We start from the raw sequence: 113449 nt of genomic DNA, 5'->3' as shown, positions 1-113449 counted from the left end.
GTTCGAGTCACAACATCTTCCACGAGTTCTACAACGTGTAGTAATTGTATTACGCTCCCGGGATGTTCTTCGCGCGGGGAAGCAGGTCCGCGCATGGTTCCGCGTACCTCACGCCGGTGAGGTGGTCGCCGTCGAAATAAAGGGAGGTCACGGAGCTCAGCGTGCACTTCCGCTGGCGCGGATCGTGCCACAGGCGCCGGTTCTCCGCAGCAAGGCGGGCAACCCAAATGGGCAGCTGGTGACTGACCATGATGGCCTCAGCGTGCTTGCCGTCCGTCGCCTCAAGCGCGGCACGACGTGCGTCATGGACTGCCGACATAACGCGCTCAACCTGAGCACTGTACGGCTCACCCCACGACGGCGTGAAGGGGTTCCGCAAGGACTTCCAGTGACGCGGGTGCCTGATCTGATGCGCAACCTGCGCCATACCCTCGAACCTGTTTTCCGCCTCGATGATGCGTTCGTCAGTCACGATAGTGAGGCCGAGCTCCCTGGCTGTGGGCTCTGCTGTTTCCTGCGCGCGCGTGAGGGGTGAGGCCACGAGATGCACGATGTCGGCGCCGTCGTTCCTGCGCTCTGCGAAGAACCCGGCCACCCGCTCCGCCATCTCGCGGCCGAGCTCAGACAGGTGGAACTCGGGCAGGCGACCGTAGAGGATCCCGTCCGGGTTGTGGACTTCGCCGTGGCGCACGAGGTGGACGATGGCTGTGGGCATGATCTAAGTTTCTCATCCCCTGCCGCAGAGGGCTAAATCGCCCGACGTTGCCCGGCATGACGCGACGGAGGAAAAATATTTGAACATTGAAGCAATCTCTGGAATAAAAGATGCAAATGCATGTTTATTAGAGGTACAGCCCGTACGGCCGACCCGGTCGCACACCATCGAATGCATCACAGATCAGGAGAATCATCATGGCTATCCCCACCGGACTCACCCAGGGCACCTGGAACTTCGACGGCGCGCACAGCGAGGTCGGCTTCACCGTCCGCCACGAAGGCATCAGCAAGGTGCGCGGAAACTTCGACGACGTCGACGCCAGCCTGCAGGTCGGATCCTCGCTCGAGGATTCAAAGATCACTGCGACCATCAAGACCGAGTCCTTCAACTCGAACGACGAGAACCGCGACGCCCACGTGCGCGGCGGTGACTTCTTCGATGTCGAGCAGTTCCCCGAGATGACCTTCGAGTCCAAGCGCGTGGAAGGTGCAGGCGAGACCTACAAGCTCATCGGAGACCTCACCATCCGCGGCATCACCAAGGAGGTTGTCATCGACACCGAGTTCAACGGCGTTGCTGTTGACCCCTTCGGTGCCACCCGCGCCGGGTTCTCCGGCCAGACCGTGATCTCCCGCAAAGAGTTCGGCCTGACCTGGAACGCAGCCCTCGAAGCCGGCGGCGTCCTGGTGGGCGACAAGGTGACCATCAACCTCGATGCCGCCTTCGTAGCGCCTTCAGCCAACTAGACATCTGAGACGTTTCTGGGGCGTGCCGGACCATCCGGTACGCCCCAGCGGTGTTTCTGCCCGAAAACACCTGCCACCGGTGCTTACCGGCGGTACGCTGGGCGCATGAGTACGCCAACAAACGATCCGGACCCTTCAGAACGCGATCCCCGCCGACTTTCGGGCACCGAACCACTGAACCCCGCACAGCCGGGGCCCACCCAAAACTCGGCAGCAGGGCTCTCTCCCGAGCCGCAGAAGCCGTCATCTCCGTACTCCTACCAGGCAGCCCAGCCGGCAGGGTACGCCTATCCCGGCGCGGCCCGTATGCCGGAGGCCGTGCGGCCACCGCTGCCGAAGGAAGTCAACCTCGCTTTCTGGCTGATCATCGCCGCCGGTGTACTGAACTTCGTCAGCACGCTCGTCGGCTCTGGAACCACCGGCGGACCCGCCGCAGCGGCATCCATCGGCATTGGTATTGCGGTGGCGGTGGGCGTGGTGACCACAGGCATTTATGTCCTCCTCGCCATCTTCATCCGTAAGGGTCAGAACTGGGCGCGGATCACCGCGACAGTCCTTGCCGCCATCTCGCTGCTGCTGCTCGTGATGAGCTCGCTGACGCTTGCCGCTCTCCAGGGCAATGCGGAGGTACAGGCGCAACTCGGCGGACAGGACCTGCAGCCGAGCGGATTCGCAATCACGCTGAATATCCTGGTGGTCCTCTTGGGAGTAGCGGGCGTCGTCCTGTGCTGGCTCAAGCCCTCGAACCGCTACTTCAAGCCGCAGCAGATCACGTACTAGAACGCCGGCTACTGCGCGGCGCGGGCGCTGGGTCCCGTCTCGATATCCGGCTCCTGCGCCCGCTGGGCGTGATAGGCGAGGATCTGAAGTTCCGTGGCCATGTCGACCTTCCGCAGCTGCACGTGATCGGGTACCTGCAGCACAACCGGCGCAAAACTCAGGATGCTGGTGATGCCGGCTTTGACCAGCTCGTCACACAGCTTCTGGGCAACACCGGCCGGCACAGCCAGCACAGCCATATTGGCCCGGGTCCGGTGCAGCACCGTAGCAAGTTCCTGGACCGGGCTCACCCGCAGCCACCCGACTTCGGTGCCCACGATCATCTGGTCAGCGTCAATCAGGGCAACAACCTCGAAACCCCGTGACTGGAACCCCGAGTAGCCGGCCAGAGCCCGGCCAAGGTTACCGGCACCGATGATTGCCACCCTCCAGTCCTGGGTGAGACCCAGCGCAGTAGAGATCTGGCTGTTGAGGTACTGCACGTCATACCCCACGCCGCGGGTGCCGTAGGAGCCGAGGTAGGAGAGGTCCTTGCGAAGCATCGGAGAATTCACGCCCGCAGCGTCAGCAAGCTCTTCCGAGGACACACGCTCGATACCCTCGGCAAGCAAGGAATTGAGAGCGCGCAGATAAATCGTGAGCCGGGCCAGCGATGCAGGAGGTATGTGCCTGCCCTGCTGGTCGCCCGCCTGGCCACTCGTCGCCCCCCGGAGCCCGGGGATCTCCGACATGGTCACTGGTTCATCGCTCCATCACTGTTCGCCGGTGGTTCCGCGGTCCGCCTGCCCGCCGGAGGATGACGGCGGGATACTTCAACTTTAGGTCCCGCTTCGGCCCACTCAAAGTTCCGGCGGCTGTGCCCTGCAACGCCCGGCACTAGGCGAGCAACTTTCGCAGGCGAGCCTCGTCTATAGTCCAGAAGTCACGCTGAACGCCGTCGAGCAGAAGGACCGGCACTTCTTCGGAGAACCGCTCCAGCAACTCCGCATGGTCAGCAATCGATTCTTCCCGCCAGCCCACGCCGAAGTCAGCGGCGACGCGCGCCACTGTGTTCCGGGCCTCCTCGCACAGATGGCACTCAGGCCTAGTCACCAGCACAAGGCCGGAGGTCCAGGCCTCATCCGACGGCTGGCTCTGCTCGTTCAGCATCCCCTAAGCGTACTGGCCCCGGGCAAGGCATCCGTTGGAGCGAGGATCAGGTCTTCGTTCCGGAGGTCACAGGTGCAGCACGGTGGGCGTGCGCAGACGCAACCAGCGTCCAGCAGTGATTAGACTCGTGCTATGTCCGCTGCCAGCCTCCGACCCGCCGTAGAGCCGGGGTCATCCTCGGAGGCCGTGCCCGCAGAAGCGGCACCGCTGGGCGGACCGGCTGGAGAAGCAGCCTTCTTCGACGTCGACAACACCATGATGCGTGGGGCAAGCCTCTTTCATGTGGCCCGCAAGATGTACCAGCGGAAGGCTTTCACTCTCCGTTTCGCCGCCGGTCTGGCATGGAAGCAGCTGCGTTTCGTCATGCGGGGCGAAAACATGACTGACATCCACGCAGTGCGGGACGCGGCTCTGGCCTTCGCCATCGGCATCGCCCATGAGGACATCCTGGCCCTCGGCGAAGAGGTCTATGACGAGATGATCGCCTCGAAGATCTGGCCGGGCGCCCGCGCTCTCGCCGAGCAGCACCTCCGGAACGGGCGCCGCGTCTGGCTGGTCAGCGGCACGCCGGTCGAAGTGGCGAGCGTCATCGCGAACCGCCTGGGGCTGACGGGAGCACTCGGCACCGTCGGTGAAGTGTCGGAGGGCCTGTACACGGGCAAACTGGTGGGCGAGTTCCTTCACGGCCCCGCGAAAGCCATAGCCGTCCGTGAGCTTGCCGGTAATGAGGGACTGGACCTCGCGCGCTGCTGGGCGTACAGCGATTCCTATAACGACATCCCGCTACTCAGCATGGTGGGCCATCCGGTTGCCATCAATCCGGATCGCCGGCTCCGTAAACATGCCCGGGACTCGAATTGGCCCATCTACGACTTCAGGAGCGGGCGCCGGGCAGCCACGCTTGGACTCAAAGCAGCAACAGGAGCGGGCGCCGTCTATGGCCTCTGGCGCGGCTTCACCCGGATGAGGGGCTAGCCCTTAAGCGCAAAACCGGCCCGCCTGGAGAGGCGGACCGGCTGCGATGCTGCTTCTTGCTGCTACTTCTTGTTGCGGCGCTGGTGGCGGGTCTTGCGAAGCAGTTTGCGGTGCTTCTTCTTCGCCATCCGCTTGCGGCGCTTCTTGATTACTGAACCCATAGAGTCCTCACAAACTATTCATTCCGGTTCCGGACAACCTCTACCGCATCAACTGCGGCAGGGACGCTCGAATCTGACAAAACGCACATCACGACGACGTACGTCGAGCGGCCGAACAAACGGCCGCCTACGCAAAACGCTTCTTAACAGAGTACCCGCTTCAACCGGCCTTCCTGACCGGCCGGTACCGATGGCCTAGCCAGTACCCGACTCCCCCTCTACCGAAGCGGAACGCAGGTACTGCTGCACGGCCGATTCCGGCACCCGGTATGAGCGCCCGAACTGAACCGCCGGCATCTCACCCGAGTGCACCAGCCGATATACGGTCATTTTCGACACCCGCATCAGCGCGGCGACCTCCGCAACGGTCAGGAAGCGCACGTCGGAGAAGTTGCTTCCGCTCGTCATCTCACCACTGTCCTTTTCTCTGGAGCCAACCCTGAGATTGGCGCCCCCGCATTGGGAGTATCGCCGGACGGCGTGTCGCCTTGAGACCTGAGGATTATCCGTCTAGGGAGATACTCTAGTGGTTCATGTGACCAAAGTGAAAGCGCGTGACGGTCACGATCAGCTCTCTGCGCGACGGCGGCGAACGCCCCGAGCGAGATCCCCCAGGACGGATGCGGTGGTGCCCCATCCCATGCACGCGTCCGTGACGCTTTGGCCGTACACAAGGTCGCCTCTATTCGTCACGTCCAGCTTCTGCGCTCCCTCAACGAGGAAACTTTCGAGCATCACTCCGGCAATCCGGTCCGATACCGCTACCGCATCCGCCAGTTCGCGCGCCACCTCCGCCTGCCGTCGGTGATCCTTTCCACTGTTGGCGTGGCTGGCATCGACGATCAGCCGTTCGTTCAACCCGGCAGCCGCCAATCGGCTCGAGGCGCTTGCCACGCTGTCGGAACCGTAATTGGGGCCATCCGATCCCCCGCGCAGAATCAGGTGGGTGTCAGGATTTCCGGTGGTGGAGACAAGGGCGGCCCGCCCGTCGTCGTCCACGCCCAGGAAGGCCTGCGGTACGCCGGCTGCGGCGCAGGCATCGAGGGCGACGCTGATGCCGCCGTCAGTCCCGTTCTTGAATCCCACAGGCATGGACAACCCTGAAGAGAGCTGGCGGTGAATCTGACTCTCCGTGGTGCGTGCCCCGATCGCTCCCCAGCTGACCAGGTCCGCAATGTACTGCGGGCTGATCGGCTCAAGGAACTCCGTGCCGACCGGGAGCCCTAGTTGGGCGACGTCGCCCAGGAACTGTCGCGCGGTGCGCAGACCGGCCGCGATGTCGTGACTGCCGTCCAGATGCGGATCATTGATGAGCCCCTTCCAGCCCACTGTGGTGCGCGGCTTCTCGAAGTAGGCCCTCATGACGACCAGCAGGTTCTGCCGGTGCAGCTGCGCGGCGTCAGCAAGCAGTCGCGCGTACTCAAGGCCGGCGGCGGGGTCGTGGATGGAGCACGGGCCAACGATGACGAGGAGGCGGTCATCTACTCCGTTGAGGACGGCCCTGATTTCTTCCCGGGACCGGCGCACATTTTCGATGACTGCATCAGTGCCCGGCAGGTCCGCGATCAGCGAAGCGGGCGTGGGCAGCGCTTCAATCCCGCGGACGTTCAGGTTGGAGGATGGTGTGGCGAGGGTTTTCATGGGTCCCGGCTTTCGAAGATGGTCTTCGGCGGGACTGTCCTGCAGAACCCGCCGTAGAAACGACGAAGGGCAGGAACGGATCCTGCCCTGTTGGCTCTGAAGGTGTTGGTCAGCGTATTAGGCCGCGGGCTCCTCCAGAGCCAACGCAAAATACGCATACCAACGGGTTGTCATGGGAATGAGACTAGCGGTCTGCGCACGAATTGCAAACACGGGGCAGAATTGTGACCGTGCGCGACTACTGACTACTCCTTGCGGCGCCGGAGTTTCGGGAACTGGGAGAGCAGATCGGCTGCGCGTTCGGCCGCCCTACCCACTGTTCGCCCGAACGGCTGCGCCCCGTCGGAGGCGAGCCCGGACGCCACGGGAAGGAGTTCCCCGATGTCGGGCTCCACGACGGCTGGAGCAAGCGCGGGGCTTACCTGGGGCGCCTGCAACTGAAACTCGGAGAGCCAGGAGACGACAGCCTGGAGCGGTTCCGGGTCAAGCGAGTAGAAGCGCTTTTGCCCCTGGGCCCGCATGGTTACAAGGCCCGCTTCCCGCAGAACTTTAAGGTGTTTCGAAACAGTGGGCTGGCTGACCTCGAGCTCCAGCACCAACTCGCCCACCGCTTTGTCCCCATTCCGCAGCGATGTAAGAATCTGGCGGCGGGTGGCTTCGGCGATGACGGCGAACACATCATCCATGACCATCCCATTACCATAACCGCATATATCGGTTGGGGCATCACTTGCACAAGCGCGCACTCAGTCGAACCAGGGATCCAGCCCGTGAAGAGGGAAGACAGCCTTGCGGGTGGCCATGATTGAACGGTCCAGGCTCTCGTTGGGGTCGAATCCGGCTTCCCACGACTGCCACCAGGTGTCGGATCCATCGCCCATCACTTCCGGCGTGCTTCGACCGAACCGTTCGGCGACGTAGGAGCGCCACGGTACGGGGACCGGCGTCGTCAGGCTTATGTCAGCGCCCGCGGCTATGGCTGTGAGAAGAGTCCACGATCGAGGCACCACAGACGTGATGTTGTAGCCGCCGCCGCCGGTGGCAATCCAGCGTCCACCGCAGTGCTCGGAAGCAAGATCACGAACCGCGAGTGCAGCAGCATGCTGGGCGTCCACGGAAAGGCGCAGGTTCGTGAGCGGATCTTCCACGTGACTGTCACAACCGTGCTGGCTGACGATGACGTCCGGCTTGAAAGCGGCGGTCAGCTGCGGCACCACCGCATGGAAGGCACGCAGGAATCCGGAATCCCCCGTGGTGGTGGGCAGCGCGACATTCACGGCGAATCCGGCGGCGGCCGGACCACCGATCTCATTGGAGAAACCAGTGCCTGGGAACAGGCTCATTCCCGTTTCATGAAGGGAGATGGTCATGACGCGATTGTCGTCCCAGAAGATCTGCTCCGTGCCGTCTCCGTGGTGGGCGTCGACATCGAGGTATAGGACGCGCTCGACGCCGCGGTCCAGCAACCGCTGAACGGCGGCTGCAGCGTCGTTATAGATGCAGAATCCGCTGGCGCGTGCTCTTCCCGCGTGGTGCATACCGCCGCCGAAGTTCACAGCGTGCTGGGCTGTCCCGGTGAGCAGCGCTTCCGCGGCGGCGAGAGAGCCCCCGACCAGGCGGGCGCTTGCGTCATGCATGCCTACGAAGGCCGGTGTGTCCTCGGACCCGAATCCTGCCGATTCATCGGCGTCTTCCGGATTCTCACCGGCCTCCTTGACCGCCCGGACGTAGGCGGCGTCGTGCACCGTCAACAGGCTGGCGTCGTCCGCTACCTCCGGAATCTCAACCGTGACCTGCGGAAGATCGAACAGTCCCAGGGCACTGACAAGGCGTGCAGTCAGGTCGAGCCGCTGCGGATTCATTGGGTGATGGGCGCCGAAGTTGTACGCAAGCATGGATTCGTCCCACACAATGCGGGTTGCAAAGGCGGCATCGGAGGTACTGGCCACTCAAGCAGGCTACGCGATCATCGCCGGTCCTGCCCACGGCCGATGAGCGGAAGTGGTTTACTACTCGAAGGACGCAGCAGGACGAATGGAGCGGATCAGCGAGCATGGCACGAACACACCCCTCCTGGTTGGGAGGGGAAGACCAGGTTCACCTGCAGCTGCTTGGCAGGGCGCGCGACTTCATCGACAGCGTAGTCAATAGCTCACCTGCACGCGTAGCACTGCTGGTCTTTGCCCTGGTTGTCCTCATCTTCACCGGGCTACTCAGCCTGCCGTTCGCGAGCGCAACGGGCCAGGTCACTCCCCTGCACGACGCCATGTTCACGGCGGTTTCCGCAGTCTGCGTCGTAGGGCTCACGGTTGTGTCCACGGCAGCGCACTGGTCATTCTTCGGTCAACTGGTAATCCTTATCGGCATCTTCGTCGGAGGCCTGGGAACCCTGACCCTCGCCTCCCTGCTGGCGCTGGTCGTCAGCAAGAAGCTCGGCGTGCGCGGGAAGCTGCTCGCTCAATCAGCCCTGAACAACGCGAGCCGCCTCGGTGAGGTCGGCACCCTGCTGCGCATCGTCATCACGACGTCGGTAGTTGTGGAAGTGCTTCTGGCCCTCGCCCTGATCCCGCGGTTCATCGTGCTCGGTGAACCATTCTGGCTGGCTGTCTGGCACGGGATCTTCTATTCCATCTCTGCCTTCAACAACGCCGGATTCACACCCCACTCAGACGGGCTTGTGCCTTACGAGACAGACCTGTGGATCCTGGTTCCGCTGATGATCGGCGTGTTTGTCGGCAGCCTCGGTTTTCCGGTCATTCTGATTCTTATTCAGTTCCGACACCATGTGCGGAAGTGGAGCCTGCACGCCAAACTGACCGTCAACGTGTCCGTCATTCTGCTCGTCATCGGTATGGTGCTGTGGGGCTTCATGGAGTGGTCGAATGACCGGACAATCGGCGGGCTGAGTGCAGGCGATAAAATCATCCACTCGCTCTTCGCATCGGTGATGACCCGCTCGGGAGGCTTCAACCTGGTTGACCAGAGCCAAATGGAGCCGACCACTATGCTCCTGACCGACGCACTTATGTTCGCCGGCGGTGGTTCCGCCTCCACGGCGGGCGGCATCAAGGTCACCACGATTGCGCTCATGTTCCTGGCCATCCTCGCCGAATCCCGCGGCGACTCGGACGTCAGCGTCTACGGGAGAAAAATCCCCCAGGGTGCGATGCGGGTTGCTATCTCGGTGTTGTTTATGGGTGCGACGATCGTTCTGGTCGGAACCGGTCTTATCCTGTGGATTTCGGGCGTTGAGCTGAATCGCGTGCTCTTCGAGGTGATCTCCGCATTCGCAACCTGCGGCCTGAGCACCAATCTCAGCGCAGAACTACCGCCCGAGGGCAAGTATGTCCTTTCCGCACTGATGTTTGCCGGACGCCTCGGGACAATTACGCTGGCATCGGCGTTGGCCCTGCGTCAGCGCAGCACCCTCTACCACTACCCCGAAGAAAGGCCCATCATTGGCTGAGAGACCTGCACACAACGCACCGGTGCTTGTCATCGGACTGGGACGGTTCGGGTCGGCGACCGCCGAACAGCTCGTGAAGCAGGGACGGGAGGTCCTTGCAATCGAGCGTGATCCGCAGCTGGTTCAGAAGTGGGCCGGAACGCTCACCCACGTCGTGGAGGCGGATGCCACCAACATCGACGCGCTCCGCCAACTCGGTGCGCAGGAGTTTACCGCCGCCGTCGTCGGTGTAGGAACCTCGATCGAATCGAGCGTGCTGATCACTGCCAACCTGGTGGATCTGAATATTGACAACCTGTGGGTTAAGGCGATCACGCCGTCACACGGGAAAATCCTCAAGCGCATCGGCGCCAATCACGTGATCTACCCCGAGGCCGACGCGGGCCAGCGGGCCGCCCACCTGGTGGGCGGCCGGATGCTGGACTTCATCGAGTTCGACGACGGTTTCGCCATTGTGAAGATGTATCCGCCGAAGGAGACCCAAGGCTTCACCCTGGGCGAGTCCGCAGTTCGCTCGAAGTACGGCGTCACCGTGGTCGGTGTGAAGTCTCCCGGCGAAGACTTCACTTACGCGCGGCCGGACACCAAGGTCACGAGCCGGGACATGCTGATCGTGTCGGGGCACGTAGACCTGCTCGAGCGGTTCGCTGCGCGTCCCTGAGGCTACCCGCCCAGTTCGCGCGTGATGGCGGCAGCCCGCTCTGCAGCCGCCTTCGCCCCTGCAGCCACGATGTCGCGCAGGCCCCGATCGTCGAAGGTCGCAATGGCACTCTCGGTGGTTCCATTGGGACTCGTGACGGCCTTGCGCAGGGCAGTTGCGTCGGCACCCTCTTCCGCCAGCATGAACCCCGCGCCGGCTACGGTCTGCGTCGCCAGCAGTTTCGCCAGCTCCTCGTCGAGGCCGAGCTTCACTCCAGCGGCGGCCATTGCCTCGGCGAGGTAGAACGCGTAGGCGGGGCCGGACCCGCTCACCGCTGACAGCGCGTCGACCTGTTCTTCCGGAATTTCGACGACGGTACCCGCTGCACTCAGGATGCTGCGGGCCTGGTCCATCAGTTCGGCGGTGGCGCTGGTTCCCGCGGAGATGGACAGCACCCCGCGTCCCAGGCTCGACGGTGTGTTGGGCATACTGCGGATCACCGGCTGGCCGGCCGGCAGGGCTGCCTCGAGCATGTCAATCGAGATGGCTGCGGCGACGCTGATCACTACTGTTCCCGGCTTGAGGGCCGGTGAGATCTCGCGGGCCAGGTCAAGGATTCCCACTGGCTTCACCCCCAGCAGCACGACGTCGGCCTTGGCCGCTGCCGTGGGGTTCGCCTCAGGGTCCTCCGTCGAGGAAAGCACCGCGACGCCGTGCCGTTGGGAAAGGCTGGCCGCCTTCTCGGGGTTGCGGACCGTGGCCGTGACCTGCGCTGCCGGTAGTCCCGCCGCCAGCAGGCCGGTCAGGATTGCCCCGTTCATGGAGCCGCAGCCAAGGAAGGAAATGTGCTGTTGGATGTTCGTAGCCATCGGTCCATCGTGTCAGACCGAACGATTCCCAGCATCCTCACAGGTGGCGCTGGGGGCGCTTCCCAGAAATAGCAGTACAGTCGTTATTACCTCATAAAGGTGCGAGTGATGAGGCCGAGCTCTCCCTGGCTCGGTCGGTGCCGGTGAGTCGAAGCGACGATTTCCCCCAATCCCGCTGGCGGCTCACCGGCACTCTTTGTTGAACCCGACGGCGTGGTGCTCAGCCCGGCTCAGCGACTGCCCAGATGCACGTGGCCAACACCTACCGAAGGCATCGGTTCCTCTGCTTCGAACATCAGGGTGTCGAACCGGCGAAGGATCAGCCCTTCCCGTAACGCCCACGGGCAGATGTCCATTTCAGTGACGTTGAAGACCTCGAACGCAGCCTCGGCAACCAGCGCTCCGGCCAGCACCTGACGCGCACGCAGCTCGGAAACGCCGTCGAGGTTTGTCCGGTCTGCGACCGACATTGCCTCCAGCCGCTTCGCCCACAGCGCGAGGTCCTGTAGACGCAGAGTCCGGCGGACGAACGGGCCGGCGGCGGATGGCGCAGCACCGGCTATACGCGCCAGGGAGCGGAAAGTCTTGGAGGTGCCGGCTACGAGGTGCGGTTCACCGAGCGGCGCGAAACTGACCGCTGATTCCTTGAGCGTCTGCCGAATGTAGCGCCTCAGTTTCTTGACGTCGCGAGGAGCAGGAGGATCGCCGGGCAACCACTCCCGCGTCAGCCGGCCTGCCCCGAGGGGCACCGACCGGGCGACTTCCGGGAGCTCGTCGTGACCCATCGCCATTTCGAACGAGCCACCGCCGATATCCAGGTTGAGGATCGACCCGGTGCCCCAGCCATACCAGCGGCGCACGGCCTGAAAGGTCATGGCGGCTTCCTCGTCGCCGGAGAGCTCCTGCAGGACCACCGACGTTTCCGCTTCCACGCGATTCAGGACGTCGGCGCCGTTGCCCGCTTCCCGGATTGCAGACGTACAGAACGCCAGGAAGTCCTCGGCACGATGGTCGCTCGCGAACGCGCGTGCCTGGCGTATGAAGCCAACAAGTTCCTGCTGCCCCTCGTCACTGATGCGCCCCTCCGAATCGAGGTAGCTGACCAGCTGAAGCGGCCGCTTGTGCGAGGCGTAAGGTACTGGCCGAGCACCCGGGTGCGCATCCACAAGGAGCAGATGTACGGTGTTGGACCCGATATCGAGGACGCCTAGTCGCATGCCCCCATTATGTCGCGCACCGGTTCCCCGGCTTCAATTCACCGTCACGGCGTTACTTCCGGGCTGTCGCCTTGCGCTTCGCCGGGGCACGCCCACCGGACTTTCGCGGAGCAGGACCCTTGGCTCGTTTCTCAGCGAGGAGCGCCACGGCTGTCTCCCGTGTCAATTCCTCGATTGCCGTGGATCTCGGCACGGTGATGTTGGTGACGCCGTCGGTAATGTACGGACCGAACCTGCCCTCCTTGACCACGATGGGCTTCTCAGACACCGGGTCGTCGCCGAACTCTGCCAGTGGTGGGGTGGCGGTCCGGCCACCGCGCTGCTTGGGCTGGGAATAGATCTCCAACGCCTGCTCCAGCGTGATGGTGAAGATCTCCTCTTCCGATCCGATCGAGCGCGAGTCGGAGCCCTTCTTCAGATAGGGGCCGAACCGCCCGTTCTGCACGGTGATCTCGTTGCCTTCGGCGTCCTTGCCCAGCACCCGAGGCAGGTTCATCAGCTTCAGCGCATCTTCAAGGGTGACGGTATCAACCGACATCGACTTGAACAGCGACCCGGTGCGCGGCTTGACCTTCGCCGGCTTCTTGGGCGGCTTGGGCTTGCCGTTCTTGTAGTACTCCACGGGCTGGTTCGCCAGTTCCTCGGCCGTGGGCTCCGGGATGAGCTCTATCACATAGGGCCCGTAGCGCCCGTCACGGGCAACAATGGTGCGTCCGGTCTCAGGGTCGGTCCCGAGCACGCGCTCCTCGGAGGCCGGGGTGTTCATCAGCTCCACAGCTTTTTCGGCGGTGAGCTCATCGGGTGCGAGGTCCTCTGGCACGTTTGCGCGCTGTGGCTCAGTACCCTCGGGTGCATCCTCCGGCAGCGGCTTCTCCAGGTACGGCCCGAACTTGCCCACCCGCAGGACAATGCCGTCAGCAATCTCGACGGAATTGATGCGGCGCGCGTCGATCTCCCCAAGATCATTCACGATGGTGTTCAGGCCGGTTTCCTTGCGGTCACCGTAGTAGAAGTGGTTCAACCACTGGACGCGGCTCTCCTCGCCGCGTGCGATGCGGTCGAGATCTTCTTCGAGCTCAGCGGTGAAATCATAGTCCACGTAGTCGTGGAAATGCTCCTCGAGCAGACGAACAACAGAGAAGGCGATCCAGCTTGGGACAAGGGCCTGGCCGCGGGTGCGGACATACCCGCGGTCCATGATCGTCGAGATGGTAGCCGCGTAGGTGGAAGGACGCCCGATACCGCGCTCTTCGAGCACCTTGACCAGGGAAGCTTCGGTATAGCGCGGGGGTGGCGAGGTCTCATGCCCGATTGGCTGGATTTCCTCGGCACCCAAGGCGTCACCGGTGGCGAGGTTCGGCAACCGGCCGCCCTGCCCCGGCGCATCCGCTCCGCCCGCAGCGTCATCCTCATCACGGGAGGCGTCGCGGCCCTCCTCGTAGGCGGCCATAAAGCCACGGAAGGTGATGACCGTACCGGACGCGGAAAACTCAGCGTCCTTGCCGTCGGGTGTCTGGGCGCCAAGCCGTACCGACGCCGTCGAACCCTTTGCATCTGCCATCTGGGAGGCGACCGTGCGCTTCCAAATCAGCTCGTAGAGCCGGAACTCATCTCCATGCAGCTCCCTGGCAACCTGCGCCGGAGTCCGGAAGGAGTCACCCGCGGGCCGGATGGCCTCGTGGGCCTCCTGCGCATTTTTCGACTTTCCCTTGTAGACGCGGCGGCCGTCGGGGACGTACTCGGGCCCGTAGAGTTCGGAGGCCTGCCGGCGGGCAGCGTTGATCGCCTGGTCGCTCAGCGCCGGCGAGTCCGTACGCATATACGTGATGTAGCCGTTCTCATACAGGCGCTGCGCAACCTGCATGGTGACCCGGGAGGAGAACCGCAACTTGCGGGCAGCTTCCTGCTGCAGCGTTGAGGTGGTGAACGGTGCTGCAGGACGGCGCGTGTACGGCTTCGTGTCGACCGAACGGACTTCGAAAGCTGCCTGCTGGAGGCCCTCGGCAAGAGCGGTGGCCGCTGCTTCATCGAGCAGGGCAACACTTTGCGTCTTCAGCCTGCCCAGGTCGCTGAAGTCCTTTCCTGTTGCCACGCGCGTGCCGTCAACCGACACAAGCTTCGCGGTGAAGGACTCCCCCTTGGAGGCGTCCTTCGGCGAGAAGGTCCCGGTGAGGTCCCAATACGACGCCGCACGGAAGGCCATGCGTTCACGCTCGCGTTCAACGACAAGCCGCGTGGCGACCGACTGCACGCGCCCGGCCGACAGTCCTCGCGCGACCTTGCGCCAGAGGACGGGGGAAATCTCGTAGCCGTAGAGACGGTCGAGGATGCGGCGGGTTTCCTGCGCGTCGACCATGGGGATGTCGAGGTCGCGTAATTCTTCCATGGCGCGCTGGATGGCCTCGCGGGTGATCTCAGGGAAGGTCAAGCGGAAGACGGGAACCTTGGGCTTGAGTACCTCAAGCAGGTGCCAGGCGATCGCTTCGCCCTCCCTGTCACCGTCGGTCGCGAGGTAGAGCTCAGTGGCGTCCTTGAGCGCAGCCTTGAGCTCCGCGACACGCTTCTTCTTGTCCGCGGAGACGACGTAGTAGGGCTCGAAGTCGTTCTCCAGGTCCACCGCGAACTTGCCAAGCGAACTCTTCTTCAACTCGGCAGGCAGGTCGGAAGGCTGCGGAAGGTCACGGATGTGACCCATTGATGCGGTGACTTCAAAGCCCTCACCGAGGTAGCCCGCAATCGTCTTGCTCTTGGCGGGAGACTCGACAATGACGAGCTTCTTGCCGGGCTTCTTGTCCGTTGCCTTAGCTGGCACTTCACTCCTCGATACAGATGCTTCTTAAACAGCAGAACAACCGCTCATTCTGAGCTCAATATGTGAGTTGGCGGGCGTCCTGCCCTTCACAGTATGCGGCATGCCTACCTGCACAAGGGTAACGGCTTGCCTAGGAGCATCCTGCTGCGAGCCCCGCGGCTGTGCACAACGGGTGCGGCACGAGCGGCGGCCGAGCGGTTGGATCAGCGGGCGGGGGAAGCTGTAGCGGGAATCAGGAAACCATCCTCAACGAGGTTGCGCACCTCCGCCACAAGCCCGCTTGAGAACGCTTCGTCGTCGCGTGCCAGGAGAGCTGCGAGCGCACCGATGATCTGCCCGGCGGTGAGGTCGCCGTCGCACGCGGACACGAACCCGGCAAGCTCCGTGCTGAGCAGGGTGGTACGCCGGAAGCCGGCGCCCTGACGCAGCAGGATGACGCCGGGGTGCTCGGCTCCTGGGCGTTGATGCCGCTCCTCGGTCACGTCATCGGCGACGAGTAAGTATGTAGCGGAAAGATCGGGGCACCGGCTCAGCCAGTCCGAACGCTCCACCGCCGCACTCACATGCGGGCCGATTGGCTGTTCGAGGTCGTAGGTGATCTCCTCGAAGCGGCGAAGACCCACCGGACCCTGTGATTTCCTCAGCCACACCATCCCGAATCCGATGTGCTCGACGGAGCGCGAGGCAAAGTCGACCAGATAACCGCTGAAGCGCTCCGCAAAACGGGCGGGGTCGCGGTTCTCGGCGGCATCGCGCAGCCACGTCTCGGCGTAGTGGGTGGGGGTGAGCTGTTCACGCTGCACCACCCAGGCATCAACGGCGTCCGGGAGCCAACCGGTGATCCTGTCCTCCCAGCTCTGCCCCTCGGTGATTTCCCAGTTCCCGAGGAGCTGAGCTGTGCCACCCGGTGCCAGGACGGACGGAATCGCGCGGATCAGGGACGAGACGACGTCATCACCCGCCAGCCCACCGTCCCGATACGTGAACTGGTCCTCCGCCGCTTCTCCTGAAAGCCTCGGCGTGATCACGAACGGCGGGTTGGACACGACCTGGTCGAAGGTCTCCCCCAGCACCGGTTCCAGCAGACTTCCCAGACGGAGCGAGACGCGCGCTTCGAGATTCGCCGGGTCGATTCCGAGCACCCGGGCATTCAGCAGGAGGTTGAAGCGGGTCACTGCGAGCGCGCGCTCAGAGATATCGGTGGCCGTGACGTGCTGTGCGTGTGCCAGGAGATGGAAGGTCTGGATTCCGCACCCGGTCCCGAGGTCGAGTGCCCGCTTCACCTCGGCGCGCGCCGCGAACTGTGCGAGGGTCAGCGACGCCCTGCCGATGCCAAGCACATAGTCGGTTCGCAGCACGCCCGGCCGGATATGCGACCCGAGGTCCGATGCCACCCACACATCACCGCCGGTGTCCGAGGAGTAGGGGCGCAGGTCCACGGAGGCGCGAAGGCCGCCGTCGTACTCTTCCGCAAGGCCCAGCGCAAGCGCTCCTGCAGCACCGGCCGAGGGAAGGGCTTCGTCGAGCACCGGTGGAGGCACCGTCTCCCCAAGCAGGAAAACAAGCACGACGGCGGCCAGCCGGCTTCCTGCCTGCGAAACCTGTGCGGCGCGCGCGGCGAGAAGCGCGGGGACAGGCTGGTCCCGTTCCAGCGCTGCATACGCGTCGGCGCCCACGAGCTCCGCCACGCCGTCGACGGTGTAGTTCGCCGATGCGAGGTCCGAGGCAAGTTGTTCCAGAAGGTTCTGATCGTCACTTCGAGGGGCTTGCGGCACGGCGGCGAAATCTGTCACGGGGCAAGTCTAGGCGCCGTCTGCGCTTTACTAGGGGGATGGGGAGAGTCAGTCTGCGAATGCACACCACACCAATGGCGCTCGGCTGGGCAGCACTCGTCCTTGTCCTCAGCGCCTGCACTTCCGGCGAGAGTCAACCGGAGTCTGTCGATCCTGGGTCCGCGAATGTCGGGGAGTGGTCCAGGTCCGTGCTGGGAGACCGTGACGGCATGTCGCTGGCCGGCGACCACGAAGGCGGAAATGACAGCCGCGGCGCCTTCCAGAACGTGAAGGCCGGCTGGTACCGGCTCACCATGGCCTGTGCCGGCGGCGGGAACATGGCGCTGAGCATCACCGCCGATGACGAGCCTGTCGGTGACGGAACCACCGGCTGCGACACCCCGGCTGTGATCGCGCACATCCAGGTGATGGCCGATGCCGGTGAGCTGGAGTTCGTCGTCTCGAATTCAGGCGAGCACATCCTGTGGACTGTCGGTCTCGAGGAGGCATCCGAGCCTTCCCCAGTCCCAACCGGCTGAGTCGGGTCGCGTCAGGCGGTTCCGACTGCGGCCGTTGCTTCGGCTTCGTCGGTTTCGCAGCCCTGCGGGCAACGCAGGGTTGCAGGATCGGCGGCGCATTCCGCGCAGTACAGGGTCAGATTCCGGCAGCTGAGGTTCGAGCAATTTTCAAACTTGTTGGTGGGCGCAGAGCATCGGACGCACTTGCCGATCGTCTTCGCATCCTTCGTGAATTCGACGTGCATCCGCTTGTCGAAGACATAGAGCGAGCCTTCCCAGAGGCCTGAGTCCCCGTACGTTTCCCCATAGCGCACGATGCCGCCTTGCAACTGGTAGACCTCGTTGAATCCCCGGTTGACCATCAGGCTGGAGAGTACCTCGCACCGGATGCCGCCCGTGCAGTAGGTGACAACGGGCTTGTTCTTCAGATGATCGTACTTTCCGGAGTCCAGCTCGGTCACGAAGTCATGGGTGGTGCTCACGTCCGGGACAACTGCGTTCCGAAACTTGCCGATCTGGGCTTCGAGCGCGTTACGACCATCGAAGAAGACGACGTCGTCGCCGCGCTCTTCCACCAGCTGATGCACCTGCTCGGGCTTCAGGTGGGTGCCTCCGCCGACGACACCGTTCTCATCAACCTTGAGCTCGCCGGGCGCGCCGAATGAGACGATCTCCTCGCGGACCTTGATGCTGAGCCTCGGGAAATCGTCGGCGCCGCCCTCTGACCACTTGATATCCATCTTCTTGAATGCGGGGTACTCCCGCGTTGTCTTCACGTACTGTTTGACGGCATTCAGTTCGCCGCCGACAGTGCCGTTGATACCGTCCTTCGAGATGAGAATCCTGCCACGCAACCCCAGCTTCTCGCAGAGGGAACGCTGCCACAGCCGGATCGCTTCAGGATCGGACAGCGGGGTGAACGCGTAGTAGAGGACGATTCGGTTCATTGACACCCATCAATGGTACCGGCGCCCGGAGGGGAGGTCTCAAATCGGCAACCTCTGCCCGGGCCTATGTTCTTACGGACCGGGCACCACTATGGTTCAGGCATGGGAGCCGCTCTATCTGAACAACTGGTCCGCACCTGGGTTGCCGGCTGGGCTCAATGCCGCGGTTACACACCCCAGGACAACGGCCGGAGCATGTCGGTGGTGCTCACAGACCAGCAGAACCATCTCGAGACCATCGTTTATGAGCCCACTATCGGGGAGTTCCTCGAACTCGCCGGCGAGACCCGCGAGAGCTCCTATCGCGTGCTCACGGTGATTACCAACCGCATGCACGACCTCATCAACGCCTCCGCCCCGCTTCACATGCGAATCACAGACTATGAGCAGGCGCTGATGTGCGCCGATATGGACGAACAGGATGTCGAAGATCCGCGGCCACCGGACGATGAGTTCAAGCTTGCGCACATCCGCGAGGAACACTGCAGGCGCGTTTCGGTCACCGTGGACGGCCAGGAAGTGGCCAGCGGTTCGGTTGCCAGGCAGGACGGTCACGCAGTGTATGACCGCATTATCACGGACCCGGGGTATCGCCGGCGTGGTTTGGGGAGCTTTGTGATGCGTGCGCTCACCGCCGACATCCTCGAGGACGATGTCGAGACTGGACTGCTGATGGCCTCCGAGTCGGGCCGGCACCTGTACCAGTACCTGGGGTGGACCCACCTCGCGGACACATTCGTCATCCGGCGCTGACCGCCGTCGGCTTTGCCCTGCCCGCCTGATTTGTGACGGGGTGACAAAATGGGCAGGTGCCTGCCCACGATTCCCTGATTCCGATTCTCGGCGGGGTGGATCCTGAGCAGCTGGTTCACGTTCGCCAGCTTCCCGCCCGCGACGCGGTGTACAGCGACTGGCCTGCCTGGGCGCATCCTGACGTGGTTGAGGCGTACCAGGCTCAGGGAATCGACCGGCCCTGGGAACACCAGGCTGCGGCCGCGGATGCGGCCCACGCTGGTTCACACGTGGTTATCGCAACGGGCACGGCGTCCGGCAAGTCCCTCAGCTACCAGCTTCCTGTCCTCGACGCCATTCACCGGTCGGCGCTGGCGGAACGGGTTTCCCTTGAGCCGACGGGCGCAGTCGCGCTGTATCTTTCGCCAACGAAGGCACTGGCGGCAGACCAGCTTTCAGCCATCTCCTCCCTGGGGCTGGCGACGGTTCGCGCTGACACGTACGACGGCGACACGGACTCGGGCGCGCGTCGCTGGATTCGTGATCACGCCAACCTCGTGCTGGCGAACCCGGACATGCTGCATTACGGGATCCTGCCGAACCACGCCTGGTGGGCGCGTTTCTTCCGCCGTCTGAGCTACGTGATCGTGGATGAGGCCCACAGCTACCGGGGGGTCTTCGGCTCACACGTGGCCAATCTGCTCCGGAGACTCCGCCGGGTGTGCGCGTACTATGGCGCGAACCCTGTTTTCATCGGGGCGTCGGCAACCTCGGCGGCCCCTGCGGAGTCCTTCGGGAAGCTCATCGGAGCCCCCGTCAGCGCCTTCACCGAGGACAAGTCGCCACACGGTTCGACGACGATCGCTTTCTGGGAGCCGCAACTGACGGACCTGCGGGGCGAGAACGGTGCCCGGCAACGCCGGACCGTGATAGCGGAAACTTCCGACCTGCTGACAAATCTGGTGTCAGCCCAGGTGCGCACGATCGCGTTCATCAAGTCCCGTCGGGGAGCGGAAAGCATCGCCGCCAACACCAAGCGGCTGCTCAGTGAGGTGAACCCGAAGCTGCCGGCCCGCGTGGCCGCGTACCGGTCCGGCTACCTGCCTGAAGAACGCCGTCAGCTGGAAGCCGCTCTGCGCTCCGGCCGGCTTCTCGGCGTCGCGAGTACGTCTGCCCTGGAGCTCGGGATCGACATCTCCGGTCTGGACGCCGTCCTGGTGGCGGGCTGGCCCGGCACCCGGGCGTCGCTGTTGCAGCAGATCGGGCGAGCGGGACGATCCGGTCAGGATGCCCTCGCCGCATTCGTTGCGAGCGACGATCCCCTGGACACCTACCTGGTTCACCATCCCGAGGCGGTTTTCGATGTCGGTGTGGAGGCAACGGTATTCGACCCTGCCAACCCGTATGTTCTTGGACCGCATCTGTGCGCTGCAGCCGCGGAGCTGCCGCTTACGGTCGACGATCTGCCGCTGTTCGGGGAAACAGCTCAGGGCTTGCTCGGTCAGCTGGTGGATCAGGGGCTGCTGCGCAATCGCCCTGCAGGATGGTTCTGGACGCACCCCCAGAGCGCGGCGGGGATGGTCAACCTGCGCGCGGACGGAGGCGGACCCATCAACATCATCGAGAGTGAAACCGGGACCGTACTCGGAACCATGGACTCACCGCAGAGTCACTATCAAGCGCACACAGGTGCGGTGTACGTGCACCAGGGCCAGAGTTACGTTGTCGAAGAACTGAACGAGCAAGACCACTGCGCCGTCGTCACGCGCTCCAATCCCGACTACTACACCCAGGCACGGGACGTCACCCAGATCGAGGTCCTCTCAGAGCGACGCAGCGTCTCGTGGGGTCCCATCCGGGTGTGTTTCGGGGAAGTGAAGGTCACCACGCAGGTGATCTCTTTCCAGCGGAAGGCGTTCGTCTCGAACGAGATTCTTGGTGAAGAGCCTCTGGAACTTGGCGCGAGAGACCTCTTCACAAAAAGCGTGTGGTTTGAGTGCGACAACCGTCTCCTCGAGACCAGCGGTGTCACCGCTGTGGATCTGCCCGGTGCACTTCACGCCGCCGAACATGCGGCGATCGGACTGTTGCCTCTGGTCGCCTCAAGCGATCGTTGGGACATCGGTGGAGTATCGACGGCCCTGCACGCCGACACCGGACTGCCGACCATTTTTGTCTACGACGGCCATCCCGGTGGAGCCGGGTTCGCGGAGCGCGGTTTCGAGGCGGCGAAGACCTGGCTCGGTGCTACTGCGGAGGCAATCCGGTCCTGTGAGTGTGACGCTGGGTGCCCATCGTGTGTCCAGTCCCCCAAGTGCGGCAACCGCAACAATCCCCTGAGCAAGGACGGGGCACTGACTCTGCTCGACATGCTGCTGGCGCAGGCCCCGGACGGGGAGCCTGCGCCAGGCAAGGGCATGTCGGACGATTAGTCCTCCTTCCTGTCAGGATCTGATGGTGGCGGGCCTGCCCGTGCCTGACCTGTTGCCGGGGGCAGCACGGGGCTGACGTCTAGCTCGGTCTGCACACGGACAATTTGGCCCGATGGCCCCTCGATCGAGCACCCGGTCAACCGGATTCCATGGTGCGAGGCCACAGTTGCGGCCACCATGCAGGGGCTGCCGTCACGAAGGCCCCGGGCGGCGTCCGCCCCGGCGAGCGCAGATAGATCTGCTGCGGTAGCTGCCCTCGATGCTGCTACCGACCCTTGGACGAACAGGACGATCCCGGCAAGCAGCAGCAGGGCTGCGAGTGCAACTCCGGCCATGAGCGTGGTGCCTGCTCCGCTTTCGCGGGCCGGCCGCCCACAGGTCACTTCTGCTCCGGCACAGCAAACGCTTGAGCCGAAAGGTTGAGATTGAAGAGGTCCAACACCGGGACATCGACCGTTGTGGTCACTGTTACCGTGTCGTAGCCGCCGCCGGAGTGAAGAGCGATAGACGCATGTTCTCCGGCGATACGGCGAACGGTTGATCCCACACTGGCTTCTGACTCGCCTCGCATCACCTCGCGCGCTCCCGCCCGTGCAGCCTCCTCTATCCGTAGTTGGGACAGTCCAAGCGAAGCGGCGGCAAGAACCACTGCCAGCAAAGCAACCACGGCCGGGAAGGCAACTGCCACCTCGGCTGTCACGGCGCCTTCTTGGGATGCTCTCTTCACCTGGAAGCCCGTCGAATCACCGAACTCAGCCGAAGCTGAGGGCATTTGTGATCAGAGACATGAGCATGCCGCGGATCTCCCCACTGGAAAGAACTGCAACCAGGAGCGCGGCAAAGCCAACGGCAGCCAGGGTAGCGATCGCATATTCAGCGGTAGCCAATCCTGCCTCCGACCGCATCAGAGCCCCTCTGGATCGGTCTCGGGTCCCAACGGCGTTCGCTCGGAGCGGCACCACGTCCGCGAGGGGCCTCTCCTCCACGGGGGCTTCCCGCGGGCGTGCGGACTGGGCTGTTGCTGCTGTGGTGGAACGTGTCATGACAACTCCTCGATCGATGATTTTCCTGATGATGAACCCGGCCGGCGAATGCCGGCCCGTCCGTAGCTGCTTGAGCGGCTGATTCGAGTGTTTCGCGACTGTCCCGGTCCCGATTCGGGAAGTTCCCCTAAGTGGAAAAGTGCAGGCGTTCCGCCGGGTTGTGGAGTTGCGGACATCGTCAACGCCCAGAGCGGAGGCGGAAAGCTTGGTCCCACGGAGGGATCACGATCCTCAGGAGAATGCGGGAAATAGTCCGACCAGAATCGGGATGACACCGAGGCAGACAAACGCAGGCAACGAGCAGAGGCCAAGGGGAACGACCAACCGCACGCCGAGCGCTGCGGCCCGCTGCTCCGCCTCACGGTTCCTCCTGCGCCGAAACTGGGCAGCGTGCGCGGTAACGACGGCTGCGGAGGGCGCACCGGTCGTTCCTGCGAAGCGGAGGGCACGGCCAAGCTCTACCGCGGGTTGGGCATCGGCGGCCGCGGAAACAGTGTCCCAGGCTGTCTCCCAGGACGCGCCGAGATCCAACGCGATCTTGACTGCCGTCAGAGCGGAGCTGACCGGCGGCGATGTTGATCGTGCAAGGACCTCGATGCAACGGTCGAGGGACAGACCGGCAGCAAGCATGGACGCTGTGAGATCCATCATGAGTGCCGGGTCGTCCAGGCCGACCTTGCCGGCTCCGGAAAATTCTCCCTGTGCGGCTGTCGAGAGCCGCTGCTCATGCAGGGCTGACCGGTGCAGAAGCCAGCACCCGGTACAGAGGAGAATCGCCACGACGGCGCCGGTCATGGGGTTTCGCCTGCCGCTGCCCGCACGAGCCTGCTCGACCAGATTCTGCCGGCAATCATCAGCAAGGCTCCTGCGCAAAGAGCGGCGACGCCCGGGACGGAACCAAGGAGGACCGCGATCGGGTCAACCCCGATCAGGTAACCTACGGCCATCCCAAACAGCGGCAGCCAGGACAGGAGGCGGACGGTAGCGCGCGGACCGGCGAGCGCGGTGTCCCTGGCAGCATCAGAGTCCAGTTGGGATTCGCGCTGCACCGCATAACGGGCAAGGACTGCGGCAAGCGGGGCTCCGCTTCGCTCTGCAACCTCAACGCACGCTGCAAGATCCAGCCAGAGACCCCTCAGCCCACTGTCCCTGCAGCGTGAGGCGGCCACCCGCAGCACATCAGGGACGGCAAGCCCGAGTAGGGCAGCCTGATGGGCAGACTGGAGGACCTGCCTGGCCGTTTGAGAGAAGCCGGTGGCAGTGCTCCCGTGGACCCTGAGCGCATCACCCCACAGTTGGGAAGGCGTACGTCCAGCCTGAAGCAGGCCTGTCAACTGGTGGACGAACAGCGGAATCTCATGGGGATCTATCGCCGGCACCCTCCTCAGACCGAAGCGCGGAGTGGCAGCATCGGAGCTGGTCTTCCGTGATGCCGGGGCGGGCAGGGAGCTACGAGGCAGGGCGAAGACCCACCATGCCCCGAACAGGAGTCCTGCAACCAGTGCTCCGATCATGTCACCGGCCCCGTTGAAGCTTCACCGCGAGGGCTTCCCATGACGGCCCCGATTCGGATGACGCGCCGTTCCGCCGAAGTGCAGTGCCCACAACCAGCTGACCCTCTGCACTCATTTCGACAACGCCGATCTCCGATACGGTGCGTCCGGTCCCGGCGCGGACTACATGGATGACGACGTCGAGTGCGTTCGCTGCCTGCAGGGCGAGCGGTCCCGCCTCCATTCCCGCAAGGGCTGCGAGCGCCGACAGCCGCGCAGGGACGCTCGCAGCCGAGTTGGCGTGGATGGTTCCGCCTGCGCCGTCATGCCCGGTGTTCATCGCAGCCAGCAATTCGCGAACCTCTGCTCCGCGGCATTCGCCGACGACGAGCCTGTCGGGACGCATCCTCAGGGCCTGCCGGACCAGTTCGGCGAGGTCCACGGAGCCGCTGCCCTCCACGTTTCCGTGCTTGCTCTGAAGTCCCACGACATGCGGATGAGCTGGGCTGAGCTCGGCTGAGTCCTCAACCGTCACCAACCGCTCATGGTGTCCGCTCAGTGACAGCATCGCCGCGAGCAAGGTTGTCTTTCCGGTGCCCGTTGCGCCGCTGATGAGGAAATTGAGCCGCTGGCTTATGATTCCCCGCATCACGGTGGACATCCGGGTGTCCAGCGCGCCCGAAGCCACCAGCTCGTCGAAGGAGAAGGAACGCTGCCTCTGGATACGGATGGACAGCAGCGTCCCGCCCGTGGAGAGAGGGGGCAGCACGGCGTGGACCCGGAAGCGGTCCAACCGCACGTCCACGCAGGGGTTGCCGTCATCGAGTCGGCGCCCACCTGCGGCGATCAGCCTTGTGGCGAGGGCACGCACCTCGGCGTCGCTGGACAAGGTGAGGTCGGTGCGCTGCAGTCCGCTGCCGTCATCGACCCACACCGCGCCGGGGCCGTTGACCAGAATGTCGGTGACCGCAGGGTCTTCCGCGAAACGCTGCAATGGGCCGAGCCCCTGCAGCTCTGCGCGAACGCGGTCCAGGGTGCGGAAGGCTCCCTCTGCCCCGAGCAGCCGCCCGGTGGACTGCACCGCAGCGGCCAGCCGGGCACCGGTGACCGGCTCGGCATCACTGAGCACAGCATCACGGACCTGCGCCACCATTGCCTGGTCAGTCGTAAGGACGGTTCGGCGCGTCCTGCGGGCTCGGATGTGGGAGTTCATGCGGCCGCCTTCACCAGCCCAGGAAAAACAGCGTCGAACACAGTACGCGAGAAGGAGCGCACGGCCCGGCAGCGCGCCAGTTCCAGCACCCGACCCTGGTTTTCGCCACCGGCAGCAGTGCGCAAATGCGGCAGGTAACCGGCCCCCGGCACACCGATGGCGTCTGCGACCCTCCCCGGGTCCAGGTTCGGCCCAAGAGGGCCGCGGACAACCGCCCAGACCGGGAGCGGCTGCAGCTGCGCAACGAGCGCACGGGCGGCCGAGATGGCCCGCACCCGGCCGGGAACAACAAGAAGTACGCTGTCGCAGTACGGGAGCAGCGAGCCGTCGGCGGACCAGCCGCGCGCAACGTCAACCACCGAGAAATCGAACGCTGAGCGAGCCGCTTCCATGATGGAGGGCACAGCCGCAGATGCCAGTACTCCCGGCGCCGGGGCTTCCGTTCCCATGGAAAGCACCGAGAAGCCGGCCAGCGACGGGAGCGCATGCACCAGCTGGTCGGGGTTCAGGGTGCCTCGAACTTCACCCAGATCCGGCCATCGGACGCCAGGCATCTCTTCAGTACCGAGCGCAAGCTCGAGCCCTCCTCCGAAGGGATCACCGTCAACCAGCAGCGTACGAAAGTCCCGCACGCCCGCAGAGGCGGCCAGCCATCCACTAATGGTGCTGGCACCTACTCCTCCGACCGCACCCAGCACCCCGACGACGGTTCCCTCCTCCCGAGCCCGCTGCAGTTGGCCTAGGTGCTCGGCGAGCCAGCCGGCAGCCTGAGGAAGAATGGCAACGCGATCGGCACCGCACTGCGCTGCCGCTGCCCAGGCGCCCGTTTCCTCTCCGTCCAGGCCGACCACAATGACAGGGCAGCCGGAGACAGCATGCCTCGCACTATCGCTGTGCAGCAGCAGGACGGCGGGGCGTAGCGCCAGTGCCTCGCCCACCGACGCAGCAAGGGTCAGGCCCAGTCCCGCGGCAACCGCAACCCTTGCCGCCTCATCACGGAGACGTTGTGACGGACTGACCAGCACGACGGCCGGCGACTCAGCGGTCGGAACCCAGGAAGACATACACCCAGCCTGCGGTCGCGGCCGGCCGGACAAGGGGCGGATCCCCCCTTATGTGGATACCTTCAGCGAAAGTGCAGGAGAAGTTCCTGCTGCGCGGTAGGCGACAATAGGAGGCGTGTACATCGTCCTCGCGCCGCCGTCGAGCGGGCAGCGCCTCAGCGACGTTAACGATGCACAAGTGGCCTTCCAGCCGGTCGATGCCGCCGGCTCCCCCACCACTGACCCCGTCGTCGTTCCGGCAGGTCAGCAGGCAGAGACGGTGCGAAGGCTGGAACGGCCCGGCACCCGTTGGGTCTGGGACAGCACACGCAGGTGGTACCCCGGGCTGCTCGCTCAGGGCATCACCGTCGAGCGTTGCCACGACATCGCGCTCAGCCGGGAGATCATGCGCCACTCACCCTACTGCGCGTCGACGGACTACGGGAGCCGACTGCAACCCCGTTCGGACGAAACCGAGGACGCGAACCCGTCCCGGATGTTGCCGCCTACGGCGCCCTCACCCGATCAGGGAAGCCTGTTCGAGGCGGTCCTGCCCCAGAGCGGTCCGGACCTATCCGACGTCGTGCAGGAGTTCGCAGCCCAGCAGCGAGCGGTCAGGGCCAGCGACCGTCCGGCGCAGCTCGCCTTGCTGCTCGCAGCCGAATCCGCGGGGGCCCTCCTCGCCGCGGAAATGGAGTTCCATGGCATCCCGTGGAGGGCGGATCTGCACGATGACCTGCTCACCTCCCAGCTCGGTCCGCGCCCAAGAGAGGGGCATCTCCCAGCCGGATTGGAGCAACTGGTAGGGGAACTCCGCACTGCCCTGGGCAATCCGCGCTTCAATCCCGATTCACCCCAGGAGCTGCTCAGAGCCCTGCACCGGGCGGGTATCGAGGTGTCGTCCACGCGTTCGTGGGAGCTTCAGCGGCACAACCATCCCGCGATCGCGCCGTTGTTGAGGTACAAGAAACTCTCCCGGTTGATGGCAGCGAACGGCTGGACCTGGCTGGACACCTGGGTTCGCGACGGCAGGTTCCGACCGGAGTACGTTGTGGGCGGCAGCATGTCCGGACGGTGGGCTTCCCGCGGCGGCGGTGCGCTGCAGATCCCCCACCAGGTACGCGATGCCGTCCGCGCGGACCCCGGCCATGTGCTCATCGTCGCGGATGCAGCCCAACTCGAACCGCGCGTACTCGCCGTGCTCGGCAAGGATTCCGCCCTGGCGACAGCGGGACGCGGCCTGGATCTGTACCAGGGCATCGCCGATCAGGGATTCGGTGGGGACCGGGCCAAGGCGAAGGTGGCCATGCTCGGAGCCATGTACGGCGCAACCACCGGCGAATCCGGCCGCCTCATGCCACAGCTCACCCGCACTTATCCGCAGGCGATCTCTGTGGTGGAGGCCGCTGCGCGCACGGGCGAGGGAGGCGGCGTCGTCGCGAGTTTCCTCGGCCGCGGCTGCCCTCCGCCGTCGGAACGCTGGCTCGCCGCCCAGCGCACCAGCAGCGCCGCCGAGCAGCAGCGCGCGGATGCGCTTGCCCGGTCGCGGGGCCGTTTCACACGCAATTTCGTGGTTCAGGCGACGGCCGCGGAATGGGCTCTGTGCTGGCTGGCTGAATTACGACGGCGGTTGCGTGCCGCCCCGCCCGGCTTTGCTCAAGCGCACATTGTGTTCTTCCTGCATGACGAGGTCATGCTGCATGTACCCCGTGAGCTTGCGGGCGAGGTTTCCACCATGGTGAACGAGTCGGCGCGCGCCGCTACCCACCTGATGTTCGGTCGGATTCCGGTCGAGTTCCCCGTGAACGTCGTGATGGCGGACTCATACGCCGACGCAAAATAGCTGATTCACAAGGACAGATTCACAACAAGCAGGGCGCGCGAACCTGCGAATCGTCAGGGGCGGTGGCTAGGCTCGACGCATGGATCACAGCACCAGCCTCACCCAGCACATCAACGCTTCCCCCGAAACGGTCTGGTCCGTCATCTCGGACATCCCAGGCTCGGCAGCAACCCTGTCCGGGGTCCAGTCGGTGCAGATGCTCAGTGACGGACCGTACGGGAAGGGCAACCGGTGGAAGGAAACCCGCACCATGATGGGCCGCTCGGAAACCGTCGAGATGTGGGTGGAGCAGGCGGACCCGCCGCGCAGCACAACGGTCAAGGCCCTTCAGAACGGCGCGGACTACACCACGCACTTCACGCTCGCGGAACGCAATGGCGGAACTGATCTGACCCTGACTTTCGGTGCCCAGGTCGTCGAGCCCACCATGGCCGGCCGAATCATGCTCGCCCTGTTCGGCAAGATCGGGATGAAGATGACGCGCAAGGCACTGGCCAAGGACCTGGCCGAGATCGCGGCGAAAGCCGAATCGCTCTAGAGCGGCGCGTCGCGCTCGCGGGACTCATCCCAGGGCTGCGTCCAGCCCAACCCATCGAACAAGCGTGACAGTAACAGTCCGGTGAACCCCCAGATCGTGATGTCATCGACCATGAATGCCGGTGTGCTGTGCCTACGCCCGTTGCGCCGCACAACTGCGGTGAACCGTGCCTCGGGCGAGAGAAGCTCCGCCACCGGCGCACGGAAAACGTGTGATGATTCAGCGTGGTCCACTACCCGCACGGGCGTCGGCGAGGCCCACCAGCCGAGCACGGGCGTCACGAGGTAATTGCTGAGCGGGAGCCCCACTTCCGGCAGCTCCCCCAGGACTTCGACGCCCGCAGGATCGAGGCCCGTCTCCTCCTCAGCTTCCCGCAGGGCTGCAGCGGCGGGATCGGCGTCGTCGTCGTCGATTCGTCCGCCCGGGAACGCCACCTGGCCGGGATGGCTGCGCAACGTGCCGGCGCGGGTCACAAACAGGACGTCCAGGTCATCCGGCACAGTTGCCGAGTGGATACGTGCAGGACGGTCATCAAGGTGTCCGAAGAGAATGAGGACAGCGGCCGGCCTGGCGGTTGCAATATCTATCCCGACTACCTGCCATGACTCTGTCTTGTCCCTGCCCGGGCCGATGGGCGCCGCGCTCTCGGCGAAGGCCTTGAGTTGGGAGTACGCGCTCATGCGCTCAGGGTATGGCCGGCAGCCAGCAACTCGGCGCGCGAAGCGCCCTCCACCATACGGCGGTGGAGCTCCTCGCGACCCGGGGCGAGCTCGTACTTCAGGAGCTTCCGTGCCTTGTCCGGGTCAACCTCTCCTTCGCCGTAGGACGGGCACAGCGAGGCCACCGGGCACACACCGCACGCGGGCTTCTTGGCATGGCAGATACGGCGGCCGTGGAAGATTACCCGGTGCGAGAGCATAGTCCAGTCCCTGCGCTCGAAGAGAGCGGCGACGTCGAACTCCACCTTCACGGGGTCCTCCTCCGTGGTCCAGCCGAAGCGGCGGGAGAGGCGGCCGAAGTGCGTGTCCACCGAAATGCCCGGTACGCCGAACGCGTTGGCCAGCACCACGTTCGCCGTTTTACGGCCTACTCCGGGAAGGGTCACCAGATCCTCCAGGCGACCGGGCACCTCACCGTCGAAATCGTCGACGATGCGGGTGGCCAACGCGAGCAGGCTGCGGGACTTCGCCCGGAAAAAGCCGGTGGGGCGAATCATCTCCTGCAACTCATCTTCCGCAGCTTCAGCGAGGCTCCGGGCGTCCGGGTATCGCGCAAACAGGGCCGGGGTGGTCAGATTCACCCGCACGTCGGTGGTCTGGGCTGAGAGGACCGTAGCCACCAGCAGCTCGAAGGGGTTCCGGAAATCCAGTTCCGCTACAGCGTATGGGTACGTCTCTGCGAGCACGCGATGGATCCTACGCGCCCGGCGCTTCAGCGCGATCGGCGATACATCCACGATGACCCGGTTTCCCTTTCCGTTGCCGCCCGCCCGTGCCGCCTGCTATCCCTCGCGGGGTGCGCGTTCGATGTTGCGCAGGTCCCGCATAACACCAATGCGGCCGGTGCGCTTGTCCTGAACGAGGAACTCATGCCCGCGGTCCTCGATGCCAACTTCCCAGTCACCGGGCTGGAGCACGAACAAGGGTGCCCCGGTCTGCTCGTCCACTACCGAGCGGGGAGTTCCGACGGCGAACCAGAATGCCTCGAGCACCGGCTCATCATCCTCGGCATCCCGGGTAGCGGAAATGGACTCGGTCCGCGGGTGCGCGGCTTCCTCGGTGCTGCTGTCCGTCTGCCGCACAGTCTGCTGCGCCATGGTCCGCTCCGCGGCCTTCTCAACTGCTGGCTGCGCAACAGTGGCAGCGGGAGCAGCGGCTTCTGCGGCTGCTCCCGAGCTGGACACCGCGTGTGAGCCGGAGCCGCGCTGCGCTTCCGGCTGCGCTGCACCTGCACTGGGAGCTGCAGGCTCCGCCTCCCTTGTCTCGGTGGGGCGGGCGGTGCTCTCAGTGTGCGGAGCGGAGTCCTGCTTGGCTGCGGGAACCTGCGCGTGCTCTGTTGCAGGAGTTTGCGCCTGCCCTGCCGCGGAGCCGTGCGAGGCACCGGCGCCCTGGCCTGCAGCGTAATCAACGACGGCATACCCGGCGCTGTAGCCGGCGCTGCTCGGCCCGCCAGTGACGGACTCGCCTGCCGAAGAATCATTCCATCCCGTCACGGTCTCTGCAGGAACCGGCTTCGGCGGACGCGGCTTGGCGGGCAACGCCTCCCGGGCGATCCGATGGGCGGACGACGACGGACGACCCGCGAAATCCGGCTTGAAGACGCCGAGGTGGGGACCGCCGACCGTTGCGACGAAGAACCCGACCGATCCGAGCAACGCGATGAACGCACCGACCTCGAAAGTGGTAACGGTCTGCAGGAAGAAGAATGCGGCGGCGAACGCTGCGGTCACCGAGGCGAACTGGTCGACAGAGAGCGATCCGACGCGCAGGCTCTTGGCTCCCAGCCGGCGGCCCACGATCAGCGACAGCGCCGCAACCGGAAGCAGGATCCCGATGCCCAGGAAGAAGAGGGAGAACGTGCGCCACAGATTGACGCCGTCCACAAAGGGCAGGATTGTGCCGACGAACATCACCAGCACCGAGACACCGATGACCGTTTCACGCAGGGTGAAGGGCCCTGCTACAGCCTCGGGCCCGCTGTGCCCGGCGGTAGCGGAGGCATCTGCAGGTGTTTCGGACCGGCCTGATTGCTGCACCGGCGAGCTGTGCGCGGTGTCTGCGCCGCCGTCGTACTGGCGCTGTTCGGTCATGTCTGGATTCTCCGTTTCATAACGGCGGCTTCTGCCGCAGTCAGGTGCCGAAGGCGTTGAGCCGGATTCGGATTTCTTTGATAACCCTAGTCAACGCCTACTTCCTTTCCTACCAATGATGGGACATGTCGGCGTCCCGCGCTCACCGCTCATCGCAGAATCAGTGCCTTTCGCATCTACTGTGTGACCACCAGCACACCGATCGGGTGGCGCCCCCACTAATGTGGAACACAGCACATCAGCGGCTTGAATTGTCTGTTCGGGTCCGCCTCCGCACTGAATGGCCGAAGGGGTTCACAATGTCTGAAGACACCCAGGTTTCCACGGGTGACGCATTCGAAAATCTGCTGCATGAGGAGCGACGCTTCCCGCCGAGCGAGGACTTCGCGGCCAGCGCCATCGCGACGGCCGAGCTGTATGAGCAGGGGAAACAGGGCCCCGAGTTCTGGGCGAGCCAGGCCCGGGAGTTGCTGACCTGGCACCAGGATTTCTCACAGGCCCTGGACTGGTCTGAGGCGCCGTTCGCCAAGTGGTTCGTCGGCGGAAAGGTCAATGCCGCGTACAACGCCCTGGACCGCCATGTGGAGCAGGGCCGCGGCGACCGTGTGGCGATCCATTTCGAGGGCGAACCCGGTGACACGCTTACCTACACCTACGCAGAGCTGACAACGGCGGTGAAGAAGGCCGCCAACGCCTTCGAGTCCCTGGGCGTGACCAAGGGCGACCGCGTTGCCGTCTACCTGCCCATGATCCCTGAGGCCGTTATCACCATGCTGGCCTGCGCCCGCATCGGCGCGGTCCACTCCGTGGTCTTCGGAGGATTCTCAGCCGATGCCCTGCGCAGCCGGATCGACGACGCCGAAGCGAAGCTGGTGGTCACCTCCGACGGCACCTACCGCAGGGGTAAGCCGAGCTCCCTCAAACCCGCCGTGGACAGCGCACTGGAGCGCCCCGGCCATACCGTCGAGAACGTCGTCGTGGTCAAGCGCAACGGGGAACCGGTGGAGTGGGTGGAAGGCCGCGACCGCTGGTGGCACGACGTCGTCGGTGAGGCCTCCGATGAGCACACCGCCGAGGGCCACGATTCCGAGCACCCACTCTTCATCCTCTACACCTCGGGCACCACCGGTAAGCCCAAGGGCATCCTGCACACCACCGGCGGGTTCCTGACCCAGACCGCATTCACCCAGAAGTACGCCTTCGACCTGCACCCTGAGACCGATGTCTTCTGGTGCACGGCCGACATCGGCTGGGTGACAGGGCACAGCTACGTCGCGTACTCACCGCTGGTCAACGGCGCCACCCAGCTCATCTATGAGGGCACGCCGGACACCCCCCACCAGGGCCGCTGGTGGGAGCTCGTGGAGAAGTACAAGGTATCGATCCTTTACACCGCGCCCACCGCCATCCGCACGTTCATGAAGTGGGGGCGCGACATTCCCGCGAAGTTCGACCTCTCCTCCATCCGCGTCCTCGGTTCGGTGGGTGAGCCCATCAACCCCGAGGCGTGGATGTGGTACCGGGAAATCATCGGCGGCAACGGCGGGCGATCAGAAACCCGCGCACCGATCGTCGACACGTGGTGGCAGACCGAAACCGGCGCGCACATGATCTCCCCGCTCCCCGGCGTGACTGCCTGCAAGCCGGGATCGGCGCAGGTGGCCATGCCCGGCATCGCGGTGGATGTGGTGGACGAGATGGGTCAGTCCGTACCCAACGGCTCCGGCGGCTACCTCGTGATCCGTGAGCCCTGGCCGTCCATGCTCCGCGGGATCTGGGGTGACCCGCAGCGGTTCAAGGACACCTACTGGTCCCGGTTCGACAACATGTATTTCGCGGGAGACGGCGCAAAGCGCGACGAGGACGGCGACATCTGGCTGCTCGGCCGGGTGGACGACGTCATGAATGTCTCGGGCCACCGCCTGTCGACGACGGAAATCGAGTCCGCGCTTGTGAGCCATCCGTCGGTGGCGGAGGCCGCCGTCGTCGGCGCTTCCGACGAAACCACCGGCGAGGCTGTGGTCGCCTTCGTGATCCTGCGCGGTTCTGCTGCCCAGGACGACGACGTCGTCACCACCCTTCGCAACCACGTCGCCAAGGAGATCGGACCGATCGCGAAGCCACGCAACATCCTGGTGGTGCCGGAGCTGCCCAAGACACGCTCGGGCAAGATCATGCGGCGCCTGCTCAAGGACGTGGCGGAGGGCCGGGAGGTCGGCGACGCCACCACCCTGTCCGACCCGACGATCATGCAGCAGATCGCGGCATCGCTGAGAAAGTAGTCTCTTTCGCTCCCTGCTGTCCGGCTGCCGCTTCTCAAGCGGCAGTCGGACAGGAACTGTGATGCAGGTCTACCGACACTGTGATGTTGACCGGAATTGCTGGCCGCTCGGGTCCGGCTGCGAGGACAATTCTGAACCGTGTCCACCTCTACCGCACCCCGCCCGACGCCGGCCACCCGCCCCGGAATGGCCCGAAAGACAGCCGCTGCGTCCTTCGTCGGAACCGCCCTTGAATCCTACGACTTCTATGTTTTCGGCACCGCTGCCGCACTCGTCTTCAATGAGGTCTTCTTCGCGGAGCAGGATCCGCTCGCCGGAACCCTGTCCGCATTCCTGATCTTCGCGATGGGCTTCGTCGCCCGCCCTCTGGGTGCCATCCTCTTCGGTCATCTCGGGGACCGGATCGGCCGGAAAAAGACGCTCATCTGGACCATCCTGCTGATGGGCCTGGCCACCGGCGCCGTCGGGCTTCTTCCCGATCACAGTGTGATCGGTGTCTGGGCACCCATCATTCTGACAATCCTGCGCCTGCTGCAGGGCCTGTCGCTGGGCGGCGAGTGGGGCGGCTCCATCCTGATTGCCACTGAACACGCTAGCGGACGCAAGCGCGCGCTCTACGCCGCAATCCCCCAGCTGGGCTCCCCCGTCGGCACCATGCTGATCTCACTGATCTTCCTCATCCTCACGGTGATGGTTCCGGACGTCATGACGACCTGGGGCTGGCGCATCCCGTTCCTGCTCGCCTTCCCGTTCCTCGCCGTCGCCCTCTACCTGCGGCTCGCGATTGACGAGACACCGGTTTTCCAGAAGACCAGGAAGGTACGCGTTCCGCTGCTGAGCGTCCTGCGCTCCCAGCCCGTCGCCGTCGTTGTTGCTGTTGCGTCAGCGGTGCTGGGTATCGGCTCCTACTTCCTCATGGTGTCCTACACCCAGGCGTACGGGACCGAGCGGTTGGGTCTGTCGGAAGCCACCGTCCTCAACGCCGCGCTGATCGGTTCGCTGCTGCAGCTCGCCACCATTCCCGCGTTCGGCTGGCTGGCCACGCGGATCGGCTCGGCGAAAGTAGTCGCGGGCGGCGCTCTCGGAACGGCACTGATCAGTTTCCCGCTCTACTGGGTCATCAGCATCGCGGATGCGCCCCTGTACGTAGCGGCGATCCTGCTCGGCGGCATCCTGCCGACCGCAAGCTGGGCGGCGCTCGGAGGGCTCATGGCGGATCTGTTCGATCCGAGCACAAGCTTCACCGCCCTGTCGTTCTCGTACAGCATCGCCGCTATTGTGGCCGGCTTTGCTCCGTCCATCACCCAGGTGTTCGGAGAGGCCACTGACGGCGCCTGGTGGCATCCCGGTGTCGTGTTGGCCCTCATGAGCCTCGTGACTCTCGCGGGTGCGACGGCGGCAGTGCGCCTCCGCCGGCCGGCGCCCGCGCTGGGCTGACATCCCGGGCAACGCCGCGGGCTGAGCCTGGGCGATCAGGCATAGTTAAGCCATGGCGACCACTACCCTGCTGATCCTCAACGGCCCCAACCTGAACCTGCTTGGTACCCGCGAGCCCGGGGTCTACGGACCACACAGCCTGGACGACGTCGAGAAGCTGTGTGAGTCGGCCGCGGGTGCCCACGGTTGGGCGGTCACGTGCACCCAGTCCAACCACGAGGGTGAGCTTGTCGACGCCATCCACGCCGCTGCGGGAACTGCCGATGGGATCGTCATCAACGCCGCCGCGTACACCCACACCTCAGTCGCCCTCCGGGATGCAATCAGTGCAGTCGGCCTGCCCACGGTTGAAGTGCACATCAGTAACGTGCACAAGCGTGAGGAGTTTCGGCACCACTCCTACCTGTCTGCGGTGGTTGACACCGTCATCGTGGGAGCCGGCGTAGACGGTTATCGGTTGGCCATCGATCATCTTGTGCGGAAACTGACGCGGCATGACCTGATGCAGGGCGGTTATGAGGGACGATAGTCCCATGACGCACATCACACCCATGGATGCCTCAAGCAGTGCCGCCGAGAATGCCCCCATGCTCCAGGTGAAGAACCTGGCGGTCAGCTTTCGAACCACCTACGGCGAAGTGCATGCCGTAGAGGACGCCAGCTTCACCCTCCATCGGGGGAAGACTCTGGCGATCGTGGGTGAGTCCGGTTCCGGCAAGTCGACGACGGCGATGGCCTGTATCGGGCTGCTCCCCGGCAACGGGCGGGTCACCGGGGGAAGCATCCTGTTCGAAGGCCGTGATCTGGTGCCGCTCCCCGAGTCGGCCATGCGCACAATCCGGGGACGCTCAATCGGACTGGTGCCGCAGGACCCGATGTCCAACCTCAACCCGGTGGCGAAAATCGGGACCCAGGTAGCTGAGACCCTGCTGGTGCACGGGCTCGCGGACAAGAAGAACGTCAAGGATCGCGTGGTCGAGGTGCTCTCAGCTGCAGGCCTCCCGGACGCACGTGAACGAGCCAAGCAGTACCCCCACGAGTTCTCCGGCGGCATGCGCCAACGCGCCCTGATCGCCATCGGCATGGCCTGCCGCCCGCGGCTCCTGATCGCCGACGAGCCCACCAGCGCTCTGGACGTCACGGTGCAGCGCACCATCCTCGACCAGATCGACACCATGACGGAGCAGCTCGGCACGTCGGTCCTCCTGATCACCCATGACCTGGGGCTCGCGGCGGAGCGCGCATCGGAACTGGTGGTAATGCACCGCGGCCGCGTCGTGGAAACAGGTCCGGCGGCACAGCTCCTCAACGACCCCAGGCACCCCTACACGCAGTCGCTGGTTCGTGCCGCGCCGAGCGTGGCGGCGATCAGGCTGCGTCCCGGCGCCTATGCAGACGACGCCGGGAAGCGCGTCGCCGTGGCGCAGGCCGCCTTCGAAGAACACCAGGCTGAAGCCGACGCTGCAGTAGACGCCGCTCCGACCAACAACATCGTCGAGATCCGGGACCTGACGAAGATCTACAAGCGACGCGGCAGTTCCGAGGACTTTTACGCCGCGAAGAACGTCACTCTGGACATCCCGCGCGGGCAGACCGTTGCCATCGTCGGCGAGTCCGGCTCCGGCAAGACCACGACGGCGCGCATGCTCCTCAAACTCATCGAGCCAACCTCCGGCACCATGACCTTCGACGGGATGGACGTGGCGACGCTCGACAAGAAGCAGCTCGACGACTTCCGGCAGCGCGTCCAACCGGTATTCCAGGACCCGTACTCGTCACTGAACCCGATGTTCACGATTGAGCGGATTGTCGAGGAACCCCTGAACGCCTACAAGCGGGGCTCCCGGACAGAGCGCGCTGCCCGCGTGCGCGAGCTCATGGACCAGGTATCCCTGCCGCACAACGCGCTGCGGCGCTACCCCTCTGAGCTCTCCGGCGGGCAACGCCAGCGTGTCGCGATCGCCCGGGCCCTGGCGCTCAAGCCCGAGCTGATCATCTGCGATGAGCCGGTCTCCGCGCTCGACGTGCTGGTTCAGGCCCAGATCCTGAAGCTTCTGGGAGACCTGCAATCGGAGCTCGGATTGAGCTACCTGTTCATCTCCCACGACCTCGCGGTGGTCCGGCTCATCTCCGACTACGTGTGCGTCATGAAGGACGGTGAGCTGGTCGAAGCGGCCAGCTCCGAGGAGGTCTTCCAGAACCCACGCCACCCGTACACGCGAAAGCTCCTCGCCTCGATCCCCGGCAACGAGCTCAACATCGCCTGACCCTCACGGAAGCAAAGTACGACGGCGGCCGGTCACCTTCGGAGCGAAGGTAACCGGCCGCCGTCGTATTTGAGGGGTTACTTCTGGCGGGTCTTCGGGTCCAGCGCCTCGCGCAGTGACTCCCCCAGCAGCGTGAAGCCGAGTGCCGTGATGGCAATGCACGCGCCGGGCAGGAAGGCCAGGTACGGCGATGAGGCCAGTTCAGCCTGGGCGTAGGTGAGCATGCGACCCCATTCGGCTGTCTGCGGAAGTCCGCCGCCGAGCCCCAGGAAGGACAGGGCGGCCGCGTCGATCACCGCCGTTGCGAGAGACAGCGTAGCCTGCACGATCACCGGGCCCACGCTGTTGGGCAGCAGGTGGCTCATGGTGATGGTGCGCTTGCTCAGGCCGAGGGTCTGCGCCGCGAGGATGTAGTCTGATCCGCGCTGCGAGAGCATGGACGAACGGAGCAGACGGGCGAAGATCGGTAGTTGGGAGACACCGATGGCGATCATGATCGCGTACGGCCCCTGACCAAGGATCGCCGCGATGCTCACCGCGAGCAGCAGGTTGGGAACGGACAGCAGGATGTCCACGAAGCGCATGATGACGCTGTCCACCCAACCGCCCAGACCGCCGGCCAGCAGGCCGAGCAGCATACCGCCGGCAAGGCCGATCGCCGTCGAGATCACACCGATCAGCAGGGACGCCTGGGCACCCCAGATGAGCTTGGAGAGCACGTCACCGCCGAACCGGTCCAGGCCGAGCGGATACTCCGGGAGCTCCCCCGGCCCCGGAATATTGGTGGGCCTGATCTCGGTACGGCCAGGCAGTTCTTCGCCGCCGAAGGGAGCGAGGATCGGTGCAAGCGCCGCCACGAGCAGGAACAAGCCGATGATCACCGCTCCGGCGATGGCCTGGGGATTACGGCGCAGTCTGCGGAATGCATCCTTCCAAAGGCCGGTACCCCCGCCTTCGGCGAGTGCCGGGTCTGCTGTGGCCGGGGAGACCTCCCCGCCGGCCGCGGGAGGCAGGGTATTGCTCATTGCACACGCACCCTTGGATCGATGATGGTGTAGGAGATGTCAACGATGAGGTTGATCAGGGCGTACAGGACAGCGATGAAGATGATGAACCCCTGCAGTACCGGGTAGTCGAGTTCGAAGATGGCATCTCGAAGGAATCTACCGATGCCATTGAAGGCGAACACCGTTTCGGTGAGGACCGCACCCGAAATAAGGAGGCCGGTCTGCAGCCCGATGGTGGTGACAACCGGCAGCATCGCGTTGCGAAGGATGAACCTGCCCCGGATGGTCTTCTCCATCAGACCCTTCGCGCGTGCGGTCCGCACGTAATCGGCGTTCTGCACCTCCAGCACCGAAGCGCGCGTGATGCGGACGATGATGGCCAGGGGAATGGTTCCAAGGGCAAGACCCGGGAGGATGAGGTGCAGGAAGGCGTCCCAGGCGGCGTCGAACTCGCCCGTCAGCAGTCCGTCCAGGACATAGAAGTCCGTGACATGCGTGGCATTGATCCTGGGGTTCTGCCGGCCGTCCGGCGGCAGAATGGGCCACTGGATAGCAAACAGGTATTTCAGGATGAAGGCCAGGAAGAACACCGGAATGGTGATTCCGATCAGGCTGAGGACCACCGAGCCGTGGTCGGCGAGCTTCCCGTAGTGCCGTGCAGCGAGGTAGCCCAAGGGGATACCGATGCCGATCGCGAAAATCAGGGCCACCACGCTGAGTTCGATGGTGGCCGGGAAACGGGTGGCGAACTCCTCCAGGACGGGACGGCCCGTGATGATCGATGTACCGAAATCACCCTGGAGCAGTTTGCCCATATAGGTGAAGTACTGCGTCAGCAGCGGCTGGTCGAAGCCGTAGAGTTCGTTGACCCTGGCGACCGCCTCCGGGGTCGCCCGCTCACCCAGCAGGGCCGTAGCAGGCCCACCCGGCAGGCTGCGCACCCAAAGGAAGAGCAGGACTGACAGACCGAAGAGGGTGGGAACCAGCAGGGCGAGACGTTTACCTATGACGCGAAGCACGATGTCCTTTCAACAGTGCGGCACCGAGTGAACGAGAGCAAACAAAAGCGGAGGGACCCGCTTGGGGCCGGTCCCTCCGCCAGAGCTGTTACTCGTTCAGTTCGATCATGTTGAAGACTTCATCGTTGACCGGGCTCGCAGGGTAGGAATCCACCCGGGGAGCGAAGGCCAGCGACGGCGCGGGGTGCGCCAGCGGGATCGCCGGGTTGAACTGGGCGATCTGCTCGTTGATCTCCTTGTACAACTCCGTCTGCTCCTCACGGTCAGTCATGCCGCGGGCCTCGCTGAGAGCCCCGAACAGTTCCGGATTGTCGAAGCCGAACTCCGGCTTCTCCTGACCGAAGAACACGCCGATGAAGTTGTCGGTGTCGTTGTAGTCGCCGGTCCAGCCGAGGAGGTGGATACCGTGGTTTTCGGTGCCCTGAATGCGGTCAAGGTAGTCCGGGGTCCAGACGTCAGGCGCCGGCGTCACGGTGATGCCGACTTCACCCAGCTGTGCGCTGAGGTTGGTGAATGCCTGCTCCGGGGTGGGCATGTACGGTCGCGATACATCTGTCGGGTAGTTGAACTGAACCTCGAAGCCGTCCGGGTACCCAGCTTCGGCCAGAAGTTCCTTGGCCCGCTCCGGGTCGTACTCGTAGGTGGTGACGTCCTCGTTGTAGCCGTCAACTACATCGGGAATGAACTGGGTTGCCACCTTGGTTCCCTCGGGAAGGGTCTGATCGATCAGGGCCTGCTTGTCGATTGCGTGGTGGATTGCCTGGCGCACCAGCGGATCGCTCAGCTCCTCGACCGTGTGGTTGAGACCGAGGTAGAGGATCGTGAACGGATCACGCGCGATGATCTTGTAGCCCTCTTCCTCCAGTACCGGAATGTCGGCCGGCGACACGAGGTCGAAACCGTCGATGGTTCCCGCCTGGAGAGCCTGGGTGCGTGCCTGTGGATCGTCGATGATTCGGAAGATTACCGTCTGCACCTGGCCCTGCTCACCCCAGTACTCTTCATTGGCCGAGACGGTGAGGTCCTCGCCGACGTTCCAGGAATCGAACTTGAACGGCCCGGTGCCGACGGGGTGGCCCTGTGCGTACTCACTCAACTGGGGAGCCTCGGCAGAACCACCGATGTCGTCAGCGCCGAACTCCTCCAGCGCCGTTGGGCTCTGCATGGCGAACGCGGGAAGGGACAGTGCCGGGATGAACCCTGCGAACGGCTTGGCCAGGGTAACGGTGGCCTCGAGGTCACCGTTCACCTCACAGGATTCGTAGACTGCGGCATCCGGCGAATCAGCGAACCCGCGGAAGAGGTTGTTGTAGTAGTAGGACACCGACGGGGCCTGCGCCAGACCGGTGAAGTTGTACCACCGATCGAAGTTGAAGCAGACAGCCTCTGCGTTGAATTCGCTGCCGTCGTGGAACGTCACGCCTTCCTTCAACTGGAAGGTGTAGGAAAGGCCGTCTTCAGACGTTTCCCAGGATTCGGCCAACAACGGCGCAGGGTCGGCGGTGCCGGGTTCCACGCCGACAAGACCCTCGAAGATCTGGCGGCTGACGCGGAAGGACTCGCCATCACTCGCGAACGCAGGATCAAGCGAGGCGGGGTCTGACGATGCCGCGAAGACGAAGGTCGAGTCGACCTCGCCCTCCGCACCCGCACCGCCGTCTTCCTCACGCTGGCTTTGGACGCAACCGCTGAGCAGCAATGCACTGATGGCTGCTCCTGCGGTGAAGGCGGCAGCGCGCTTCCTTGTGGGAAACACCCCCCGCGCCGAATTGCTTGTGAACATTGAGCGCTCCTGATGATCTGTGATCTGGCGGGCACGTCAATGTGCCCGAGCGGCGCACGGGTGTGCCGTGTTGCCTAATGTGACGAGCCTAACTCTCAGCTGCGAGCTACGCAGTATTTCCCGCCAGCAAGCCATCACGATTTGGTTAAGCGAGTTCACCTGGTTGAGCGGATTCCCGCTAGCGCTCCGTGCACTGTCCGGCGGACACAGGCTCGTTGAGACCTGATGCCTGCTCGACGACGGGGCGGAGCTCGTCGAGCGTGAGGGCATATCCGACGGGGACATCCGACGTCGACTTCGCGAAGATGACCCCCGCGACGCGCCCCTGCAGGTCCAAGAGCGGTCCTCCCGAGTTCCCTTGCTGGACGTTGGCGGCAAGGGTGTAGACGTCAACTGCTGTGGGGTCGGCGCCGTAGATGTTCTCGACGAGCACATCCGACCGGTTCTGCACGCTTGCCGGCTGAATTTGGAACGGACCGCCTGCGGGATACCCGGCGAATGCAGCAGTATCCCCGGTGTCCAGCGCTTCGCCGAGGGCGAGGGGTGCACGGTCCAGTCCATCCACGGCGATCACGGCAATATCCCGGACGGGATCGAAATACACCACGCTTCCGGGCACTGCTCCGCCGCCGGGAGCCTCTACGACCGGCTGATTCACTCCTGCTACCACGTGGGCGTTGGTAACCACCCGGCCGGGCGCCACAATGAACCCGGACCCTGTCTGATTCTGTCCACACTGAAATGCCGTTCCGGCGATGCGCAGTACGGACTGAGAAGCAGCCGCAAGCTCGGGAGTGTCGACCGACGCGTCAGGCACCGGAGCAGGAGTGGCGGGCGCTACCCCCTCCAGCAGCGTGGGTATGCCGTCAGCGACGGCGATTGAGCGCACCTCTGCCATCCAGGCACGAACGGGCGAGGGTGTTACGGTGTCGATGGTGGTGATCACCTTCGATGAGGCGATCGACTGGGACAGTAACGGCACACCCATGGTGCTGATGCTGAACGCAAGCATGGCAAGCACCAACGCAGCCACGACGACGTTGGTTACGCCTCCCAGCAACCGGTCGATGACGCGGATAGGCACGGAACCTGCCCTGCTGCTCAGCGCGCGGCCCAACCCTGCACCGAGTGCCTGGCCGATGATGACGAGAATCAGCGCTGTAGCGATGACTGCTGCCAGCCGCCAGGCGTCATCCGTCACCCAGGCGCTCACCAGTGGGATGGCGAAGAAGGCCGCCACGGCACCAGCAGCGAACCCGATGATGCCGCCGAGCGTGACCAGGAAACCGTTCTTGAGCCCGGTGATCAGGTACCCGATCAGCACCAGGATCAGAATGATGTCCAGGAGCGTAAAGCCGAACACGCCACTCCCCTTCCAGGAAGCGCCGTACTTCCCCTGCTGACCTTCGATTCTACGGTCCGGGCCTGACAATCAGCCGGGAACGTGTCCCGGGAAACGTGTTGGAGTGATTTCCCCTACCCCAGCGGCGAACACGCGTGTAGCAGGTGTCACAACGTCTCTGCGTACGGCAAGATGGAAAAAACGGAAACTTGCTGGTTCTGCACCATACATAGGAGATTTCATGGATATCGAGGTTCTGCGCAGGGCGCCCCTTTTCGCTTCGCTCGGCGACGAGGTCTTTGCGGCACTCACCGACGAACTGACAGAGGTGGATCTGTCCCGCGGCGCATCGGTCTTCCGGGAGGGCGACCAGGGCGACCAGCTCTACTTCATAGTCTCCGGCAAGATCAAGCTCGGCCGCACCGCTCAGGACGGTCGCGAGAACCTGCTGGCAATCCTCGGCCCCGGCGAACTCTTCGGCGAAATGGCACTCTTCGACCCAAGTCCCCGAACCGCCACGGCCACCGCTGTCTCCGAAACGCGCCTCGCGGGCCTGAAGAACGAGAACCTGCGCGCACTGCTGGAAACCCGCCCCGAGGTATCCGCCCAGCTGCTGCAGGCGTTGGCCCGCCGGTTGCGCCGTACGAACGAGTCACTGGCAGACCTGGTCTTCTCCGACGTTCCCGGGCGCGTGGCCAAAGCCCTGCTGGATCTCGCGGACCGCTTCGGCCGTCCGGCAACAGACGGCATCCTTGTCGCCCACGAACTCACGCAGGAAGAGCTTGCCCAGTTGGTGGGCGCCTCCCGCGAGACCGTGAACAAGGCCCTGGCCGAGTTCGTTCAGCGCGGCTGGCTGCGCCTGGAGGCCCGCGCCGTCGTCATTCTCGACATCCAGCGCCTGCGCCAGCGGAGCCGCTAAGCCTCGTCCCTCCCCGACTTACGACGGCGGGTGGTCGCCCATGGTAGTCAGCTGCAGCTGCGCCGGTGACCGCCCGCCGTCGGCGTCTTTGCAAGGGAAACGGGGCTAGCGGCCGCGCTGTTCGGAACCTTCAGTGGCGGTTGAACACTCGACTTCTACCTTGGGTTCGCCGTCCGTTTCGATCAGGCGGGGCGAGAACACCTTCATGGGCCTCTTGTGGGACAGGTAGGCAATACACCCCCGCGAAGAGCCGATCTTCTCGAGGATGAGTTCGACGGCGGGCACAGTCAGTTCGCTCAGCGTCTTGCCGACAGTGTTTGGCTGACCAACGTCATCACCGAGCGTAGTGGTGTTGCGCTGCCTGATTTCGTCCGCCGACCACCGCCACTGCCCCCACACGCCCTTGCTGGCAAGCAGGGTGGGTTCCTGATTCACAGGCTGCGCGGCCGCAAAGTAGCGGGTGTCGAAACGCCGGTGCGCAAAGTCAGGGCTGAGCCAGGCGGACAGGGGTTTGATGAGATCTGTCCGCAGACCCAAACCCCGTTTGCCGAGAATTTCGGCGAAAGTCTTCTCCCCGGCAGCCATCGCCTCACGCGCCTCCATCCACTGAGGATGTCGGGTTCCCTCCACGAGGCTCGAGGGGTCCGGGCCTGCGAGCAGTACACCGGTCTCTTCGAACAGCTCCCGAATCGCGGCAACCACGAAGCGGCGGGCCACGTGATGATCCGGTGTGGCCAAAGCAGCCGCCCATTGCGCGGGCGAGGGACCGAACCAGGCTACCGGATCGTCGTCGTGCTCTTCCACGCTGCCTCCCGGGAAGGCGACTACGCCGAGCGGAGACTCCCCCCGCCGATAGGAGAGGTAGACCTCCGTGCCCACCGGAGCGTCGCGGATCAGCACGACCGACGATGCTGGCCGTGGCTTCATGGGGGTGCGTTCGCCGTGGTCGATCCAACTACGGGCGGCGCCCTGCTGCTCATCCGGGACTGGAAAGAGCCTGGTGCTTGAACGGTTCACGAAACTAGACGAACTCCGCGATGATTTCGACTTCTACGGGCGCATCCAATGGTAGTACCGCAACGCCGACGGCGGAACGCGCGTGGGCGCCGGCCTCGCCGAACACGCTTCCAAGCAGCTCGGAAGCTCCGTTGATCACTCCAGGCTGACCGGTGAAGCTCGGCTCCGATGCAACGAAACCGACGACCTTGACGATCCGGGTTACCCGGTCGAGGTCCCCGATCTGCGACTTCACGGCAGCGAGGGCGTTGACTGCACAGGTGGCCGCGAATTCCTTGGCCTGGTCCGCATCTATCGCCGCTCCGACTTTTCCTGTTGCTGGGAGTTTGCCGTTAATAAAGGGCAGCTGCCCGGAGGTGTAGACATAGTTGCCGGAGACCACCGCGGGGATGTACGCGGCAACCGGGGCTGCCACCTCCGGAAGCGTGATCCCGAGCTCCTGGAGCCTGCTTTCGACGGCGGAGACTGCCCCGTTAGCGCTGGTCATCACGCGTTCTTCTGCCGCTTGAGGTACGCGACCAGGCCCTTGCCGTCAGGCCCCGGAACAACCTGCACAAGCTCCCAGCCGTCCTCGCCCCACTGGTCGAGGATCTGCTTTGTTGCGTGGATGATGAGCGGAATTGTGGCGTACTCCCATTTGGTCATGACTCACAGGGTAGCGTGTGCTAGTAAACTGGAGTACATGGCTGCTCGTAAATCCCCTTTCTTTGACACGGCAACCACCCTGGGGAAAATCATTGCATTCCTAGGAATCAGTGGATTGAGTGGGGTGCTTGCTGCAGGTCTTCTTGTCCCCGTAGCTGCGGCCGCCGGTACCGGCGCGTCCGCATCCATCCAGTTCTTCGAGAATCTTCCGGCTGAGCTCGAGCGTGGCGCGCTCGCCCAGCCCTCCAAGATCGTGGCTTCTGACGGATCCCTGATCGCGACCCTGTATGAGGAGAACCGCCAGCCTGTAACGCTGGAGCAGGTGTCCGAAAACATGACGGACGCGCTGATCGCCATCGAGGATGACCAGTTCTACAACCACGGCGGTGTGGACCTGCAGGGCATCATCAGTGCGGCCATCAGCAACATCAGCAGCGACACCACACGCGGTGCATCCACCATCACGCAGCAGTACGTCAACAACGTACTGATCGACGCGAGCATGCAGAGCGGCGGCGACATCACGTTCAGCGGCCAGAAGACGCTGGGCGACAAACTTCGTGAAGCCAAGCTCGCCATCGCGGTGGAGAAGGAACTGAGCAAGGACGAGATCCTCGCGGGCTACCTGAACATTGTGCCGTTCACCGGCAACACCTACGGGGTCCAGGCTGCGTCGAAGTACTTCTTCAACGTCGAAGCCAAAGACCTGAACGTTCAGCAGGCGGCACTGCTTGCCGGCGTGGTCAACGGTCCCACCTTCTACAGCCCCGAGCTTTACCCCGAGCGCGCACTGGAGCGGCGCAACCTGGTAATCGGCCGCATGCTGGAGACCGGCAAGATCACGCAGGAAGAGTACGACGCCGCGGTGGCCTCCGACCTTGGTCTGGCAATCACGCCGGTTCTGAACGGCTGTGTCGGGGCCGAACAGGCACCGTACTTCTGCGACTATGTCACCCACCTGATCCTCAACGATGCGGCCTACGGTGAGACCCGCGAGGACCGCGAGAACCTGCTGTACCGCGGCGGCCTGACGATCAAGACAACCCTGGACCCGCGCGCACAGGCTGCGGCCCAGACCGCAATCAACGAGACCGCGAACCGCGAGACCACCGACGCCGCCGTGGGCCACTCCATGGTGAGCCTGAAGCCGGGCACCGGAGACATCCTGGTGATGGCACAGAACACCCGGTTCATGCCCGGTGAAACTCCAGGCGACTCAGTGCTCAACTTCAATGTGGACCAGTACGCCGGCGGCGACCCGAACCGGCCCTTGGGCGGCCTGGGCGGATTCCAGCCCGGATCGACGTTCAAGCCCTTCGTTGTTGCCGCCTGGCTCGAGGACGGCCGGTCGCTGAACACCGTCGTCGACGGAAGCAAGAAGAAGTACGAGCAGGGTGAGACGTGGGAAGCCAGTTGCCTGCCCGGCGGTGAGTACGTCCTGCCCGACGCTGAGGGTTACGAGCCGCAGAACTACGGCGACATCAACTACGGCAACTACACCGTTCTCGAAGGCCTGGCGCAGTCCTACAACACCGTGACCATGTACACGGCTAAGGAAGTCGACCTGTGCAAGCCGTTTGAAATTGCCACCAAGCTCGGCGTCCACGACGGTAAGAGCGCCAGCGGCGAATACACACCGCTCCAGGTGCAGCCTTCCGCACTCATCGGTGGCGGCAGCGAGGTTTCCCCGATGTCGATGGCTACCGCCTTCGCCGGTCTGGCGGCCGAGGGCCTCACCTGCCAGCCGCGGGCACTGACCGAAGTAACGGCCGTTGACGGCAGCACTTTCCCGGTTCCGCAGCCTTCCTGCGAGCAGGTCATACCCAAGGAACTGGCCCGCGGCGTCAACTACGCCACCCAGGAAGTGATCGAGCGGGGCTCCGGCCAGTTGCTCGAATTCGGCGATATCCCTATGGCGGGCAAGACCGGAACCAACGACGCCCGCTCGCAGACCTGGTTCATGGGTTACAACTCCGCGATGGCCACCGCCAGCTGGGTAGGTAACTGGAAAGCCAACAGCGGCACGTTGTCCGAGCTGCAGATCGGTGGACGGATCTACGAGGAGATCGACGGCGCGTTCGTGGCGGCCCCTTCGTGGGCGCGCTACATGCAGCAGATCCGGGGTTCGTACCAGCCGAAGCCATTCGCTGATCCGCCGTCCAACATGCTGAACAGCGGCCGTTCCATTGAGCCGTCGCAGCCCTCGAACAACAATGGCAATAACGCCAACAACGCGGGCAACTTCCAGCCCATCGTTCCCCCGGCCCCCGAAGGAAGCACTCAACCTGTGACGCCGCCGGACAATTCAGGCAACAATGGGAACGGTAACGGCAATGGGAACGGGAACGGCAATGGCGGAGGCAACGGCTGATCGTGGTGACATCTAAAGGGGGCTTGCGCAACGGCGCTGCCGTTGCGCTTGGTTTGACCACGGCGGCCGGGGTTGCCACTGCCGGATATGCGGCCTTTGTTGAACGAAACCTGTTCGGGCTCCGCGAGGAAGTTCTTCCGATACTGCCCGCCGGCAGCCGGCCTTTGAGGGTCCTGCACCTTTCGGACATCCATATGGTCCCCCGGCAAGCCGCGAAGGCGAAGTGGTTGAAGGGGCTGGCTGAACTCCAGCCTGATCTGGTGGTCAACACCGGTGACAATCTCAGTCATCCCAAGGCTCTCGCTCCACTGTTGGATGCCCTTGAGCCTCTCCTGGACTTCCCCGGCGTTTTCGTTCCGGGCTCCAACGACTACTACGCTCCGCGCCTACAAAATCCGTTCAGATACCTGGGCGGCCCGTCCTCGACTGCGGGCCAGCAGCTCAAGGAACTGCCGTGGCAGCAGATGTTCGCCCGGTTCGGGTCCGCCGGCTGGGTCGACCTCACCAACCGGTCGCAGTCCATTGGCCTGAAGGGTACCCGCCTGGACTTCAGCGGCGTCGACGATCCCCACCTCAACCGGGACCGGTTCGTCGGTTTCCCGAACGGAAGCAGCACAGCGCACGAGGCGCCGTACCTGCGGGTCGGCGTCGCGCATGCTCCCTACCAGCGTGTTTTGGACACTTTCACCGACGGTGGGGCCCAGCTCATCCTTGCCGGCCACACGCACGGCGGGCAGGTCTGCATTCCCGGGTACGGCGCGTTGGTCAGCAACTGTGACCTGCCCACCTGGCGCGCCCGCGGCCTCACGCAGTGGGAGAACAACGGCAGGACCGTACCGCTTAATGTCTCTGCCGGCATTGGAACGTCCCGCTTTGCTCCAGTCCGTTTCGCCTGTCGCCCCGAAGCAGTATTGCTGACGCTTACGCCTCGCTGACAGCGGACTTCCCACCCGCCACCGGATGCGGCGTGCGGCACAGCTGACATAGGATTGGTTGCTGGGGGACACAAATTCTTCGCTCCCTCCTATCTTCAACCTGTCGAGAGAAGAGCATGCCGAAGCAAACTACGCTGTGGGAGTCTCTCAGCCGTCTTTACCCGCACCTGAAGCCGATCATGCCGCGGCTGATGCTCGGGCTTTTCGCCGCGCTCGGTGCAAGCATCATGGTCCTCGCCATTCCCCAGGTCTTTCGGGTACTCGTCAATGACGCGCTCGCTGAAGGGCAGGCCACTTCCACGGTCTGGATAGCTTCCGGGATTGTGCTCGTCCTCGGCGTGCTTGAGGCTGCCTTTGTGGCCATGCGACGATTCTTCGTCATCAACCCCGCCACCACCGTCGAAACCAACCTGCGCACATCCTTCTACCGGCACCTGCAGAACCTGGCCGTGGCATTTCATGACCGCTGGGGAAGCGGTCAGTTGTTGTCCCGGGCGATGTCAGACCTCAACCTCATGCGACGCTGGATGGCTTTCGGCGCCATCATGCTCGTAGTCGACGCGCTCACCGTGACCGCCGGCGTCGCAATCATGTTCTTCATGAGTTGGCCGCTTGCTCTCATCTTCCTCGCTGCCGCTGTCCCCGTGATGGTCTACGGGTTCCGGTTTCGTACCTCCTACAGCAGGGTGTCCCGCAAGAGCCAGGACCAGGCCGGCGACCTTGCAACCTCGGTTGAGGAATCCGTTCACGGCATCCGCGTTTTGAAGGCCTTCGGTCGCAGCCGGGAAGCTCTGGACGCGTTCAGTGACCAGGCGGAGGAGCTCCGAGAGACCGAGATTCATAAGGCGAAGAGCCTTGCCTGGTTCTCTTTCATCGTCACGCTGCTCCCCGAACTCGCACTTGGGGCCTCCCTGGTGACCGGGATCCTCCTGGCGGTGAACGGCGAGGTGTCCATCGGCGGCCTGGTTGCCTTCTTCGCCACGGCCGGCGTGGTGATCGGCCGGGTCGAGTTCATTGGCCCGTTGCTCGCCATGACTTTCACGGCCAAGACAGCCATCGACCGCCATTACGAGGTCATGGAATCAGAGAACACCATTACTGACCCGCAGAACGCTCGCACGCTGACGAACCCGCGGGGCGAGGTGACCTTCGACGACGTTCACTTCCGTTACCCGGATGCCGAGGACGCGTCAGTGTCCGTCATCGACGGGGTCGACCTCACCCTTCGGGCCGGGGAAACTATGGCGCTTGTGGGCGTTACCGGCTGCGGCAAGAGCACCCTCCTCCAACTGGTGCCCCGGCTTTACGATGTCACCGGCGGTTCCCTCCGAATCGACGGCGTCGATGTGCGCGAGCTGTCCCTTGAGGAACTGCGCCGCCACGTGGCCGTAGCCTTCGAGGACACCACGCTGTTCTCTAATTCCGTCCGTGAGAACGTGTTGATGGGTGCGGACGCCCACAATGACGACGAGGCAGAGACCATCCTCGCTGAGGCCCTTGATGTCGCGCAGGCGCACTTCGTTTACTCCCTGCCCGACGGCGTCGACACGCTGATCGGTGAAGAAGGCCTCAGCCTTTCAGGTGGCCAGCGGCAGCGCCTGGCGCTCGCTCGGGCAATCGCTGCGAAGCCGCGGGTCCTCGTCCTGGACGATCCGCTGTCGGCTCTCGATGTGCGGACCGAGGAACTGGTGGAGGAGCGGCTCCGGGAGGTGCTCTCTGAGACCACTACGCTGATCGTCGCGCACAGGCCGTCGACAGTGGCGCTTGCGGACCGGGTGGCCCTCATGGAGAACGGACGCATTGCCGACGTCGGCAGCCATACCGAACTGCTGGAGCGCAGCGACCACTACCGCTACGTCATCGCGAGTCTCAACGAGGAGCCAGTGGATCTGGACAGCGAGCTCGAAGAGCTGGGGCACAACGACCAGGGGGCTCACGCATGAGCAGCTCAGCCAGGGAGAACAAGCAGAACAAGCGCAGCCAGGGAGGCGAGCCGCCGTCGTCGGGCATTTCCTCCGGTGTCTCCAACGAGGACGACGTCATCCTTGACCGGGCACAGAACAAGTCGGTGCGGTCTCGGTCTTTCAAGCTTCTCGGCTCGCTGATTCGCCCGAACCGCAGGCAGTTCATCTGGACGGCGTTCCTGGTGATTTTCTCGCAAATCGCGCGGGTCTCCGGGCCGGCTATCATCGCCTTCGGCATCGATCACGCGCTGCCCTCGCTGATGCAGGGAGACTCCGCTCTGCTCTGGGCCACGGGAATCACTTACCTGCTGGCGGCCGTGCTCGCTGCCGTGCTCACCGCCGGCTATGTCCTCGCGGCGGCAAGGTTGAGCCAGGAGATGCTGCTGGACCTGCGGCTGCGCGTCTTCCGGCACACCCAGCGGTTGAGCCTTGAGTTCCACGAGAAGTACACTTCCGGCCGCATCATCTCCCGCCAGACGTCGGACCTCGAGGCTTTGCGCGAACTGCTCGATTCCGGTGTGAGTTCCCTTGCGTCCGGCCTGATGTACATGATCTTCACCGCCGTCACCATCTTCGTTCTCGACTGGCCCACCGGGCTGCTGATCCTCGTGGCAGCGGTCCCGATGACATTCCTCGCGCGCTGGTATCAGAAGCACTCGCAGATCGCCTACCGTTCTTCCCGGGTGGTGTCCGCACGGCTGATCGTGCACTTCATCGAGACGATGACCGGTATCAGGGCTGTCAAGGCGTTCCGGCGCGAGAAGGTCAACGCAGACCGCTATGACGAGCTGGCCGAAGACTACCGCCGCGTGACCGTGCGCTCGATCAACCTCAACGGGGTCTTCCAGCCGGGTCTTGTGTTGATCGGCAACGTGACAGTGGCCGCGGTGCTGCTGTTCGGTGGCTTCCGGGTACTTGGTGGGTCCCTGGAGGTGGGTGCACTCCTCGCACTGCTCCTCTACAGCAAGCGGTTCTTCCAGCCTGTGGACCAGATGGCGATGTTCTACAACTCGTTCCAGTCGGCGGCGGCGGCGCTGGAGAAGGTGTCCGGGCTCCTGGAGGAAGTGCCCACCGTGCGCCCGCCGAAAAACCCTGTGCCGTTGAAAAATGCCCAGGGCAGAATCGAGTTCGACGGCGTCGAGTTCCGTTACGGCGATGGTCCGGTGATTCTTCCGCGCATGGACCTCACCATTCCTGCCGGGCAGACGGTGGCCCTTGTGGGCCAGACCGGTGCCGGCAAGTCGACCCTAGCGAAAGTCATCGCCCGGTTCTACGACGTCTCCGAGGGCCGCGTACTGCTTGACGGTATCGACCTTCGCCAGTTGTCCCCACGTGACCTTCGCAGCGCCGTCGTCATGGTCACCCAGGAGGCTTTCCTCTTCAGCGGCAGCGTGGCGGACAATATTGCGCTCGGCAAACCGCAGGCGAGCCGGGAAGAGATCGAGCGGGCTGCACAGGCGGTGGGAGCGCACGAGTTCATCACCTCGCTTCCCGAGGGTTACGACACCGACGTGAACAAGCGCGGCGGCCGGGTCTCCTCGGGTCAACGTCAGCTGATCAGTTTTGCCCGGGCATTCCTGGCTGATCCCGCCGTGCTGATCCTGGATGAAGCGACGTCGTCGCTGGACATTCCCAGCGAACGCCTTGTACAGCAGGGCCTGCAGAAACTGTTGGGTAACCGGACCGCGCTAATCATCGCCCACCGCCTCTCGACGGTGGAGATCGCCGACCGCGTCCTGGTGGTGCACGACGGCGCGGTGGTCGAAGACGGAACACCTGCCGACCTCATCAGCGGCAACGGCCGGTTCGCGACCCTGCATGCCGCGTGGCGGGACTCGCTGGTCTAACCGGTTAGTCTGAAGCAGGATTCTCCGTTATCCTTGAGAGGTTGCTTTCACGGATACGTAGAACTTTCACCGATGAGTTAGTACGGATACGTTGAACAGCAGAATCGGGGTGTGGCGCAGCTTGGTAGCGCGCGTCGTTCGGGACGACGAGGCCGCAGGTTCAAATCCTGTCACCCCGACCATCTGGTCACGGCTCGGCAAAGCCGGGCCGGCCGATCCCCGCCGGTACGAGAAGCATCTTCCGCCTCTACCCGCTTCCTCGATCCAACGATCAGCCTCGGTGCTGCAGTGGCGAAACTCCGCCGTTCGCGTTGAGCATATTGGGCAGCCCGACGCTCCCGTGCGGATGATGCTGGTCCACGGAGCCGGCGGCAACAGCGCGGCTATGTGGCCCTACGCCGCCCACCTTGCCCACGTGGGCGCCTACGTCACCGTCCCCAACATGCCGGGCTACGGCGAGACAACCACCGAACGCCCCGGACACATTCGGTACGACGACTGGCGGCAGCTGATCATAGACCTCGTTCGCGCCGAGCACGATGAGCGACCGCTGGTCCTGATGGGTGCCAGCATGGGCGGAATGCTTGCCTACGACGCCGCCGCCGCTACCGGACTAGCCTCGCAGCTGGTCGTCACCTGCCTTCTCGATCCACGGGTCCCCGAGGTACGCCGGCGCCTCACCTGGCATCCCGCACTGGCTCGCCTGGCCGGGCCGGCGATGCGGGTACTCGCGGGGCCGCTCGCGAAGGTGCGCGTGCCCATCCGGTGGATCGCCGACATGCGTCACATCTCCAACGATGCGAGCCTCGTGGAAGAGGTAGTCGCGGATCGGAGTGGTGGCGGCGGGACGGTGCCTCTCGGCTGGATGCGAAGCTTCCTCGAGAGCGGGCCGCTCGTGGAACCTGAGCAGTTCACGGACACTCCCGTTTACCTGGTCCACCCCGGAGACGACCGCTGGACTCCCCTCGAGGTCAGCCTGCCGTTCTTTGATCGGATCGGCGCCGAGAAGTCACTGGTGGTGCTGGAGGCTTGCGGCCACTTCCCCATCGAAGAGCCAGGCTTCACTCAGCTGCTGCGTACCGTTCGGGATGTCCTCAGGGAAGCTCAGGACGAGAGCCGGCCCGCCTAGACGAAAGTCCGCCCGGTCAGCCGCTCGAATGCCTCGATGTACCGTGCACGGGTCTTCTCGATCACCTCGGCTGGCAGCGCCGGAGGTTCCGAGACCCGGTCCCAGCCGGCCGCATCAGACGTGAGCCAGTCCCGGACGAACTGCTTGTCGAAGGAGGGCTGCGCCTTCCCCGGAGAGTACAGCGCGGCATCCCAGAACCGGGAAGAGTCGGGCGTCAGGACCTCGTCACCGAGCGTGACCTCTCCCGAACTCGACATCCCGAACTCCACCTTGGTGTCGGCCACGATGATGCCGCGGTCACGCGCAATGGACTCCGCCCGCGAGTAGATGTCGAGCGTCAGGGAACGCAGCTTCGCGGCGAGGTCATCTCCCACCATCATGACGACGGCGTCGTAGGTGATGTTTTCGTCATGCTCCCCCACTTCGGCCTTCGCCGACGGGGTGAACAGCGGCGTCTCGAGCCGCGACCCGTCCACCAGGCCCTCGGGCAACGGCAACTCGCATACGGTGCGCGAAGCGTTGTACTCCTGCAGGCCCGAGCCGGTGAGGTAACCGCGCGCGATGCACTCCACCGGGTACATCTCGAGCCGCTGGCAGATCATGGCCCGCCCTGCGACTTCTGCGGGAACGTCGGTGGACAGGACGTGGTTGGGGATGCCGGAGAGCTGCTCGAACCACCACAGGCTCAGCTGGGTGAGGACACGCCCCTTGTCGGGGATCTCCGAGGACAGCACGAAGTCATAGGCGCTGATCCGGTCGCTGGCGACCACCAGCACGCGGTCGTCCTCGCCCGTCTCGGGCTCGTACAGGTCGCGGACCTTCCCGGAGTAGATGTGCCGCCAACCGGCCAGTTCCTGCACCATGGCTACGCCCCGCCCGTCGTTGTGCTCGCCTGTGAAACGACGACGTCGCCGCTGGCCGCCTTCGCCGCGATATCCGTACGGTACTGGCCGCCTTCGAGCTCAAGGCGCCCTACGCCGTCGTACGCTTTGCCCCTCGCCTCAGCGAGATCCTTCCCCAGCCCGACAACGGCGAGTACGCGCCCGCCCGCGGACACCACCGAGCCGTCCCCGGCCAGTGCGGTACCGGCGTGCAGCACGTGCACGCCCTCCAGCGCGGACGCATCCTCCAGCCCGCGGATCGGATCCCCGGTGCGCGGGGTGTCCGGGTAATCGGCCGAGGCCAGTACGACGGCGACAGCTGATTCAGGGGACCAGTGCAGGTTATCCACGTTCCCAAGTTCACCCTTCGCAGCCGCGAGGAGGACGCCTCCCAGCGGGGTCTTCAGCCGGGCGAGTACGGCCTGGGTCTCGGGGTCCCCGAACCGCGCGTTGAACTCGATGACGCGCAGCCCGCGGGAGGTCAGCGCAAGACCGCAGTAGAGAACACCGGTGAACGGGATGCCGCGGCGGGCCATTTCGTCGATAGTGGGTTGCGCAACGCGCTCGATGACCTCGTCGACGAGGCCGGCGGGGACCCACTCCAGCGGAGAGTACGCCCCCATGCCGCCGGTATTCGGGCCCTCGTCGTTGTCGAAGATGCGCTTGAAGTCCTGCGCCGGTGCAAGCGGGACCACGGTGGAACCGTCCGAGAGCACAAAGAGGGACACCTCGGGTCCGTCGAGGTACTCCTCGATGACCACGGAACCGCCGGCGTCGAAGCATGCCTGCGCATGCTCAAGGGCGATGGTGCGGTCAGAGGTAACAACCACTCCCTTGCCCGCGGCCAGGCCATCGTCCTTGACAACGTAGGGGGCGCCGAAGGCATCCAGTGCTTCTTCAGCCTCAGCGGCGGTCGAAGCGACCTTCGCCATCGCCGTTGGAACCGAGGCTGCGGCCATGACCTGCTTCGCGAACGCCTTCGACGCCTCGAGCTGCGCGGCGGCCTTCGTCGGTCCGAAAACGGAGATACCAGCTTCGATCAGCGCATCCGCCACGCCGGCAGCCAGAGGCGCTTCCGGTCCGATGACCACGAGATCCGAACCCAGGCGATTGGCGAGCTCCGTGACCGCGACGGGATCGTTCGCGTTGATGGCGCAAACCGGCACGTCCTGGGCGATTCCGGCGTTCCCGGGAGCAGCGTGCACCTCGCTCACGAAAGGATCGGCCAGGAGCGCTCGGACAATGGCGTGTTCGCGGCCTCCGGGGCCAATCACAAGAACCTTCACAGTAGTTCAGGGTACTGGGTTCCTCCTATGCCCAACTACCGCGCGGGGCTACTGTGAATGCAGTGTGAAGCTGCACGCACCGCCCGCTGGCTTCACCCGACCAATACAGCGGGCCCGTCTCTCCGAACCCTCAGTATGAAAGCCGTTCGCACGTCCAGTCGTAGCGCCCCGTCGCTCAAAGCCCTCCCGATGCTTGCCGGAATCCTCGCGGCGGGGTTGGTGCTGGGCGTCGCCGAACTGGTCGGGGCGTTCTTCTCTTCCAGATCAGCGCCGCTGATCGCGCTGGGGTCCACCTTCATCGACTTCACGCCGTCCTGGCTGAAGGACTTCGCGATCGACACCTTCGGCACCAATGACAAGGCAGCACTGTTCGTCGGCATGGCGGTCACCATCGTCGTCCTCGCTGCGATCCTCGGCTACCTCGCCTGGCGACGCTGGATCCTGGGTGTCGCCGGTGTCCTGGTCATGGGCGCGGTGATGGTTTCCGCCGTGATCTCCCGTGCCGGCGCTGCATCGCAGGATGCCGTGCCGTCCATCATCGGTACGCTGGCAGGGCTGGCCGCGCTCCGGTGGATGATTCGGATGCTGCACCGCACCTCCCCCATCGTCGACACCAACGATGACGGCGCCTTCAGTACCGGCGGATCCCACTCTGTTGGGGGCAAGGCCGGCGTCAGCAGGCGCGGGTTCTTCGCAGCGGCGGGGGTCACCGCCGTGGTCGCTGCCGCTGCGGCAGTTGGCGGCGCCGTCGTCAGCGGAGTGCGCAACACCGTGAATGTGGCCCGGGAGCGCCTGAGCTTCCCGCCGCCGGCCAGTCCCGCGCTGCCGGTGCCGGCAGGGGTAGACGTTGACCTGGATGGAGTTGACCGTTGGCTCACTCCAAATTCCGAGTTCTACCGCATCGACACGGCCCTGCAGGTGCCCACCATCGACGTCGACACCTGGGAACTACGCATTCACGGCATGGTCGAGGAGGAAGTCCGGGTGACGTTCCAGGACCTGCTCGACTCAGAGCTGATCGAACGGCACATCACGCTCACCTGCGTCTCCAACCCGGTGGGTGGGGAATTGGCGGGCAATGCCAAATGGCTCGGCTATCCCATCCGCAAACTTCTCGAGCGCGCCCGTCCCACCGACGGCGCGGACATGGTCCTCTCCACGAGCACGGACGGCTTCAGTGCCTCAACTCCCCTGCCGATCCTGCAGGATGACCGTGATGCCATCCTTGCTGTTGCCATGAATGACGAGCCGCTCCCCCTCGAACACGGCTACCCCGTGCGCATGGTTGTTCCGGGACTCTACGGATACGTATCCGCGACCAAGTGGGTCGTGGACCTCGAAGTGACCCGATTCTCGGACGCCACGGCCTACTGGACCGATCGCGGCTGGTCCGAGCGCGGTCCCATCAAGACGCAGTCCCGCGTCGAGGTTCCGCGGGCTTTCGCGAAGGTCCCCGCAGGAACTGCCCGGGTGGGCGGCACTGCCTGGGCGCAGCACCGCGGCATCGAAAGGGTGGAGGTGCAGATTGACGACGGCCCGTGGGAAGAGGCCACCCTCGCCGCCGAGTACACCGTGGACACCTGGCGCCAGTGGTCGCATGAAGTCCAGCTTGAACCGGGCTCGCACCAGATCCGCTGCCGTGCCTATGACGTCGAGGGCGTGCAGACGGAGGAGCGCGCAGACACTGTTCCGGACGGCGCCTCGGGCTGGCACACTGTCCAGTTCACCGCGGAGTAGCGTTCCTTACAACAACACCAGGCTTGTGCCCACCGGATGACCGTTCTCTCCGGTGGGCATGAGGTACATATGCGCAATACTGGAACCATGCCCTCCACCTTCACCTCCTCCAGCGCGGTTGACCTCGCGGTCCTGGAGCGTAACGGCTTCATCGAATCCCGCCACATCGGCTCTGCCGTAGTACTAGCGGCGGACGGCTCAATCGTCACTGAGCTCGGAGATGTGGATGCGCCGATCTTTCCCCGATCCACCCTGAAGCCCTTCCAAGCGCTTGCGGCAATGCAGGCGGGTGTACCGTTGCGGGGTGCGCAGGTGGCCCTGGCTGCCGCCAGCCATGTGGGCAGTCACGAACATATGGACGTGGTGCGGTCCATGTTGAGCGCAGCAGGAGTCACCGAGGACGACCTCCAGTGCCCGCCGGACTGGCCGCAGGACGAGGAAGCCCGCAACTGGTTCATCCGCGCCGACAAGGGCCGGCAGCGCGTGGCCTTCAACTGCTCCGGCAAGCACGCCGCGTTCCTCTGGGCCTGCACCGAGAACTCGTGGGACCACAAGACCTACCTTGACCGTGAACATCCCCTGCAGCGGCGCATCGCCGAGGTCATCGAGGAGTACACCGAGGAAACCGTAGAGCACTGGGCCGTAGACGGCTGCGGTGCCCCGCTCGGTGCGGTGTCCCTGAAGGGCCTCGCCCGCGGCATCGGCAAGATCGCGAAGGCTCCAGGGGACAAGAACGCCGATGCGCGCGCAGCCACCATCGCGACGGCCATGCTTGATTACCCCTGGGCGGTCCACGGTCACGGCCGGGAGAACTCGATCGTCATGGAGGACCTCGGCATTCTTGCCAAAAACGGCGCCGAGGGTGTGCTTGTCATGGCTGCTCCGACCGGCGTCTCCATGGCCCTGAAAATCCTGGACGGAAACATCCGCGCGACCACCCTTGTTGGCCTAACCCTCCTCGCCGCGTCAGGTGCGCTAGAGGCCGAAGCGGTGGCGCCCGTGCTGGAGAAGGTTGTGCAGCCTGTGCTCGGCGGCGGCGTTCCCGTGGGCAAGCTTCGCCTGGCCGCTCCCGTCATGGCGCTGCTGGACTGACCATGGCACGACGGCGTATCCCTGCCGCAGCCGGAGACGCTGCGGTCCGCGCGGTAGCCGCCGGCAGTGCCGAGCGGACCGAACGAACGACGGCGGTGCGTTACTCCCTCGAAGAGCTCTCCGCCCGCGCACCAGGCAACAGCGTCGAGGTGCGGGTGCCGCCCCTCGGCGTGACGCAGTGCGTCGAGGGGCCCCGCCATACCCGGGGAACGCCGCCGAACGTCATCGAAACCGACGCGGAGACCTGGCTCGCCCTGATCACCGGGACGCTGGACTGGGCCGAGGCAGTCTCATCCGGGGCGGTACTGGCCTCCGGGCAGAGGGCCGACCTCTCAGCGCTCCTGCCGCTCTTCCCGCAGATTCCGGCGCCGGGCCCGTCATGATTCTGGAGCGTCCGCGGCCTTCCCTCCCCAACTTCCTGGTCCGGGGGGCACGGGGTGCGGTCTCCGCCGTCAGGCGCCAACCGGTCGAGGCCTGGGCTGTCGCCGGGATCATCACTGCCCTGTACACGGTTTTCTCCATTGCGCAATGGAACAGGTTCGACACGCCCTCCTGGGACCTCGGCATTTTCACCCAGCTCGCCAAGGCCTATGCCAGCCTGGATGCGCCCATCGTGCCGATCAAGGGCCACGGGTTCAACCTGCTCGGCGACCACTTCCATCCGCTGCTGATCATTCTGGGCCCGGTCTACGCGCTCTTTCCCTCCGGCCTGACCCTGCTCATCCTGCAGAACGTGCTCGTGGGCTGGTCGGTGCTTGTCATCACGCGCCTGGCCGTTCGGCACATCGGCCGACTGCCCGGACTGTTCCTCGGGGCGGCTTACGGTCTGTCCTGGGGCGTCCAGTCCGCCGTCGCTGTTCAGTTCCACGAAGTGGCGCTGGCTCTGCCGTTGCTGGCCCTGGCGTTGGAGGCCTACATCGAGGGACGGCTGCGCACCGCCGTCGTCGCGTGCGGCCTGCTGGTGTTCGTCAAGGAGGACATGGGACTGACCGTGTTCGCGTTCGGGCTGGTTCTCGCCTGGCGTTTCCGGGACCGCTACCGGGCCGGCCTGGCGCTGGCGCTCTGGGGCCTGGGCTGGCTGGTCCTGTCGGTGGGGCTCATCCTTCCGGCGCTGAACACGGGTGGCACGTACGACTACTCCGACCGCATCGACGTGGCCGCACTCCTGGCGAACCCGGTGGACACGCTCTTCATCATGCTGACCGCCGTGGAGAAGTACGAGACGCTGTGGCTCCTCCTGCTTGCCGGCGGCTTCCTGTTCCTCCGCTCCCCGCTCACGCTGGTGATGCTGCCCACCCTGATGTGGCGTTTCGCTGCGGAAAACCCGTCCTATTGGGGCCCGGACTGGCACTACAACGCGGTGCTGATGCCGGTCCTTTTCGGCGCGCTCGTGCATGCGATCCTCATTGCCCGCCGGAGCAGGCGAGGCTGGCTGCGTTCCTATAGTGCCGCCGTCGTACCTGTTGTGACGGTGGTGGCGTTCATGCTGCTTCCCGGCCAGCCGCTGGGAGCGCTGGCGAAACCCGAGACCTACCAGCAGTCACCACGCTGGGATGCTGCCCACCGGATGATGGACCGGATCCCTGCGGGCTCAACCGTGGAGTCCGGCGTGGTGCTCATGCCGTACCTGGTGCCGGAGACCGAGGTGTACTGGATCGGAAACGAGAATCCCCCGCCGGACTACCTTATCGTCGACGACCAGGACTGGAGCTGGGGCCCCACCCGCCCCACAAGCGCCGAGCAGCACGCGGAGGAGACCTATGCCGGTGTGAACTACACCCTGATTGTGAATGAGGCCGGATACCAGTTGGTCAAGCGCGAGACCTGATCCCGGTAGCCTTGAACCATGAGTTCGCAGCAGCATCCAGAGCGCCGTCAGGTCACCATCCGACGGGCCCCGAAGTTCGCCCCGTTCATGGGATTGGGAGCGCTGATCGGGTTCATCGCCGCGCTGGTCGTGGCATACACCGGGCCGGCTGATCCGACCCTCACCCGCGAATCGGTCCTCGGGTTCTTCACCGTGGTCTTCGCCATCCCGGGCCTGCTGATCGGTGGCCTCATCGCGCTGCTGCTCGACCGGATCAGTGTGCGGCGCATGAAACAGGCGACGGCGGAGCGCACCGACGACGACGAGTGACATTATGTGCGGCGGGAAAACGGGCACTATCACGCCGTGAGAGAATGGAGCAATGGTGCGCGGTGACGGAAAGCTTTCCCACGATCTTCTCCCCGGCGAAAAAGGACCCCAGGATGCCTGTGGCGTCTTCGGCGTGTGGGCCCCCGGCGAGGAAGTCGCCAAACTGACGTATTACGGGCTGTACGCCCTGCAGCACCGCGGCCAGGAGTCCGCGGGCATCGCCACGAGCGACGGCACCCGCATCAACGTCTACAAGGACATGGGGCTGGTCTCGCAGGTCTTCGACGAGGCCACCCTGAACACCCTCACCGGTCACATCTCGGTCGGTCATTGCCGCTACTCCACCACCGGCTCCTCCAATTGGGCGAACGCACAGCCCACGCTGGGCGCCACCGCCGTCGGCACCGTAGCCCTTGCCCACAACGGAAACCTCACCAACTCCGCCGACCTCTACCAGATGATCCTCGACCGCCAGGGCAAGCCTCGCAGCGGCGAGATGGCACAGGGCAATACTTCGGACACCGCCCTGGTCACCACCCTGCTGGCCGGCGATGACGGCCGGTCACTGGAAGACACCGCCATGGACCTGCTGCCTACCATCGAGGGCGCGTTCTGCTTCGTGTTCATGGATGAGGGCACGCTCTACGCCGCACGCGATGCCTACGGAGTTCGCCCGCTGGTGCTCGGCCGCCTGGAGCGCGGCTGGGTTGTTGCCTCCGAGCAGGCGGCACTCGCCACGGTAGGCGCCAGCTTCATCCGTGAGATCGAGCCCGGCGAGTTCATCGCCATCGATGAAAGCGGCGTACGCTCCCGCCGTTTCGCCCAGACAAAATCGGCCGGCTGCGTTTTCGAGTACGTCTACCTCGCCCGCCCCGACGCCGCGATCGCGGGCCGCTCGGTGTATGACTCCCGCGTGGAGATGGGCCGCCAGCTCGCCCGGGAGAACCAGGCAGAGGCCGACGTCGTCATCCCCGTCCCTGAATCCGGTACCCCGGCCGCCGTCGGTTTCGCGGAAGAGTCCGGCATCCCGTTCGCGCACGGTTTCGTGAAGAACGCCTACGTGGGGCGCACCTTCATCCAGCCAAGCCAGACGCTGCGCCAGTTGGGCATCCGGTTGAAGCTCAATGCGCTGGAATCAGTGATCCGCGGCAAGCGGATTGTCGTGGTCGACGATTCCATTGTTCGCGGCAATACCCAGCGCGCCGTGGTCCGTATGCTGCGTGAGGCCGGTGCGGCCGAGGTACACGTCAAGATTTCTTCGCCGCCGGTACGCTGGCCCTGCTTCTACGGCATCGACTTCGCGTCCCGCGCGGAGCTGATCGCCAACGGCGCTGCCGTCGACGAGATCAGCAAGTCCATCGGCGCTGACAGCCTCGCCTACATCTCCGAAGACGGCATGATCGAAGCCACCAGACAGCCTCGGGAGCGGCTCTGCACCGCGTGCTTCACGGGCAACTACCCGATCGAACTGCCCGAGGAAGACCGACGCGGCAAGAACCTTCTCGAGAGGGTCGATCCCGCAGAGAAGCCCGGAGCGACCGGGTGCGATCCCGGTCCCGGCAGTGAACTCGAAACCCTTCTGACCGAAGCTGACAAGAAAGAGCGGGTATGACCTCTTCTGACCCCATCACCTATGCAAGCGCCGGAGTAGACGTCGAAGCCGGCGACCGGGCGGTGGAGCTCATGAAGGACGCCATCAAGGCGACCCATTCCGCCAATGTGGTGGGCGGCGTCGGAGGTTTCGCAGGGCTCTATGACGTCTCCAAGCTGCTGACCTACCGCAAGCCACTGCTTGCCACCTCCACGGACGGTGTGGGAACCAAGGTTGCCATCGCGCAGGCCATGGACATCCACGACACCATCGGCTTCGACCTCGTGGGCATGGTGGTGGACGACATCGTGGTGGTCGGTGCAGAGCCCCTCTACATGACCGACTACATCGCCTGCGGCAAGGTCGTTCCCGAACGCATCGCGGCGATTGTGCGCGGTATCGCTTCGGCCTGTTCGGTCGCCGGCACGGCCCTGGTCGGTGGGGAGACCGCAGAGCATCCGGGCCTCCTGGGCGAACACGAGTACGACGTCGCCGGTGCCGCCACGGGCGTGGTGGAAGCGGACGCCCTGCTCGGCCCGGACCGCGTCCGGGAGGGGGACGTCATCATCGGCATGGCTTCCTCCGGCCTGCACTCAAACGGCTACTCACTGGTCCGACGCGTCATCAACCAGGCCGGCTGGGCGCTTGACAGGCAGGTGTCCGAGCTCGGCCGCACGCTCGGCGAGGAACTCCTTGAGCCGACGCGCGTGTATGCCTCCGACTGCCTGGATTTGGCCCGTGCCTTCCCCCTCGATTCCGACGGCGCCGTGCACGGTTTCAGCCACGTCACCGGCGGTGGTCTCGCTGCTAACCTCGCCCGGGTGCTTCCCCGGGGGCTTGAGGCGACCGTGGATCGCTCCACCTGGTCCCTCCCGCCCGTCTTCAGTCTGGTCTCCGAACTCGGCAGCGTTCCGCTGCCGGACCTGGAGCGGACGCTGAACCTCGGCGTCGGGATGGTTGCGGTGGTCTCCGCTGCCGGCGCTGACGACGCCGTGGCACGGCTCAATGAGCGTGGCGTCCCGTCCTGGGTCATGGGCCAGGTTGGAAGCGCGTCCGGCGAGAGCACCGATGGCCCGGACTACGTGCAGGGCGCCAAGGGCGTTGACGGCGGCGCGGTACGGCTGGTCGGCGCGTACGCCTCCTAGCCCCCAAGCGCAAAGCGCCGGAAAGGTGCAGAGAACGGGGAGAATACCCTCGATCCTGCACCCTTCCGGCACTTTTGGCTCAACGGTTCGCTGTCAGGTGTGCTGACCGCGGGCACAACAAGAACCAGCGGCCTGACAAAGTATGTCCTGGCCGCTGGTTCTCAACGTATTAAGCGAGCGCTCAGCTCTGCGAGAAGGGGAATTAACCGATACGGCGAGTGCCGCCGTCGTCCTCTTCATCATCAAACTGGTCTGCATATTTATCCTCGTACGCCGAATAATCCGGCTCAACCGGATCGTCATGGCGTGAGGCGCGACTACCGGGGCCTGTGAGCTCACGCTGCAGCGCCGAGTAGTCTGTGGCCGGGCTGAAGTACTTCATGTCCCGTGCCTGCTTGGTGGCTTTCGCCTTCTGACGGCCGCGCCCCATGGCGTGACCCCCTTTTGTGCGTCGATCCGGAGGTGGTCGCTTTGGCCTTGGAAATAAAGGTGGAGCGAGGCCCCGGAGTATCCGGTCAATGTGTCGTACGTATAGATTACATGGTTTCTCAGGCACCAACGCCCCGACCGCCCGCGCGGTTCCCGCAACGTGTCACAGGATCGGCGCACGCTATGCGGGAAAGTACCATTGTTGGCTAGAGTCGTGGGGTGATTCGGACCAGATGTCAGCCCACCGCAGTGGTGGGCACGCGAGGGGGCAGTTCTCTATGAGCGATCAGCCGGACAAGCCGGAGGACGGCGATTCCGCACCGGGTGAGCCGCCGGTACCGGAGCCGGAACTGCTCAAGGCCGAGGAGGTCCGCCTCTCCGACCCCGATGTGTCCGACGACGCCGTCGAGCCGACCCTCAGCACCTCTGCCAATGAGGTCCGCCTGACCGAACCTTCCCTTGGGGCGGCCGAAATCAGCGACGACGCCGCCGAAGCCGCCTCCCTGGACGAAGCCGCAGCTGAGGCCGAGTCTGTTGCCAGGGAAGCCGAAAACGTCGGCACCCTGCTCAGCGGCCCTCGACCCGCCAATGACCCGGCTGAAGCTGCGGCACCAGCGGGCACTGCACCCGCCGGCGGCGCTGCGGGCGATGCTGCCGGGGATGCGGCGCGCGAGCCGCAGGAGTCGGCCGAGCCGACACCCCTCGTCGCACCAAACGTTTCCCTGCCGCACGATTCCGCACCAGAGGCAGCCACAGACGGGGAGGGCTCAGACGTGGCACACGGTTCGAGCGACGCTTCCGACGCCGCCGAGACCCCCGCCGATGACACCGCCGGCCAGGGGCTAACGAGCTATGCCGCCGCGGGCGACGCACCCACCTGGATCGGGCAGAACGCCGATCAGTCCCGCTGGGATGAGCTGTTCGAGGTCGGTCAGTCCCCAGCCGCGGGAGAACCGGCCCACCCGGATGCCCCCTCGGATTCCGACGATACGTCCGAACCGGAGACGCCCCCCGAAGCCGAGAAGCTTGAGCCGGAGGGGCCCCCATCGGCCGCTGCTCCCGACGCACCCTGGACGTCAGCCGCTCCGGACGCACCCTGGGCAGCTCCTACCCCGCCTCCCTCCGAGCACGCCCCGGGAATGGCGGCATCGCCGGTTGGCGGACCCTACGGTCTTCCGCCCGCCGGCCCGGACGAGGCCGCGCCTACCCGCATCCGTGCGCGATCCGCGAGAAGCGCTCCCCGCCGATCCAACCGGAAGTTGTTGATTACTCTCGGTGTGGTCGGCCTTGCGGTGTTAGCCCTGCTGATCTTCGCCATCATGAACATCGTCAATGCGCTGCGGTCCGATGACCCGGGCGCCGAGGCATCCTCCAGCACCACCCCGGGCGCTGACGGAATCATTGCGGAAAACATCTCACCGCTTGACCTTGAGTCGGGCGCCTGCGTTCTGGGTTTCGACGCGGCAGATGTCAGTGCGGACGTCACGACCGTCACCTGCACCACACCCCACAACGCCCAGCTGCTCGCGACCACCAGCCTGCCTGATGATGCGGATTTCCCCGGGGAAGCCGCACTGAATGCGAGCGGCGATGAACTGTGCAACTCGGTGCCGATCGACCAGAACGCGGCGGCAGATTTCCCGAACCTCACGCTCACCCAGGTCACTCCCACCACGGGCACCTGGGCGGACGGTGACCGGCGTATCGACTGCTTCGTGGTTTCTGACGAGGGGAACGTCATCACGGACAGCCTCCTCGCGGAGTAGCCCGTTGCGGGCCGCTTCGCGAGGAGTGCCCGCGGCTACGCGGTGACGCTTGCGACAGCGAGGCCCTCGGTGCTGTCAGCGGCCCGATCAACGCGCACCTTGTCGCCGTCGTTGATTGCGCCGGACAGCAAACCTCGGGCAAGGCGGTCTCCGATCTCACGCTGGACCAGTCGGCGAAGCGGCCGGGCGCCGTACGCCGGATCGAAACCGGTGAGCGCAAGCCACTCCCGCGCGGCGTCTGTGACGTCGAGCGTGAGCCGGCGCTCCTGGAGTCGGGCGGCAAGGGACTGTACCTGCAGGTCCACGATCCGTGAGAGCTCCTCAATGCTCAGTGCATCGAACATGATGACGTCGTCGAGCCGGTTGAGGAACTCGGGCTTGAAGCTGACGTTCACCACCGACATGACCGCATCCCTGCGGGCAGACTCGTCCAGCGTCGGGTCGACCAGGAACTGGGATCCGAGGTTGGACGTCATCACGAGGATGACGTTGCGGAAGTCCACGGTCCGGCCCTGGCCATCGGTGAGCCGACCGTCGTCGAGCACCTGCAGGAGGATGTCAAAAGCCTCCGGATGCGCCTTCTCGACCTCATCAAGCAGCACCACGCTGTACGGACGGCGCCTCACCGCCTCTGTGAGCTGACCGCCTTCCTCGTACCCGACGTAGCCGGGAGGTGCACCCACCAGCCGCGCCACTGCATGCTTCTCCGAGTACTCCGACATATCGATGCGGATCATGGCGCGCTCATCATCGAACAGGAAGTCCGCGAGCGCCTTGGCAAGCTCGGTCTTGCCGACGCCGGTGGGGCCAAGGAACAGGAAGGAACCGGTGGGTCGGTCCGGATCCGAGATACCTGCGCGGGCACGCCGGACGGCGTCGGAGACGGACGCTACTGCCTTCTTCTGGCCGATCAGGCGGTTTCCGAGGTTCTCCTCCATGTGCAGCAGCTTCTGGCTCTCGCCCTGCAGCATCCGGCCGGCAGGAATGCCCGTCCACGCCGAGATGACCTCCGCGATGTCCGACGCGGTGACCTCTTCCGCGACCATCAGCTCGGGTGAATCAGCAGATCCTTGCTCCTCAGCCTGGGCGGCCTCGAGCTCGCGCTGCACGTGCGGGATCTCGCCGTAGAGAATGCGGGAAGCTGTCTCCAGGTCACCATCACGCTGTGCCCGGTCAGCCTGCGAGCGCAGCTCATCCAGCGACGCCTTCAGGTCGCCCACCCGGTTCAGACCAGCCTTCTCCGCCTCCCAGCGCGCGTTCAGCGCGGCAAGCTGTTCCTTGCGGTCAGCCATGTCGGCGCGCAGCGCCTCAAGGCGCTCCACGGACGCTTCATCGGTTTCCCCTTCGAGGGCCAACTCTTCCATGGTCAACCGGTCGACGGCGCGGCGTAGCTGGTCGATCTCCTCCGGCGCGGAGTCAATCTCCATCCGCAGCCGGGACGCGGCCTCGTCCACCAGGTCGATTGCCTTGTCCGGGAGCTGCCGCCCGGTGATGTAGCGGTTGGACAGCGTGGCTGCGGCCACGAGTGCCGAGTCGGCGATGGATACCTTGTGGTGGGCCTCGTAGCGCTCCTTGAGCCCACGGAGAATGCCAATGGTGTCCTGAACGCTGGGCTCCCCGACATAAACCTGCTGGAACCGGCGTTCCAGCGCCGCGTCCTTTTCGATGTTCTCGCGGTACTCGTCCAGGGTCGTAGCGCCGATCAGGCGCAGCTCACCGCGGGCGAGCATGGGCTTGAGCATGTTACCGGCGTCCATGGAGCCCTCCGAGGCGCCGGCACCGACGACGGTGTGCAGCTCATCGATGAAGGTGACGATCTGACCGTTGGACGCCTTGATCTCCTCAAGCACTGCCTTGAGCCGCTCCTCGAATTCGCCGCGGTACTTGGCTCCCGCAATCATCGAGCCGAGATCCAGGCTGATGAGGGTCTTCCCGCGCAGGGACTCCGGCACATCCCCGGCGACCATGCGCTGGGCGAGGCCCTCCACGACGGCGGTCTTACCGACACCGGGTTCACCGATCAGCACAGGGTTGTTCTTGGTACGGCGCGAGAGCACCTGCACCACGCGCCGGATTTCCGTGTCGCGGCCGATCACCGGATCCAGCTTGCCGGAGCGGGCGATCTCGGTCAGGTCCACGCCAAACTTCTCCAAAGCCTGGAAGGTGTTCTCCGGATCGGGGCTGGTGACCCGCCGGTCCCCCCGCACTCCGGGAAGCGCGGCGAGGAGCGCCTCGCGGGAGGCACCTTCCTCACGCAGGATCCTGCCTGCGGCACCTGAATCAGCGGCGATGCCGAGCAGGAGGTGTTCGGTGGAGACGTAGGAATCGCCCAGCGACTCGGCCTCTTGCTGCGCGGCGGTAATCACCTGCAGCATAGGCCGCGAGAACTGGGCCTGCGCCACGGAAGAACCCGACGACGACGGAAGCGCCTTGATCGCCGCGCTTGCCTTGACGCTCACGCTGTCCGCGCTGACACCTGATGCTGACAGCAGAGCCACGGCAACGCCGTCACGCTGGTCCATCAGCGCTTTCAGCGTATGGGCCGGCTCCACCTGCGGGTTGCCCGCGGTGGAGGCATTCATGGCGGAAGCGGACAGGGCTTCCTGGCTTCTGGTGGTGAATTTGGTGTCCATGCTGGCCTCCCTGCAGTGGAATGACGACTAACAGCAGAATTAATGACTAAGTTGAGTGTACTACGCTCAACTTTAGTCCTGTAGGCAATTTGGCTGTTTTTCACTTCAGGCGAACCTGATCATGCCGCGGTCGGGATCAGACTTCCCTGCCTTTCGACACCCAGTTCGGATCAGCGCTTCGCTCCCCCACCACGAGCTCGGCGGCCGCGTCCAGCACGTCACAGTCAGATTCAGAAAGCGTGATCGAGGCGGCGCCTACGTTTTCGTCGATGCGCTCCGGCCTGCGGGTGCCGGGAATCGGCACCACGGGCAAACCGAACTTCGAGCCCTGCACTGCCAGCCAGGCGAGCGCCACCTGGGCGGCGGTGGCACCCGCTGCGGCGGCCACCGACTGCACAGCTTCCACCACCCCAGCATTGGCCTGCAAGGCGTCTGCGCTGAACCTGGGCACCCGATGGCGGAAGTCACCCTCGGACAACGACTGCGCCTGCACGGTCCCGGTCAGGAAACCCCGGCCAAGCGGCGAGTAGGGCACGAATCCGACACCTAGTTCGGCGGCTGCTGGCACCACGCGTCCTTCAACATCCCGGCTCCAGATCGACCACTCGCTCTGCACGGCGGCAATGGGATGGACAGCATGGGCAGCGGCAAGTTCGTCCGCGGTGACCTCGGACAGGCCGAGGAAACGCACCTTGCCGGCGGCCACGAGCTCTGCCATGGCGCCGACCGTTTCCTCTATGGGCACCGAGGTGTCCCGCCGGTGCATGTAGTAGAGATCGATGACGTCCGTTCCCAGGCGCCGCAGGCTCGCCTCCGCCGCACTTCGTACGTACCCGGCATCACCGCGAACCCCGGAATAACCGGCCGCGGGGCTCCCTTGGATACCGAACTTGGTAGCTAGCTCGACCTCCTCCCGCCGGGTCGACAACAATTCACCCACCAGTTCCTCGTTGCTGCCTCCGCCGTAGATATCCGCCGTATCAATGAAGGTCACCCCCGCATCCACGGCGTGGTGGAGGGTTTCCAGGGCAGCTTTGCGGTCCAGGCCGCCATACACCTCGGTCAGCGCCATTCCGCCGAAGCCCTGGGCACTCACGGTAAAGCCATTGGCCAGTTCGATTCGGTTGAGGGTCATGGTCTTGATGGTATTCCTGCGGGCTCTCGCCGGACGAGTACCTGATTCAAGTGGTGAAAAGCGGGCAACGCAGGGGGGACGCCATGGGCGATAATGGAGCCCATGGGGAGAACCGACATCACCGCTGTCCTGACAATCGCCGGCCTGGCGCTGACGCTTACGGCCTGCACTTCAGACGGGCCTACTGCCGAAGACGCGGCCGCCAGCCTTGCTGAGGGACTCACCAGCGGCAACCTGAGCGGCGTTGCTTTCACGTCCGTGTCCCCGGAGGAAGCCACTGCACAGCTCGAGGAGCTCGCTGCTCCCCTTGACCCGGTTTCACCCACCGTCACGGTTGCCTCAGTGGAATCCACAGGTGAGGACACAGCGACGGCACAGCTCAACCACGCGTGGGACGTCGATGCCAGCGACACCGACTGGACATACACCACCACAGCGGAGCTGACCAAGGTCGACGATGCATGGCAGGTTGGCTGGACGCCCGGTGTGGCGGTCAACGGGCTGACCGAGGATGCCACGCTCGCCGTATCCCGCACTGCCTCCGAGCGGGCAGAAATCCTGGGGGCAGGCGGGGAAGTGCTGGTGACGGAGCGTCCCGTCATCCGCGTGGGCATCGACAAGACCCGCGTTGAAGCGGCGGAGCTCGAGGCTTCTGCCACAGCCCTGGCGGACCTTGTGGGCATCGATCCCGCAGCTTATGCCGAGCAGGTGGCAGGCGCCGGCGGGGAGGCGTTTGTCGAGGCGATCGTCCTTCGGGACAACGAGGACCGCCCTGTTTCCGACGACCAGATCAATGCCATTCCTGGGGCAGCCGGAATCCCGGACACCATGTCCCTGGCTCCCACACGCACCTTCGCGCGCGAGCTGCTGGGCTCGGTGGGCCAGGTGACCGCGGAGCTGGTGGAGCAGTCGGACGGACGGTTGGAGGCTGGTGACACAGCCGGGCTGTCCGGAATACAACTGCAGTATGACGAGCAATTGGCAGGAACACCCGGAATGGTCATCGAGGCCGTAACGGGAGAGGGCGAAACACGCACGCGCGAGGTTCTCTTCGAGAAAGATCCTGTTCCCGGAGAACCTCTGGAACTCACTCTCGATCCGGCATTGCAGACCCTTGCGGAAGAGGTTCTGGCGGAAGAAGAATCCGCTTCCTCCATCGTTGCCATCCGGCCTTCAAGCGGCGCAATCCTGGCGGCCGCAAACGGCCCGGGAAGTGAGGGCCTGCAGACGGCGCTGCTCGGGCAGTATCCGCCCGGATCGACCTTCAAGGTAGCGACCTCCCTCGCCCTGCTCAAGAACGGCTTCACCCCCGATTCGACCACGAGCTGTCCCGAAGAGCTGGTAGTGGACGGCCGCGCATTCAACAACGTCCCCGGATACCCGGTGCAGTTCACCGGCGAAATTCCGCTCCTGCAGGCGCTGGCTCAATCCTGTAATACCGGCTTCATCTCGCAGCGCGACGTCGTTTCGCAGGAGGCGCTCGCATCGGCTGCGGCGGATCTCGGTATTGGGGTCGACGTCCCCATCGGCACGCCGGCGTTCTTCGGGTCGGTCCCTGCAGAAGCCGACGGAACTACTCACGCAGCGTCGATGATCGGGCAGGGTGAGGTCCTGGTGTCCCCCTTGTCGCTGGCCATCATGGCTGCATCCGTGGGAGCCGGGGAACGGGTTGCTCCTACGCTCCTGGGCGGCGGTGGAGAGAATGCGGCGCCGTCGTCGTCGGCTTCTGCCGAGCCCACCGCGGAAGGAACCGAAGATGCGGAAGGAACTGAAGGTGCAGGGAACGAAACCCAGGAAGCGCCGGCGCCGAGCAACCTGACCGCGGAGGAGGCGGCCGCGCTGCGGGAGATGATGGCCGCCGTCGTCACCGTAGGAGGCGCGCAGCTGCTCGCCGACATCCCCGGGGAGCCGGTCCTCGCTAAGACCGGCACGGCGGAGTTCGGGACGGAAGACCCGCCGCGGACCCATGCCTGGGTGGTGGCTCTTCAGGGTGACCTGGCTGTTGCCGTGTTCGTCGAGGAAGGCGAGCGCGGATCCATTTCCGGCGGGCCGCTCATGGAGGAGTTCCTGCGCGGGGCAGCCGGTGAATAACCGGCCGGGAACCGGTCAGTAGCGCAACTGCTGCGGGTACCGGGAGCCCGACGTCGGAACGATCTCCTTGCCCAGCGGCATCAGGGAAACCGGGATGAGCTTGATGTTCGCAATTCCCAGCGGTATGCCGATGATGCTGAGGAACATCGGGATGGACGTGAGCACATGGCCGATTGCGATCCAGATTCCAGCGACCACCAGCCAGATGACGTTGCCTACCGTGGAGAAGAAGTAGGTGCGTCCTCCCCGGTCAACCACTGACCGGCCGAAGGGCCAGAGCGCGTAGGCACCGATGCGGAACGACGCTATCCCAAAGGGGATCGTCACAATCAGCAGGCAGCACACTATGCCGGCGAGGAAATACCCGATCGCCAGCCACACCCCGCCGAATATAAGCCAAATGATGTTCAAGAGTGCAGTCATGGGTCTATTCTTCCCAACATCGGCGTCGATCGGCATGAGGGATTACCCTGACTGCATCCCGTACCGGCGCGAAGACCGGCAGGAAAGGGGACGCCATGGCCCCGCAGAACGAACACTCGATCATGCGACGCAAGTCCATCGCCCAGATGGACGACGAGGCCGAGAAGAGCGGACTGTTCAAGAGCCTCGGGCTGTGGCAGCTGACGGCCATCGGTGTCGGTGGCATCATCGGCATCGGCATCTTCACGCTTGCGGGCCTGGTTGCCAGCGGGCAGGAGGGTGGTGAGGGTGCCGGTCCCGCCGTCCTGATCTCCTTCCTCGTGGCAGGTCTTGCCAGTGCCGCAGCTGCCCTGTCCTACGCCGAATTCGCGGGGATGATTCCACGGGCGGGCTCGGCGTATACCTACGGGTACGTTGCGCTCGGTGAGATCATCGGATGGTTCATCGGGTGGGATCTGCTCCTCGAGTACATTGCGATCGTCGCGGTGGTAGCCATCGGCATCTCCGGTTACTTCACCGAATTCATGGCCGGCATTGGAATCGAAATTCCGGTGGCTATCCAGGGGACGGCAGACGTCGTCGAGGGCGGCCTGGTGAACCTGCCGGCCATCATCGTCTGCCTGTTCATCACCTTCATCCTGAGCCGTGGAACGAAGACCTTCGGCAGATTCGAGCTTGTCGCGGTGGCGATCAAGATCCTGCTGATCCTGTTCATCATCGGCCTCGGGTTCTTCTACGTCAGCGCTGACAACTACTCGCCGTTCATGCCCAACGGGTTCGGTGCGGTGTTCACCGGCGCGGCAGTAGTTTTCTTCGCGGTGTTCGGGTACGACGCCATGAGTACCGCCGCTGAGGAAGCCGAGGACGGCAAGAAACACATGCCGAAAGCGATCCTGTTGTCCCTGGCCATCGCCATGACCCTGTACGTCCTGGCTACGCTCGTGCTGACCGGGATGCAGAACTGGGAAGAGCTGGACACCAACGCGGCGTTCGCGGTCGCCTTCCAGTCGGTGGGCCTGCCGGTCATCGCCACCATCATCTCAGCCTTCGCGGTTCTCTCGATCCTGACAGTGATGCTCACCTTCCTGCTCGGCGTCACCCGTGTCTGGTTCTCCATGAGCCGGGACGGACTCCTCCCCCGCTGGTTCTCAGGCACCGACCGCCATGGCACACCGCAGCGGGTGACCTGGATCGCCGGTATTGCCTCGGCCTTCCTTGCCGGCGTCTTTCCCATCCGCCTCATCGCGGATCTGACGAACATTGGGATCCTCGCCGCGTTCGTGGTGGTGTGCGTCGCGGTGATCATCCTGCGCTACAAGCGGCCGGAACAGCCCCGGACCTTCCGACTGCCGCTGATGCCGTGGATCCCGGCCTTCGGAGTGCTCTCCTCGCTGTTCCTGATCCTCCAGCTGGAGCCGGAGACCTGGATGCGGTTCGGCGTCTGGCTCCTGATAGGCCTCGTAATCTACTTCGCCTACAGCAGGAAGAACTCGGTGATGGATCCTCGCAGCCCCCGCTACCAGGAAGTGATCCATACCGAGGAGGGCTAGACGAAGCTCCAGAAACAGCACTGCCCACCGACCGTATTCGGTCGGTGGGCAGTGCTGAGTCTGGCTTCAGTTAGCGGCCGCGCCGTTCGTTCGACGCCGGGGCGCTGGCCCTGCGGGAACCCGCTCCGCGGTTGCCGGAGGGGCGGCCCGAGGACGACGGCGCCGATGCCCGCTGGCCGGAGCTGCGCTGCCCGGAACCGGCCGGAGCCTTGCCCTGGGAGCCGCGGGTGCCGGCGGCGCTGTGCGCGGCGACGTCCCCGGAGCGTGCCCTGCGAGGGCGGCTGGTGGCTGCTGCTGCACCTTCACCGGAACGACGACGGTCGCTGTCACCACCGAAGCGAGGTGCCTGCGGCTGGTCCTTGCGGCGCTCTGCCCGGTTGCCCTGAGGCTCCGCGGCAACACGCCCGCGACCGCCACGGCCACCGCGGCCTCCGGCAGCGGGGGCAGCGCGACGGGCGCGCTTGCGCTCGGCGTTCGCTCCGGTGGAGGTGCCGCCCCCGGCGTTCTCGCGCTGTGCGAGGAGAGCCGCCCGGGTGCGGGGATCAACCTTCTCCGCTACGTCACCGATGAGCTTGCCGATCAACGGGGACGTCGCGGTGACGTTCTCGAACCCGACGTTCACGCCGGCGGCCTTCATGAGCTTCTGAACTTCGCTCTTCTGCTCGGGCAACGTGATGGTCACGACGGTGCCGTCGGAACCCGCGCGGGCCGTACGGCCGGAGCGGTGCAAATAGGCCTTGTGCTCCGTGGGAGGGTCCACGTGAACCACGAGCTCGACGTCGTCGACGTGGACACCGCGCGCGGCGACGTCGGTGGCGACGAGGACGCGCACGTCACCGGTCGAGAACTCCGCCAGGTTGCGGTCGCGGGCGTTCTGCGAGAGGTTGCCGTGAAGGTCGACGGCGGGAATTCCGGCGTCGGTCAGGGTCTTCGCGAGCTTGCGGGCATGGTGCTTGGTGCGCATGAAGAGGACGCGCTTGCCCTTGCCGGAGGCGAGCTGGACGATGAGCTGCTTCTTCTGGGTCTGATCGCCGATGAGCAGCACGTGGTGCTCCATCGTGGTGACCGATGCCTGAGGGGTGTCCACGGAGTGGGTCAGCGGATTGGACAGGTACCGCTGCACGATCTTGTCCACGCCGTTGTCCAGGGTGGCGGAGAACAGCATGCGCTGCCCCTCGGTGGGTGTGGTGTCGAGAATGCGCTTCACCACGGGCAGGAAGCCGAGATCCGCCATGTGGTCGGCCTCGTCGAGCACAGTGATCTCGACCGATTCGAGGGTCACCAGCTTCTGGCGCATCAGGTCTTCAAGACGGCCCGGGCAGGCGATGACAATATCGACGCCGGCGCGCAGCGCCTTCTCCTGGCGTGCCTGGGATACACCGCCGTAGATGACGGTGGTGTTGAGGCCGAGTTCAGCGGCCAGCGGCTCTACGGTGGCATTGATCTGCGTTGCGAGTTCACGCGTCGGAGCAAGGACGAGAGCCAGCGGGCGGCCGGGCTTGCGGCGGTAGGCGGCTTCACGCTCGGCGAGGCGGGCCACCATCGGCAGGGTGAACGCAAGCGTCTTGCCGGAGCCGGTACGGCCGCGGCCAAGCACGTCCCGACCCGCGAGGGTGTCAGGAAGGGTCTTGACCTGGATGGGGAACGGTTCGGTGATTCCCTGGTTGGTGAGGGAACGGACCAACGCTGTGGGCACGCCAAGCGCAGCAAAGGTAGTCATGTAAAGTACACGAACTTTCTTCTCATCTTCCCTGCGCATCGGTTGATGCCCAGAGTCCGCCGAAGGAAAGTCAGACAGTGTCAACCGCTCTCACGATCATGGGAGATAGCGCGGGACAAAAGAATGCGTTCATCGACGCAGGCTGCGGCGGAAGCCTTCCGGAGGAAGAGGCACCATGTGCCGCAAGCAAGTGCCTCAAGTCTAGCAGTGGTCCGGTTGCGCTCCTGACGCCCGTTCGTGAGGATGGGGTGAGTGTGAGCAAGCCCACCATGCGAGCTGCACCAAAACCCCGCACCCCAGGAGAAGCCATGTCCACCGCCGCCGCCATCCGCTCGCACGCCGCAGACATTTCCGAGGAGGTCACGGAGTTACGCCACAAGCTCCACCAGGAGCCGGAGATCGGCCTGCACCTCCCCCGTACCCAGGAAAAGGTGCTGGAGGCCCTCGACGGGCTTCCCTACGAAGTGAGCGTCGGCAAGGACACGACGTCGGTGACCGCAGTACTGCGCGGAACGGCGCCGTCCTCCGCAGCCCGCAAGCCCGTAGTTCTCCTGCGCGGCGACATGGACGCGCTGCCGGTTCAGGAGCAGACCGGCGTCGACTACTCGTCTCGAATTGACGGTGCCATGCATGCCTGCGGCCATGACCTGCACACGGCGATGCTCGCCGGGGCCGCCCGGCTCCTGGCTAACCGGCGGGACCAGCTGGCAGGCGACGTCGTACTGATGTTCCAGCCCGGCGAGGAAGGGTTTGACGGTGCGGGGGTGATGATCCGTGAAGGTGTCCTGGAGGCCGCCGGGCGGCGGCCGGATGCGGCATACGGAATCCACGTTGTGTCCTCGATGCTGCCGAACGGGCTTTTCGCCAGCCGGCCGGGCACACTGATGTCCGCCTCCGACGCCCTGTACATCACAGTTCACGGCGCGGGCGGCCACGGTTCCGCTCCCCACCGCGCGAAGGACCCCGTGACCGTGGCCGCGGAGATCGTGACGAGCCTGCAGACGATGATCACGCGGCAGTTCGATATGTTCGACCCTGTGGTGCTGACAGTAGGGCTCCTGCAGGCGGGCACCAAGCGCAACATCATTCCCGAATCGGCGCGCATCGAAGCTACGATCCGCACATTCTCGGAACAGAACCGGGACCTCATGCGCACAGCGATTCCCCGCCTGGTCAATGGCATCGCGGAAGCGCACGGCCTGTACGCGACGGTCGACTATGAGACGGAGTATCCGCTGACCGTCACCGACGAGGGTGAAACGTCCAACCTTGAGAAGAACGTGCATGAGCTGTTCGGCGATGAGCGGTACACCCGGATGGTGAACCCGCTCAGCGGCTCAGAAGACTTCTCGAGGGTCCTGGCGGCCGTGCCCGGAAGCTTCGTGTTCCTCTCGGCGGTGAAACCCGGTGTTGATCCGGCGGGGACGGCGTTCAACCACTCCCCCTATGCCGCCTTCGACGACAGCATCCTCGCTGACGGCACGGCCCTCTACACGCAGCTGGCGGTTGCCCGGATCGCGGAGCTGGCCGCCGCCTCAGCCTGACCGGTCAGGAACCGGCTTGGCGGGCCTCGCTACGCTTGTAGAGATGAGTACGCAGCCTGAATCCCAGCCCTTCCCTGCCCAGCCCGTATCGTTCGTTCGCCGCGGCTCACGCCTGCAGGGCCGCCGTCGTGATGCGTGGGCGGAATTGTCCGAGGGCCTGGTGGTGGAGGTCCCGCGCAACTCCGCGGCCGACACGTCAGTGGACCCAACCTGGGAATACGACGCCGCCGCCTCCTTTGGGCGGGATGCGCCGCTTGTCGTCGAGGTGGGCTCTGGCCTGGGTGAGGCCGTGGCGCATGCCGCCGCCGAGCGGCCGGAACACAACTTCCTTGCCCTCGAGGTCTACAAGCCGGGGCTGGCTCAGACCCTGCTCCGCATCGATCAGCGCGGGCTCACGAACGTCCGGGTTGCGCAGGTGAACGCCGCAGAAGCACTGGCCACGATGATCCGCTCCGCCTCGGTCGCTGAGCTGTGGGTCTTCTTCCCTGACCCGTGGCACAAGACGCGTCACCACAAACGGCGCCTGGTGAAGGATTCCTTCATTGAGCTCGCCGGCCGGGTCCTGGTGCCCGGCGGCCTCCTGCGCCTCGCTACGGACTGGTCGGACTACGCGGCGCAGATGCGTGAAGCGGCTAATGCCTCGCCGTTCTTTGAGAACCTGCACGACGGCGAGCGCGCCGGTGCCGACAGTCCGCTCACCCAGGTCTGGGCCAGCGGGGTTGAGCACGAGGTCGGCGGGACCCCTCGGCGGGAGGGCCGCGAGCGGGCCGGCACCGCTTCCGTGAACGACGGCGAGGACGCACTCGGAGGCTGGGCGCCGCGCTTCGAGGGTCGCGTTCTCACGAGCTTCGAAAACAAGGCGCACGATGCCGGGCGCATGATTTTCGACCTGACCTACCGGCGCGTTTCCTAGGTCCCGCCCTCAGCCGCGGACGTCGTGCAGGTGATGGACGACGTCGTGCAGTCCATATTGTGCGAGGGTGCCGATGGTGAAGCGCGAGCCGTTGCTTCGCCGCCCCTGCCGGTTCCAGTCGGACACTGAATCGAGCAGCACGGCGTAGTCCTCGCCCGCTGCTACGAGGTCGCGTGACACTCCGGCAGGATCCTCTCCGGGGTAGTTCTTCTCGTCGGCGGTTCGGTCCTGATCCCAGTCCGCGAAGACCGGATCCTCCTGGGTCAGCATCAGTCGCGTCCTCTCAGTGAAGAGCACGTACACGTCGCGAACATGCGCGGCATATTCAAGCGCTGACCAGGTGCTCTCATCCGGACGTTCGCGGACGTCGGCCCGGTTGAGCACACTCCGCCAGCGTGGAAAGTCCTCCCGGTGCTGTTGCGCGATACTCTCCGGCGGGTGTACAGCGGGGTCGAAGCCGCATTCGTCGCAAGCCCGCTCGAGGACCCACGTCCAGTCTTTGGTGTCAGGTTGAATCGCCATGGGTGGAAGCGTATCCGTGCAGGTGCAGGTTTGACACCCGATGACCTACGAGCCCACTGACTATTGCCACAAAGCAGTTTGTGGTGCAAAGTGGTTTGCATGAACTCCTCCGAGAAAGAGACCGTGGAAAGCCCCGAGCCCTTCGACGGCGACCGGCCACTGGACCTGAATGCCGCCCTGAGTGTTGTTGCTGCCGCAGAGAAGCGCGCACGCCGCGAGCTGCGTGCCGATGGAACGTGGCTGTACCTTTTATGGGCCCTCGCCTGGCTCCTGGGTTATGGCTTACTTCACGGTTCCCAGAAGGGCTGGCTTCCTCTGCAACCCGAGACCGCGCTCCTGGTTTTCGGTGTGCTGATCGCCCTCGGCGTTATATCCACCGTGGTGGTCTTCGCCCGACAGAGCCGCGGCATCCGCGGGCACTCAACCTTCACAGGCGGGTTCTACGCGGTGTCCTGGGCACTCGGGTTCACTGTCCTGAGCGCGCTGGGCGGTGCGATCGCTGCCGCAGTGGATGACTTCTGGCTCCGCGGCATGCTCATCAACGGCATCGCAATCCTGATCGTCGGCCTGCTGTACATCACCGGCGGAACCACCTTCAACGACGTCGTCCAGGTTGTGATGGGGATCTGGTTCCTCGTGGTGGATCTCGCCGCCATCTTCGCAGGCCCGGACCACTTCCTCACCGTGTTCTTCATCCTTGGTTCCGGCGGCTTCTTTGTCGGCGCGGCCTTCGAGGCACTCCGGCAACGGCGGAGGTTCTCCCATGCCTGAGCTTGACCCCGTGATCCATGCCGAATCGAGGCTGCGCGCCATCGCCACTCTGAATGAAGTCGGCGAGCGCGACCGGATCGCCTTCACCAAACTGCAGAAGATACTCGAGATGACCGCAGGCAACCTCTCGACGCACCTGCGCAAGCTTGAAGACGCCGGTTACGTCACCGTCTCGAAGACCATCGAGGGGCGGACGCCCGCCACCTACGTCGCCATCACACCGGAAGGGAAGGCTGCTTACGCCGCCTACCGGAAAGCCTTACACGAGATGCTTACCATCGAGCTGACGGAGAAACCATGACTTCCCCTGCCATCACTGTGTCCCCACGGGGCACGACGACGGCGCTCGCCTCCGCTGATGCTGTCACGAAGACCTTCGGAACGACCCCCGCCCTCACGGGCGTCTCACTGCAGATCAACGCCGGAGAATCAGTCGGCCTGCTTGGTCCGAACGGTGCCGGCAAATCCACACTGATCGGTCTGCTCTCGGGCCTTCGGCGACCGGATTCGGGATCGGTCCGTCTGTTCGGCGGGGACCCTGCCCACCCGCGCACCAGACTGCGACTCGGGATGACGCCCCAGGCGACGGCAGTTCCCCAGAACCTGACCGTCGGCGAAGCCGTACGGTTCGTCGCCGCACACTATCCCGATGCGGTCTCCAGCAACGAACTCCTGGCCGACTTCGGACTCGCGTCCATAGAACGCAAGCAGTGCGGCGGCCTTTCGGGCGGGCAGCAGCGGCGCCTGCTGGTGGCCCTCGCCCTGGTGGGCCGACCGGAACTGGTGATCCTGGATGAGCCCACCACCGGGCTCGACGTGGACGCCCGCGAAACCCTGTGGGCGCAGTTGCGTCAGTACCGTCGCTCCGGCGGTACCCTGCTCATCACGAGCCACTATCTGGAGGAGATCCAGGCGCTCGCCAACCGCGTGGTGGTCATCGACCGCGGCACGATCATCGCCGACGGGACCGTGGACGAAATCCGAGGCACAGTCTCCGTGAGCAAGGTTTCCTTCCGGACGAAACTGCCGCCGTCGTCGTTCAGCTCTATTGCCCACACCGTGGAGGTGACAACAGCGGACAACGGGCGCATCACTCTCGTCACCCACAATGCGGACGCCACCGTGCGCGAACTCGTGCTGCGGGACCTGCCGTTCGAACAGCTCGAAGTCCACGCAGCCACCCTCGAGGAAGCCTTCCGCGCCATCACCGCCAAGGAGCAGCCATGAGCACCACCGCCGCCAACCCGCCCTCGCAATTCTCGCTGATCCGCACCCATACCAAGGCGCAATTCCTGGAACAGTTCCGCATCCCGGTGGCCGTGATCGCCGCGGTGGTCTTCCCGGCGTTGGTCCTGGTGTTCTTCGTGGTGCCGCAATCGTCAGTGACGGAGAATCCCGGCGCTTCGCTGTCCGCCATCGCGCAGCTGTCGGTTTTCGGCGTCATGAGCGCCTACCTGTTCAACTACGGGGTGGGCGTGGCTGAGGACCGCGCCAACCCATGGAGCACCTACGTCCGATCCCTGCCTGCCGGACCGCTGCCCGGAATACTGGCGAGGGCAGCCGGTGCAATGCTGTTCGGCGTCATGTCCCTGATTCCGGTCCTGGTCATCGGAGCCACCCTGACCAGCGCCCTCGAGTCGTTCACCGGTGGGGACCTTGCCTGGTGGCGCATCCCGTTCGCTGTCGCCGTCTGGCTGTTGTCCGGACTGCCCTTCCTGGCCCTTGGGCTTCTGATCGGGTACCTGTGCACTTCCAAGGTGGCCGTGGCTGTGACCCAGGTTGTCTTCTTCCCCCTGGCTTTCGCCGGCGGAATGATGCTTCCGCCGGCGGCGTTCCCTGAGTGGCTGGACACCTTCTCGCTGTTCCTGCCTTCGCGGGCGGCGCGTGACCTGGCCGTCTTTGCCCTCACGGGCGAGGGACTGGAGGCGACGACGCTCGTATGCCTGCTGACGTGGACCTTCACCCTTGGCGCCGCTGCCCTGTGGGCAGCCCGGCGGGATCAGGGCCGTCGGTTCCGCTGAGCAGCGGCAGGAGGATGCCCGCTGCCAGGCACGTGGAGCGGGGCACCGTTCTCACACGAACGACGATGCCGGCAGGTCCTGTTCCCCGGCGGTGATTGCGTCGACGATGCGGCAGGCGACCGCGTCCGGATCCTTACCCTGGGGCAAACGCGGAGCCTGGCGTAACCCACGAAGTTGGTCAGGAGCAGTTCGTCCAGGGTGTCATCGTCGAGCTCTGAAGCGGGGCCGAACGCCACCACATCCGCCGAGCAGACGAGCCCATCCAGCATGCTGTCGCCCAGCGCGTCGATGATGCTGCCCGGCCCTGCCGGCGCGGTGAGGTCCGCTGGAAATGCACCTGCTTCCAACTCGGCTGCCAACGAATCGAGCTTGCCTCGGTCGCGTCCGCTGAGCGTCAGACGCGCACCCCGCGAGCTCAGCTCGCGGGCTATGCGCGAACCGAGCTGGCCGGTGGCACCGACCACCAGGAAGTGTTTGCCGACAAGAACGCTACCGCTGCTCTGTTCCATGCCCAGAGCCTAACAACCGGCTCCGACAAGTCCCGCGGAGGGCGCCGGCAGTACGCCCTTCAGGGCCTACCGCGGTCGGTCCGGCCCTTCAGCTGCCGGAGTTGCTGCTCGGTAGCGTCGCGTGCCTCGAGTTCTTCGAATGCCCGCTCGAGGTTCGGTGACGAGGGATCCGACCACGCAAGCTCTTCCTGTGCTGCCTGAAGATGCCGCAGACGCCGGGCTTCCTGTTCCGCTTCGCGGGCGGCGCGAGCAGTTTCTGCACTGCTGCCCGCAGAGGCTGAAACTGCACCCTGGACTTCCAGGGCTGCCTGGGTAGCCCCTTGCTGCGCCCTCAGTGATTCGAATCGGACCGCATTCTCGTGCAGCGAGGTTTCCAGACGGTACAGATCGGCCTCGAGCGAGCGGAACTGGCGGTCGACGTCGTCTCGCTGTTGGGTCAGCGTATCGAGCCTCTTCTGCACCTCCAGCGCCCGGCGCAGGGCTGCACGCGCAGCGTCGTCGTTCGAGTTCGCAACCGCGCGCTCTGCCTCACGGTTGCAGGCGTCGAGGTCTGCGGCCGCCTGCCGGGTCAGGGTCTCCACCCGGTGCCGGACGGCGGCGAGGTCCGCTACGCTGCGACGTGCCCGGTCGAGGTTTTCCTCCTGCTGCCGCTGCGACTGCCCGAGCGTGGCGATTGGGTCGACGGGTTCCTGCGCATTACGGCGTGAGGAAATGATGCGTGAGATGCGGCGTCGGACGGACACGTCGGCTATGCCCGCCGGGTGCCGGTGCCGTACGCGGCGTTCCAGGTTTTCAGCGCGCCGATCTCCATGGTGAGCCGCGACGTGGCGCGGTCAAGCTGCCTGCTGCCCGAGACCTGGTGAACCTCCAGGAGCGTGCGGCGCAGCTGTGCTGACAAATCGCAGAGGGAATCCACCTCGGATCCGATGCTGCGGGCGAGTTCCTCCCGCAGGACCCTGTTGGGTTCGCGCTCGGCAAGGGCGATCCGTTCACCGAGTACCGCCTCAGCGCGCGTGAGGTCTTCGGCGGTTGCGGCGAGGGCACCGGCGGGGGACCCCTGGGCGATAGCGGCTGAGAGGGACCGGCGGGTGGCGTCGGTTGAGCGCTCAAGCTGAAGGCGGTACCTCGCGAGTTCCCGGGAAGACGCGTCCGTGGAGAAGGACCGAATGCGGCTGCTCCCCCTCTGGATCCGGCGGCGGAGGATTCCTGAGCGTCGGATGCGGCGAACAATCAACCAGGTACCGGTTGCCGCGCCGATCGCCAGTACGCCCAGGACTGCTCCGCCGAACAGGAGGAGCTGGAGTACACCCTCCAGCAGGACTTCCGCGGCGTCAGCGAACTCTGATTCAGGCATGTATACAAGTGTGCCGTGGATTTGGACGTTGCGCCATGTGAGGAGCCCTCAGCGGGAGGGGTCTCCGCGCCAGATCATCAGCGCCTGGCTGCGCGGGCGGGGGCGCTGCCCCCGGGCGAGGGTGACGACGTCGCCCGCCAGCCCTGCAGCGAAGACGCGGCTGGTTTCCGCTTTACGGCGCTGTGACAGCTCCTCAGTGAGTTCACTGACCCGGTGTTGTAGGGCCATCACCTGATTCTCGAGTTCGAGGATGCGCCGGATTCCTTCCAGGGAGACACCCTCCTGGGAAAGACGCTGGACCTCGCGCAGGACGTTGACGTCACGCTGGGAGTACCGGCGGGCCCGTCCCGGTGCCCTGCTGGGAGTGACGAGGCCCAGCCGGTCGTACTGACGCAGAGTTTGGGGATGCATGTCTGCCAACTCTGCGGCAACAGAGATGACGTAGATCGGCATATTCATATCAACAGACATTGGTGTCGCTCCCCTCTGCTGCCTAGATTTCCCACACCCTAAAGCCGTGCCTTCTCGGCAAGGTTGTTCCGCGGATCGGCGTCCTTCGTGGCGTTCGCGAAGGCTTCCACAGCGGCCTCTGCCTCCTTGTTCAGGTTCTGGGGAACGACGACGTCGATGGTCACCAGCAGGTCACCGGTTGCCTTGGACGTCTTCACCCCTCTGCCCTTAACGCGCAGGGTCCGACCGGAAGGTGTGCCCGCGGGTATTTTGACCTTCACCGTTTCCCCGTCGAGCGTGGGCACCTCCACCTGCGCTCCGAGGGTTGCCTCGGGGAAGGTGACCGGCACGTGCACCCGGATGTTGTCGCCGTCGCGCTGGAAGAACGGGTGCGGCTTCACGTTCACCGTGACCATCAGGTCGCCGTTGCCCGCCGGCCCGGTCTGTCCCTTCCCGCGGACCCGGACCTTCTGGCCGTCCCGAATGCCGGCAGGCACGCGAACATCGATCACCTCGCCGGACGGTTCCCGCAGGCCGATGGTGGTCCCCCGGATGGATCCCGCGAAGGAGATGGTGGTGCTGGCGGTACGGTCCGCGCCCTTGCGGGGCGGTGCCTGGTACCCGGGGAACCCGCCGCCCGACGAATAGCCGCCGCCGAACAGATCGGCGAATTCCGGAGGCAGGTTGCTGCCGCCGCCGAAACCGCCGCGTTGACGGCCGGCTGTTTGCCCGAAGAGGTTGCCGAACATGTCGTCGAACCCGGCGCCGCCGCCCGGTCCGCCCGGTCCACCCGCAGTGAAGCGGGCTCCACTGCCCATCGCCCGGATGGCGTCGTACTGCTGACGTTCCTCCGGGTCGGACAGCACCGAATAGGCCTCCGAGATGTCCTTGAACATCTTGTCCGAGCCGCCCGTGCTCTGGTTCTGATCGGGGTGGTGCTTTCGCGCGAGCTTCCGGTAGGCCTTCTTGATGTCGGCGTCGGAGGCGTCCTTGGGCACACCAAGGATCTTGTAGAAGTCCTTGTCGACCCAATCCTGACTAGCCATCTGACCCCTCCTCTCTATAACTCTTCGTGTTGTCGGGTGGGGACGAAGGGAGCCCCCGAACGGCGGCAACGAAATTCCGAGACTCGCAGAGCTCGCTTCGGAATATTAAAGCCGCCTTCCTCGGGGACTCCCTCCGTCCGGTCTGACTACTCCGGTACCGCGACGATCACCTGGGCGGCCCGCAGGACTCGCTCGTCCTTCTTGTAGCCTGCGCGCAGGATCTGGCTGACGCTGTCGAACTGCACGTCCGCGCTCGGCTGCTGAATGAGTGCCTCATGGATGTTCGGGTCGAACTCCACTCCGGTCTCATCGATGCGGGACAGGCCGTAGGTCTTCAGGGCGTTCTCCAGTTTGGTGGAGATCGCGGCGAAGGGCCCGTCTGCGAGGTCACCGTGCTGGCGCGCGGCGTCGATGTCGTCCAGAACCGGCATGAGCGAGTTCAGTACCCCGATCACTGCCATATCCCGGGCGACGTCGCGATCCCGCTCCACGCGCTTGCGGTAGTTGACGTACTCGGCCTGAAGGCGGAGGAGGTCGTTCCGAAGCTCTGCCTCGACGTCGGTGGAAGGCGTGGAGATCTCTTCCCCGCCGCCGGCCTCGTTGAGGATCGCCTCTGCCTGGGCCAGTGCATCAGCACCGGCGTCGGGACCATCCGCAGCCATCCCAGGGGCGCCTGCATCAGCGCTTCCTGAGCCGGGCTCCTGCCCGGCACCCGCAGAGGGTGCCTGGTCAGGAGAGCCCGAACCGGAATTGTCCTGCTGCCCACGGACCTTCCCAGTTTCCGGGTCGATCTTCCGGTTATCGCGGAAGCTGACTGGTTCTGAGTGCTCTTCTTCGTTTCCGTGGTGCGGCATGGCTACTTCTTCTCGTCTTCGTCGACAACCTCGGCGTCGACGATGTCGTCGTCGTCCGCCTTGGTCCCGTTCTCGCTGGGCTCACCGGCACCGGCAGCACCGGGACCGGAGGCGCCCTCCTGCTGGGCCTGGGCGTAGATGGCTTCACCGAGCTTGGTCTGCGAGGTCTGCAGCTTCTCGAAGGCGGCCTTCACCTCATCATCGTTGTCCTGGGACTCGAGGGCCTTCTTCAGGGCGTCGACGTCGGCCTGAACCTCGGTCTTGACTTCCTCCGGCAGCTTGTCCGAGTTGTCGTCGATGAGCTTGCCTACCGAGTAGGCCAGCTGCTCGGCAGAGTTGCGGACATCGGCTGCCTCGCGGCGCTTCTTGTCCTCGGCTGCGTGCTCCTCGGCTTCGCGGACCATGCGGTCGATGTCTTCCTTCGACAGCGCGGTTCCGCCCGTGATGGTCATGGACTGTTCGGTTCCGGTGCCCTTGTCCTTGGCGGACACGTGCACGATGCCGTTGGCGTCGATGTCGAAGGTGACCTCGACCTGAGGAACGCCGCGGGGTGCCGGTGCAATACCGGTGAGCTCGAACGTGCCCAGCGGCTTGTTGTCACGGGTGAACTCACGCTCGCCCTGGAACACCTGGATGGCAACCGAGGGCTGGTTGTCATCGGCGGTGGTGAAGGTTTCACTGCGCTTGGTGGGGATGGCCGTGTTGCGCTCGATGAGCTTGGTCATCACGCCGCCCTTGGTCTCGATGCCCAGCGACAGCGGGGTCACGTCGATCAGGAGGACGTCCTTGCGCTCACCCTTCAACACACCGGCCTGCAGCGCAGCACCAACGGCTACGACCTCATCCGGGTTCACGCCCTTATTGGGCTCCTTGCCGCCGGCCAGTTCCTTCACCAGGTCCGAGACAGCCGGCATACGGGTGGATCCACCGACGAGCACGATGTGATCGATGTCCGAGACCTTGATGCCGGCTTCCGCGATGACGTCGTGGAACGGCTTCTTGGTGCGGTCCAGCAGGTCCTTGGTGAGGTCCTGGAACTTGGCGCGGCTCAGGTGCTCGTCCAGGTGCACAGGGCCGTCCGGGGTGACCGAAAGGTACTGCAGGGAGATGTTGGTGGACGAGGCGGAGGACAGTTCCTTCTTGGCCTGCTCGGCAGCTTCCTTCAGTCGCTGCAGTGCAATCTTGTCCTTGGAGAGGTCTGCGCCCTTGGCCTTTGCCTGCGCGAGCAGGAAATCCACAACGCGCTGATCCCAGTCGTCGCCGCCGAGGCGGTTGTCACCGGAGGTTGCACGGACCTGGATGGTCGAGAAGTCGTCCTCATCCTTGCCGACCTCGAGGAGCGAGACGTCGAAGGTTCCGCCACCGAGGTCGAACACGAGGATGAGCTCGTCTTCCTTGCCCTTGTCCAGGCCGTAGGCGAGAGCTGCAGCCGTGGGCTCGTTGACGATGCGCAGCACGTTGAGGCCGGCGATCTCACCGGCTTCCTTGGTTGCCTGGCGCTCGGCGTCGTTGAAGTAGGCCGGCACGGTGACGACGGCGTCGGTCACCTTTTCGCCAAGGTAGCTCTCGGCGTCGGTCTTCAGCTTCTGCAGGATACGGGCAGAGATTTCCTGCGCCGTGTAGGTCTTGTCATCCACCTGCTTCTTCCAGTCGGTGCCCATGTGGCGCTTGACGGAAGCGATGGTGCGGTCGATGTTGTTGACGGCCTGGCGCTTTGCGATCTCGCCGACCAGGACTTCGCCGCCCTTGGAGAAAGCGACGATGGAGGGAGTGGTGCGTGCACCCTCAGCGTTCGCGATGACGGTGGGTTCGCCACCCTCAAGCACAGAAACGACTGAGTTGGTTGTTCCGAGGTCGATACCTACTGCACGTGACATGCGTGTTCCTTTCGACGAGCCGCTGGCTTTGGTTTCCACCGGCCGGGATTGTCGGTTCCGCTCAGATTGAGCGTTCTGCACTCAACCTTACTACGACCTGATGGAGTGTCAAGCTGAAGTTGAGTCTACTTCGCTCAACTCGCGATCCGCACGGTGCTTTGGGTCGGACGAAGAGGAGGCCGCGCCGTCGTGCTTTGCCAGCTTCGAGGGCCACCAGATCTTCGGGCCGAGGTCATATGCGAGCGCCGGAACCAGCAGCGACCGGACGATCACCGTATCCAGCAGCACACCGAACGCCACGATGAACGCGATCTGCGCCAGGAACAGGATGGGGATGATCCCGAGCGCGGCGAACGTCGCGGCAAGGACGATTCCCGCCGAGGTGATCACCCCACCGGTCACGCCGAGGCCGCGGAGGACGCCCGGCCGGGTTCCGATGCGCAGCGACTCCTCCCGCACGCGTGTCATCAGGAAGATGTTGTAGTCCACCCCCAGCGCGACGAGGAAGACGAAACCGAAGAGCGGCACCGAGGCATCCGCGCCATCGAACCCGAGGATGTTGTTGAACACCAGCGCCGACACCCCGAGCGCGGTCGCATAGGACAGCACCACCGAGCCGATCAGCAGCAGCGGCGCCACCACCGAGCGCAGCAGGAGCATGAGGATGACCAGAATGACGACGAGGACTATCGGGATGATCTTCGTCAGGTCAGCCTGCGCTGTGACGTTAGTATCCAGCGCGACGGCGGTTACCCCGCCGACCAGCGCATCCGGGCTCACGGCATCCAGGTCAGTGCGCAGCTGCCTGACGAGTTCCTCCGCTTCGGCGGAGTCCGCCTGGTAATCGAGGGTCGCCCGCATCAGGACGTTGCCATCGCGTACGACGACGGCGCCCGCCTGGTCGGCGACAAGCGTCGCCTCCGCTACACCCTCGGAGCTTTCAAGGACCTCGAGGACTCCATCTTCCCGCCCGGCAGGCGCAATCACGATGACCGGGCTGCCTGCGCCGGCGTCGAAATGGCGCGCCAGCGCATCCTGCCCGTCGACCGCGTTTGACGGCGAAAGGATCACTGAAGACTGCGGCACACCGGATGCCTGCAGCTGAAGCAGTCCCAGCGAGCCGGCGGCGAGCACCAGCAGGGACACAACCCAGACCGGGCGCGAGAACCTCGACACCAGGTGGCCGATGCGCTTCCAGGTGCCGCGCAGACCTTCGAGTCCCGTGACGTTGCTGCCGTGGACTCCGGCAGGATGGGTACCGGCTTTGGGCCGCAGCGGCCAGAATGCGCTACGGCCGAAGATCAGGAGGAGCGCAGGAAGCAGGCTCAGCGCGGCAAGCAGCGAAAAGACAATACCGATCGCGGCGATCGGACCGAGGCTGCGGTTCGAATTGAGATCCGAGAAGAGCAGGCACAGCAGCGCGAGAATGACGGTGGCACCCGATGCGACGATCGGCTCCACCGACGCACGGTAGGCGACCCTCATCGCGTCCCCCTTCGAGCTGAATTCCGTCAGGGCTTCCCGGTATCGGGCCACGAGCAGCAGCGCATAGTCCGTCGCGGCACCGATCACGAGGATCGACAGGATGCCCTGGCTCTGGCCGCTCAGTTCAATCCACCCCCAGAGCGCAAAGGCATAGACGAGCAGGATGGAGGTGGCCAGCGCGAAGACGGACGTGAACAGGACCAGGAACGGCAGGATGAGTGCACGGTAGACGGCCAGCAGGATGACGAACACGGCGGCAAGCGCCACGGCAAGGAGGATTCCATCGATACCCCCGAAGGCACTGACCAGGTCCGCTGTGAAGCCGGCGGGGCCGGTGACATACCCTTCGGCATCTGCCGGCAGCTCGGCCTCCAGCACCTCGCGGAGTTCGATGATCACCTCGCCCAGTTCGGCGTCGTCGGCCACCGAAGCGATGTATTGGATGGCAAAACCGTCCTCTGAGGGGATCGGGCCAACGACGGCGGGCTGGCCCTCCGCAGCCGGCTCAAGCCCGGGCACATCCGCGAGCCGGGTAGCCAGCTCCTGGTACTGCGCCAGCTCCGGCGGCGGAATCTCCGATTCCGACTCGACGACGATGACGGCGGGTATGGCAGTGGAGTCGGTGAATGCTTCCTGCAACTCGCCGGCCTCCGTCGATTCCGCGTTCGCGGGCAGGAAGGACGCCTGGTCGTTGCTGGAAACCTCCTCCAGCTTCCCGAAGGTGGGTCCGCCGAACCCGGCACCGATGAACCACAGCACCACGATGAATGCCGGAAAGAACACCCGGACCCACTTCTTCTTGAACATGCCAATCCCTTCTAAGTATCTCTTTTACCTACTATATCCATGATGGAGATAAATAGCAGTATCCTAATCTGTAGGTAGAGGAGGAACATGGCCGACGCCGCACCACGTGAACTGATGGCCCTGCTGCAACAGTTCACTGTCGAGACCGATCGATATGTCGACACCATCAGCGTTCGGGATGCACTGCACCGGACTGACCTGAACGCGCTCGGCATCATGATGGGCGCCGCTCGTGCCGGTGCCACCGTGACCCCGGGCATGCTCCGCCAGGCTCTCAATTTGAGTTCACCGGCAACCACCGCCCTGATCGACCGGCTGGACGAAGCGGGTCATGTCCGCCGTTCACGCAGTTCCGTGGACCGGCGGCAGGTACATCTGGAGATGACGGAGAAGGCCCTCGCCACCGGCACCAGGCTGTTCACTCCGCTGGCCAGGGAAGTGGAGCAGTCGCTCGCCGAATTCACGCCTGAGGAGCTCGCACTCCTCAGCAGGATGATGCGGAAAGTCACCGACGCCACGGTGCACGCACGCGAACACGCGATGGACGAAGCACCGGGGTAATCTGTCGATCATGAGCGACGAGGTCTACTCCCACGGCCACCATTCGAGCGTCACCAGCGCCCATGCAACGCGCCGGGCAACAGATTCCGCCGGGTACCTGCTGGAGCACCTTTCGTCCGGAATGAACATGCTGGACGTCGGCTGCGGTCCCGGGAGCATTACCGCCGACTTCGCCGCACTGCTCGATCCCGGACAGGTCATCGGCATGGACCGCTCAGAGGACGTTGTGGCATTGGCCGAGCGGACGTACGCAGGGGTGGAGAACCTCTCCTTCCGCACCGGCAACGTGTACGACCTTGACCTCGAGGACGAGTCCGTCGATGTTGTCCACGCGCATCAGGTGCTGCAGCACCTCACCGACCCGGTCGCCGCGCTGCGTGAGATGCACCGGGTTGCGCGGCCGGGAGGGATCATCGCGGTCCGCGACGCAGACTTCCACGCGATGGCGTGGTACCCACCTACGCCGGAACTCGACGAGTGGATGGACACCTACCAGCAGCTGGCCCGCAGCAACCAGGCCGAGCCCGACGCCGGACGCCACCTCCTGGCGTGGGCACACGAAGCGGGACTCACGGACGTGGAAGCTTCGTCGTCGAACTGGTTGTACGCCACCGAGGAACGCCGGCGCTGGCACGCCGAGACCTGGGCGGAGCGGGTCCTGAGTTCCGGCTTCGCGGAGCAGACCCTCGAGCGGGGTCTGGCAGACCAGGCCACGCTGGAGCGGCTGGCTTCGGGATGGCGCCGCTGGGGCGAGTCACCGGATGGCTGGTTCCTCATCCCCTGCGGTGAACTGATCATCCGGGTATAGCGCTGTCGGCACGCCCGATGCGCCCCTCCTGCCTTCATACCTAGGATTGACCCATGTACAGGATCGTCACTGTCTGCACCGGTAACATCTGCCGCTCTCCCATGGCCGAGATCATGTTGAACCGTGCCTTCGAGGAAGCGGGACTGGACGACGACGTCATGGTTGACTCCGCAGGCACCACCGGCTGGGAGGCGGGTAACCCGATCGACGAGCGCGCAGCCGCAAAGCTGACCGAGCTCGGCCTCACAAGCGAAACCCACCGCGCACGGAAGTTCGATCCCATCTGGTACGCAGAGCGGGATCTCATCCTTGCCCTCGATGTGGACCACTACGAGGATCTGAAGCTTGAGGCTCCCGATGCGGAGAGCCGAGGCAGGGTGCGGATGCTGCGCGAATTCGACCCGTCGACGGCCGGCACGCCGATCTCCGAGCTTGGCATCTACGACCCCTGGTATGGGGACAGCGCCGATTTCGAGGCCACGTGGCAGATGATTCACGACGCCGTTCCCGGGATCGTGCAGTTCGTGCTGGAAGAGCTCGCCCGCGGCCACGCTGCCCGGTGATCCTCTGTCATCAGAGGCCGACAACTGTGATGGGAGACCGATAACCGTAGTTAAAGACCTACGACGCTCCTCAGCACCGCAAGGTGCTGCTCGAAGAGTTGTTCCGGGTCCGAGAAGGTGCCCTCGCCATACTGGCCGAAGACCTCGAAGCTGACGATGCCGAAGAGCGAGGCCCACACGAGGGTTCCCCGCACGATGAGGTCGTCATCCGCTGCCAGGCCCATCTCCTCGCGGATGCGTGCCAGATCCGCCGGCAGCATGCCTTCGGCGGGGACACCCGGCATGATGCCGGGGAGCGTCCCACCCCTGCTGTTAGCCCGGTAGGCGTCGTCGTAAATGCGGACCAGTGCCCGAATGACCCGCGTACCCGGGCCGGTGGTCTGCTCTGCCGGAGCGTGATAACCGGGCACAGGACTGCCGAACAGCAGGGCATAGCGGGCCGGCTCCCGCACAGCCCAGCGGCGAACCGCGCGCGCGAGCACCAGGAACTTCCCGGCATGATCCGATGGCGCCACCTCCGCCACTGCTGCGTCCACCTCATCGCCGAGCTCGGTGTAGGCATCGACCACCAGGAGAGTGAGGAGCTCGTCCCGGCTCTTCACGTAGCGGTACACCGCGGAAGACACCAGTCCCAGATCCCGCGCGATGGCACGCAACGACAATGCCGCAGCCCCGTGCACGACAAGATGCTCCCGACCAATGCGCGTGATGTCCTCCATCGTCTGAGCGCGCGCACGTTCCCTCGGAGTTGGAGTCATACGCCCATGCTTTCCGACCGCGAGAGCGGTGTCAACAAGAGAGAGCACCGCTCTTGACAGTAGCCCTCCAGGCGCTCAAACTGTTTGCGAGAGCACTGCTCTCTTTTCCTCAACAACCACCAGGAGCAACCAATGACACAGCTATTCGCCGTCACCGGTGCGGGACCGGTCGGCTGGACCATCGCCGAACACCTGGCAAGCCGAGGCGACACCGTGCGCGTCCTCACCAGATCCGGAAGCGGTCCTGACCTGCCAGGCATTGAACGCGTCCGCGCTGACGCGTCGGACTACCGGCAGATGCAGCAGGCGTTCGACGGCGCGTCGGCCATCTTCCACTGCATTCATGGTTCCGCCTACACCGCCGCTACCTGGGAGTCGGAGCTCCCCCGGGCCGAGCAGGTGGTTTTGGAGGCGGCCGGGCGAGCAGGCGCCGTCGTCGTCTTTCCAGAGAGTTTGTATTCCTATGACCGGCCCGATGAAGTCATGACCGAAACGTCTTCCCGCGGCGCCGCCGGCGGCAAGCGAGGCGTGCGGACCACGCTGTTGCAGCAGCGCGAGGCATCATCCACGGCGACGGTCAGCGTGGTGGCGTCGGATTTCTATGGACCACGCGTCCGCACCGCCCATGCCGGCGAGCGCATTGTCCCCCGTGTGCTCGCCGGAAAGACCATCCGGCCGCTGGGGAACCCGGACCTTCCGCACTCCTTCACGTACGTTCCGGACCTTGCAGCGGCGATGATCGCCGCGGCCGCGCGGGACGAGCTCTGGAACTCACTCCTGCACGCGCCGACGGCCGCTGCTCCCACCCTGCGTGAGATGGTCCGCGGATTTGCCCGAGCCGCGGGGGTGGCTGAGCCTCGGACGAAGCCCATTTCGGGCCGGATGGTCCGTGCGCTGGGAGTGGTGTCGGGCGACCTGCAGGAACTCAAGGAGCTGCTCTATCAGTTCGAGAACCCGTTCGTCATGGACTCCTCACGGAGCGAGGCGCTCCTGGACCTCAAACCCACGCCCCTTCAGCAGGGCGCAGCAGCGACGGTGAGCTGGTGGCAGGGGAAGGAGGCCGCGGTGGACAGCCCTAAGATTATTCAGTGACTCTTTCGCTGTGGCTGGCACTCGTTGGTGCCCAGGCGCTCATCAGCTTTACGCCGGGTGCCGGCGCCGTGAACACCATGAGCAATTCGCTCACGGTGGGATTCCGGCGCTCCATGTGGGGCATCCTCGGCCAGCAGCTTGCTCTCCTTGTTCACATCGCCGTCGTTGCGGCCGGAGTCGGTTTGCTGGTGGCCGGGTCGCCGCTGGCTTTCAACGTCATCCGTTACACGGGAGCCGCCTATCTGGCGTATCTCGGGATCCGGAAGTTCCTTGAGCGTCCCGTCCCGGCCGAGCAGGCGGCAATGCTCCATGCCGAAGGCGCGGGTTCAATGTTCCGGCGCGGCCTCTGGGTGAACCTCCTCAATCCGAAGGCCATCGTGTTCTTCCTTGCCTTCGTTCCACAGTTCATCCGGCCTGACCAGGAGCTGCTCGGCCAGTACGGGGTGCTGGCGGGCACCGTCGTCGTTATCGATGTCCTGGTGATGTGGCTCTTCTTCGCGGCAGCTGCCCGCTCCTTCAGCCGGTTCACCAGCGGTCCGAGCGGCCAGCGCCTGCTCAACCGCATCTTCGGGAGCCTGTTCATCGCCGTCGGTGCACTGTTGGCGTTCGCCTGACGTATGGCACATAAGTCCGCGAACGCCGTCGTTCCGCTCATTATCGCCGTGGACGGCCGGTCCGGCGCGGGCAAAACCACCCTCGCGGTAGAGCTCACCGCCCTGCTGCGGGAACATCACACCGTCAGCCTCTTCCACCTCGAGGACATCTACCCCGGCTGGGACGGCCTCGCGGACGGCATGGACCGTTACGTTCGCACAGTGCTTTCACCCCTGGCGGCAGGGCGCCCCGCCCAGTGGACGGCGTGGGACTGGACCGCAGACGACGACGGCGACGCCCGCAGCACGCAGCCCGCGGACATTGTGCTGGTCGAGGGTGTCGGGGCGGCGTGCGCAGCTGCCCGGGAACACCTCGATGTGGTGATCTGGATCGACGCCGACGACGACCTCCGCCGAACCAGCGCCCTGAACCGCGACGGCGACACCTATGCCCCGTTCTGGAAGCGGTGGTCAGAGCAGGAAGAGCAGTGGCTCGCAGCTGATCACCCGGCGCCGCATGCGGACCTTTTGGTGCAGGGACACCGGGGCAACTCGGTTCCCGACCAGTTGCGCCGCGCGCTCACCGGGCTGCCGCAATGCGAGTCCCTGATGTCAATGGAACGGGCTGCCCGCCGGGGCCTGACCCTGCAAGTGGAAACCCTTGACCTGCTGCCCGATGCTGCCCGCGTCTTCCGCGAGCTATACGCCGGGTCCACCTCCGCCGCATGGCTTGACAGTTCCGCCACGGAGGACCCGCACGGCCGGAACCGCTTCTCGATCCTGGCTGACGACGGCGGGTGCTTCGGCCAGACTGCGCAACACACCGGCGGGACCACCCTGGTCACGAGCGGCCCGGTCACAGCCCGGATCGTCGGTCCCTTCTTCCGCTGGCTGGACGGCGTGTGGGGTCGCCGAGCGGTTCGACTGCCCGCGGAGTACCCGGGCCCGTTCGCTCTCGGCTGGCTGGGCTACCTCGGATATGAGCTGAAGCGCGAAACCGGCGGCCGCACGCCGGAGGCAAGTCCGGTTCCGGATGCATCCCTGCTTTTCGCCGGCCGGGCCGTGGTCCTGGACCATCAGGAAAAGCGCACCCACCTGCTCACCCTGCATGACGATTCCCGAGACGCAGACGCGGAAGCGTGGCTGAAACGGGCGCGCGCCGTCGTGCTCTCCGAACGGGAATCCACCACACCGAACTCCGCTGTGCCGAACTCCACTGTGTCGAACTCCAGCGCGCACCGCTTCACCCTGCGCGATACGCGGGAGGAGTACCTGGACAAGATCCGCGCGGCGAAGGCCGAGATTGCCGACGGCAACTCCTATGAGGTGTGCCTGACCACCGCCCTGAACGGGCACGACGATGCACCGGTCGATGCGTTGGAGGTGTACCTTGCTCTGCGCCGGGCCAACCCGGCACCGTTCGCGCATTACCTGGTCTTCCCCGGGATGGCCGTCGCAAGCACGTCGCCCGAGCGGTTCCTTCGGCTGGACGCGTCGGGCGGCATGCGCGCCGAACCGATCAAGGGCACGCGGCGCCGCTCCCCCGACCCCGAGGAAGACGCTGCCCTGCAGACGGACCTGCGCACCAGCGCCAAGGACCGGGCCGAGAACATCATGATCGTTGACCTGCTGCGCAACGATCTGTCCCACCTCGCGACCCCCGGAACCGTCACAGTGAGCCGCCTTTGCGACATCGAGACGTACGCAACCGTCCACCAGATGGTCAGCACCATCGACGCGAGGCTGAGGCCCGGTTCGTCCCGCGCTGAAGCTGTCGCTGCTGCCTTTCCTCCCGGCTCCATGACCGGCGCCCCGAAGATCAGCACCATGGCCATCCTTGACCGGCTTGAAGGTGCTCCCCGCGGCGTCTATTCCGGTGTCGCCGGGTACTTCTCGCTCGATGGCGCGGCGGACCTCGCCGTCGTCATCCGTACCCTTGTCGTGCAGGACGACGACGCCGGCACCAGCCTCACGCTCGGCGTGGGCGGCGCGATCACAGCCGATTCCGACCCCGCGGACGAGTGGGAAGAAGTACGGACCAAGGCGTTCGGGGTGCTCTCCGCGCTCGGCTCGGTTTTTCCCGAGTGACCGCCCGCCGCCATTGGTTGCTGTACGGGCCCTTCCGTCCCCCTACCCGGTGTGGAACCATATAACGGATCACGGAAGAAGCGACGAAGGAGAACGGTCATGACTAGCTCCAACGATGAGAACACCCCGAACCTGGATGACGTTCAGGAACCGGACAACGAGTTCCTTCCCAACCGCATCTACCAGGGCCATGCCGGAGAACCTGAACGCCTTGACGATGATGCCCTGGCGGCAGCCACCGAGCAGGAGCGGGTCGACGCGGGCCTCATCGACTACGCCCCCGACCAGGTACCGGATGCCACCGATCCACTCCCGGAGGAAGCCTCCGACGAGGCAGATTGGGCCCAGCGCGGATTGAACGAGGGAAGCGGCTCGGACTCCTGAGTGACTAGGCTTGGGCGCATGACTGTTCTGGTGTTCCTCGACTCCGCCTATCCCGACGGCCGCATCGCCGACGCAGGGCAACCGCAGCTCAAGGTCACCGACACGGGCATCACCCGCGGGGACGGCATCTTCGAGACCATGCTGGCGGTGCAGGGCGCCCCCCGGAAGCTGCAGGCGCATCTGGCGCGCCTCGCCACGTCCGCCGAAGCGCTGGAACTCGACGTCCCGGCGTCGAGCGTTTGGGAACGAGCCATCACCACTGCACTTGCGGAAGCCGACGACGACGGCGAACTGGTCGTCAAGCTCGTTGCCACCCGCGGCGAGGAAGGAGCGGGAGCCACCGCCTGGGTGCAGGTTTCTCCGCTGCCGAAGGAACTGCGCGGACAGCGCCTGAAGGTGCTGTTGCTCGACCGCGGCTATGACAGCACGGTGGCCCAACGCGCGCCCTGGCTGCTGATGGGAGCGAAAACGCTCTCCTACGCCGTGAACATGGCTGCCCTGCGATACGCGCGGGCGCACGGCGCCGATGATGTCATCTTCACCTCTTCCGACGGCAAGGTCCTCGAGGGACCCACATCGACGGTCCTCATTGCCCGGGTTGCTGACGGCGTCAAGCGACTCATTACGCCGCAACTGGAAAGCGGGATCCTCCCCGGCACCTCGCAGGGGGCGCTGTTCGCCACCGCCCGCGAGGCCGGCTGGGAACTGGGTTACGGTCCTCTCGTTCCTGAAGACCTGTTCACCGCGGACGGGGTCTGGCTGATTTCCAGCGTCCGGCTGCTCGCCGAGGTCGAGAGCATCGACGGAAAACCGGTCGCCACATCGCCGGAACTGACGAAGGAGCTGGGCGCGCTGGTGGACGCTGTCTCCTGACCGGGCTGGATCAGGAGGGCATGGCGTTACCGCACGTTACGGCCGCGCATGGCAGGTTTGCCGCCGCCGATGCTACGTTCAAACCGGAGTAACGAGCGCCAGCGCAAAGCCCTGACTTGCTGGCCGGCAACCCTCTTTCACGGCGGGGTGCCTCAGGTGACTACTCGGCACACCGATCAGGATCCACGATCACCAACGTGCACAGCGTGAGGAGACACAGTGTCACAGCATCCAACCCCCCAGGTCCGCTCCGGCAACGGTTACGCCGGCGACATCACCCCCCGGGAAGCGGTGGAACGCGTCAGCAAGGGCGCCGTCCTTGTGGACGTCCGCACGGTCGAGGAGTGGCAGAGCGTCGGGGTCCCGGACCTCACCGACGCCGGAACCGTGCCGCTGTTCCTGGAATGGAACCGGTCCGACGGCAGCCGCAACGTCTCGTTCCTCAACCAGCTCAACGGCCTGAAGGGGCGGGAACTGCTCTTCCTGTGCCGCTCCGGCGTCCGCTCGGTTGCGGCTGCGCAGAGCGCCGCCGCCGCGGGCCACACCGCGTACAACGTGATCCACGGGTTCGAAGCCGACGGCGGCTGGCAGGCATGCGGCCTGGCGACCACTGCCCACTCCGGTTCCGATGCTGCCGTCCCGGCAGCTGGGCAGGGCAACCCCGGTGAGTGAGCCCACGCCGTCGTCGTTCTCTCCGGCGGTCAACCGCGAGCCGGTCGCCGGAAACGGCGGCTATCCCCGCATTCAACAGACAGACGACGACGTCGCTGCCTGGTCGCCGGATACTCTCGCCGTTCGCGGCGGGCTGGCCCGGTCCAACTTCGAGGAAACGTCCGAGGCGCTCTTTCTCAACTCGGGGTTCGTCTACTCATCCGCTGCGGCGGCCGAAGCTGCGTTCACCGGTGACGTGGACCGCTTCGTCTACTCGCGGTACGGCAACCCGACGGTCGCCATGTTCCAGGAACGCCTGCGCCTGCTCGAGGGAGCGGAAGCGTGCTTCGCCACGGCCAGCGGCATGTCCGCTGTCTTCACTGCACTCGGGGCGCTTTTGGCTGCCGGGGACCGGGTGGTCGCATCCCGCAGCCTGTTCGGGTCCTGCTTCGTCATCCTGAATGAGATCCTTCCGCGGTGGGGCGTGGAGACCGTCTTCGTCGACGGGTGGGATCTCAACCAGTGGGCGGACGCGCTGAGCGTTCCAACCACTGCGGTCTTCTTCGAGTCACCGTCCAATCCGATGCAGGAGATCGTCGACATCCGGTCGGTGGTGAAACTGGCGCATGCCGCGGGCGCGCAGGTCGTTGTCGACAATGTCTTCGCCACCCCGCTGCTCCAGCGCTGCACGGAGCTGGGCGCCGACGTCGTCGTCTACTCCGGAACCAAGCACATGGACGGCCAGGGCAGGGTGCTCGGCGGTGCCATCCTGGGGCGGAAGGAGTTCATCGAGGGGCCGGTGAAAACACTCATGCGGCACACCGGGCCGGCGCTGTCCTCCTTCAACGCCTGGACTCTCCTGAAGGGTCTGGAAACACTGTCGCTCCGGGTCAACCACGCATCATCCTCGGCGCTTACCCTCGCCCGCTGGCTGGAAGCCCAGCCGGCAGTCAACTGGGTTCGGTACCCGCTGCTCGAATCGCACCCGCAGTTCGACCTGGCGGCAGGGCAGATGACTGCGGGCGGCACCGTCGTGACCTTCGAACTCGACGCGCCCGAGGGTAGGGCGAAGGAGCGGGCGTTCGCGCTGCTCGATGCGTTGAACATCATCGATATCTCGAACAATCTCGGCGATTCGAAGACCCTGATCACCCACCCTGCCACCACCACTCACCGGGCAATGGGGCCGGAGGGCCGCGCCGCCATCGGCCTGTCCGACGGCGTCATCCGGCTCTCGGTGGGCCTCGAGGATGTCAGCGACCTGCAGACGGATCTGGGTAAGGCGCTCGCCTCCTGACCTGCCCGTAATCGCCCGAAGCTGGGATTCACCTGTGAGTTCTCCTCCGCGTTGAACCTCGGGGGTGCTTCCTGCGTCTTCCCAGCAGAGGGGTCAAGTGGCCACTCCCATCCCCCGGGTGTCCAGGGGGTGATCACGGGAGGAATCAACATGAGTAAAGCATTACGCGTCCTTTTCGCCGTCATCGCGGTTTGCCTGTTGGCGCTGACCGGTTGTGGCGGCTCCGACACGCAGACCGAGGACATCCCCGCAGGTGAAGAGACTGCTGCAGAAGCACCACCCACTGAGGAACCCACGGAGACCGAGACCACAGAGGCGGAGACCACGGAGGAAGCTACAGAGGAGGCATCCGAGGAACCGTCCGGTGAGGCAGCCGGTGGCGGAACCGTCGGAACTCCCCTCGGCGTCGCCGAGACGGACCTCGGTGAAGTTGTGGTCGACGCCGAAGGCATGGTGGTCTACTACTTCACCAATGACGAGCCGGACTCCGGCGTCAGCGCCTGCGAAGGTGGCTGCCTTGAAGCCTGGCCGCCGGTGCTCAGCGACAGCGAGACTCCGGAGGTCGAAGGCGTCACGGGCGAAGTCGGCACCATTGAAACGCCCGACGGCGAGCTGCAGGTGACCATTAACGGAATGCCGATCTACTACTTCGCCGAAGATGAAGCACCGGGCGACACCAACGGTCAGGGCGTGAACGAGGTGTGGTACGTCGTCGCACCTGACGGCACCATGATTCAGTGACCTACCCGCCAGGGACTACATCGCGGGCAAGGAGCGCACTCTTCAGGGAGCGCAAGGCATAGTGCAGCCGGGATTTCACGGTCCCCTCCGGTATGGAGAGGGACCGTGAAATCTCGGCCACGGTCTCACCGCGGAAGTAGAAGTGCAGCACCACATCCCGGTGTTCCGGGGAGAGCTCGTTGAGCGCGTCCGTCAGCAGCCAGGAGGTCAGGAGCTGTTCGACCTCGTCGCGGGAAGGAGTATCCGGGACCTCGTCCACGTCAAGTTCGTGGCGGCTGAACCCGCTGCGGAATGAGTCAACGAGAATGTTGCGGGCCACCACGAAAAGCCACGCGCGGATCTCCAGTTCAGTGTGCCCCCGCATCACCGGATGCTCCCAGGCACGCAACAGAGTCAACTGGACGACTTCATCGGCCAGGAAGGCGTCCGGTGTAAGACGGTGAACGAACCGCCGGAGAGGGCGCAGATGGTTGTCCCTGATGACGCTGAGCCAGTCCGGCTGCCCTTCGGCCATGTTCGTTCCCCACACTCGACATCCCAAGCCATTCCACCGCAGTTCTTACCCATTCATGCGGTGCAAGGTTGGGAAAAACCTGCGGCCTCCTTCATCATGCCCCTCGATGGCCTATTCCGACAGGGTGCTGGACCGCAGTCCGTCAGCCCAGTATGAAGTTCCAGGTCCCCGCCAGCACGGACGCGCTGGCAGCCAGCCCGGCGATCGCCACACCAACCAGGACCACCACGATGTCGACGCGGCTGAAGGTGCTCTCCCTGGCCCAGGTGCGTGGTCCCGCACCGAAACCACGTGCCTCCATGGCCACGGCGAGCCGGGTTGCCCGTCGGATCGCCTGCACCATGAGCCCGAAGGCCTGACCGAGAAAGTTTCCGAGGCGTGCCGCCGGATTGCCCTCGTGGCCCACTCCCCGGGCGTGCCGGGCCAGCCCGAGGGTCCGCCATTCGTCGAAGAGCAGCCCAACGAGCCGCATCCCCGCCAGCGCTCCCAGCACGAACCGGTGCGGAGCCCTCAGTCGTTGCGCGAGCGCATCGGCGAGGTCGGTCGGGTCGGTACTGGCCAGCAGGAACAGGCCCGGAAGCGCGATTGCGAGCCCGCGCAGCCCGATGGCTAAACCAGCGTTGACCGAGTCCTCAGTGAACAGCACGGGCCCCAGCTCGAACAGGACACGCCCGGTCTTCTCCGCGAGAAGCGCGGTCCCGTAGGCACCGACGACGGCCGCGAGGACGAACGGCCAGGTCCGCAGCAGCAGCCGCCGGATGCTGATGCCAAGCAGCGGCAGAAGGAGCAGTTCAGAAGCGAGAACCACGCCGGCGCTGACCCAGTCCACGCTGAGCATGACGACGACGGTGATCACCACGGCGGCGAACAGCTTCGAGAGCGGATTGGCCCGAGGAAGGAACCGGCCAGTGATCTCCGGAGTCAGGATGTCCACACTCACGCCGCTACCTCCAGCGTTGCGGAATGTCCGTCGACGCTCACGATGCGGCTCCCGAGCGCCGTGGTGTACTCGCGGTCATGGGTCACCGATACCACGCAGGTACCCGCATGGATAAGCTCGGCGAGGAGGCCGATCAGCTCAGCCCAGGTGTTCGCGTCCTGACCGAAGGTGGGCTCATCCAGAATCAGGATGTCCGGGTCTGTGGCGAGCATGGTCGCCACCGACAGCCGCCGCTTCTCACCTCCGGACAGCGTGAAGGGATTGGCCTTCAGCAGTCCCGTGAGCCTGAGCCGTTCCGCGATGGGGTCGATCCGGCGTCGTATGTCCGCTTCGCTCTGCCGGGCAACCCGGCGGGGTCCGAACTCGAGTTCCTCAAGCACAGTGTTGGTCAGGAACTGGTGCTCGGGCTCCTGGAACACCGTGCCGATCCGGCTGACCAATTCCGCGGACTTCCAGTTCTGCGGCGTGGACCCGACTCCGCGGGCGAGCGGGTCCAGTGCTGTCAGCTTGCCGGCGCGCGGCTTCAGCAGCCCTGCGAGCGTGAGGGCGAGCGTGGACTTGCCGCCTCCGTTGGGTCCGAGCACGCTGACCGCCTCGCCCTGACCAAGGATGAGGTCAACACCGCTGAGCACCGCAGGTCCCCGTTTGGTGCGTGTGACAGATAACCCGGCAGCCTGCAGGAGGTCCTCGCCGGCACCCTGCCGAACGGCGGGAGTAGCGGGCCGGTGACCGGGTACCCATACCCCGGCTTCTATGAGCCGGGTGCGCACGGCGTTTCGCTGAAGCACGGCGTCCGGTTCGCCGTCCGCGAGAATACCGCCGTCGGAATCCAGTACGATCACGCGGTCCACCACATCGGCCCATACCTCGACCCGGTGCTCCACCACGACGAGCGTGGCAGCGGTCCGGTCCAGCACCCGTACGACGGCGTCCCTCACCTCGATCACCCCTGCGGGGTCAAGATTGGCGGTTGGCTCGTCAAGAAGCAGCAATCCGGGCTGCATGGCGAGGACGGCAGCCAGAGCAAGTCGTTGCTTCTGACCCCCGGAGAGTGCAGTGGTGGGGTGGTTGAGCGGGACATCAAGACCGACGTCGTCAAGCGCCCGCCTCACGCGCGGCCAGATCTCGGCACGCGGCACGGCCAGGTTCTCGGCGCCGAACGCTACCTCGTCACCGACGCGCGCAAGGACCAGTTGGGTATCCGGGTCCTGCAGGACCAGTCCGGAACGTCCGCGAGCAGCGGCGGGGCTGACGCCGTCGACCGCGAGCGAGCCGGTCTGCTCTCCCTCGTCATGCTCGCCGAGCACTCCGGCGAGTCCGTGGAGCAGAGTCGATTTTCCTGCACCGGAGGCGCCGAGGAGCAATACGCGCTGCCCGGCGTCGATGGTCAGGTCGATGTCGCGCACCGCCCACCGCGCCCGGCCAGGGTGACGCCATCCCCAGCCCTGGGCGGTGATTGCAGCCGGGCCGGCCGTCGTCGGGCTCACCCTAAACGTCAGCCGTGCGGCCCGAAGCAAAGGAAGACAGAGCGCCGGTCCTCGCCAGGCCGCGAGTGGCAAGCCAGGACAGCAACCCTGCGAGCACTACACCGGAGACGGCCGCAAAAACGCCGTACATCAGCTTATGATCCATGGTCCATGCTGCGTTGTACATGATGTTCTCGCTGACGGCGAGGGCAAGTCCGGCGCCCAGCCCGGCAAGAAGCGCGACCCCAAGGTTCCAGCGGCGGTAAAGGAACAGGGCGAAGATCAGCTCGGCCCCGATGCCCTGGATCAGGCCGGACAAGAGCACGGCAACTCCAAATTGGGTGCCGATGAGCGCCGAAACGGCAGCCGCGACGACCTCGCAGTAGATGGCAGCGCCCGGCTTGCGGATGATGAATCCGCCCAGCACACCGGCGATGAGCCAGCCACCCGAATACAGGCCGGCCAACGGCGGGTACGCCGCAGTCACGGCTGCCACGCCGCTGTAGCCGGCGGACCAGGCGAAGAAGATGACGCCTACGGCCACCGCGATGACCGAGGCGACCACGATATCCACGACGCGCCATTCGAAGCGGCGGCGGGATGTTGACGGTGTAGGACTGTGTGTAGCAGTCATGAGTGAAATCCTCCTGGGTACAGGAGGGGAAGGCCTTCCGGCAGGACGCCGGTCGCCCTGAGAACTCGACTCCCTTCGCCGGTACTAGCCGGATCAGGTTCGAGGGTCTGCGGTGGTCCGCACTCTCAGCGCCCACCACGTACGTGGCTGCGCTCCCCTGTCGTTGTTTTGAGCGAGATTAACTCTACACCCGGGAACGGAGGCACCGTCGTCGTCGTGATCTTCGGTGCCCTCCCACCGGAGGGTCCCGATAACGCTAGGCTGGGAGCAAAACTAAGCCGACTGAAGGAGGCACCATGAACGCGATCTTCAAACTGATGGGTGTTGGACTGGGCATCGGGGCGGGCCTCGTGGGAACGCAGCTTGTCGACTTCATCTGGAAGCGGGTCACCGGAAACGAGCCCCCGAAGGACAAGGAAGGCCTGGAGAACAGCCTGCGTTCGGCGCTGGCCTTCGCGATCATTTCCGGTTCCGTCAGCACCACCATCCGCGTGCTCACCAACCGCACCACCCAGCAGGCAATCCGCCGCTACGAGAACACCCGCGACCTCACCTGACAATCACCGGGTGACAGTCATTCCGGTCAGTCCCTGGACGCGCGGTCGCCCGCCTCACGGCGCTTGGTGGCCGCGTGTTCCACGACGTCGTCCAACTCGTCCATGCTCAGCAGGTCCTTACGGAGGTGCTTGGTGCGGTAGCCCGCCCTGCCCACCATATGGGCTGAGACAGGAGCGGTGAGGAGCTGGAAAATCCAGCACACGATCAGTACGGGCACAACCGCCCACGAACGTTGCTGAACGGCGATCGCCAACAGGAACAGCAGCAGCCCGAGAACCTGCGGCTTGGTTGCCGCGTGCATGCGGCTCAGCAGGTCCGGGAACCGCAGAAGCCCGACGGCGGCAGCCAGCGACATAAGCGCCCCTCCGAGGAGCAGGACGGCGGTCAGGGTATCCAGGGCAGCATCCATCAGCGGCTCACTTCTTCTCGGTGACGAATCGGGCGACGGTCACCGACGCGATGAAACCGATCAAGGATGTCGCCACGAGGATCACCAGCGTGTTCGTGTGCCCATTGACGACCATGTCTACGGCCAGTGCTCCTCCCACGATCGCCAGGAGTACGTCCACGGCAAGCACGCGGTCAAGAATCGACGGGCCGCGAGCCACCCGGTAGATCGCGAAGAGCGCAGACACTCCCAGAATGACGGCGATGATGCCAAGAACGATGCTCACTGGTGCGCCCTTCCGTCGAGGTGATGCGGCGCTTCCGAGCGCAGCAGGGCAAGATCCTCACGGGACCCCATAACCCTGATCAACCATTCTTCGGTGCGCCGGGCATTCTCCCTAACCTTCTCGGCGTCATCATCCGTCGCGACGTTGAGGCAATGCAGGTAGAGGGTGGACGTCGAGCGATCCACCTCCACCACCAGAGAACCGGGGATCAGCGACAAAGCATGTCCGGTCGCCGTCACCAGAAGGTCGGAGGGGCTGCGCAGTCGCACCCGCACCACGGCGTTCTTCAGCTTCGGTCCACGGACGAGCGCCAACCAGAAGACCTGCACGCTGGCCTGCAGCAGCTGGTAGAGGAACCTGCCGGCGAACCCAACGGCGTAGAAGAGATTGAACCGCCCGCTGAGCTCCACCGGCGGGAGATAAAGGAAGTTCGCGACCGCGAACGCAATGATGGCGCCGAACGCCAGGTTACCCAGGCTGAAGTCCTGCCAGAGCGCTCCCCACACGATCACCAGCCAGATCAGGAGCGGCAATTCAACCCGCAACGGGATACGTTGCCTTGTCATCATGGTGAGACTCCTGCCGCTTCGGTTGCGCCTTCCCCGAGGACTGCGTCGATATACGGGGAACGGTCCAACATCTGCTGCGCTGCCTGGTCGCTCAGCTCGAAGAGGGGGCCGCCCAGTACCGTGAGGCTGACGCCCAGCAGTACGAGCCCCGTGGTGGCGCCGACCATGGTCTTGGGCAGCAAACTGACGGCACTCCTGCCCGCGAACTTACCGGTGCTGTGCCCAGCGACCCTGCGGGAAGTCGTCACCGCCGAGCCGTCTGTCGAGGTTGCCATCAGGATCGGATCCGGGTGTGTTGCGTCCTCCGGCCGGCGCCAGAAGGCGCGGTTCCAGACGCGCGCGATCGCAAGCAGCGTTATGAGGCTCGTCAGTACACCGGCTCCGACCAGCACATAGGCAAGCGGTGTCCCGAGTTCGACGCCCGCCTGCAGCAGTCCCAGCTTCCCGAGGAAGCCCGAGAACGGCGGGATACCTGCAAGATTCATGCCCGGAATGAAAAACAGCAACGCCAGGAAGGGCGAGATTTTCGCAAGTCCGCCGAGTCGATCCATATTGGCCGTTCCGCCCCGGCGCTCGATGAGACCCGTGACAAGGAAAAGGCTGGTCTGCACGATGATGTGGTGGGCAACGTAGTAGACGGCGGCGCCCAGGCCGATCACAGTGGAGATTGCGAGCCCGAACACCATGTACCCGATATGGCTGACGAGCGTGAAGGAGAGCATACGTTTGATGTCCGACTGCGCGAGCGCGCCGAGTATGCCCACGATCATGGTGAGCATGGCGACGATCATCAGCAGCGTGTTGATGCGGTCGCCGGGGAACAGCAAAGTCTCAGTCCGCACCATTGCATAAACGCCGACCTTGGTCAGCAGGCCGGCGAACACGGCGGTCACCGGAGCAGGGGCGGTCGGGTAGGAGTCGGGCAGCCAGAAGGACAGCGGGAAAACCGCGGCCTTGATGCCGAATGCCACCAGCAGCATCAGGTGAAGGATCATCTGCGTCGCGGGGTCGAGATCCGCGAGTTTGAGGGCCAGGTCCGCCATGTTGATGGTGCCGGTTGCGGCATAGATCATACCGATGCTGATGAGGAACAGAACCGAGGAAACCACACTGACGACGACGTAGGTCACCCCTGCACGGATGCGCGGTGTGGTGCCGCCCAGTGTCATGAGCACATAACTTGCGGTGAGGAGAATCTCGAACCCCACGTACAGGTTGAAGAGGTCTCCGGCAAGGAATGCGTTGGACACTCCGGCGACCAGAATCAGGTACGTCGGGTGGAAGATCGAGATGGGCCCGTCCTCGTCACCGTCGGTCATCCCCTGTCCTGTGGCGTAGATCAGGACCGCGAGGCTTACGGCCGAGGAGACCACCAGCATCAGCGCGGAGAACTGGTCCACCACCATCGTGATGCCGAAGGGAGCCGCCCAGTTGCCGATGAAGACGGCCGTTGTGCCCTTTCCGCTGGCATCCAGCAGGAGGAAGATCTCGATCATCAGGGTTACGCAGAGCGTCGTAATGCTCACGGCACGCTGGGACCTGGAATGCCGGATCAAAAGGAAGGCAAGAGCTGCGCCCAGGAACGGCAGCACGACTGCCAGAGGCGCGAGGTTCGCTATGTTCATCGCTCCTCCGTTCGTGGGTTGCTCGCTCTGCTGCCGATTCCCGCCCGCTGGTTGCCCGGCGCTTCTTCGGCCTCTTCGATGGGGGTGAATTCTGTGGTCTCGATGGGAATTTCGGCGTCGTCCTCGGCATCGAAGCTGCTCTGAGACGCCACCCGCCGGTCTTCGATGTCATCCTGGACCTCGTCCTGGCGGCCGAGGATCCACGAACGGTAGATAATTCCCAGCATGAAGGCCGTCACGGCGAACGAGATGACAATCGAGGTGAGAATCAACGCCTGTGGGAGCGGGTCGCTGTAGTCCTCCGGGGCGATTCCGGACGAGTACAAGGGGGCCCGGCCCGCGGCGCCGCCCCCCGCAAGCAGCAGCATGTTGGCGCCATTGGCGAGCATGATCAGACCGAGCAGGACCCTTGTCAGGCTACGCTCCAGGAGCAGGTAGATCCCCGCAGCGAAGAGGGCGCCCATGATGACGAGCAATGTGACGTTGACGCTCACTGGGCCACCTTCTCTTCCGGCTCCGGGGCTTCTTCCGGTTTTGGAGAACGGGCGTCCATGGTGGCGGTTGCGCCTTCACTGCGCTCGTCAATCTCGGAGCCGAGGCTGCGGAGCACGTCGAGCACCAGCCCCACCACCACCATGTACACGCCGATGTCGAAGATCGTGGACGTGACGAACTTGATGTGGCCGAAGACCGGCCAGGTTGTTTCGATGATTGCGCTTTGGAACACCTCGCCCCCGAGGAACACGGGAACTATGGCGGTGAGCGCGGCAGTGGCAAGACCGCCGCCAAGGAGCAATCCCGCGCTGACGGGGGTAGCTTCGGCGAGTTCGAACCGGCCGCCCGCGAGATATCGAATGGTCAGCGCAAGCCCTGCCATCAGACCGCCGGCAAATCCGCCGCCCGGCAGGTTGTGCCCGGCCAGCAGGAGGTAGATGGAGAACACGATGATCGAGTGGAACAGCAGTCTGGTGATGACCTCGAAGATGATGGAGCGCCGTTCCGGTGCAAGGGTCCGCCCTGCCACGAGCCACGCATCGTTGACTGAGCTCGCGAATTTCTTGGCCAGCTCCAGGGCCGCAGCTTCGCGACCGTAGGCGTCGATCGGTTCCTGGTTCCGGCCGACCGTCCCGCTCTTGACCCCATCCGCGCGTACCCTGCCGTCGCCCCGACCGCGGATGAAGATGAGGCTTGCGACGCCGGTCGCCGCGATAGCGAGCACGCTGATCTCACCGAAAGTGTCCCAGGCCCGGATGTCCACGAGGGTGACGTTCACGATGTTGGCGCCGCCGCCGTCGTCGTACGCCAGCGAGGGAAAGCTCAGCGAAATAGGGTCTGCCACGCGGGAAGCCATTGCGGACATTGCGATCGCCATCATGACTCCGCCGAAGGAGAGCCCGAGAACCGCGCGGAGTACCCGGTACTTGCGTCCGGGCGCACGCTGCCAGAGACGCGCCGGGAGCGACCGCAGCGCGAGGACGAACGCGACAAGCACAATCGTTTCCACCAGAAGCTGTGTCATTGCAAGATCCGGGGCACCCTGTAGGGCGAAGATCAACGCAATGCCGTAACCGGTTACTCCGACCATGATGACGGCCATGAAACGCTTTGCCGCCCGCAGAGCCGCAATGGCACTGAGAATGATGACGACGCCGGCCATCAGCTGTGCGGGCGAGTCCGCCAGATACCAGCTCTCGGGAGTCGGCGCGTCGAAGATGATCAAGGCGGTGAGGGGCGTGATGATCGCCATCGACAGGATGACGAACAGATAGAACGCCAGCGAACCACGCTGCGTGCGGCCGGTCAGCCAGACCGCTACGTCGTCGAGGACGCCGATGGCAGCCTTGTAGTTTCGCTCGGCATCAACGTCCGGTGCGATGCGCATCTGCAGTTGCTCGAAGCGTTCACGCAGCAGGAACAGCGCAACACCACCGGCGATGGAAAGCAGGGACAGGAACAGCGCCGGGGTGATCCCGTGCCACAGCAACAGGTGCGGTGTCTCCCCTTCTTCCGGGAAGGTGCCCACATAGGGCTGGATTGCCGCATCGAGCGGCGCCGGAATGAAGCCGAAAACAACAGTCGCAACCGCAAGCAGTGCCGGCGCCAGCAGGAAGGACGGCTCCACCGGTTTGAACGCGGTGGGCGCGGACGACTTCCGGGCGAAGCCTCCCCAGATGAAGCGGGCGCTGTACGCGAAGGTCAGCATTGACCCGAGCACGATTCCAACCAGGACGACCACGCCGAACGGTCCTTCTTCCGCGTGGTGGACAAACGCCTCGAGGACGGATTCCTTTGCCACAAAGCCGAGGAGGGGCGGCACGCCGGCCATCGAGGCGGCGGCGATAACAGCGACGGCAGCAAGCACCGGCGCGGAGCGCCCTACCCCGCACAACTTGCGGATGTCGCGGGTGCCCGACTGGTGATCAATGATACCAACCACCAGGAAGAGGGTGGCTTTGAAGAACCCGTGTGCGAGCAGGAGCCCAAGCCCGGCCAGCGCCGCGTCCTGTCCGCCCAGTCCCACCACAATGGTCAGGAACCCGAGCTGGCTGACGGTGCCGTAGGCCAGGAGCAGCTTGAGGTCATGCTGCCGCAGTGCCCGCCAGCCGCCGAACAGCATTGTTGCGAGTCCGAGGCTGAGCACGATCGGCGGCCACATCAGGCTGTCGGAGAAGCCGGGCGCGAAGCGCGCGATCAGGTAGATGCCGGCCTTCACCATGGCCGCCGCATGCAGGTAGGCGCTCACCGGAGTGGGAGCAGCCATGGCGCTTGGCAGCCAGAAGTGGAAAGGCACCAGCGCAGACTTTGAGAGGGCGCCGACAAGGATCAGGACAATCGCCGCTTCGATGGCTGGGCCGGTCAGTGAGTCCGTGCTCGCAAGAATGTCCGACAGGCGATACGTCCCGGCACGCTGTCCCAGAATGATGAGGCCGACCAGCATTGCCAGACCACCGAGCGTGGTCACTACCAGTGCCTGCAGCGCCGCACGCCTGGCGGACAACCGGTGCCGGGAGTAGCCGATGAGCAGATAGGACAGGACTGTGGTCAGTTCCCAGAAGATGAACAGCAGGATAAGGTCATCGGCGATCACCAGACCGAACATCGCGCCTGCGAATGCAAGCAACTGGGCGCCGAAGGGCCCGATGTTCGCGTCATCCTGCTTGAAGTAGCGGGCGCAGTAAAACAGCACCAGGGAACCGACGCCGAGCACCAGGATACTGAGCACGGCTGACAGCGCGTCCATGCGGAAAGCGAGTTCGAGCTGCAGTTGCGGGATCCATGGAAGCACGACGGACGGCGGCGCGTTGGGCTGCCCGTTGGCAGCGACCTGCGCAGAGTCGGTGTAATTTGAGAACGTTGCCAGTAGCCAGAGGAAGCCGGCCGCCGGAACCGCGGCGAGAACGTAGAAGGCCGAACGGCCCATCATACGGAAGATCAGGGGCGCCACTGTGGCCACCGCAAAGAGGGCGATGAGCACGAGTAGCACGATGATCTCCTGATCTCTCGAGTTGAGACGGTCAGCTGACGGTCAAGGGCCTAGGAACATTCTACCGGTGGCATACACCGCGCCATCCCGGTTCTGCCCTCCGCGCAAGAAAAGGGCGCGCGGAATAATAAGAGGGGTCAACCAGTTGTTATTCGGCACCAGATAGCATGCAGCCATGAGCACGGACTCCCCACAGGCCCCTGGACGCATCCTTTCGAAACCCGTGCTCGCATGGGCGTCCTGGGATTGGGGATCCGCGGCATTCAACGCCGTGATGACCACCTTTGTGTTCACTGTCTACCTCACCTCCGATGCCTTCGGCGGCGAAACCTACGCATCCGAGGTGCTCGGCTGGGGACTCGCGGTTGCCGGTCTCCTTATTGCGCTCCTTGCTCCGGTGACCGGTCAGCGGTCCGACGTCGGCGGCCGCCGGAAACTGTGGCTCGGTGTGAACAGCCTGCTTGTGGCTGTGCTGACCGCACTGTGCTTCTTTGTCTTCCCCCGCCCGGAGCTGCTGATTCTCGGAGTCGCGCTGATCGCGGCCGCGAACATCTTCTTTGAGTTTGCCGGGGTCAACTACAACGCCATGCTGGCCCAGATTTCCACTCCTTCAAGCGTTGGCCGGGTGAGCGGGTTCGGCTGGGCCATGGGTTACGTGGGCGGGATCGTTGCCCTGGTAATCGTGCTGGTGGCATTCGTCCAACCCGTCGTCGACTGGTTCGGGTCAAGCACGGAGGACTCTCTCAACATCCGGCTCGTCGCGGTCTTCTCGGCGCTGTGGTTCCTTGCCTTCGCCCTGCCGGTGATGTTCGCGGTACCGGAAATCCCCCGGCAGCGGAACGTCAACCGGCTGGGATTCCTGGCGTCCTACGGTCTGCTCTTCCGGCGTATCAAGGCGATCTACCGCACCAGCCCGCACACCATCTTCTTCCTCCTCGCGAGTGCAATCTTTCGGGACGGACTCGCGGCTGTGTTTACCTTCGGGGGCATCATCGCGGCCGGGACATTCGGCTTCGAACTGAGCGAAGTCATCCTGTTCGCCATCGTGGGTAACGTCATTGCCGCAATCGGCGCCGTGATTGGCGGCTTCTTCGATGACCGGGTGGGTCCCAAACTGGTGATCATCGTCGCCCTGATAGGGCTGCTGGTCTCGGGAACGGCGGTGATGGTGCTCGGTGCGGCGGATCATTCGATGCTGGGCCTGCAATGGAGCGGCGATACAACGTTCTGGATCTTCGGGCTCCTGCTCACGCTGTTCGTCGGGCCGGCCCAGGCTTCATCGCGCGCCTATCTGGCGCGCCTCTCCCCGCAGGGCGACGAGGGAGAGATGTTCGGACTGTACGCCACCACGGGCCGTGCCGTGAGCTTCCTCGCCCCGGCGCTGTTCTCCCTCTTCATCGGATTGTTCGGGGAACAGCGGTTCGGGATCCTCGGCATCCTGGTGGTGCTGCTGGCAGGCTTGCTGGTATTGCTTCCGGTCAAGCCGCCGGCGAAGGTGACGCCCGCCGTCGTACCGGCTGCCTAGACCTGCTCTGCGGCGGGGACTGAACCCTCGGTGATTTCGGTGCGGTGGAAGTTGAGGTGGCTTCGCGACGCCGTCGGCCCGCGCTGCCCCTGGTACCGGTTGCCATACTGGCCGGAACCGTAGGAGTGCTCCGCGGGCGAGGTGAGCTTGAAAAAGCAGAGCTGGCCGATCTTGGAGCCGGGCCACAGCTTAATCGGCAGGGTCGCCATGTTGGAGAGCTCGAGCGTGACGTGGCCGGAGAAGCCCGGATCGATGAAGCCGGCCGTGGAATGTGTCAGGAGTCCGAGCCGACCCAGCGATGACTTTCCCTCCAGCCGGGCGGCGACGTCGTCGGGAAGGGTCACCATTTCATAGGTCGATCCGAGGACGAACTCCCCGGGGTGCAGGATGAAAGGCTCATCGGGAGCCACCTCCACCAGACGGGTCAGGTCCGGCTGGTTCTCGGCCGGATCGATGTGCGCGTACTTGTGGTTATCGAAGAGCCTGAAGAACCGGTCAATGCGGACGTCGACGCTCGACGGCTGAACCATTGCGGGGTCATAGGGATCGAGCACAATACGCTCGGCAGCAATTTCGGTTCGGATGTCGCGGTCTGAGATCAGCACCGTTCAAAAATACCGTACACAGTTCCCGCTGCTCCCATTGGAGACATCAGCGTCCGATCTCCGTTCTGACCGCGAACAGCTCCGGGAAGAAGGTCAGTTCGAGCGCTTTCTGGAGGAAGCCCACGCCGCTCGACCCCCCGGTTCCCGTCTTGTGGCCGATGGTGCGCTCCACCGTCTTCAGGTGCCTGAATCGCCACAACTGGAAATTGTCCTCAAGGTCCACGAGTTCCTCGCAGGCCTCGTAGACGTCCCAGTGCGTAGCGGAGTCCTCGTAGACGGTTTTGTACACCTGGACTAGCCCGGGGTTGAACTCGTGAGCGCGCGTGACGTCCCGTTCGAGCAGCTCCTCGGGAATGTTGTAGCCGCGCCGGGAAAGATAGTGGATGAACTCGTCATAGATACTCGACTCCTGCAGCAGGGCGGACAGAAGCTCCAAAGCCTGCGCGTCGCTCTCAAACACCTGCAGCATGGCGGCGTTCTTGTTGCCGAGGAGGAACTCCACCGCACGGTACTGGTACGACTGGAAGCCGCTGGCCGCCTTGAGTGAACCGCGGAACTCGGCATACTCCGACGGTGTGAGGGTCGCCAACACCGACCACTGCTCGGTGAGCGACCGCTGGATGTGCTTGATCCGCGCGATGCCCTTCATCGCCGCACGCAGGTCGTCCGCACGCAGATGGGTCCTCACCGCGCCCAGCTCATGCAGCACGAGCTTCAGCCATAACTCCGAGGTCTGATGCTGGATGATGAACAGCATTTCGTCATGATGCTCCGGCCGGCTGACCGGATGCTGGGCGGACAAGAGGGCATCGAGAGCGAGGTAGGAGCCGTAGGTCATCTTCCCGGAGAAGTCCTTCTCGATGCCCTCTTCAAGGTTGCGGGTGTTCCGCTCCACGCTCATGCACTCAGCGTAGTTCGTTGAGCGCGCGATGCAGCCGTCCCGGGTCCAGCCATTGATGACTGTCAGAGGCGGGCACTACGTTTGGACCAACCAAGGAGGCAGCATGAACACACGCGCAGATGCCCACTCACACTGCAGCATCGTCCCGCCCTACCTGCTCGCACGGCTGGCCAGCCTGCAGGCGCCTGAGCACCACGAGGCAGCTGCTGCCGCCCGGCGGGCGCTCGTGCAGTTGGACCCGATCCATAGCGCCCG

Annotated in this window: 109 protein-coding genes, 1 tRNA gene and 2 riboswitches (1 of these 112 running past the window's edge); of the genes, 51 read left to right on the top strand and 59 right to left on the bottom strand. The window is 64.8% G+C overall.

Annotation, left to right across the window (positions count from 1 at the left end):
- Positions 1 to 49 precede the first annotated feature (49 nt).
- Positions 50 to 715, bottom strand: coding sequence for a histidine phosphatase family protein (locus AC5RU3_RS01095; RefSeq protein WP_309071610.1), 666 nt, complete (start codon positions 713 to 715; stop codon positions 50 to 52).
- Between the two features lie 197 nt (positions 716 to 912).
- On the opposite strand from AC5RU3_RS01095, the gene AC5RU3_RS01090 reads away from it, so the two are divergent.
- Positions 913 to 1464, top strand: a complete 552-nt coding sequence (locus tag AC5RU3_RS01090; protein ID WP_493964670.1) for a YceI family protein — start codon at positions 913 to 915, stop codon at positions 1462 to 1464.
- A gap of 105 nt (positions 1465 to 1569) precedes the next feature.
- Positions 1570 to 2244: a hypothetical protein gene (locus tag AC5RU3_RS01085; protein ID WP_309071612.1), complete on the top strand. Its 675-nt coding sequence runs from the start codon at positions 1570 to 1572 to the stop codon at positions 2242 to 2244.
- An 8-nt stretch (positions 2245 to 2252) separates the two neighbouring features.
- Here AC5RU3_RS01085 and AC5RU3_RS01080 read toward each other — a convergent pair whose 3' ends face one another.
- On the bottom strand, positions 2253 to 2975 hold the full coding sequence (locus AC5RU3_RS01080) for a redox-sensing transcriptional repressor Rex (protein ID WP_493964669.1): 723 nt from the start codon (positions 2973 to 2975) through the stop codon (positions 2253 to 2255).
- A gap of 145 nt (positions 2976 to 3120) precedes the next feature.
- Entirely contained in the window at positions 3121 to 3393 is a 273-nt protein-coding gene (locus AC5RU3_RS01075; RefSeq protein ID WP_493964668.1) for a glutaredoxin family protein, read from the bottom strand.
- 132 nt (positions 3394 to 3525) lie between these two features.
- On the opposite strand from AC5RU3_RS01075, the gene AC5RU3_RS01070 reads away from it, so the two are divergent.
- Entirely contained in the window at positions 3526 to 4368 is an 843-nt protein-coding gene (locus AC5RU3_RS01070; RefSeq protein ID WP_309071614.1) for an HAD family hydrolase, read from the top strand.
- 62 nt (positions 4369 to 4430) lie between these two features.
- Here the strand turns inward: AC5RU3_RS01070 and AC5RU3_RS01065 are convergent, their stop codons facing one another.
- The 5 genes from AC5RU3_RS01065 to AC5RU3_RS01045 form a co-directional block, all read right to left on the bottom strand.
- Positions 4431 to 4529 carry a 30S ribosomal protein bS22 gene (locus AC5RU3_RS01065; protein ID WP_003792170.1) on the bottom strand — a complete coding sequence of 33 codons (99 nt, stop codon included), beginning with the start codon at positions 4527 to 4529 and terminating at the stop codon, positions 4431 to 4433.
- Between the two features lie 195 nt (positions 4530 to 4724).
- Positions 4725 to 4937 (bottom strand): helix-turn-helix domain-containing protein, encoded by a 213-nt coding sequence (locus AC5RU3_RS01060; protein WP_299167223.1) that lies wholly within the window; start codon positions 4935 to 4937, stop codon positions 4725 to 4727.
- Between the two features lie 159 nt (positions 4938 to 5096).
- On the bottom strand, positions 5097 to 6170 hold the full coding sequence (locus AC5RU3_RS01055) for a 3-deoxy-7-phosphoheptulonate synthase (RefSeq protein ID WP_493964667.1): 1074 nt from the start codon (positions 6168 to 6170) through the stop codon (positions 5097 to 5099).
- A 245-nt stretch (positions 6171 to 6415) separates the two neighbouring features.
- Complete coding sequence (locus AC5RU3_RS01050) at positions 6416 to 6862, bottom strand: ArsR/SmtB family transcription factor (protein WP_493964666.1); 447 nt, start codon at positions 6860 to 6862, stop codon at positions 6416 to 6418.
- A 54-nt stretch (positions 6863 to 6916) separates the two neighbouring features.
- Positions 6917 to 8065 carry an acetoin utilization protein AcuC gene (locus AC5RU3_RS01045; RefSeq protein WP_309071622.1) on the bottom strand — a complete coding sequence of 383 codons (1149 nt, stop codon included), beginning with the start codon at positions 8063 to 8065 and terminating at the stop codon, positions 6917 to 6919.
- A gap of 158 nt (positions 8066 to 8223) precedes the next feature.
- Between AC5RU3_RS01045 and AC5RU3_RS01040 the strand changes: the two genes are divergently transcribed.
- Entirely contained in the window at positions 8224 to 9636 is a 1413-nt protein-coding gene (locus tag AC5RU3_RS01040) for a TrkH family potassium uptake protein (RefSeq protein ID WP_309071617.1), read from the top strand.
- 22 nt (positions 9637 to 9658) lie between these two features.
- Positions 9659 to 10297 carry a potassium channel family protein gene (locus AC5RU3_RS01035; RefSeq protein ID WP_309071623.1) on the top strand — a complete coding sequence of 213 codons (639 nt, stop codon included), beginning with the start codon at positions 9659 to 9661 and terminating at the stop codon, positions 10295 to 10297.
- A 2-nt stretch (positions 10298 to 10299) separates the two neighbouring features.
- On the opposite strand, the gene proC is transcribed toward AC5RU3_RS01035, so the two are convergent.
- The 4 genes from proC to AC5RU3_RS01015 form a co-directional block, all read right to left on the bottom strand.
- Positions 10300 to 11133 carry a pyrroline-5-carboxylate reductase gene (gene proC / locus AC5RU3_RS01030; RefSeq protein WP_493965137.1) on the bottom strand — a complete coding sequence of 278 codons (834 nt, stop codon included), beginning with the start codon at positions 11131 to 11133 and terminating at the stop codon, positions 10300 to 10302.
- 242 nt (positions 11134 to 11375) lie between these two features.
- The gene (locus AC5RU3_RS01025; protein WP_309072052.1) at positions 11376 to 12362 is read right to left on the bottom strand and encodes a Ppx/GppA phosphatase family protein; all 987 of its coding nucleotides are present in this window, start codon (positions 12360 to 12362) and stop codon (positions 11376 to 11378) included.
- A gap of 52 nt (positions 12363 to 12414) precedes the next feature.
- Positions 12415 to 15174 carry a type I DNA topoisomerase gene (gene topA / locus AC5RU3_RS01020; protein WP_458115549.1) on the bottom strand — a complete coding sequence of 920 codons (2760 nt, stop codon included), beginning with the start codon at positions 15172 to 15174 and terminating at the stop codon, positions 12415 to 12417.
- Positions 15175 to 15377: 203 nt separating this feature from the next.
- Positions 15378 to 16967, bottom strand: coding sequence for a DUF7059 domain-containing protein (locus AC5RU3_RS01015; RefSeq protein WP_493964665.1), 1590 nt, complete (start codon positions 16965 to 16967; stop codon positions 15378 to 15380).
- 59 nt (positions 16968 to 17026) lie between these two features.
- Here AC5RU3_RS01015 and AC5RU3_RS01010 point away from each other — a divergent pair, with 59 nt between their 5' ends.
- The gene (locus tag AC5RU3_RS01010) at positions 17027 to 17485 is read left to right on the top strand and encodes a hypothetical protein (RefSeq protein ID WP_493964664.1); all 459 of its coding nucleotides are present in this window, start codon (positions 17027 to 17029) and stop codon (positions 17483 to 17485) included.
- Between the two features lie 11 nt (positions 17486 to 17496).
- Here the strand turns inward: AC5RU3_RS01010 and trhO are convergent, their stop codons facing one another.
- Positions 17497 to 18417: an oxygen-dependent tRNA uridine(34) hydroxylase TrhO gene (gene trhO / locus AC5RU3_RS01005; protein ID WP_309072048.1), complete on the bottom strand. Its 921-nt coding sequence runs from the start codon at positions 18415 to 18417 to the stop codon at positions 17497 to 17499.
- A gap of 96 nt (positions 18418 to 18513) precedes the next feature.
- On the opposite strand from trhO, the gene AC5RU3_RS01000 reads away from it, so the two are divergent.
- Entirely contained in the window at positions 18514 to 19164 is a 651-nt protein-coding gene (locus AC5RU3_RS01000) for a GNAT family N-acetyltransferase (RefSeq protein ID WP_309072047.1), read from the top strand.
- 56 nt (positions 19165 to 19220) lie between these two features.
- Positions 19221 to 21575: a DEAD/DEAH box helicase gene (locus AC5RU3_RS00995; protein WP_493964663.1), complete on the top strand. Its 2355-nt coding sequence runs from the start codon at positions 19221 to 19223 to the stop codon at positions 21573 to 21575.
- On the opposite strand, the gene AC5RU3_RS00990 is transcribed toward AC5RU3_RS00995, so the two are convergent.
- From AC5RU3_RS00990 to ssd, 7 genes are all read right to left on the bottom strand, one after another.
- A complete protein-coding gene (locus tag AC5RU3_RS00990) occupies positions 21572 to 21958 on the bottom strand; it encodes an Rv3654c family TadE-like protein (protein WP_493964662.1) in 387 nt (128 codons plus the stop codon). The two genes, AC5RU3_RS00995 and AC5RU3_RS00990, sit on opposite strands and share 4 nt — an antisense overlap.
- Positions 21955 to 22275 carry a TadE family type IV pilus minor pilin gene (locus tag AC5RU3_RS00985; RefSeq protein ID WP_493964661.1) on the bottom strand — a complete coding sequence of 107 codons (321 nt, stop codon included), beginning with the start codon at positions 22273 to 22275 and terminating at the stop codon, positions 21955 to 21957. The genes AC5RU3_RS00990 and AC5RU3_RS00985 overlap by 4 nt, the downstream gene beginning before the upstream one ends.
- 52 nt (positions 22276 to 22327) lie before the next feature.
- The gene (locus tag AC5RU3_RS00980) at positions 22328 to 22618 is read right to left on the bottom strand and encodes a DUF4244 domain-containing protein (protein WP_493964660.1); all 291 of its coding nucleotides are present in this window, start codon (positions 22616 to 22618) and stop codon (positions 22328 to 22330) included.
- Positions 22619 to 22849: 231 nt separating this feature from the next.
- On the bottom strand, positions 22850 to 23413 hold the full coding sequence (locus tag AC5RU3_RS00975) for a type II secretion system F family protein (RefSeq protein WP_309123729.1): 564 nt from the start codon (positions 23411 to 23413) through the stop codon (positions 22850 to 22852).
- Positions 23410 to 24132: a type II secretion system F family protein gene (locus AC5RU3_RS00970; RefSeq protein WP_493964659.1), complete on the bottom strand. Its 723-nt coding sequence runs from the start codon at positions 24130 to 24132 to the stop codon at positions 23410 to 23412. Before AC5RU3_RS00970 ends, AC5RU3_RS00975 begins: the two co-directional genes overlap by 4 nt.
- Before the next feature lies 1 nt (position 24133).
- Positions 24134 to 25324, bottom strand: coding sequence for a TadA family conjugal transfer-associated ATPase (locus tag AC5RU3_RS00965; protein WP_493964658.1), 1191 nt, complete (start codon positions 25322 to 25324; stop codon positions 24134 to 24136).
- Positions 25321 to 26388, bottom strand: a complete 1068-nt coding sequence (gene ssd / locus AC5RU3_RS00960; protein ID WP_493964657.1) for a septum site-determining protein Ssd — start codon at positions 26386 to 26388, stop codon at positions 25321 to 25323. The genes AC5RU3_RS00965 and ssd overlap by 4 nt, the downstream gene beginning before the upstream one ends.
- A 115-nt stretch (positions 26389 to 26503) precedes the next feature.
- On the opposite strand from ssd, the gene AC5RU3_RS00955 reads away from it, so the two are divergent.
- The gene (locus AC5RU3_RS00955; protein ID WP_493964656.1) at positions 26504 to 28210 is read left to right on the top strand and encodes a bifunctional 3'-5' exonuclease/DNA polymerase; all 1707 of its coding nucleotides are present in this window, start codon (positions 26504 to 26506) and stop codon (positions 28208 to 28210) included.
- Positions 28211 to 28289: 79 nt separating this feature from the next.
- Positions 28290 to 28748 carry an SRPBCC family protein gene (locus tag AC5RU3_RS00950; RefSeq protein ID WP_493964655.1) on the top strand — a complete coding sequence of 153 codons (459 nt, stop codon included), beginning with the start codon at positions 28290 to 28292 and terminating at the stop codon, positions 28746 to 28748.
- Here AC5RU3_RS00950 and AC5RU3_RS00945 read toward each other — a convergent pair.
- From AC5RU3_RS00945 to AC5RU3_RS00935, 3 genes are read right to left on the bottom strand one after another with little or no spacing between them, the layout of a single operon-like run.
- Positions 28745 to 29428: an NUDIX hydrolase gene (locus AC5RU3_RS00945; protein WP_493964654.1), complete on the bottom strand. Its 684-nt coding sequence runs from the start codon at positions 29426 to 29428 to the stop codon at positions 28745 to 28747. The two genes, AC5RU3_RS00950 and AC5RU3_RS00945, sit on opposite strands and share 4 nt — an antisense overlap.
- Positions 29425 to 30204: an endonuclease III gene (gene nth / locus AC5RU3_RS00940; RefSeq protein WP_309070548.1), complete on the bottom strand. Its 780-nt coding sequence runs from the start codon at positions 30202 to 30204 to the stop codon at positions 29425 to 29427. The genes AC5RU3_RS00945 and nth overlap by 4 nt, the downstream gene beginning before the upstream one ends.
- Before the next feature lie 45 nt (positions 30205 to 30249).
- Positions 30250 to 31557 carry a hypothetical protein gene (locus tag AC5RU3_RS00935; RefSeq protein ID WP_493964653.1) on the bottom strand — a complete coding sequence of 436 codons (1308 nt, stop codon included), beginning with the start codon at positions 31555 to 31557 and terminating at the stop codon, positions 30250 to 30252.
- 299 nt (positions 31558 to 31856) lie between these two features.
- Here AC5RU3_RS00935 and acs point away from each other — a divergent pair, with 299 nt between their 5' ends.
- From acs to AC5RU3_RS00915, 4 genes are all read left to right on the top strand, one after another.
- The gene (acs, locus tag AC5RU3_RS00930; protein WP_493964652.1) at positions 31857 to 33839 is read left to right on the top strand and encodes an acetate--CoA ligase; all 1983 of its coding nucleotides are present in this window, start codon (positions 31857 to 31859) and stop codon (positions 33837 to 33839) included.
- 138 nt (positions 33840 to 33977) lie between these two features.
- Positions 33978 to 35276 (top strand): MFS transporter, encoded by a 1299-nt coding sequence (locus tag AC5RU3_RS00925; protein ID WP_493964651.1) that lies wholly within the window; start codon positions 33978 to 33980, stop codon positions 35274 to 35276.
- 52 nt (positions 35277 to 35328) lie between these two features.
- A complete protein-coding gene (gene aroQ / locus AC5RU3_RS00920; RefSeq protein ID WP_493964650.1) occupies positions 35329 to 35805 on the top strand; it encodes a type II 3-dehydroquinate dehydratase in 477 nt (158 codons plus the stop codon).
- Between the two features lie 4 nt (positions 35806 to 35809).
- Positions 35810 to 37543: a dipeptide ABC transporter ATP-binding protein gene (locus AC5RU3_RS00915; RefSeq protein WP_493964649.1), complete on the top strand. Its 1734-nt coding sequence runs from the start codon at positions 35810 to 35812 to the stop codon at positions 37541 to 37543.
- A gap of 77 nt (positions 37544 to 37620) precedes the next feature.
- Here the strand turns inward: AC5RU3_RS00915 and AC5RU3_RS00910 are convergent, their stop codons facing one another.
- From AC5RU3_RS00910 to AC5RU3_RS00895, 4 genes are all read right to left on the bottom strand, one after another.
- Positions 37621 to 38568, bottom strand: coding sequence for an ABC transporter permease (locus AC5RU3_RS00910; protein ID WP_309070554.1), 948 nt, complete (start codon positions 38566 to 38568; stop codon positions 37621 to 37623).
- The gene (locus tag AC5RU3_RS00905; protein ID WP_309070555.1) at positions 38565 to 39569 is read right to left on the bottom strand and encodes an ABC transporter permease; all 1005 of its coding nucleotides are present in this window, start codon (positions 39567 to 39569) and stop codon (positions 38565 to 38567) included. The genes AC5RU3_RS00910 and AC5RU3_RS00905 overlap by 4 nt, the downstream gene beginning before the upstream one ends.
- 88 nt (positions 39570 to 39657) lie before the next feature.
- A complete protein-coding gene (locus AC5RU3_RS00900) occupies positions 39658 to 41352 on the bottom strand; it encodes an ABC transporter substrate-binding protein (RefSeq protein WP_493964648.1) in 1695 nt (564 codons plus the stop codon).
- A gap of 178 nt (positions 41353 to 41530) precedes the next feature.
- Positions 41531 to 42715: a MarP family serine protease gene (locus AC5RU3_RS00895; RefSeq protein WP_309070557.1), complete on the bottom strand. Its 1185-nt coding sequence runs from the start codon at positions 42713 to 42715 to the stop codon at positions 41531 to 41533.
- Between the two features lie 220 nt (positions 42716 to 42935).
- Here AC5RU3_RS00895 and AC5RU3_RS00890 point away from each other — a divergent pair, with 220 nt between their 5' ends.
- A complete protein-coding gene (locus AC5RU3_RS00890; RefSeq protein WP_026544229.1) occupies positions 42936 to 43613 on the top strand; it encodes a Crp/Fnr family transcriptional regulator in 678 nt (225 codons plus the stop codon).
- A 105-nt stretch (positions 43614 to 43718) separates the two neighbouring features.
- Here AC5RU3_RS00890 and AC5RU3_RS00885 read toward each other — a convergent pair whose 3' ends face one another.
- The 3 genes from AC5RU3_RS00885 to sp36 are packed head-to-tail and all read right to left on the bottom strand — an operon-like array spanning position 43719 to position 45275.
- Positions 43719 to 44630 carry an NUDIX hydrolase gene (locus AC5RU3_RS00885; RefSeq protein ID WP_309070558.1) on the bottom strand — a complete coding sequence of 304 codons (912 nt, stop codon included), beginning with the start codon at positions 44628 to 44630 and terminating at the stop codon, positions 43719 to 43721.
- A gap of 4 nt (positions 44631 to 44634) precedes the next feature.
- Positions 44635 to 45117 (bottom strand): RidA family protein, encoded by a 483-nt coding sequence (locus tag AC5RU3_RS00880; protein ID WP_309070559.1) that lies wholly within the window; start codon positions 45115 to 45117, stop codon positions 44635 to 44637.
- Positions 45117 to 45275 carry a Sp36 family protein gene (gene sp36 / locus AC5RU3_RS00875; protein ID WP_309070560.1) on the bottom strand — a complete coding sequence of 53 codons (159 nt, stop codon included), beginning with the start codon at positions 45273 to 45275 and terminating at the stop codon, positions 45117 to 45119. The genes AC5RU3_RS00880 and sp36 overlap by 1 nt, the downstream gene beginning before the upstream one ends.
- Before the next feature lie 37 nt (positions 45276 to 45312).
- On the opposite strand from sp36, the gene AC5RU3_RS00870 reads away from it, so the two are divergent.
- The 6 genes from AC5RU3_RS00870 to AC5RU3_RS00845 all read left to right on the top strand — a co-directional run bounded on the left by AC5RU3_RS00870 (position 45313) and on the right by AC5RU3_RS00845 (position 53521).
- A complete protein-coding gene (locus AC5RU3_RS00870; RefSeq protein WP_309070561.1) occupies positions 45313 to 47646 on the top strand; it encodes a transglycosylase domain-containing protein in 2334 nt (777 codons plus the stop codon).
- 2 nt (positions 47647 to 47648) lie between these two features.
- Positions 47649 to 48581, top strand: coding sequence for a metallophosphoesterase (locus AC5RU3_RS00865; protein WP_309070562.1), 933 nt, complete (start codon positions 47649 to 47651; stop codon positions 48579 to 48581).
- A 116-nt stretch (positions 48582 to 48697) separates the two neighbouring features.
- The gene (locus AC5RU3_RS00860) at positions 48698 to 50524 is read left to right on the top strand and encodes an ABC transporter ATP-binding protein (protein ID WP_309070563.1); all 1827 of its coding nucleotides are present in this window, start codon (positions 48698 to 48700) and stop codon (positions 50522 to 50524) included.
- On the top strand, positions 50521 to 52392 hold the full coding sequence (locus tag AC5RU3_RS00855; RefSeq protein ID WP_493964647.1) for an ABC transporter ATP-binding protein: 1872 nt from the start codon (positions 50521 to 50523) through the stop codon (positions 52390 to 52392). Before AC5RU3_RS00860 ends, AC5RU3_RS00855 begins: the two co-directional genes overlap by 4 nt.
- Positions 52393 to 52497: 105 nt before the next feature.
- Positions 52498 to 52574 (top strand) — tRNA-Pro (locus tag AC5RU3_RS00850).
- Between the two features lie 98 nt (positions 52575 to 52672).
- Positions 52673 to 53521 (top strand): alpha/beta hydrolase, encoded by an 849-nt coding sequence (locus tag AC5RU3_RS00845; RefSeq protein WP_493964646.1) that lies wholly within the window; start codon positions 52673 to 52675, stop codon positions 53519 to 53521.
- Here AC5RU3_RS00845 and AC5RU3_RS00840 read toward each other — a convergent pair.
- Together AC5RU3_RS00840 and purD are read right to left on the bottom strand one after the other, a co-directional pair.
- Positions 53518 to 54384 (bottom strand): phosphoribosylaminoimidazolesuccinocarboxamide synthase, encoded by an 867-nt coding sequence (locus tag AC5RU3_RS00840; protein WP_493964645.1) that lies wholly within the window; start codon positions 54382 to 54384, stop codon positions 53518 to 53520. The two genes, AC5RU3_RS00845 and AC5RU3_RS00840, sit on opposite strands and share 4 nt — an antisense overlap.
- A 2-nt stretch (positions 54385 to 54386) precedes the next feature.
- Positions 54387 to 55688, bottom strand: coding sequence for a phosphoribosylamine--glycine ligase (gene purD, locus AC5RU3_RS00835; protein ID WP_493964644.1), 1302 nt, complete (start codon positions 55686 to 55688; stop codon positions 54387 to 54389).
- Between the two features lie 135 nt (positions 55689 to 55823).
- On the opposite strand from purD, the gene AC5RU3_RS00830 reads away from it, so the two are divergent.
- From AC5RU3_RS00830 to purM, 7 genes are all read left to right on the top strand, one after another.
- Positions 55824 to 57425, top strand: a complete 1602-nt coding sequence (locus tag AC5RU3_RS00830; RefSeq protein ID WP_493964643.1) for a molybdopterin-dependent oxidoreductase — start codon at positions 55824 to 55826, stop codon at positions 57423 to 57425.
- A gap of 69 nt (positions 57426 to 57494) precedes the next feature.
- Positions 57495 to 58517: an asparaginase gene (locus AC5RU3_RS00825; protein WP_493964642.1), complete on the top strand. Its 1023-nt coding sequence runs from the start codon at positions 57495 to 57497 to the stop codon at positions 58515 to 58517.
- Positions 58514 to 58900: a sterol carrier family protein gene (locus AC5RU3_RS00820; RefSeq protein ID WP_309124268.1), complete on the top strand. Its 387-nt coding sequence runs from the start codon at positions 58514 to 58516 to the stop codon at positions 58898 to 58900. Before AC5RU3_RS00825 ends, AC5RU3_RS00820 begins: the two co-directional genes overlap by 4 nt.
- The gene (locus AC5RU3_RS00815; RefSeq protein WP_493964641.1) at positions 58897 to 60345 is read left to right on the top strand and encodes a DUF2079 domain-containing protein; all 1449 of its coding nucleotides are present in this window, start codon (positions 58897 to 58899) and stop codon (positions 60343 to 60345) included. Before AC5RU3_RS00820 ends, AC5RU3_RS00815 begins: the two co-directional genes overlap by 4 nt.
- 18 nt (positions 60346 to 60363) lie before the next feature.
- On the top strand, positions 60364 to 60654 hold the full coding sequence (locus tag AC5RU3_RS00810) for a hypothetical protein (protein ID WP_493964640.1): 291 nt from the start codon (positions 60364 to 60366) through the stop codon (positions 60652 to 60654).
- A gap of 52 nt (positions 60655 to 60706) precedes the next feature.
- Positions 60707 to 62266: an amidophosphoribosyltransferase gene (purF, locus tag AC5RU3_RS00805; protein ID WP_309124267.1), complete on the top strand. Its 1560-nt coding sequence runs from the start codon at positions 60707 to 60709 to the stop codon at positions 62264 to 62266.
- Complete coding sequence (gene purM, locus AC5RU3_RS00800; protein ID WP_493964639.1) at positions 62263 to 63390, top strand: phosphoribosylformylglycinamidine cyclo-ligase; 1128 nt, start codon at positions 62263 to 62265, stop codon at positions 63388 to 63390. The genes purF and purM overlap by 4 nt, the downstream gene beginning before the upstream one ends.
- Positions 63391 to 63592: 202 nt before the next feature.
- Here the strand turns inward: purM and AC5RU3_RS00795 are convergent, their stop codons facing one another.
- The gene (locus AC5RU3_RS00795; RefSeq protein ID WP_309070573.1) at positions 63593 to 63820 is read right to left on the bottom strand and encodes a DUF3073 domain-containing protein; all 228 of its coding nucleotides are present in this window, start codon (positions 63818 to 63820) and stop codon (positions 63593 to 63595) included.
- A gap of 277 nt (positions 63821 to 64097) precedes the next feature.
- On the opposite strand from AC5RU3_RS00795, the gene AC5RU3_RS00790 reads away from it, so the two are divergent.
- Positions 64098 to 65585 carry a septum formation family protein gene (locus AC5RU3_RS00790; protein WP_493964638.1) on the top strand — a complete coding sequence of 496 codons (1488 nt, stop codon included), beginning with the start codon at positions 64098 to 64100 and terminating at the stop codon, positions 65583 to 65585.
- A 35-nt stretch (positions 65586 to 65620) separates the two neighbouring features.
- Here AC5RU3_RS00790 and clpB read toward each other — a convergent pair whose 3' ends face one another.
- Entirely contained in the window at positions 65621 to 68218 is a 2598-nt protein-coding gene (clpB, locus tag AC5RU3_RS00785) for an ATP-dependent chaperone ClpB (protein WP_493964637.1), read from the bottom strand.
- Positions 68219 to 68354: 136 nt separating this feature from the next.
- On the bottom strand, positions 68355 to 69353 hold the full coding sequence (locus tag AC5RU3_RS00780) for an aldo/keto reductase (protein ID WP_493964636.1): 999 nt from the start codon (positions 69351 to 69353) through the stop codon (positions 68355 to 68357).
- 102 nt (positions 69354 to 69455) lie between these two features.
- Between AC5RU3_RS00780 and AC5RU3_RS00775 the strand changes: the two genes are divergently transcribed.
- Positions 69456 to 71444: a penicillin-binding transpeptidase domain-containing protein gene (locus tag AC5RU3_RS00775; RefSeq protein ID WP_493964635.1), complete on the top strand. Its 1989-nt coding sequence runs from the start codon at positions 69456 to 69458 to the stop codon at positions 71442 to 71444.
- A 15-nt stretch (positions 71445 to 71459) separates the two neighbouring features.
- On the opposite strand, the gene AC5RU3_RS00770 is transcribed toward AC5RU3_RS00775, so the two are convergent.
- Positions 71460 to 71867 carry a YccF domain-containing protein gene (locus tag AC5RU3_RS00770; protein WP_493964634.1) on the bottom strand — a complete coding sequence of 136 codons (408 nt, stop codon included), beginning with the start codon at positions 71865 to 71867 and terminating at the stop codon, positions 71460 to 71462.
- A 95-nt stretch (positions 71868 to 71962) separates the two neighbouring features.
- Between AC5RU3_RS00770 and AC5RU3_RS00765 the strand changes: the two genes are divergently transcribed.
- Positions 71963 to 73417: an amino acid permease gene (locus AC5RU3_RS00765; RefSeq protein WP_493964633.1), complete on the top strand. Its 1455-nt coding sequence runs from the start codon at positions 71963 to 71965 to the stop codon at positions 73415 to 73417.
- 70 nt (positions 73418 to 73487) lie between these two features.
- On the opposite strand, the gene AC5RU3_RS00760 is transcribed toward AC5RU3_RS00765, so the two are convergent.
- Complete coding sequence (locus AC5RU3_RS00760; RefSeq protein WP_493964632.1) at positions 73488 to 75137, bottom strand: DEAD/DEAH box helicase; 1650 nt, start codon at positions 75135 to 75137, stop codon at positions 73488 to 73490.
- Positions 75138 to 75445: 308 nt separating this feature from the next.
- On the opposite strand from AC5RU3_RS00760, the gene AC5RU3_RS00755 reads away from it, so the two are divergent.
- Entirely contained in the window at positions 75446 to 76681 is a 1236-nt protein-coding gene (locus AC5RU3_RS00755; protein ID WP_493964631.1) for a M20 metallopeptidase family protein, read from the top strand.
- 43 nt (positions 76682 to 76724) lie between these two features.
- Positions 76725 to 77594: a tRNA (guanosine(46)-N7)-methyltransferase TrmB gene (trmB, locus tag AC5RU3_RS00750; protein WP_493964630.1), complete on the top strand. Its 870-nt coding sequence runs from the start codon at positions 76725 to 76727 to the stop codon at positions 77592 to 77594.
- Positions 77595 to 77603: 9 nt separating this feature from the next.
- Here trmB and AC5RU3_RS00745 read toward each other — a convergent pair whose 3' ends face one another.
- Positions 77604 to 78116, bottom strand: coding sequence for a DinB family protein (locus AC5RU3_RS00745; RefSeq protein WP_309072107.1), 513 nt, complete (start codon positions 78114 to 78116; stop codon positions 77604 to 77606).
- 99 nt (positions 78117 to 78215) lie between these two features.
- Between AC5RU3_RS00745 and AC5RU3_RS00740 the strand changes: the two genes are divergently transcribed.
- The 4 genes from AC5RU3_RS00740 to AC5RU3_RS00725 are packed head-to-tail and all read left to right on the top strand — an operon-like array spanning position 78216 to position 80908.
- Positions 78216 to 78887, top strand: coding sequence for a hypothetical protein (locus AC5RU3_RS00740; RefSeq protein ID WP_309072106.1), 672 nt, complete (start codon positions 78216 to 78218; stop codon positions 78885 to 78887).
- Complete coding sequence (locus AC5RU3_RS00735) at positions 78880 to 79188, top strand: transcriptional regulator (protein WP_309072105.1); 309 nt, start codon at positions 78880 to 78882, stop codon at positions 79186 to 79188. Before AC5RU3_RS00740 ends, AC5RU3_RS00735 begins: the two co-directional genes overlap by 8 nt.
- Positions 79185 to 80114 (top strand): ABC transporter ATP-binding protein, encoded by a 930-nt coding sequence (locus tag AC5RU3_RS00730; RefSeq protein ID WP_309124382.1) that lies wholly within the window; start codon positions 79185 to 79187, stop codon positions 80112 to 80114. Before AC5RU3_RS00735 ends, AC5RU3_RS00730 begins: the two co-directional genes overlap by 4 nt.
- Positions 80111 to 80908: an ABC transporter permease gene (locus AC5RU3_RS00725; RefSeq protein ID WP_493964629.1), complete on the top strand. Its 798-nt coding sequence runs from the start codon at positions 80111 to 80113 to the stop codon at positions 80906 to 80908. Before AC5RU3_RS00730 ends, AC5RU3_RS00725 begins: the two co-directional genes overlap by 4 nt.
- On the opposite strand, the gene AC5RU3_RS00720 is transcribed toward AC5RU3_RS00725, so the two are convergent.
- The 8 genes from AC5RU3_RS00720 to AC5RU3_RS00685 form a co-directional block, all read right to left on the bottom strand.
- Positions 80887 to 81417, bottom strand: coding sequence for an SDR family NAD(P)-dependent oxidoreductase (locus tag AC5RU3_RS00720; protein WP_493964628.1), 531 nt, complete (start codon positions 81415 to 81417; stop codon positions 80887 to 80889). The two genes, AC5RU3_RS00725 and AC5RU3_RS00720, sit on opposite strands and share 22 nt — an antisense overlap.
- Before the next feature lie 59 nt (positions 81418 to 81476).
- A complete protein-coding gene (locus AC5RU3_RS00715) occupies positions 81477 to 82160 on the bottom strand; it encodes a PspA/IM30 family protein (protein WP_309071777.1) in 684 nt (227 codons plus the stop codon).
- A gap of 5 nt (positions 82161 to 82165) precedes the next feature.
- The gene (locus AC5RU3_RS00710) at positions 82166 to 82771 is read right to left on the bottom strand and encodes a hypothetical protein (RefSeq protein WP_309071776.1); all 606 of its coding nucleotides are present in this window, start codon (positions 82769 to 82771) and stop codon (positions 82166 to 82168) included.
- A gap of 48 nt (positions 82772 to 82819) precedes the next feature.
- The gene (locus AC5RU3_RS00705) at positions 82820 to 83242 is read right to left on the bottom strand and encodes a heat shock protein transcriptional repressor HspR (RefSeq protein ID WP_309071775.1); all 423 of its coding nucleotides are present in this window, start codon (positions 83240 to 83242) and stop codon (positions 82820 to 82822) included.
- 38 nt (positions 83243 to 83280) lie between these two features.
- Positions 83281 to 84267 carry a DnaJ C-terminal domain-containing protein gene (locus tag AC5RU3_RS00700; RefSeq protein ID WP_309071774.1) on the bottom strand — a complete coding sequence of 329 codons (987 nt, stop codon included), beginning with the start codon at positions 84265 to 84267 and terminating at the stop codon, positions 83281 to 83283.
- 146 nt (positions 84268 to 84413) lie between these two features.
- Complete coding sequence (locus AC5RU3_RS00695) at positions 84414 to 85121, bottom strand: nucleotide exchange factor GrpE (protein ID WP_309071773.1); 708 nt, start codon at positions 85119 to 85121, stop codon at positions 84414 to 84416.
- 2 nt (positions 85122 to 85123) lie between these two features.
- Positions 85124 to 86998, bottom strand: a complete 1875-nt coding sequence (gene dnaK / locus AC5RU3_RS00690; RefSeq protein ID WP_309071772.1) for a molecular chaperone DnaK — start codon at positions 86996 to 86998, stop codon at positions 85124 to 85126.
- Positions 86999 to 87106: 108 nt separating this feature from the next.
- Positions 87107 to 89290, bottom strand: a complete 2184-nt coding sequence (locus AC5RU3_RS00685) for an MMPL family transporter (protein ID WP_493964627.1) — start codon at positions 89288 to 89290, stop codon at positions 87107 to 87109.
- 87 nt (positions 89291 to 89377) lie between these two features.
- Between AC5RU3_RS00685 and AC5RU3_RS00680 the strand changes: the two genes are divergently transcribed.
- The 3 genes from AC5RU3_RS00680 to AC5RU3_RS00670 are packed head-to-tail and all read left to right on the top strand — an operon-like array spanning position 89378 to position 91222.
- The gene (locus AC5RU3_RS00680; RefSeq protein WP_309124375.1) at positions 89378 to 89851 is read left to right on the top strand and encodes a MarR family transcriptional regulator; all 474 of its coding nucleotides are present in this window, start codon (positions 89378 to 89380) and stop codon (positions 89849 to 89851) included.
- A gap of 10 nt (positions 89852 to 89861) precedes the next feature.
- On the top strand, positions 89862 to 90659 hold the full coding sequence (locus AC5RU3_RS00675; protein ID WP_493964626.1) for a methyltransferase domain-containing protein: 798 nt from the start codon (positions 89862 to 89864) through the stop codon (positions 90657 to 90659).
- 53 nt (positions 90660 to 90712) lie between these two features.
- The gene (locus AC5RU3_RS00670) at positions 90713 to 91222 is read left to right on the top strand and encodes a low molecular weight protein-tyrosine-phosphatase (RefSeq protein WP_309071768.1); all 510 of its coding nucleotides are present in this window, start codon (positions 90713 to 90715) and stop codon (positions 91220 to 91222) included.
- Between the two features lie 50 nt (positions 91223 to 91272).
- Here AC5RU3_RS00670 and AC5RU3_RS00665 read toward each other — a convergent pair whose 3' ends face one another.
- The gene (locus AC5RU3_RS00665; RefSeq protein WP_493964625.1) at positions 91273 to 91980 is read right to left on the bottom strand and encodes a TetR/AcrR family transcriptional regulator; all 708 of its coding nucleotides are present in this window, start codon (positions 91978 to 91980) and stop codon (positions 91273 to 91275) included.
- Between the two features lie 132 nt (positions 91981 to 92112).
- Here AC5RU3_RS00665 and AC5RU3_RS00660 point away from each other — a divergent pair, with 132 nt between their 5' ends.
- From AC5RU3_RS00660 to AC5RU3_RS00625, 8 genes are all read left to right on the top strand, one after another.
- The gene (locus AC5RU3_RS00660; protein WP_493964624.1) at positions 92113 to 93072 is read left to right on the top strand and encodes an NAD-dependent epimerase/dehydratase family protein; all 960 of its coding nucleotides are present in this window, start codon (positions 92113 to 92115) and stop codon (positions 93070 to 93072) included.
- Positions 93069 to 93686: a LysE family transporter gene (locus tag AC5RU3_RS00655; protein WP_493964623.1), complete on the top strand. Its 618-nt coding sequence runs from the start codon at positions 93069 to 93071 to the stop codon at positions 93684 to 93686. The genes AC5RU3_RS00660 and AC5RU3_RS00655 overlap by 4 nt, the downstream gene beginning before the upstream one ends.
- A gap of 3 nt (positions 93687 to 93689) precedes the next feature.
- Complete coding sequence (gene pabB / locus AC5RU3_RS00650; RefSeq protein WP_493964622.1) at positions 93690 to 95753, top strand: aminodeoxychorismate synthase component I; 2064 nt, start codon at positions 93690 to 93692, stop codon at positions 95751 to 95753.
- 99 nt (positions 95754 to 95852) lie between these two features.
- Complete coding sequence (locus AC5RU3_RS00645) at positions 95853 to 96137, top strand: hypothetical protein (RefSeq protein WP_309071763.1); 285 nt, start codon at positions 95853 to 95855, stop codon at positions 96135 to 96137.
- Positions 96138 to 96155: 18 nt separating this feature from the next.
- A complete protein-coding gene (locus AC5RU3_RS00640; protein WP_309071762.1) occupies positions 96156 to 97010 on the top strand; it encodes an aminodeoxychorismate lyase in 855 nt (284 codons plus the stop codon).
- An 87-nt stretch (positions 97011 to 97097) separates the two neighbouring features.
- Positions 97098 to 97223: riboswitch (SAM riboswitch) on the top strand.
- A 6-nt stretch (positions 97224 to 97229) separates the two neighbouring features.
- The gene (locus tag AC5RU3_RS00635; RefSeq protein WP_493964621.1) at positions 97230 to 97682 is read left to right on the top strand and encodes a rhodanese-like domain-containing protein; all 453 of its coding nucleotides are present in this window, start codon (positions 97230 to 97232) and stop codon (positions 97680 to 97682) included.
- Entirely contained in the window at positions 97675 to 98958 is a 1284-nt protein-coding gene (locus tag AC5RU3_RS00630) for an O-succinylhomoserine sulfhydrylase (protein ID WP_493964620.1), read from the top strand. Before AC5RU3_RS00635 ends, AC5RU3_RS00630 begins: the two co-directional genes overlap by 8 nt.
- A gap of 150 nt (positions 98959 to 99108) precedes the next feature.
- Positions 99109 to 99699, top strand: a complete 591-nt coding sequence (locus AC5RU3_RS00625) for a COG4315 family predicted lipoprotein (RefSeq protein ID WP_493964619.1) — start codon at positions 99109 to 99111, stop codon at positions 99697 to 99699.
- Position 99700: 1 nt separating this feature from the next.
- Here AC5RU3_RS00625 and AC5RU3_RS00620 read toward each other — a convergent pair whose 3' ends face one another.
- The 4 genes from AC5RU3_RS00620 to AC5RU3_RS00605 all read right to left on the bottom strand — a co-directional run bounded on the left by AC5RU3_RS00620 (position 99701) and on the right by AC5RU3_RS00605 (position 103253).
- On the bottom strand, positions 99701 to 100213 hold the full coding sequence (locus AC5RU3_RS00620; RefSeq protein ID WP_309072592.1) for a sigma-70 family RNA polymerase sigma factor: 513 nt from the start codon (positions 100211 to 100213) through the stop codon (positions 99701 to 99703).
- Positions 100214 to 100355: 142 nt separating this feature from the next.
- On the bottom strand, positions 100356 to 101153 hold the full coding sequence (locus tag AC5RU3_RS00615; RefSeq protein ID WP_493964618.1) for an energy-coupling factor transporter transmembrane component T family protein: 798 nt from the start codon (positions 101151 to 101153) through the stop codon (positions 100356 to 100358).
- Entirely contained in the window at positions 101150 to 102640 is a 1491-nt protein-coding gene (locus tag AC5RU3_RS00610; RefSeq protein ID WP_493964617.1) for an ABC transporter ATP-binding protein, read from the bottom strand. The genes AC5RU3_RS00615 and AC5RU3_RS00610 overlap by 4 nt, the downstream gene beginning before the upstream one ends.
- 1 nt (position 102641) lies before the next feature.
- Positions 102642 to 103253, bottom strand: coding sequence for an ECF transporter S component (locus AC5RU3_RS00605; protein WP_493964616.1), 612 nt, complete (start codon positions 103251 to 103253; stop codon positions 102642 to 102644).
- A gap of 53 nt (positions 103254 to 103306) precedes the next feature.
- Positions 103307 to 103422: riboswitch (TPP riboswitch) on the bottom strand.
- A gap of 127 nt (positions 103423 to 103549) precedes the next feature.
- On the opposite strand from AC5RU3_RS00605, the gene AC5RU3_RS00600 reads away from it, so the two are divergent.
- Complete coding sequence (locus AC5RU3_RS00600) at positions 103550 to 103810, top strand: DUF4235 domain-containing protein (RefSeq protein ID WP_309072667.1); 261 nt, start codon at positions 103550 to 103552, stop codon at positions 103808 to 103810.
- Between the two features lie 26 nt (positions 103811 to 103836).
- On the opposite strand, the gene mnhG is transcribed toward AC5RU3_RS00600, so the two are convergent.
- From mnhG to AC5RU3_RS00570, 6 genes are read right to left on the bottom strand one after another with little or no spacing between them, the layout of a single operon-like run.
- The gene (mnhG, locus tag AC5RU3_RS00595) at positions 103837 to 104220 is read right to left on the bottom strand and encodes a monovalent cation/H(+) antiporter subunit G (RefSeq protein ID WP_309072666.1); all 384 of its coding nucleotides are present in this window, start codon (positions 104218 to 104220) and stop codon (positions 103837 to 103839) included.
- 7 nt (positions 104221 to 104227) lie between these two features.
- A complete protein-coding gene (locus tag AC5RU3_RS00590; RefSeq protein WP_309072665.1) occupies positions 104228 to 104485 on the bottom strand; it encodes an MrpF/PhaF family protein in 258 nt (85 codons plus the stop codon).
- Positions 104482 to 105051, bottom strand: coding sequence for a Na+/H+ antiporter subunit E (locus tag AC5RU3_RS00585; protein WP_309072668.1), 570 nt, complete (start codon positions 105049 to 105051; stop codon positions 104482 to 104484). The genes AC5RU3_RS00590 and AC5RU3_RS00585 overlap by 4 nt, the downstream gene beginning before the upstream one ends.
- The gene (locus AC5RU3_RS00580; RefSeq protein ID WP_309072664.1) at positions 105051 to 106679 is read right to left on the bottom strand and encodes a Na+/H+ antiporter subunit D; all 1629 of its coding nucleotides are present in this window, start codon (positions 106677 to 106679) and stop codon (positions 105051 to 105053) included. The genes AC5RU3_RS00585 and AC5RU3_RS00580 overlap by 1 nt, the downstream gene beginning before the upstream one ends.
- A complete protein-coding gene (locus AC5RU3_RS00575) occupies positions 106676 to 107173 on the bottom strand; it encodes a Na(+)/H(+) antiporter subunit C (RefSeq protein WP_309072663.1) in 498 nt (165 codons plus the stop codon). The genes AC5RU3_RS00580 and AC5RU3_RS00575 overlap by 4 nt, the downstream gene beginning before the upstream one ends.
- On the bottom strand, positions 107170 to 110163 hold the full coding sequence (locus AC5RU3_RS00570) for a Na+/H+ antiporter subunit A (protein WP_493964615.1): 2994 nt from the start codon (positions 110161 to 110163) through the stop codon (positions 107170 to 107172). The genes AC5RU3_RS00575 and AC5RU3_RS00570 overlap by 4 nt, the downstream gene beginning before the upstream one ends.
- A gap of 175 nt (positions 110164 to 110338) precedes the next feature.
- On the opposite strand from AC5RU3_RS00570, the gene AC5RU3_RS00565 reads away from it, so the two are divergent.
- A complete protein-coding gene (locus AC5RU3_RS00565; protein ID WP_309072529.1) occupies positions 110339 to 111688 on the top strand; it encodes an MFS transporter in 1350 nt (449 codons plus the stop codon).
- Here the strand turns inward: AC5RU3_RS00565 and dcd are convergent.
- Both dcd and kynA read right to left on the bottom strand, forming a co-directional pair.
- Complete coding sequence (dcd, locus tag AC5RU3_RS00560; protein WP_309072528.1) at positions 111685 to 112293, bottom strand: dCTP deaminase; 609 nt, start codon at positions 112291 to 112293, stop codon at positions 111685 to 111687. The two genes, AC5RU3_RS00565 and dcd, sit on opposite strands and share 4 nt — an antisense overlap.
- A gap of 46 nt (positions 112294 to 112339) precedes the next feature.
- Positions 112340 to 113194 carry a tryptophan 2,3-dioxygenase gene (gene kynA / locus AC5RU3_RS00555; RefSeq protein WP_493964614.1) on the bottom strand — a complete coding sequence of 285 codons (855 nt, stop codon included), beginning with the start codon at positions 113192 to 113194 and terminating at the stop codon, positions 112340 to 112342.
- Between the two features lie 103 nt (positions 113195 to 113297).
- On the opposite strand from kynA, the gene AC5RU3_RS00550 reads away from it, so the two are divergent.
- Positions 113298 to 113449, top strand: the beginning of a protein-coding gene (locus AC5RU3_RS00550; protein ID WP_493964613.1) for a M4 family metallopeptidase. Its footprint extends 913 nt past the window's final position; 152 of the gene's 1065 nt are visible here — the first part of the coding sequence; it begins with the start codon at positions 113298 to 113300; its stop codon lies beyond the right edge, outside the window.

It is taken from the genome of Arthrobacter sp. MDB1-55, from assembly GCF_059092925.1.
The sequence above is the reverse complement of the archived record's forward strand: the minus strand, read 5'-3'. Positions and strand labels throughout refer to the sequence as shown.

Bases quoted from the DNA above. Each gene is read 5' to 3' on its own strand.
- AC5RU3_RS01095 (WP_309071610.1), bottom strand. From the start codon at position 715: ATGCCCACAGCCATCGTCCACCTCGTGCGCCACGGCGAAGTCCACAAC.
- AC5RU3_RS01090 (WP_493964670.1), top strand. From the start codon at position 913: ATGGCTATCCCCACCGGACTCACCCAGGGCACCTGGAACTTCGACGGC.
- AC5RU3_RS01085 (WP_309071612.1), top strand. From the start codon at position 1,570: ATGAGTACGCCAACAAACGATCCGGACCCTTCAGAACGCGATCCCCGC.
- AC5RU3_RS01080 (WP_493964669.1), bottom strand. From the start codon at position 2,975: ATGTCGGAGATCCCCGGGCTCCGGGGGGCGACGAGTGGCCAGGCGGGC.
- AC5RU3_RS01075 (WP_493964668.1), bottom strand. From the start codon at position 3,393: ATGCTGAACGAGCAGAGCCAGCCGTCGGATGAGGCCTGGACCTCCGGC.
- AC5RU3_RS01070 (WP_309071614.1), top strand. From the start codon at position 3,526: ATGTCCGCTGCCAGCCTCCGACCCGCCGTAGAGCCGGGGTCATCCTCG.
- AC5RU3_RS01065 (WP_003792170.1), bottom strand. From the start codon at position 4,529: ATGGGTTCAGTAATCAAGAAGCGCCGCAAGCGGATGGCGAAGAAGAAG.
- AC5RU3_RS01060 (WP_299167223.1), bottom strand. From the start codon at position 4,937: ATGACGAGCGGAAGCAACTTCTCCGACGTGCGCTTCCTGACCGTTGCG.
- AC5RU3_RS01055 (WP_493964667.1), bottom strand. From the start codon at position 6,170: ATGAAAACCCTCGCCACACCATCCTCCAACCTGAACGTCCGCGGGATT.
- AC5RU3_RS01050 (WP_493964666.1), bottom strand. From the start codon at position 6,862: ATGGTCATGGATGATGTGTTCGCCGTCATCGCCGAAGCCACCCGCCGC.
- AC5RU3_RS01045 (WP_309071622.1), bottom strand. From the start codon at position 8,065: ATGCTTGCGTACAACTTCGGCGCCCATCACCCAATGAATCCGCAGCGG.
- AC5RU3_RS01040 (WP_309071617.1), top strand. From the start codon at position 8,224: ATGGCACGAACACACCCCTCCTGGTTGGGAGGGGAAGACCAGGTTCAC.
- AC5RU3_RS01025 (WP_309072052.1), bottom strand. From the start codon at position 12,362: ATGCGACTAGGCGTCCTCGATATCGGGTCCAACACCGTACATCTGCTC.
- AC5RU3_RS01010 (WP_493964664.1), top strand. From the start codon at position 17,027: ATGCACACCACACCAATGGCGCTCGGCTGGGCAGCACTCGTCCTTGTC.
- AC5RU3_RS01000 (WP_309072047.1), top strand. From the start codon at position 18,514: ATGGGAGCCGCTCTATCTGAACAACTGGTCCGCACCTGGGTTGCCGGC.
- AC5RU3_RS00980 (WP_493964660.1), bottom strand. From the start codon at position 22,618: ATGACACGTTCCACCACAGCAGCAACAGCCCAGTCCGCACGCCCGCGG.
- AC5RU3_RS00975 (WP_309123729.1), bottom strand. From the start codon at position 23,413: ATGACCGGCGCCGTCGTGGCGATTCTCCTCTGTACCGGGTGCTGGCTT.
- AC5RU3_RS00970 (WP_493964659.1), bottom strand. From the start codon at position 24,132: ATGATCGGAGCACTGGTTGCAGGACTCCTGTTCGGGGCATGGTGGGTC.
- AC5RU3_RS00965 (WP_493964658.1), bottom strand. From the start codon at position 25,324: ATGAACTCCCACATCCGAGCCCGCAGGACGCGCCGAACCGTCCTTACG.
- ssd (WP_493964657.1), bottom strand. From the start codon at position 26,388: ATGTCTTCCTGGGTTCCGACCGCTGAGTCGCCGGCCGTCGTGCTGGTC.
- AC5RU3_RS00950 (WP_493964655.1), top strand. From the start codon at position 28,290: ATGGATCACAGCACCAGCCTCACCCAGCACATCAACGCTTCCCCCGAA.
- AC5RU3_RS00945 (WP_493964654.1), bottom strand. From the start codon at position 29,428: ATGAGCGCGTACTCCCAACTCAAGGCCTTCGCCGAGAGCGCGGCGCCC.
- AC5RU3_RS00935 (WP_493964653.1), bottom strand. From the start codon at position 31,557: ATGACCGAACAGCGCCAGTACGACGGCGGCGCAGACACCGCGCACAGC.
- acs (WP_493964652.1), top strand. From the start codon at position 31,857: ATGTCTGAAGACACCCAGGTTTCCACGGGTGACGCATTCGAAAATCTG.
- aroQ (WP_493964650.1), top strand. From the start codon at position 35,329: ATGGCGACCACTACCCTGCTGATCCTCAACGGCCCCAACCTGAACCTG.
- AC5RU3_RS00915 (WP_493964649.1), top strand. From the start codon at position 35,810: ATGACGCACATCACACCCATGGATGCCTCAAGCAGTGCCGCCGAGAAT.
- AC5RU3_RS00910 (WP_309070554.1), bottom strand. From the start codon at position 38,568: ATGAGCAATACCCTGCCTCCCGCGGCCGGCGGGGAGGTCTCCCCGGCC.
- AC5RU3_RS00900 (WP_493964648.1), bottom strand. From the start codon at position 41,352: ATGTTCACAAGCAATTCGGCGCGGGGGGTGTTTCCCACAAGGAAGCGC.
- AC5RU3_RS00890 (WP_026544229.1), top strand. From the start codon at position 42,936: ATGGATATCGAGGTTCTGCGCAGGGCGCCCCTTTTCGCTTCGCTCGGC.
- AC5RU3_RS00880 (WP_309070559.1), bottom strand. From the start codon at position 45,117: ATGACCAGCGCTAACGGGGCAGTCTCCGCCGTCGAAAGCAGGCTCCAG.
- sp36 (WP_309070560.1), bottom strand. From the start codon at position 45,275: ATGACCAAATGGGAGTACGCCACAATTCCGCTCATCATCCACGCAACA.
- AC5RU3_RS00870 (WP_309070561.1), top strand. From the start codon at position 45,313: ATGGCTGCTCGTAAATCCCCTTTCTTTGACACGGCAACCACCCTGGGG.
- AC5RU3_RS00860 (WP_309070563.1), top strand. From the start codon at position 48,698: ATGCCGAAGCAAACTACGCTGTGGGAGTCTCTCAGCCGTCTTTACCCG.
- AC5RU3_RS00855 (WP_493964647.1), top strand. From the start codon at position 50,521: ATGAGCAGCTCAGCCAGGGAGAACAAGCAGAACAAGCGCAGCCAGGGA.
- AC5RU3_RS00840 (WP_493964645.1), bottom strand. From the start codon at position 54,384: ATGGTGCAGGAACTGGCCGGTTGGCGGCACATCTACTCCGGGAAGGTC.
- AC5RU3_RS00830 (WP_493964643.1), top strand. From the start codon at position 55,824: ATGAAAGCCGTTCGCACGTCCAGTCGTAGCGCCCCGTCGCTCAAAGCC.
- AC5RU3_RS00825 (WP_493964642.1), top strand. From the start codon at position 57,495: ATGCGCAATACTGGAACCATGCCCTCCACCTTCACCTCCTCCAGCGCG.
- AC5RU3_RS00815 (WP_493964641.1), top strand. From the start codon at position 58,897: ATGATTCTGGAGCGTCCGCGGCCTTCCCTCCCCAACTTCCTGGTCCGG.
- AC5RU3_RS00810 (WP_493964640.1), top strand. From the start codon at position 60,364: ATGAGTTCGCAGCAGCATCCAGAGCGCCGTCAGGTCACCATCCGACGG.
- purF (WP_309124267.1), top strand. From the start codon at position 60,707: ATGGTGCGCGGTGACGGAAAGCTTTCCCACGATCTTCTCCCCGGCGAA.
- purM (WP_493964639.1), top strand. From the start codon at position 62,263: ATGACCTCTTCTGACCCCATCACCTATGCAAGCGCCGGAGTAGACGTC.
- AC5RU3_RS00795 (WP_309070573.1), bottom strand. From the start codon at position 63,820: ATGGGGCGCGGCCGTCAGAAGGCGAAAGCCACCAAGCAGGCACGGGAC.
- AC5RU3_RS00790 (WP_493964638.1), top strand. From the start codon at position 64,098: ATGAGCGATCAGCCGGACAAGCCGGAGGACGGCGATTCCGCACCGGGT.
- clpB (WP_493964637.1), bottom strand. From the start codon at position 68,218: ATGGACACCAAATTCACCACCAGAAGCCAGGAAGCCCTGTCCGCTTCC.
- AC5RU3_RS00780 (WP_493964636.1), bottom strand. From the start codon at position 69,353: ATGACCCTCAACCGAATCGAACTGGCCAATGGCTTTACCGTGAGTGCC.
- AC5RU3_RS00775 (WP_493964635.1), top strand. From the start codon at position 69,456: ATGGGGAGAACCGACATCACCGCTGTCCTGACAATCGCCGGCCTGGCG.
- AC5RU3_RS00770 (WP_493964634.1), bottom strand. From the start codon at position 71,867: ATGACTGCACTCTTGAACATCATTTGGCTTATATTCGGCGGGGTGTGG.
- AC5RU3_RS00765 (WP_493964633.1), top strand. From the start codon at position 71,963: ATGGCCCCGCAGAACGAACACTCGATCATGCGACGCAAGTCCATCGCC.
- AC5RU3_RS00760 (WP_493964632.1), bottom strand. From the start codon at position 75,137: ATGACTACCTTTGCTGCGCTTGGCGTGCCCACAGCGTTGGTCCGTTCC.
- AC5RU3_RS00755 (WP_493964631.1), top strand. From the start codon at position 75,446: ATGTCCACCGCCGCCGCCATCCGCTCGCACGCCGCAGACATTTCCGAG.
- trmB (WP_493964630.1), top strand. From the start codon at position 76,725: ATGAGTACGCAGCCTGAATCCCAGCCCTTCCCTGCCCAGCCCGTATCG.
- AC5RU3_RS00745 (WP_309072107.1), bottom strand. From the start codon at position 78,116: ATGGCGATTCAACCTGACACCAAAGACTGGACGTGGGTCCTCGAGCGG.
- AC5RU3_RS00740 (WP_309072106.1), top strand. From the start codon at position 78,216: ATGAACTCCTCCGAGAAAGAGACCGTGGAAAGCCCCGAGCCCTTCGAC.
- AC5RU3_RS00735 (WP_309072105.1), top strand. From the start codon at position 78,880: ATGCCTGAGCTTGACCCCGTGATCCATGCCGAATCGAGGCTGCGCGCC.
- AC5RU3_RS00730 (WP_309124382.1), top strand. From the start codon at position 79,185: ATGACTTCCCCTGCCATCACTGTGTCCCCACGGGGCACGACGACGGCG.
- AC5RU3_RS00725 (WP_493964629.1), top strand. From the start codon at position 80,111: ATGAGCACCACCGCCGCCAACCCGCCCTCGCAATTCTCGCTGATCCGC.
- AC5RU3_RS00720 (WP_493964628.1), bottom strand. From the start codon at position 81,417: ATGGAACAGAGCAGCGGTAGCGTTCTTGTCGGCAAACACTTCCTGGTG.
- AC5RU3_RS00710 (WP_309071776.1), bottom strand. From the start codon at position 82,771: ATGCCTGAATCAGAGTTCGCTGACGCCGCGGAAGTCCTGCTGGAGGGT.
- AC5RU3_RS00705 (WP_309071775.1), bottom strand. From the start codon at position 83,242: ATGTCTGTTGATATGAATATGCCGATCTACGTCATCTCTGTTGCCGCA.
- AC5RU3_RS00700 (WP_309071774.1), bottom strand. From the start codon at position 84,267: ATGGCTAGTCAGGATTGGGTCGACAAGGACTTCTACAAGATCCTTGGT.
- AC5RU3_RS00695 (WP_309071773.1), bottom strand. From the start codon at position 85,121: ATGCCGCACCACGGAAACGAAGAAGAGCACTCAGAACCAGTCAGCTTC.
- dnaK (WP_309071772.1), bottom strand. From the start codon at position 86,998: ATGTCACGTGCAGTAGGTATCGACCTCGGAACAACCAACTCAGTCGTT.
- AC5RU3_RS00685 (WP_493964627.1), bottom strand. From the start codon at position 89,290: ATGTTCAAGAAGAAGTGGGTCCGGGTGTTCTTTCCGGCATTCATCGTG.
- AC5RU3_RS00680 (WP_309124375.1), top strand. From the start codon at position 89,378: ATGGCCGACGCCGCACCACGTGAACTGATGGCCCTGCTGCAACAGTTC.
- AC5RU3_RS00675 (WP_493964626.1), top strand. From the start codon at position 89,862: ATGAGCGACGAGGTCTACTCCCACGGCCACCATTCGAGCGTCACCAGC.
- AC5RU3_RS00670 (WP_309071768.1), top strand. From the start codon at position 90,713: ATGTACAGGATCGTCACTGTCTGCACCGGTAACATCTGCCGCTCTCCC.
- AC5RU3_RS00665 (WP_493964625.1), bottom strand. From the start codon at position 91,980: ATGACTCCAACTCCGAGGGAACGTGCGCGCGCTCAGACGATGGAGGAC.
- AC5RU3_RS00660 (WP_493964624.1), top strand. From the start codon at position 92,113: ATGACACAGCTATTCGCCGTCACCGGTGCGGGACCGGTCGGCTGGACC.
- pabB (WP_493964622.1), top strand. From the start codon at position 93,690: ATGGCACATAAGTCCGCGAACGCCGTCGTTCCGCTCATTATCGCCGTG.
- AC5RU3_RS00645 (WP_309071763.1), top strand. From the start codon at position 95,853: ATGACTAGCTCCAACGATGAGAACACCCCGAACCTGGATGACGTTCAG.
- AC5RU3_RS00640 (WP_309071762.1), top strand. From the start codon at position 96,156: ATGACTGTTCTGGTGTTCCTCGACTCCGCCTATCCCGACGGCCGCATC.
- AC5RU3_RS00625 (WP_493964619.1), top strand. From the start codon at position 99,109: ATGAGTAAAGCATTACGCGTCCTTTTCGCCGTCATCGCGGTTTGCCTG.
- AC5RU3_RS00620 (WP_309072592.1), bottom strand. From the start codon at position 100,213: ATGGCCGAAGGGCAGCCGGACTGGCTCAGCGTCATCAGGGACAACCAT.
- AC5RU3_RS00605 (WP_493964616.1), bottom strand. From the start codon at position 103,253: ATGACTGCTACACACAGTCCTACACCGTCAACATCCCGCCGCCGCTTC.
- AC5RU3_RS00600 (WP_309072667.1), top strand. From the start codon at position 103,550: ATGAACGCGATCTTCAAACTGATGGGTGTTGGACTGGGCATCGGGGCG.
- mnhG (WP_309072666.1), bottom strand. From the start codon at position 104,220: ATGGATGCTGCCCTGGATACCCTGACCGCCGTCCTGCTCCTCGGAGGG.
- AC5RU3_RS00585 (WP_309072668.1), bottom strand. From the start codon at position 105,051: ATGACAAGGCAACGTATCCCGTTGCGGGTTGAATTGCCGCTCCTGATC.
- AC5RU3_RS00580 (WP_309072664.1), bottom strand. From the start codon at position 106,679: ATGAACATAGCGAACCTCGCGCCTCTGGCAGTCGTGCTGCCGTTCCTG.
- AC5RU3_RS00565 (WP_309072529.1), top strand. From the start codon at position 110,339: ATGAGCACGGACTCCCCACAGGCCCCTGGACGCATCCTTTCGAAACCC.
- kynA (WP_493964614.1), bottom strand. From the start codon at position 113,194: ATGAGCGTGGAGCGGAACACCCGCAACCTTGAAGAGGGCATCGAGAAG.